The sequence below is a fragment of the Collinsella aerofaciens ATCC 25986 genome, from assembly GCF_010509075.1.
Lineage (GTDB): Bacteria > Actinomycetota > Coriobacteriia > Coriobacteriales > Coriobacteriaceae > Collinsella > Collinsella aerofaciens.
This window is the reverse complement of the sequence record NZ_CP048433.1, coordinates 2,014,664-2,130,006: the sequence shown is the minus strand read 5'-3', so window position 1 is coordinate 2,130,006 and position 115,343 is coordinate 2,014,664. Positions and strand designations below refer to the sequence as shown.

At 60.5% G+C, this 115,343-nt stretch carries 93 protein-coding genes and 7 tRNA genes (2 of these 100 running past the window's edge); 15 read left to right on the top strand and 85 right to left on the bottom strand.

Translation table 11 applies throughout. The features are described from left to right. The 9 genes from GXM19_RS09500 to aspS all read right to left on the bottom strand — a co-directional run. Window positions 1-1,514, bottom strand: partial view of a tagaturonate reductase gene (locus GXM19_RS09500; RefSeq protein WP_006234769.1) — the 5' portion only. The gene continues 1 nt to the left of window position 1, outside the view; only the first 1,514 of its 1,515 coding nucleotides appear in the window; its start codon is at window positions 1,512-1,514; its stop codon straddles the left edge of the window (only 2 of its three bases are visible, at window positions 1-2). Between the two features lie 94 nt (window positions 1,515-1,608). Beyond that, the gene (uxaC, locus tag GXM19_RS09495; RefSeq protein WP_006234770.1) at window positions 1,609-3,036 is read right to left on the bottom strand and encodes a glucuronate isomerase; all 1,428 of its coding nucleotides are present in this window, start codon (window positions 3,034-3,036) and stop codon (window positions 1,609-1,611) included. 284 nt (window positions 3,037-3,320) lie between these two features. Further along, complete coding sequence (locus tag GXM19_RS09490; RefSeq protein WP_006234771.1) at window positions 3,321-4,400, bottom strand: substrate-binding domain-containing protein; 1,080 nt, start codon at window positions 4,398-4,400, stop codon at window positions 3,321-3,323. 144 nt (window positions 4,401-4,544) lie between these two features. Beyond that, entirely contained in the window at window positions 4,545-4,745 is a 201-nt protein-coding gene (locus GXM19_RS09485; protein ID WP_006234772.1) for a hypothetical protein, read from the bottom strand. A 175-nt stretch (window positions 4,746-4,920) separates the two neighbouring features. Then, entirely contained in the window at window positions 4,921-7,248 is a 2,328-nt protein-coding gene (gene feoB / locus GXM19_RS09480; RefSeq protein WP_006234773.1) for a ferrous iron transporter B, read from the bottom strand. 123 nt (window positions 7,249-7,371) lie between these two features. Then, complete coding sequence (locus GXM19_RS09475; RefSeq protein ID WP_006234774.1) at window positions 7,372-7,593, bottom strand: FeoA family protein; 222 nt, start codon at window positions 7,591-7,593, stop codon at window positions 7,372-7,374. A 39-nt stretch (window positions 7,594-7,632) separates the two neighbouring features. Further along, window positions 7,633-7,875 carry a FeoA family protein gene (locus tag GXM19_RS09470; protein ID WP_040358815.1) on the bottom strand — a complete coding sequence of 81 codons (243 nt, stop codon included), beginning with the start codon at window positions 7,873-7,875 and terminating at the stop codon, window positions 7,633-7,635. A gap of 188 nt (window positions 7,876-8,063) precedes the next feature. Then, a complete protein-coding gene (locus GXM19_RS09465) occupies window positions 8,064-8,312 on the bottom strand; it encodes an HPr family phosphocarrier protein (protein WP_040358817.1) in 249 nt (82 codons plus the stop codon). Window positions 8,313-8,454: 142 nt separating this feature from the next. Next, complete coding sequence (gene aspS / locus GXM19_RS09460; protein WP_006234779.1) at window positions 8,455-10,242, bottom strand: aspartate--tRNA ligase; 1,788 nt, start codon at window positions 10,240-10,242, stop codon at window positions 8,455-8,457. Window positions 10,243-10,498: 256 nt separating this feature from the next. Between aspS and serB the strand changes: the two genes are divergently transcribed. The 4 genes from serB (at window position 10,499) to GXM19_RS09440 (ending at window position 13,503) form a co-directional block, all read left to right on the top strand. Then, window positions 10,499-11,134: a phosphoserine phosphatase SerB gene (gene serB / locus GXM19_RS09455; RefSeq protein ID WP_006234780.1), complete on the top strand. Its 636-nt coding sequence runs from the start codon at window positions 10,499-10,501 to the stop codon at window positions 11,132-11,134. A 116-nt stretch (window positions 11,135-11,250) separates the two neighbouring features. Further along, window positions 11,251-12,033: a nickel pincer cofactor biosynthesis protein LarB gene (gene larB, locus GXM19_RS09450; protein ID WP_006234781.1), complete on the top strand. Its 783-nt coding sequence runs from the start codon at window positions 11,251-11,253 to the stop codon at window positions 12,031-12,033. Between the two features lie 10 nt (window positions 12,034-12,043). Beyond that, a complete protein-coding gene (gene larC, locus GXM19_RS09445) occupies window positions 12,044-12,961 on the top strand; it encodes a nickel pincer cofactor biosynthesis protein LarC (RefSeq protein WP_006234782.1) in 918 nt (305 codons plus the stop codon). A gap of 2 nt (window positions 12,962-12,963) precedes the next feature. After that, window positions 12,964-13,503: a TetR/AcrR family transcriptional regulator gene (locus tag GXM19_RS09440; protein WP_006234783.1), complete on the top strand. Its 540-nt coding sequence runs from the start codon at window positions 12,964-12,966 to the stop codon at window positions 13,501-13,503. Window positions 13,504-13,806: 303 nt separating this feature from the next. On the opposite strand, the gene larD is transcribed toward GXM19_RS09440, so the two are convergent. From larD to htpG, 10 genes are all read right to left on the bottom strand, one after another. After that, entirely contained in the window at window positions 13,807-14,538 is a 732-nt protein-coding gene (larD, locus tag GXM19_RS09435; RefSeq protein WP_006234784.1) for a D/L-lactic acid transporter LarD, read from the bottom strand. A gap of 49 nt (window positions 14,539-14,587) precedes the next feature. Further along, window positions 14,588-15,865, bottom strand: coding sequence for a nickel-dependent lactate racemase (gene larA / locus GXM19_RS09430; RefSeq protein ID WP_022093875.1), 1,278 nt, complete (start codon window positions 15,863-15,865; stop codon window positions 14,588-14,590). A 465-nt stretch (window positions 15,866-16,330) separates the two neighbouring features. Next, window positions 16,331-19,144, bottom strand: a complete 2,814-nt coding sequence (locus GXM19_RS09425) for a phosphoenolpyruvate carboxylase (protein ID WP_370510491.1) — start codon at window positions 19,142-19,144, stop codon at window positions 16,331-16,333. A gap of 257 nt (window positions 19,145-19,401) precedes the next feature. Continuing rightward, window positions 19,402-20,715, bottom strand: a complete 1,314-nt coding sequence (hisS, locus tag GXM19_RS09420; RefSeq protein WP_006234789.1) for a histidine--tRNA ligase — start codon at window positions 20,713-20,715, stop codon at window positions 19,402-19,404. Window positions 20,716-21,019: 304 nt separating this feature from the next. Next, on the bottom strand, window positions 21,020-22,324 hold the full coding sequence (locus GXM19_RS09415; protein WP_006234790.1) for an MFS transporter: 1,305 nt from the start codon (window positions 22,322-22,324) through the stop codon (window positions 21,020-21,022). A 123-nt stretch (window positions 22,325-22,447) separates the two neighbouring features. Continuing rightward, window positions 22,448-23,743: a M20 family metallopeptidase gene (locus tag GXM19_RS09410; protein WP_006234791.1), complete on the bottom strand. Its 1,296-nt coding sequence runs from the start codon at window positions 23,741-23,743 to the stop codon at window positions 22,448-22,450. 115 nt (window positions 23,744-23,858) lie between these two features. After that, the gene (locus tag GXM19_RS09405) at window positions 23,859-24,842 is read right to left on the bottom strand and encodes a DMT family transporter (RefSeq protein WP_006234792.1); all 984 of its coding nucleotides are present in this window, start codon (window positions 24,840-24,842) and stop codon (window positions 23,859-23,861) included. Window positions 24,843-25,181: 339 nt separating this feature from the next. Then, window positions 25,182-27,371 (bottom strand): YhgE/Pip domain-containing protein, encoded by a 2,190-nt coding sequence (locus GXM19_RS09400; protein ID WP_006234793.1) that lies wholly within the window; start codon window positions 27,369-27,371, stop codon window positions 25,182-25,184. Next, on the bottom strand, window positions 27,372-30,137 hold the full coding sequence (locus GXM19_RS09395) for a YhgE/Pip domain-containing protein (RefSeq protein ID WP_239057618.1): 2,766 nt from the start codon (window positions 30,135-30,137) through the stop codon (window positions 27,372-27,374). A gap of 327 nt (window positions 30,138-30,464) precedes the next feature. Next, window positions 30,465-32,489 (bottom strand): molecular chaperone HtpG, encoded by a 2,025-nt coding sequence (gene htpG, locus GXM19_RS09390; protein WP_006234795.1) that lies wholly within the window; start codon window positions 32,487-32,489, stop codon window positions 30,465-30,467. A gap of 316 nt (window positions 32,490-32,805) precedes the next feature. Between htpG and GXM19_RS09385 the strand changes: the two genes are divergently transcribed. After that, the gene (locus GXM19_RS09385) at window positions 32,806-33,918 is read left to right on the top strand and encodes an IS110 family RNA-guided transposase (RefSeq protein WP_115596158.1); all 1,113 of its coding nucleotides are present in this window, start codon (window positions 32,806-32,808) and stop codon (window positions 33,916-33,918) included. 334 nt (window positions 33,919-34,252) lie between these two features. Here the strand turns inward: GXM19_RS09385 and GXM19_RS09380 are convergent, their stop codons facing one another. From GXM19_RS09380 to GXM19_RS09340, 9 genes are all read right to left on the bottom strand, one after another. Next, the gene (locus GXM19_RS09380; protein WP_006234797.1) at window positions 34,253-34,753 is read right to left on the bottom strand and encodes a GNAT family N-acetyltransferase; all 501 of its coding nucleotides are present in this window, start codon (window positions 34,751-34,753) and stop codon (window positions 34,253-34,255) included. Window positions 34,754-34,792: 39 nt separating this feature from the next. Further along, window positions 34,793-35,443: a tyrosine-protein phosphatase gene (locus GXM19_RS09375; RefSeq protein ID WP_006234798.1), complete on the bottom strand. Its 651-nt coding sequence runs from the start codon at window positions 35,441-35,443 to the stop codon at window positions 34,793-34,795. A gap of 17 nt (window positions 35,444-35,460) precedes the next feature. Beyond that, window positions 35,461-36,198 carry a CpsD/CapB family tyrosine-protein kinase gene (locus GXM19_RS09370; RefSeq protein ID WP_006234799.1) on the bottom strand — a complete coding sequence of 246 codons (738 nt, stop codon included), beginning with the start codon at window positions 36,196-36,198 and terminating at the stop codon, window positions 35,461-35,463. Window positions 36,199-36,200: 2 nt separating this feature from the next. Continuing rightward, on the bottom strand, window positions 36,201-36,857 hold the full coding sequence (locus GXM19_RS09365; protein WP_006234800.1) for a YveK family protein: 657 nt from the start codon (window positions 36,855-36,857) through the stop codon (window positions 36,201-36,203). Window positions 36,858-37,053: 196 nt separating this feature from the next. Next, on the bottom strand, window positions 37,054-38,478 hold the full coding sequence (locus GXM19_RS09360; protein ID WP_040358824.1) for a sensor histidine kinase: 1,425 nt from the start codon (window positions 38,476-38,478) through the stop codon (window positions 37,054-37,056). A 3-nt stretch (window positions 38,479-38,481) separates the two neighbouring features. After that, on the bottom strand, window positions 38,482-39,210 hold the full coding sequence (locus GXM19_RS09355) for a response regulator transcription factor (RefSeq protein ID WP_050766101.1): 729 nt from the start codon (window positions 39,208-39,210) through the stop codon (window positions 38,482-38,484). 64 nt (window positions 39,211-39,274) lie between these two features. Beyond that, window positions 39,275-40,150 (bottom strand): phosphate ABC transporter ATP-binding protein PstB, encoded by an 876-nt coding sequence (pstB, locus tag GXM19_RS09350; RefSeq protein ID WP_006234803.1) that lies wholly within the window; start codon window positions 40,148-40,150, stop codon window positions 39,275-39,277. A gap of 103 nt (window positions 40,151-40,253) precedes the next feature. Next, window positions 40,254-41,492 carry a sensor histidine kinase gene (locus tag GXM19_RS09345; RefSeq protein ID WP_006234804.1) on the bottom strand — a complete coding sequence of 413 codons (1,239 nt, stop codon included), beginning with the start codon at window positions 41,490-41,492 and terminating at the stop codon, window positions 40,254-40,256. A 26-nt stretch (window positions 41,493-41,518) separates the two neighbouring features. Continuing rightward, window positions 41,519-42,214: a response regulator transcription factor gene (locus tag GXM19_RS09340; RefSeq protein ID WP_006234805.1), complete on the bottom strand. Its 696-nt coding sequence runs from the start codon at window positions 42,212-42,214 to the stop codon at window positions 41,519-41,521. Between the two features lie 197 nt (window positions 42,215-42,411). On the opposite strand from GXM19_RS09340, the gene GXM19_RS09335 reads away from it, so the two are divergent. Then, window positions 42,412-43,752, top strand: coding sequence for a D-alanyl-D-alanine carboxypeptidase family protein (locus GXM19_RS09335; RefSeq protein WP_040358827.1), 1,341 nt, complete (start codon window positions 42,412-42,414; stop codon window positions 43,750-43,752). Window positions 43,753-44,073: 321 nt separating this feature from the next. Here the strand turns inward: GXM19_RS09335 and GXM19_RS09330 are convergent. From GXM19_RS09330 to serS, 7 genes are all read right to left on the bottom strand, one after another. Continuing rightward, window positions 44,074-44,164 (bottom strand) — tRNA-Ser (locus GXM19_RS09330). 92 nt (window positions 44,165-44,256) lie between these two features. After that, window positions 44,257-46,698, bottom strand: coding sequence for a tetratricopeptide repeat protein (locus GXM19_RS09325; protein ID WP_050766102.1), 2,442 nt, complete (start codon window positions 46,696-46,698; stop codon window positions 44,257-44,259). 375 nt (window positions 46,699-47,073) lie between these two features. Then, window positions 47,074-47,150, bottom strand: a tRNA-Arg gene (locus GXM19_RS09320). Between the two features lie 348 nt (window positions 47,151-47,498). Further along, window positions 47,499-47,575, bottom strand: a tRNA-Arg gene (locus GXM19_RS09315). A 355-nt stretch (window positions 47,576-47,930) separates the two neighbouring features. Continuing rightward, window positions 47,931-48,007: transfer RNA gene (locus GXM19_RS09310), tRNA-Arg, on the bottom strand. 77 nt (window positions 48,008-48,084) lie between these two features. Beyond that, window positions 48,085-48,462 (bottom strand): hypothetical protein, encoded by a 378-nt coding sequence (locus tag GXM19_RS09305; RefSeq protein ID WP_006235067.1) that lies wholly within the window; start codon window positions 48,460-48,462, stop codon window positions 48,085-48,087. A gap of 173 nt (window positions 48,463-48,635) precedes the next feature. Further along, window positions 48,636-49,919, bottom strand: a complete 1,284-nt coding sequence (serS, locus tag GXM19_RS09300) for a serine--tRNA ligase (protein ID WP_040359108.1) — start codon at window positions 49,917-49,919, stop codon at window positions 48,636-48,638. A gap of 111 nt (window positions 49,920-50,030) precedes the next feature. Between serS and GXM19_RS11010 the strand changes: the two genes are divergently transcribed. After that, window positions 50,031-50,204 (top strand): DUF6724 family protein, encoded by a 174-nt coding sequence (locus GXM19_RS11010; protein WP_006235069.1) that lies wholly within the window; start codon window positions 50,031-50,033, stop codon window positions 50,202-50,204. A 159-nt stretch (window positions 50,205-50,363) separates the two neighbouring features. Here the strand turns inward: GXM19_RS11010 and proC are convergent, their stop codons facing one another. From proC to GXM19_RS09170, 26 genes are all read right to left on the bottom strand, one after another. After that, on the bottom strand, window positions 50,364-51,134 hold the full coding sequence (gene proC / locus GXM19_RS09295) for a pyrroline-5-carboxylate reductase (protein WP_006235070.1): 771 nt from the start codon (window positions 51,132-51,134) through the stop codon (window positions 50,364-50,366). Window positions 51,135-51,207: 73 nt separating this feature from the next. Then, a complete protein-coding gene (gene rlmH / locus GXM19_RS09290) occupies window positions 51,208-51,678 on the bottom strand; it encodes a 23S rRNA (pseudouridine(1915)-N(3))-methyltransferase RlmH (RefSeq protein ID WP_040359110.1) in 471 nt (156 codons plus the stop codon). 6 nt (window positions 51,679-51,684) lie between these two features. Further along, window positions 51,685-52,623: an SPFH domain-containing protein gene (locus tag GXM19_RS09285; RefSeq protein ID WP_006235074.1), complete on the bottom strand. Its 939-nt coding sequence runs from the start codon at window positions 52,621-52,623 to the stop codon at window positions 51,685-51,687. Window positions 52,624-52,897: 274 nt separating this feature from the next. Beyond that, window positions 52,898-52,984 (bottom strand) — tRNA-Leu (locus GXM19_RS09280). Window positions 52,985-53,027: 43 nt separating this feature from the next. After that, entirely contained in the window at window positions 53,028-53,945 is a 918-nt protein-coding gene (locus tag GXM19_RS09275) for a TatD family hydrolase (protein ID WP_006235075.1), read from the bottom strand. After that, window positions 53,935-54,795 carry a 16S rRNA (adenine(1518)-N(6)/adenine(1519)-N(6))-dimethyltransferase RsmA gene (rsmA, locus tag GXM19_RS09270; RefSeq protein ID WP_006235076.1) on the bottom strand — a complete coding sequence of 287 codons (861 nt, stop codon included), beginning with the start codon at window positions 54,793-54,795 and terminating at the stop codon, window positions 53,935-53,937. Before rsmA ends, GXM19_RS09275 begins: the two co-directional genes overlap by 11 nt. Window positions 54,796-54,905: 110 nt before the next feature. Continuing rightward, window positions 54,906-56,507, bottom strand: coding sequence for a methionine--tRNA ligase (metG, locus tag GXM19_RS09265; RefSeq protein WP_006235077.1), 1,602 nt, complete (start codon window positions 56,505-56,507; stop codon window positions 54,906-54,908). 69 nt (window positions 56,508-56,576) lie between these two features. Further along, a complete protein-coding gene (rsmI, locus tag GXM19_RS09260) occupies window positions 56,577-57,455 on the bottom strand; it encodes a 16S rRNA (cytidine(1402)-2'-O)-methyltransferase (protein ID WP_006235078.1) in 879 nt (292 codons plus the stop codon). Between the two features lie 6 nt (window positions 57,456-57,461). Beyond that, on the bottom strand, window positions 57,462-58,523 hold the full coding sequence (locus GXM19_RS09255) for a glycoside hydrolase family 5 protein (RefSeq protein WP_040359112.1): 1,062 nt from the start codon (window positions 58,521-58,523) through the stop codon (window positions 57,462-57,464). Between the two features lie 475 nt (window positions 58,524-58,998). Next, window positions 58,999-59,071, bottom strand: a tRNA-Phe gene (locus GXM19_RS09250). A 123-nt stretch (window positions 59,072-59,194) separates the two neighbouring features. Further along, window positions 59,195-59,479, bottom strand: coding sequence for an ATP-binding protein (locus GXM19_RS09245; RefSeq protein WP_040359113.1), 285 nt, complete (start codon window positions 59,477-59,479; stop codon window positions 59,195-59,197). Continuing rightward, window positions 59,479-59,745 (bottom strand): hypothetical protein, encoded by a 267-nt coding sequence (locus GXM19_RS09240; protein ID WP_006235082.1) that lies wholly within the window; start codon window positions 59,743-59,745, stop codon window positions 59,479-59,481. The genes GXM19_RS09245 and GXM19_RS09240 overlap by 1 nt, the downstream gene beginning before the upstream one ends. Window positions 59,746-59,804: 59 nt before the next feature. Next, window positions 59,805-60,164, bottom strand: a complete 360-nt coding sequence (locus GXM19_RS09235) for a DUF192 domain-containing protein (RefSeq protein WP_050766123.1) — start codon at window positions 60,162-60,164, stop codon at window positions 59,805-59,807. Beyond that, window positions 60,161-60,637, bottom strand: coding sequence for a TadE/TadG family type IV pilus assembly protein (locus tag GXM19_RS09230; protein WP_006235084.1), 477 nt, complete (start codon window positions 60,635-60,637; stop codon window positions 60,161-60,163). The genes GXM19_RS09235 and GXM19_RS09230 overlap by 4 nt, the downstream gene beginning before the upstream one ends. Then, window positions 60,637-62,697 (bottom strand): hypothetical protein, encoded by a 2,061-nt coding sequence (locus tag GXM19_RS09225; protein ID WP_006235087.1) that lies wholly within the window; start codon window positions 62,695-62,697, stop codon window positions 60,637-60,639. Before GXM19_RS09225 ends, GXM19_RS09230 begins: the two co-directional genes overlap by 1 nt. Before the next feature lie 64 nt (window positions 62,698-62,761). Continuing rightward, window positions 62,762-63,247, bottom strand: coding sequence for a TadE/TadG family type IV pilus assembly protein (locus tag GXM19_RS09220; RefSeq protein WP_239057617.1), 486 nt, complete (start codon window positions 63,245-63,247; stop codon window positions 62,762-62,764). Next, window positions 63,234-63,452, bottom strand: coding sequence for a hypothetical protein (locus tag GXM19_RS09215; RefSeq protein ID WP_006235089.1), 219 nt, complete (start codon window positions 63,450-63,452; stop codon window positions 63,234-63,236). The genes GXM19_RS09220 and GXM19_RS09215 overlap by 14 nt, the downstream gene beginning before the upstream one ends. A 1-nt stretch (window position 63,453) precedes the next feature. After that, a complete protein-coding gene (locus tag GXM19_RS09210; protein ID WP_006235090.1) occupies window positions 63,454-64,017 on the bottom strand; it encodes a hypothetical protein in 564 nt (187 codons plus the stop codon). Continuing rightward, window positions 63,981-64,214, bottom strand: coding sequence for a hypothetical protein (locus tag GXM19_RS09205; protein ID WP_006235091.1), 234 nt, complete (start codon window positions 64,212-64,214; stop codon window positions 63,981-63,983). The genes GXM19_RS09210 and GXM19_RS09205 overlap by 37 nt, the downstream gene beginning before the upstream one ends. A 10-nt stretch (window positions 64,215-64,224) precedes the next feature. After that, window positions 64,225-64,866, bottom strand: coding sequence for a type II secretion system F family protein (locus GXM19_RS09200; protein ID WP_006235093.1), 642 nt, complete (start codon window positions 64,864-64,866; stop codon window positions 64,225-64,227). Then, a complete protein-coding gene (locus tag GXM19_RS09195) occupies window positions 64,863-65,777 on the bottom strand; it encodes a type II secretion system F family protein (RefSeq protein ID WP_239057616.1) in 915 nt (304 codons plus the stop codon). The genes GXM19_RS09200 and GXM19_RS09195 overlap by 4 nt, the downstream gene beginning before the upstream one ends. Then, window positions 65,762-67,090: a TadA family conjugal transfer-associated ATPase gene (locus GXM19_RS09190; RefSeq protein WP_006235095.1), complete on the bottom strand. Its 1,329-nt coding sequence runs from the start codon at window positions 67,088-67,090 to the stop codon at window positions 65,762-65,764. Before GXM19_RS09190 ends, GXM19_RS09195 begins: the two co-directional genes overlap by 16 nt. Next, window positions 67,087-68,736, bottom strand: a complete 1,650-nt coding sequence (locus GXM19_RS09185; RefSeq protein ID WP_006235097.1) for a nucleotide-binding protein — start codon at window positions 68,734-68,736, stop codon at window positions 67,087-67,089. Before GXM19_RS09185 ends, GXM19_RS09190 begins: the two co-directional genes overlap by 4 nt. After that, on the bottom strand, window positions 68,736-69,395 hold the full coding sequence (cpaB, locus tag GXM19_RS09180; protein WP_040359115.1) for a Flp pilus assembly protein CpaB: 660 nt from the start codon (window positions 69,393-69,395) through the stop codon (window positions 68,736-68,738). Before cpaB ends, GXM19_RS09185 begins: the two co-directional genes overlap by 1 nt. 252 nt (window positions 69,396-69,647) lie before the next feature. Then, window positions 69,648-70,601, bottom strand: a complete 954-nt coding sequence (gene rsgA / locus GXM19_RS09175; protein ID WP_006235099.1) for a ribosome small subunit-dependent GTPase A — start codon at window positions 70,599-70,601, stop codon at window positions 69,648-69,650. Window positions 70,602-71,075: 474 nt separating this feature from the next. Next, window positions 71,076-73,757: a cation-translocating P-type ATPase gene (locus tag GXM19_RS09170; RefSeq protein WP_006235101.1), complete on the bottom strand. Its 2,682-nt coding sequence runs from the start codon at window positions 73,755-73,757 to the stop codon at window positions 71,076-71,078. Between the two features lie 441 nt (window positions 73,758-74,198). Here GXM19_RS09170 and pyk point away from each other — a divergent pair, with 441 nt between their 5' ends. Beyond that, window positions 74,199-75,659 (top strand): pyruvate kinase, encoded by a 1,461-nt coding sequence (gene pyk, locus GXM19_RS09165; protein WP_006235103.1) that lies wholly within the window; start codon window positions 74,199-74,201, stop codon window positions 75,657-75,659. A 204-nt stretch (window positions 75,660-75,863) separates the two neighbouring features. Here the strand turns inward: pyk and GXM19_RS09160 are convergent, their stop codons facing one another. From GXM19_RS09160 to pheS, 6 genes are all read right to left on the bottom strand, one after another. Continuing rightward, complete coding sequence (locus tag GXM19_RS09160) at window positions 75,864-76,712, bottom strand: hypothetical protein (RefSeq protein WP_050766125.1); 849 nt, start codon at window positions 76,710-76,712, stop codon at window positions 75,864-75,866. Between the two features lie 80 nt (window positions 76,713-76,792). Then, window positions 76,793-77,581 (bottom strand): energy-coupling factor ABC transporter ATP-binding protein, encoded by a 789-nt coding sequence (locus GXM19_RS09155; protein WP_162010714.1) that lies wholly within the window; start codon window positions 77,579-77,581, stop codon window positions 76,793-76,795. Between the two features lie 28 nt (window positions 77,582-77,609). After that, window positions 77,610-78,446 carry an energy-coupling factor transporter transmembrane component T family protein gene (locus GXM19_RS09150; RefSeq protein ID WP_006235106.1) on the bottom strand — a complete coding sequence of 279 codons (837 nt, stop codon included), beginning with the start codon at window positions 78,444-78,446 and terminating at the stop codon, window positions 77,610-77,612. Continuing rightward, the gene (cbiM, locus tag GXM19_RS09145; protein WP_006235107.1) at window positions 78,424-79,509 is read right to left on the bottom strand and encodes a cobalt transporter CbiM; all 1,086 of its coding nucleotides are present in this window, start codon (window positions 79,507-79,509) and stop codon (window positions 78,424-78,426) included. Before cbiM ends, GXM19_RS09150 begins: the two co-directional genes overlap by 23 nt. A 246-nt stretch (window positions 79,510-79,755) precedes the next feature. Next, complete coding sequence (gene pheT / locus GXM19_RS09140; RefSeq protein WP_006235108.1) at window positions 79,756-82,209, bottom strand: phenylalanine--tRNA ligase subunit beta; 2,454 nt, start codon at window positions 82,207-82,209, stop codon at window positions 79,756-79,758. Between the two features lie 161 nt (window positions 82,210-82,370). Next, on the bottom strand, window positions 82,371-83,447 hold the full coding sequence (gene pheS, locus GXM19_RS09135; protein ID WP_040359117.1) for a phenylalanine--tRNA ligase subunit alpha: 1,077 nt from the start codon (window positions 83,445-83,447) through the stop codon (window positions 82,371-82,373). A gap of 505 nt (window positions 83,448-83,952) precedes the next feature. Here pheS and GXM19_RS09130 point away from each other — a divergent pair. Further along, entirely contained in the window at window positions 83,953-85,536 is a 1,584-nt protein-coding gene (locus GXM19_RS09130; RefSeq protein ID WP_006235110.1) for a carboxypeptidase M32, read from the top strand. A 97-nt stretch (window positions 85,537-85,633) separates the two neighbouring features. Here GXM19_RS09130 and glmM read toward each other — a convergent pair whose 3' ends face one another. The 3 genes from glmM to GXM19_RS09115 form a co-directional block, all read right to left on the bottom strand. After that, window positions 85,634-86,965 carry a phosphoglucosamine mutase gene (glmM, locus tag GXM19_RS09125; protein ID WP_006235111.1) on the bottom strand — a complete coding sequence of 444 codons (1,332 nt, stop codon included), beginning with the start codon at window positions 86,963-86,965 and terminating at the stop codon, window positions 85,634-85,636. An 83-nt stretch (window positions 86,966-87,048) separates the two neighbouring features. After that, the gene (locus tag GXM19_RS09120) at window positions 87,049-89,361 is read right to left on the bottom strand and encodes a DUF4012 domain-containing protein (RefSeq protein ID WP_040359119.1); all 2,313 of its coding nucleotides are present in this window, start codon (window positions 89,359-89,361) and stop codon (window positions 87,049-87,051) included. A gap of 149 nt (window positions 89,362-89,510) precedes the next feature. Continuing rightward, the gene (locus tag GXM19_RS09115; protein ID WP_006235113.1) at window positions 89,511-90,533 is read right to left on the bottom strand and encodes a DMT family transporter; all 1,023 of its coding nucleotides are present in this window, start codon (window positions 90,531-90,533) and stop codon (window positions 89,511-89,513) included. 289 nt (window positions 90,534-90,822) lie between these two features. Between GXM19_RS09115 and GXM19_RS09110 the strand changes: the two genes are divergently transcribed. Both GXM19_RS09110 and GXM19_RS09105 read left to right on the top strand, forming a co-directional pair. Next, a tRNA-Val gene (locus tag GXM19_RS09110) sits at window positions 90,823-90,897 on the top strand. Window positions 90,898-91,191: 294 nt separating this feature from the next. Next, window positions 91,192-91,878, top strand: coding sequence for a DUF5710 domain-containing protein (locus tag GXM19_RS09105; RefSeq protein WP_006235114.1), 687 nt, complete (start codon window positions 91,192-91,194; stop codon window positions 91,876-91,878). Between the two features lie 444 nt (window positions 91,879-92,322). Here GXM19_RS09105 and GXM19_RS09100 read toward each other — a convergent pair whose 3' ends face one another. After that, window positions 92,323-93,405 carry an HNH endonuclease gene (locus GXM19_RS09100; RefSeq protein ID WP_006235116.1) on the bottom strand — a complete coding sequence of 361 codons (1,083 nt, stop codon included), beginning with the start codon at window positions 93,403-93,405 and terminating at the stop codon, window positions 92,323-92,325. Between the two features lie 215 nt (window positions 93,406-93,620). Here GXM19_RS09100 and GXM19_RS09095 point away from each other — a divergent pair, with 215 nt between their 5' ends. Next, window positions 93,621-94,112 carry a hypothetical protein gene (locus tag GXM19_RS09095; protein ID WP_035136794.1) on the top strand — a complete coding sequence of 164 codons (492 nt, stop codon included), beginning with the start codon at window positions 93,621-93,623 and terminating at the stop codon, window positions 94,110-94,112. Window positions 94,113-94,212: 100 nt separating this feature from the next. Here GXM19_RS09095 and GXM19_RS09090 read toward each other — a convergent pair whose 3' ends face one another. Further along, the gene (locus GXM19_RS09090; RefSeq protein ID WP_006235119.1) at window positions 94,213-95,679 is read right to left on the bottom strand and encodes an ATP-binding protein; all 1,467 of its coding nucleotides are present in this window, start codon (window positions 95,677-95,679) and stop codon (window positions 94,213-94,215) included. Between the two features lie 623 nt (window positions 95,680-96,302). Here GXM19_RS09090 and GXM19_RS09085 point away from each other — a divergent pair. Then, a complete protein-coding gene (locus GXM19_RS09085; RefSeq protein WP_006235120.1) occupies window positions 96,303-99,347 on the top strand; it encodes an insulinase family protein in 3,045 nt (1,014 codons plus the stop codon). Between the two features lie 134 nt (window positions 99,348-99,481). Continuing rightward, window positions 99,482-100,078, top strand: a complete 597-nt coding sequence (locus GXM19_RS09080) for a 5-formyltetrahydrofolate cyclo-ligase (RefSeq protein ID WP_006235121.1) — start codon at window positions 99,482-99,484, stop codon at window positions 100,076-100,078. A gap of 167 nt (window positions 100,079-100,245) precedes the next feature. On the opposite strand, the gene GXM19_RS09075 is transcribed toward GXM19_RS09080, so the two are convergent. Together GXM19_RS09075 and metA are read right to left on the bottom strand one after the other, a co-directional pair. Beyond that, window positions 100,246-101,208 (bottom strand): hypothetical protein, encoded by a 963-nt coding sequence (locus GXM19_RS09075; RefSeq protein WP_147293028.1) that lies wholly within the window; start codon window positions 101,206-101,208, stop codon window positions 100,246-100,248. A 462-nt stretch (window positions 101,209-101,670) separates the two neighbouring features. Then, complete coding sequence (gene metA / locus GXM19_RS09070; protein ID WP_006235124.1) at window positions 101,671-102,597, bottom strand: homoserine O-acetyltransferase MetA; 927 nt, start codon at window positions 102,595-102,597, stop codon at window positions 101,671-101,673. 211 nt (window positions 102,598-102,808) lie between these two features. Here metA and GXM19_RS09065 point away from each other — a divergent pair, with 211 nt between their 5' ends. Next, the gene (locus GXM19_RS09065; RefSeq protein ID WP_006235125.1) at window positions 102,809-103,786 is read left to right on the top strand and encodes an L-lactate dehydrogenase; all 978 of its coding nucleotides are present in this window, start codon (window positions 102,809-102,811) and stop codon (window positions 103,784-103,786) included. Window positions 103,787-103,919: 133 nt separating this feature from the next. Here the strand turns inward: GXM19_RS09065 and GXM19_RS09060 are convergent, their stop codons facing one another. The 11 genes from GXM19_RS09060 to GXM19_RS09010 all read right to left on the bottom strand — a co-directional run. After that, a complete protein-coding gene (locus GXM19_RS09060; protein WP_006235126.1) occupies window positions 103,920-104,888 on the bottom strand; it encodes an SIS domain-containing protein in 969 nt (322 codons plus the stop codon). Window positions 104,889-105,032: 144 nt separating this feature from the next. Continuing rightward, window positions 105,033-105,788 carry a GntR family transcriptional regulator gene (locus GXM19_RS09055; protein WP_006235127.1) on the bottom strand — a complete coding sequence of 252 codons (756 nt, stop codon included), beginning with the start codon at window positions 105,786-105,788 and terminating at the stop codon, window positions 105,033-105,035. 2 nt (window positions 105,789-105,790) lie between these two features. Then, entirely contained in the window at window positions 105,791-107,770 is a 1,980-nt protein-coding gene (locus GXM19_RS09050; protein ID WP_006235128.1) for a RecQ family ATP-dependent DNA helicase, read from the bottom strand. Between the two features lie 322 nt (window positions 107,771-108,092). Continuing rightward, entirely contained in the window at window positions 108,093-108,812 is a 720-nt protein-coding gene (locus GXM19_RS09045; RefSeq protein ID WP_006235129.1) for a GntR family transcriptional regulator, read from the bottom strand. Window positions 108,813-109,030: 218 nt separating this feature from the next. Then, window positions 109,031-110,038 carry a YitT family protein gene (locus tag GXM19_RS09040; RefSeq protein ID WP_040359122.1) on the bottom strand — a complete coding sequence of 336 codons (1,008 nt, stop codon included), beginning with the start codon at window positions 110,036-110,038 and terminating at the stop codon, window positions 109,031-109,033. A 354-nt stretch (window positions 110,039-110,392) separates the two neighbouring features. Next, window positions 110,393-111,022 (bottom strand): HAD family hydrolase, encoded by a 630-nt coding sequence (locus GXM19_RS09035; protein ID WP_035136782.1) that lies wholly within the window; start codon window positions 111,020-111,022, stop codon window positions 110,393-110,395. A gap of 159 nt (window positions 111,023-111,181) precedes the next feature. Next, window positions 111,182-112,165 (bottom strand): SIS domain-containing protein, encoded by a 984-nt coding sequence (locus GXM19_RS09030; RefSeq protein ID WP_229025861.1) that lies wholly within the window; start codon window positions 112,163-112,165, stop codon window positions 111,182-111,184. Window positions 112,166-112,364: 199 nt separating this feature from the next. Beyond that, the gene (locus GXM19_RS09025) at window positions 112,365-113,198 is read right to left on the bottom strand and encodes a PTS system mannose/fructose/sorbose family transporter subunit IID (RefSeq protein WP_006235135.1); all 834 of its coding nucleotides are present in this window, start codon (window positions 113,196-113,198) and stop codon (window positions 112,365-112,367) included. Between the two features lie 13 nt (window positions 113,199-113,211). Then, window positions 113,212-114,006, bottom strand: coding sequence for a PTS mannose/fructose/sorbose/N-acetylgalactosamine transporter subunit IIC (locus tag GXM19_RS09020; protein ID WP_006235136.1), 795 nt, complete (start codon window positions 114,004-114,006; stop codon window positions 113,212-113,214). Window positions 114,007-114,042: 36 nt separating this feature from the next. Next, complete coding sequence (locus GXM19_RS09015; protein WP_006235137.1) at window positions 114,043-114,966, bottom strand: PTS sugar transporter subunit IIAB; 924 nt, start codon at window positions 114,964-114,966, stop codon at window positions 114,043-114,045. A 183-nt stretch (window positions 114,967-115,149) separates the two neighbouring features. Beyond that, a protein-coding gene (locus tag GXM19_RS09010; RefSeq protein WP_022095163.1) for a DMT family transporter crosses the window boundary here: on the bottom strand, window positions 115,150-115,343 show its end. The gene runs 889 nt beyond the window's last position; the window shows 194 of its 1,083 coding nt (coding positions 890-1,083); its start codon lies off the right edge, out of view — the gene reads right to left on this strand; its stop codon occupies window positions 115,150-115,152.

The window sequence follows — 115,343 nt, the reverse complement described above, 5'->3', positions numbered from 1 at the left end:
TACGCCTGAGCGTTGGCGAAGGCCTGCTTGGCACCCTCGGTGCGCACGACGGCGAGCGCACTGACGACAAACTCCTCAAGACCGGCGATCTGCGTAAGGTCCTCGCCCCACATCTGCTCGTTGGTGAGCACGTCGTGCACCAGCTGGGCATCGTCGGCACCGGCGTGGGCGGCGTAGAAATCGAGTACGAAGGCGTCGTCCTGAGCGGTGTACTCGGTGCCGTCGGAGCGACGCAGGTGCAGGCCGTCGCCCTCGCGGGACACGAGCTCCTGCGTGTAGAAGGAGATGAGCGTAGCGAGGCTCGTCGCCAGGCACTTGGGCAGGTTGCCGGTCTCGGCAACGTAGTCCTTGAGCGTGGGCAGGTCGCGAGCGCGCCACTTAGCCGTGGAGTTGAGGCAGATGGAGAGCAGCGCATGATCAATAAACGGGTTGTCGAAGCGGTTTTCGACGGCGGCGGCAAAGGCCTTGCAGTCCTCGACATCCAAGTCAGCGGCAAGCGTCGGAATGACCTCGTCGTAGAGCATGGTGTTCATGAAGCCGCGAATGGTCTCGTCATGCATGCAGTCGCGCACGATATCAAAGCCGGCAACCCAGGAACCCGGAACGAAGGCGGTATGGGCACCGTTGAGGATGCGGACCTTGCGCTTTTTGTACGGGGTGACGTCGGGAGTCACAAAGACACCCGGAAGACCAGCCTTCACAAAGGGAAGCTTCTCGGCAAGCGACTCGTCGCCCTGGATGCCCCACATCTGGAAGGGCTCGCGCACGGCCAGGAAGGGATCCTCGTAGCCCAGACGCTCGGCAACCGCCGCGGCCTCGGATGCGTCGCGGATACGGCCCGGTACGATGGTGTCGACGAGCGTGGTGCAGACGGTGCAGTCGTTAGCCATCCACTGCGCAAACTCGTCCTCCCAGCCCCAGTCGCTCACATACTGGTTCATGATGCGCAGCAACTCCTCGCCGTTGTGATCGATGAGCTCGCAGGCGAGGACGATGACGCCCGGCTTACCGGCAGCCCAGCGGGTGTGGAGCACCTGGGCAAGCTTGGCGGGGAAGCTCGCAGGTGGCATGTCGTCGGCCTTGCAGGACGGGTCATAGGCGATACCGGCCTCGGTGGTGTTGGAGACGATGATCTCTAGGTCATCGGAGACAGCGACCTCCATCATGGCGCGGTAGTCGTCCTCACGATACGGGTTAAGGCAGCGGCTGCAGGCGCTGATCACGCGGGACTCGTCAACCGTGTTGCCGTTCTCCTTGCCGCGCACCAGCACGGTGTACAGGTCGTCCTGGGCATTGATACCGTCGGCAAAGCCAAAGGCACCGCTGATGGGCTGCACCATGACGACCTTGCCGTTCCAGCCGGTGGCCTCGTTGCCCATGTCAAAGAAGCGGTCGACGAAGGCGCGCAGGAAATTGCCCTCGCCAAACTGCAGAACCTTCTCGGGAGCATCCTTGGGCAACAAATAGCCCTTGTAGCCGATCTTCTCGAGCGCATCGTAGCTGATGTTCTCCATCTATGTGTCTCCTTAGATGTCTGTTAGCGTGCAAGCAAAACGGGGCTCCGCGTGTGGCAACGGCGCCCAGGGTTCGATGTGATTCGATGCGGGCTTAGGCCTCGACGGTGTCCAGGTCAAAGCCAAAGTAGCGGACCGCATTGTTGTAGCTGATATCGCGCACGATGGTGCCCAGCAACTCCATGTCGGCCGGATACTTGCCCTGCTCGACCCACTCGCCGATCACGCTGCACAGCACGCGACGGAAATACTCGTGGCGCGGGTAGGACAAGAAGGAGCGGGAGTCGGTGAGCATGCCGACAAAGTTACCCAGCACGCCCTCGTTAGCCAGAGCCGTAAGCTGCTCGCGCATGCCGACCTCGTTGTCGTTGAACCACCAGGCGGAGCCGTTCTGGATCTTACCGGCAGTCGGAGTCTCCTGGAAGCAACCCATGACGGTATCGATCATGGTGTTATCGATGGGGTTCAGGCTGTACAGGATGGTCTTGGGCAGGCCGCAGGTCTCCTGGATGGAGTTGAGGAAATCGGCGAGCTGGTCGGACGGCGTGTAGTTGGAGATGCAGTCGTAGCCGGTGTCGGGACCGAGTTTGGCGAACATGGCGCGGTTGTTGTCGCGCTTGCAGCCAAAGTGCAGCTGCATGGCCCAGCCCAGACGGACATACTCGCCGGCAACGAACTGCATAAAGGCAGTCTTGTACTTGAGGACCTCTTCCTCGGTAAGCGGCTCGGCAGCCAGACCCTTGGCAAAGATAGCCTCGATCTCGTCGGCGGTAGCCGGGACGTACATAACGTAGTCGAGTGCGTGGTCGGAGGCGCGGCAGCCCAGCTCGTGAGCAACGTCGTAGCGCTTGGAAATGGCAGCCTTCATGCCCTCAAAGTCGCTGACCTCAACGCCGGCAACCTCGGAAAGGTGCTTGCAGTAGTCGGCAAACTCCTGGCCGCGCTCGATGCGCAAAGCGGCATCGGGGCGCATGGCGGGAACGACCTGAACGTCAAAGCTGTCGTCGGCGGCAATCTTCTTGTGCCACTCAAAGCTGTCGGCGGGGTCGTCGGTAGTGCAGATCATGCGGACGTTGGACTGCTTGATCAGGTTGCGGCAGGTAAAGCTAGCCTCGGCGAGCTTGGCGTTGGCAAGGTCCCAAACCTCCTGGGCAGTCTTGCCGTTGAGGACGCCCTCGTAGCCAAAGTAGCGCTTAAGCTCCAGGTGGCTCCACTCAAAGACGGGGTTGCCAACGCAGCGACCCAGGGTCTCGGCCCACTTTTGGAACTTCTCGCGAGCAGGGGCGTCGCCAGTGATAAAACGCTCGTCGACGCCGTTGGCACGCATCAGGCGCCACTTGTAGTGGTCGCCGCCCAGCCAAACCTCGGTGATGTTCTCGAAACGCTTGTCCTCCCAGATCTCCTTGGGAGAAATGTGGCAATGGTAGTCAACGATGGGCATGCCCTCGGCAAAGTTGTGGAACAGTTCCTCGCCGGTCTTGGTGCTCAGCAGGAAATCCTGATCGTCCATGAAGTTTTTCATCAAACAACCCCTTTGTTTGCGGAGCGGGCGCACAATACGCTCGTCATCCTCTAGGTGAACGTTCACTATACTAATCCATTACGACTCAAAAGGTGAACGTTCACCTAACTACCACGGGGTAAACGGTAGGTTTTGACCGCTTAACGGTTGCCGAGCCATGGATCCTGCGTTGAAGCGGCATAAAGAAAGGCCGCTGACGGCAGATTCGCCATCAGCGGCCTTCGAAACAATTTTTCGATCCCCTACCAAAAAATACGCGGCAAGTAGGGAACTCCCTAAACACATTAGATTCCGGCGAGCTCGCAGTAGCGATCGACATTGCTGGCAAATACCATCTCGACGGCGCCCTTCTGGACGGGCACCGTCGGGGTCCTTCCCCACAGCAGATAATCGCCCAGCGTCTTAGCGCCGCGATACGCCAGGCTCGTCGGGTCCTTATAGACAATATTGGTAAAGATACCGCGGCGCAAGGCCAGGGCGCTTTCGGGAAACAGGTCGTTGCCGATCACCATGACCCGACCGGCCTTGCCGGTCGAGACGAGCGCGTCGGCAACCACTTCGGAACCAACGGCAAAAACGCTACAGATAAGTTCGGGGGCGTCCGGCGCACTCAAGCGCTTTTCGAGCTCATGCTCGAGTTGTTTGACTTGCGCATGGGCACCTGCAAGATCCTCAACCTGCCATGGAATATCACGTTCGCGCAGGTAATTGTGGAAGGCGCGGGCGGTTAGATAGTGCGAATCGGTATATGGGTCGCCTGTCAAAAGGAGCACGCGGGCGTCGGCCCCAGAAGCATGGACCAGGTTTGCCGCCTGCTCGGCCATAAGGCTGCCTGCCGTAGAATAATCGGCCAAGCTCGCACCCAAACGATTCAAATGCGGACGGTCGCCGTCGACAAGCTCAATCGTCACGCCCGCCTCGGCGATCTGCCCCAAAAGCTCAGTCGCACGATCGTCGCCCGGCGCATAGGCGAGCAAGCCATCAATCTTCTCGCCCACCTGCAGACGCTCGTCGATTTGCTCGAGCGCATCAGCGTAGCCGCCCACGCCAAATTCAACGCGCTCAACCGTAATGCCCCGGTCGATGACCTCCTGTTCAAAGCGATTGCAGCCTTCCCACAGGTAACGGAAAAAGTACGCTCCCTCGCGCGATGCGCGGGGCAGGCAAAACACCAGATTGATATCCTTGCGGCGCAGGCTTGAGGCACTTGTGTTGCGGTGATAGCCCATGGCCTCGGCCTTGGCGTTCACCTTGGCGCGCACGGATTCGCTCACGCCGGCCTTTCCCGTCAGGGCCTTGTGCACGGTATTGATGGAAACGCCAAGCTCGGCGGCTATGTCCTTCATGGTTACGCGAGCGCTCATGCGGTTACTCCGTTATAGATAAGTTGCCAATTAATAGTCCAGTTAACGATACCCCAAAAATACTCTTCGACTCGCCGTGCTCTCCCTCAAATGCACAAAGCGCCCCGCGAACGGATGCCCGCGGAGCGCTTGGATGTCCGGACCTTATTTGATACCGCGGCCCAAGTCTTCGGCGATTTTGTCTACGCCCTTAAGTGCAGCGCACGTCTTTTTGTTGGAGCAATGCCCCGTGCAAACGCCACCCTGAGCGCAGTCGGCGCAGGTGCCCTTGCGGTAGATGCGCACGCACACGGCGACAAACGCAACGCCGATAACAGCCAGTACAACAATATCGATAGGTGCCATAGCAAGCCTCCTCTAGTTAACCGCCACTTACTTTACCCTATTCTCCACCTACCAAAAGGGGAAAGGTTTATTTTGGTCGGTTTTATCTGCGGAAACGTCACATCTCCCCCACCAAAAAGCCCGAGTGTCGCTGGGACACCCGGGCTCGTGAAAAGGGGCTGGTCCTTATTCGGACTTAAGCGGAAACTGCGGCGGACGCAGTGTTGGTCTCGTCCTCGTCGGTCCATGCATGCTTGGGCATGGGACGGAAGATCTGGAAGAGCATCGCAACCAGCAGCACGATGGCCACAACCGTCCAGATACCAAACTGTCCCAACACAAGCAGGTTATAGAACTGGTTGATGAACAGGCCGATCACCCAAGCGAAGATGCACTCGTAACCGATGGCAATCGCGAACCACTTGCCGGAATCCATCTGGTTGCGGATGGCACCCATGGCAGCAAAACACGGAGCGCACAGCAGGTTGAACGCGCCAAAGGCGACGCAAGCGCCCATGGTGGGGAACATGCCGGCAAACGCGGTCCACAGGCTCGGGTCGGTCTCGGCGGCATCAGCCACGGACAGCAGCGAGCCGGCGGTGGCGACGACGTTCTCCTTGGCGACAAGGCCCGAGACGGACAGCGCTGTTGCCTGCCAGGTGCTAAAGCCAAGCGGGGCGAAGATCCAGGAGACCAGGTTGCCGAGCATGGCAAGCACGGAGTAGTCCATGAACTCCTCGGAGATGCCGTCCATCGCGGGCAGGTAGCCAAAGGAACCGTTGTAGCTACCAAAGTTGGACAGGAACCAAACCACGACAGTGGACGCGAAGATGACCGTGCCGGCCTTCTTGATAAAGGCCCAGCAGCGCTCCCACACGTGCAGCGCCCAAGAGCGGATTGCCGGGAAGTGGTAGGCAGGAAGCTCCATGACGAACGGCGTCGGGCGACCGGCGAAGAGCTTGGTCTTCTTGAGCATCAGACCCGAGCCGATGACGGCGAAAACGCCCAGGAAGTAGAAGAGCGGGCTGATCCACGCGGCGGTGGTGGAAGAATCGCCGATGATGGAACCCATGAGCAGGGCGATGATCGGCAGCTTGGCGCCACAGGGGATGAACGTGGTGGTCATGACCGTCATGCGGCGGTCCTTCTCGTTCTCGATGGTCTTGGTGGCCATGACGCCGGGAACGCCGCAGCCCGAGGTCACGAGCATGGGGATAAAGGACTTACCGGACAGGCCAAAGCGGCGGAACACGCGATCCATGATGAAGGCGACGCGGGCCATATAGCCGCAGTCCTCCAGGAAGGACAGCATCACAAAGAGCAGGAACATCTGCGGCACAAAGCCGAAGATGGCACCCAGGCCGGCGACGATGCCGTCGCAGACCAGCGAATCGACCAGGCCACCGTCCTCGGTGCCGCCCGCCACAAGGGCGTCGTGCACCACGGTGGTGATACCCGGGACATAGGGGCCGTACTGCGCCGGGTCGACCGAGTCGGCATCGTCGCCCGCAGCCTCGACGGCTGCATCGTAGGCGTCGCGGCCCTGACCGAGCACATACCAGCCGTCGGTGCCAAAGAGCTGGTCGTTGGTGAAGTCGGTCACCGTGCCGCCCAGGGTGGAAACGGCGATGTAGTACACGCAGAACATGATGACCACAAAGATCGGCAGGCCCAGGATACGGTTGGTAACCACGCGGTCGATCTTCTCGGAGGTGCTCATCTTAGCCGGAGCCTTGGTCATGCACTCATCGATGATGTGCGCGATGACGCCATAGCGCTCACCGGTGATGATGGACTCGGCATCGTCGTCGCAGTCCTGCTCGCACTGGGCGACCAGCTCCTCCACGCGAGCGGCCTTCTCCTTGGTGAGGTTGATGAGCTTGCAGGCGTCTGCATCACGCTCGAACAGCTTGACGGCGTAATAGCGACGCTTGTTAGCGGGAACGCTCGCCGGCAGGTTGTTCTCGATGTGGTCCAGAACGTCCTCGATGGAGGAGTCGAACTTGTGCTCCGGCACCTGGCCCTTAGAAGCAGCGGACTTCTTAACCTGCTCGAACAGCTCCTTGATACCCTTGTTCTTAAGGGCCGAGATCATCATGACCGGGCAGCCGAGCTTCTTGGAGAGCTTGTCCGTGTCGATCTTGTCGCCGTTCTTCTCGACCAGGTCGGCCATGTTGAGGGCAACGACCACGGGCAGGCCGGTCTCGATAACCTGAAGCGCCAGATACAGGTTGCGCTCGAGGTTGGTGGCGTCGACAACCTGGACGACAACATCGGGCTCGCCGCTCATGAGGTAATCGCGCGAGCATTGCTCCTCGGGGCTGTAGGGGGAAAGCGAGTAGATGCCAGGGAGGTCCGTGATGGTAACGTTCTTGTCGCTTAGGAGCTTGGCTTCCTTTTTCTCAACCGTGACGCCGGGCCAGTTGCCAACGTAGCCGTTGGCGCCGGTAATCAGGTTGAAAAGCGTGGTCTTGCCGCAGTTGGGGTTACCCGCCAGCGCGACATGGATCTGAGAATCCGCCATTCAATCCTTCTTCCTTGTGTGCCTGCGCTGCTTTCTCCGCGCAGGCTGGATAATGTGCTTCAAAGATGCTGCATTAAGTTAGAAAAACCTAACTTTATCTGCAGAAATATGCGCCGCGAGTCCTTACTGAACCTCGACGACGGCGGCCTCCTCCTTGCGGATGGAAAGCTCGTAGCCGCGCACGTTGATCTCGACCGGATCACCGAGCGGTGCAACCTTCACGACCTTGAACGAAGTGCCCTTGATGAGCCCCAGGTCCATAAGGTGGCGGCGAAGCGCACCCTCACCGTGAAGCTTGACGATGGTGGAACTCTCGCCCACCTTAACGTCACCCAACGTCTTCATCCTCTTGTCCCCCTTTCGGTTTTTATGAAATGCTGCAGACTAACCGACGGTCATGATGTGCATGGCAACCTTGGAATCGATACCAAAGCGTGCGCCCAGCACCGTAACGATGATATTGGCGCCGCTCGAGCTCACCACGTGGATTTCGCTGCCCTCGACAAAGCCGAGGTCCTTGAGGTGGTGCTTCATGTCCTCATTGCCCTTTACACGAGACACGCGCACGGTTTCGCCCGCTTTTACCATCGAAAGCGGCATTGCCGGCATCTGCGGTCCGCAAGACATGAGTGGCTCCTAACGTCAGTTCGTCCTTCACATCGACATGGTAAAAGTTAGCCACATCTATGTTCGCTTTAGTAAACTAACACGTGGTTAACTTTTTGGAAAGGGTCCCCATTCAGATTTCGAAAAAGTTTCCTATACGAAACAAAAGGGCGCGGCAAAGGACCATCCTTTACCACGCCCTGTCATGCTTAAAGCGAGAGATTTCTGATCGATGTGACACAGGAGGCCTCATCTACGCCCGAAACGCGGAACACGACGTCTTCGCCACATTCGCCGCAGAGTGCCATGAGCCCTATAACGTCGCGGCCATCGGTGTAGCGGTCACCAATCGAAACCGACACGTCACTACGGTGCTTGGCAATGATGTCATAGAGCAGCGCAACCGGGCGGGCATGTAATCCCAACGGATCTTTAATCGTCTTTGTAAACTCGACCATGTCCCCTCCCGCGACATCGCACATCGGCCGGCAAACCCAGCCATGTGGTAGTTATTGTACGTTACCGGCGCACCCCCGTCCCATAAAAAACGAGGGAAGGCACGCGTCCTTCCCTCGTTGTGGGCATTATGTAGCCGCTCGCCTACATCAGGCGCAGGCTGACGTCCTTGAGCTGGGCGCCGGAAACGGCACTCGGGGCGCCCGACATAAGGTCGGAGCCGCTGGCCGTCTTGGGGAACGCCATGACGTCGCGGATGGAGTCGGAACCGGTGAGCAGCATGCACACGCGGTCCAGGCCCAGAGCGAAACCGCCCATCGGGGGCGCACCAAACTTGAGGGCCTCCATGAGGAAGCCGAACTGAGACTCGGCACGCTCCTCGGTAAAGCCCAGGAGCTTGAGCATGGACATCTGCATCTCGGCGTTGTGGATACGCATACCGCCGCCGCCGGCCTCAAAGCCGTCCATGACAAAGTCGTAGGTGCAAGAACCGGCTGCCAACGGGTCGGCCTCGATCTTGGCGATGTCGGTCTCGGTCGGCAGGGTAAAGGGCTGGTGCTCGGCAGCATAGGCCTTGCGATCCTCGTCCCAGTGGAACAGCGGGAAGTTGACGACCCACAGGAAGTCGTGGCCCTCGCGCTTGATCTCGAGCGCATTGGCCATGTGCGAACGCATGCCGCCCAGGATCTCGTCGGAGAGCAAGCGCGGGCCGGCGGCGAACATCACAAGGTCGCCGGGCTCGACATCCATGCGCTCGCGCAGAGCCGCCATCTCCTCGTCCGAGAAGAACTTGACGATGGGGCTGTTGATAGAGCCGTCCTCGCGGAAAGCAATCCAGGCCAGGCCCTTGGCGCCAAACGTGGAGGCCACGCCGGCAAGCTTATCGATCTTGGCACGTGCCCAGGCACCGGCGCCCTTGGCGTTGATGGCCTTGACGACAGAGCCCTCCTCGTTTGCGGCAGTCGCAAAGACCTTGAACTTGGAGTTGGCGAAGATGTCGGTCAGGTCGACCAGGTGCATGCCATAGCGGGTATCGGGCTTGTCGGAGCCATAGGTGTCCATGGCCTCCCAGTAGTCCATACGACGCAGCGGCGTGGGCATCTCGACGCCCATGCGGCCGAAGGCGTCGGCCAGGACCTCCTCGAGCGCGCTCATGACATCGTTCTGGTCCACGAAGGACATCTCGATATCGACCTGGGTGAACTCGGGCTGACGGTCGGCACGCAGGTCCTCGTCGCGGAAGCACTTGGCAACCTGGTAGTAGCGCTCGACGCCACCGACCATGAGCAGCTGCTTCAGGAGCTGCGGGGACTGCGGCAGCGCGTAGAAGTTGCCCGGCTGAATACGGCTGGGAACGATGAAGTCGCGGGCGCCCTCGGGCGTGGACTTAAACAGGGAGGGCGTCTCGACCTCCATGAACTCACGGTTGTGCAGCGCCTCGCGAATGGCAAAGGTGAAGTCGGAGCGCAGCTTGAGGTTGGCCATCATCTCGGGACGGCGGAGGTCCAGATAGCGATAGCGCAGACGGGTGTCCTCGCTGGTCTCGATGCCGTCCTCGATCTGGAAAGGCGGGGTGACAGACGTGTTGAGCACCTCGGCGTGGTCGGTCAGGACCTCGATCTCGCCGGTCGCGAGCTTGGCGTTGGTGGTCTCCTCGCCACGGGAGCGCACGACGCCGTGGATCTTGATGGGCCACTCGGGACGCATAGTCTCGGCGATCTTAAAGGCGTCGCCGTCGGAGTGCTCGGGGTCGAAAGTGAGCTGCGTGATGCCCTCGCGGTCACGAAGGTCGCAGAAGATAAGGCCGCCGTGGTCGCGGCGACGACTCACCCAACCGGTGAGGGTGACCTCTTCGCCCACGTTCTCGCGGCGAAGCTCGCCGCAGGTACGGGTGTGCATGGAATGCTCGTCGATGGGACGGGTCTGGCTCATACCAGTGATCCTCCTTTATGGATCTGTGCCGCCCCGTGTCGTTCCGGGCGGCGTCGTACAGATTTGCCCAGCCTGCGTAAACCGCGCAGCCAGACATGGCGTTCTATCTTATCGCACCTGTGTCGATGTGCCGCGGAAAAGTGGCTCCTGCCCAAAGACTTGACGGAGACGAAACAATTGACGCACCGCGGCCGTCGCCAAGGCGCGCCACGTGCGACAATGTGCCCCAATACAACTGCACTCGGAAAGGCCCGTCATGACTGCACGGCTCATTGTTATGGATATCGACTCCACGCTCATCAACCAGGAGGTCATCGACCTGTTGGGCGAGGAGGCCGGCGTAGGCGAGCAAGTGGCGAAGATCACTGAGCGCGCCATGCGCGGCGAACTGGACTTTAAGCAGGCGCTCGAGGAGCGCGTGGGGCTGCTTGCCGGCTTGGACGAGAGTGTGTTCGAGCGTACCTTTGAGCGCGTGACGTTTACTCCTGGCGCGCTGGAGCTTGTGCGCTCAGCGCACAGCAAGGGCTGGAAGGTCGGCGTGGTAAGCGGCGGCTTCCATGAGGTGGCCGACAAGATCGTGGCCGCCGCGGGCATCGATTTTTGCCTGGCTAACCGCCTAGAGGTCGTGGACGGCAAGCTCACCGGTAAGCTGGCGGCAGACATCGTGACCAAGGAATCCAAGCTCATCCGGCTGCTGGATTGGGCAGTCGAGTGCGGTGTCGATATGGCCCACACCGTCGCGATCGGCGACGGGGCAAACGATATCCCTATGATTCAGACCGCGGGCACGGGCATCGCGTTTTGTGCCAAGCCCAAGACGCGCGAAGCCGCCCCGTTTGCCATCGACGAGCGCAACCTGATGCTCGCCATGGACATCATCCTGCGCGACTAGTCAGTTTGCCTCACAACTTCATCTAATCTGACATGTCAGATTTCCGAACAATTATGCTCTAATGTTCGGAAACAACCCTTCGCGTGCTAAACTTTTCTGCGTCGAAGGGAACTTATATGGACAAACGAGATCTTGAGCAATTGCTAAGTGACGTGGCAGACGGAAGCATTATGCCGGCCGATGCCCTCACGCGCATCCAGACGGCGCCAACCGCCGATCTGGGTTTTGCGCAGCTCGATCTTTCACGCGGGGTACGCCAGGGAGCCGGCGAGGTTGTCTACGGTGCCGGTAAAACCGCCGAGCAGATTGCCGCCATTATCGAGGCGCTGCGCGATGCCGGCCAGGAGCGCATCCTGGTCACGCGCCTGGACAGCGAAAAAGCGGCCCGTACCTCGGAGCTCCTCGACAACGGCATCGACCTGGGATATGTCCCGGACGCACAGCTCGCCCTCGTGGGCGGCAAGCCCTCCCCTACCGGCAACGGACGCATCGTCGTCGCCTGCGCCGGCACAAGCGACCTGCCCGTCGCCGAAGAGGCGGCACTGACGGCCGAGTTCTATGGCAACGAGGTCGACCGCCTCTACGACGTAGGTGTCGCCGGCCTGCACCGCCTGCTCGCACATGCCGAGGAACTTGCCCGGGCGCAGGTGGTCATCGCCATCGCCGGCATGGAGGGCGCGTTGGCGAGCGTTATCGGCGGTCTGGTGAGCTGTCCGGTCATCGCCGTTCCCACCAGCGTGGGCTACGGCGCAAATTTTGGTGGCGTAGCCGCGCTGCTCGCCATGCTCAACTCCTGCGCCAGCGGCGTTTCGGTCGTCAATATCGACAACGGCTTTGGTGCCGCCTACCAGGCAAGTCTTATCAATCATCTGAGCGCTGGCACGCCCCGCGCCCGTTAAGGAGCATTCCATGTCTAACCATCAGCATACGCTTATCATCGACGGGACCTCGGGCATCAGCGGCGATATGACCGTCGCGGCCCTGCTCGACCTGGGCGCCAGCGAGGAGCACCTGCGCGAACAGCTCGCTACGCTGCCGGTCGACGGCTTTACGATCGCCGTCACGCGTGCAAACAAGCATGGCATCGACGCCTGTGATTTTGACGTCCAGCTTGCAGAGGAGCTCGAGAACCACGACCACGATATGGCCTGGCTCTACGGCAACGAAGCAGCTGCCGAGCACACGCACGAGCACGAGCACCACCATCATGAGCACGACGAGCACGAACACGAGCACTGCCACGAGCATGACCATGAGGCCCATGGCCATGGCCACGAGGACCACCATCACGCCCATCACCATCACCACCGTTCTTTGGCGGACGTCACCGCCATCATCGACGGCTCACAGCTAAGCGATGGCGCCAAGCGTCGCGCCCTTGCCATTTTTTCCGTACTCGCTACTGCCGAGGCCAAGGCTCACGGCAAAACGCCCGACACCGTCATGTTCCACGAGGTAGGCGCCGTCGATTCCATCGTCGACGTCTGCTCTGTCGCCATCTGCCTCGATGACCTAGGTATTGAGGACATCGTGGTCGAGTCGCTTTCCGAGGGCCACGGCACCATCCGCTGCGCCCACGGCCTTATGCCCATCCCGGTGCCCGCCGTCATCAACCTATGCCAAGCAGGCAATATCGCTCTCACGCCCGCACCGGTCGCCGGCGAGCTCGTGACGCCCACGGGCGCCGCCATCGTCGCCGCACTGCGCACGTCCGAGCACCTGCCGGCCCGTTACCGCATCAAAGCCGTCGGCTGCGGCGCCGGCAAACGCCCCTACGAGGGTTGCTCCGGCACGCTCCGTTGTCTCCTCGTTGACGAGGACGCATAGCCATGGATGCCCGCAAGGCCAAAAGCCGCGCCGCGATCGTCGCGGCGTTCTCCGAGCTGCTACGCGAAGAGGACTACGGCAAGATCACCGTCGGCGACATCATCGCGCGCGCCCACGTAGGCCGCGCGACATTCTACGGCCTCTTTAAGAGCAAAGACGACCTACTGTCCGAGCTCGTGAGCGACATCTGCACCCACGCCCTCGACGACGATGGCACACCGCTCGACGACCCACTCGTGCAGGTCGAGCATATCCTCAACAACCTCTGGGAACGCCGTCAGGGCGTTCGAGCCCTCGTAGCCGGCGCCGGCTCCCGCGTCTTCGCCGACTGTCTCCGCAAGACCATCATGTCGCGCGCAGCCGAAACCGTCCCTACCGACCCAAACGGCCCCGCCGGCACCATGGACCGCAGCTTCCTACTACACCACATAGCCTCAAGCTTCGTAGGAATGGTCCAATGGTGGGCCTGGCACAACTTCCAAGCAGATAAGGCCGAAGTAGCCAAAGACTACCTATCAGCCATAAAACCCCTCTTCAACTAAGTAAGAGGCTCAACCTAAAGCATCGCCCCAACCCAGGCCGCCACGCATCCCAAAGTGCCACTCGCGCTTCAATGCCCCCCAACAGCAACAAGCCCCTCCCATCCAAATTCAGATATATATGTTGGGTTGCTTGTACGAACGCAACAAAGACCCCGCAGCCGTCCGCATGGGGTAACTTCCCAGCGCACTCCGCAGGACGCAAAAAGGCTCGCCGCACAAAGTGCGCAGCGAGCCTTTTTGCATGTCCGAGGACGCGCTGGGAAGTTACCCCATGCGGACGGCGAACAACTATGTAGTCTTGGACTAGAACATGCCCAAGAAACCGTGCACAAACAGTGCGGCCAGAGCGGCACCGACAAACGGAGCAATGCCAGGAACGAGCAGGCCGTACTTCCAGTTGTTGTCGGCCTTGTTCTTGATCGGCAGCACCTGATAGGCCATGCGAGGACCAAGGTCACGAGCCTGGTTCATGGCGAAGCCGGTGATGCCGCCCATGCCCATGCCAACAGCCCAAACGATCAGACCGACGCAGATAGCGAGCATCAGGACGTTCTCGCCAGCACGGTTAGCAGCAGCAAGGATGGCGCTGATGAACACAAAGGTGCAGATAGCCTCGCAGAAGAAATTACGGGCATAGTTCGTACCCTCGGTGGTGGGGTTGGTCGAGAAGATGTTGCGCTGGGCAATGGGATCGATGACACCATCGGAAGCCTTGAACTCATCGGCATACATCAACCATGCGATCACGGCACCCGCAAAGCCGCCGAGCATATCGGCAATCATGAAGGGGATGCAGCTGCTCCACGGCACCAGACCGACGATGCACTGGGCAAGCACCATAGCCGGGTTCATGCACACGGCGCCACCAAAGACAAACAGGCAGACCGAGATGCCAAAAGACCAAGTGGTGATGGCAAACATATGGCCGGAGCCCTGATACTTGGTACCCTTAAGCACGGTATCGCAGTGCACGCCCACGCCAAAGATGATCATGAGGGCCGTTGCGCCGAATTCGCAGAGGAGTTTGGTAAGCATAAAACCTTATCTTTCTTGTCGGTTATAAACGATTCGTTTAGGCCGCGTACTAGTGCTGTGCGACGACAACGCCCAGGCCATCGGGAATGACGGCCACCTTGGCATCGGCACCCTTCATCTCAAAGGCGAGCTTGAGCGCCTCATCGAGGGTGTTGACCGGCGTCATGTGCATATCCTTGATCATCTGGTGATCGCACAGGTCGGTGACCATGATCACAGGGTGATGCGCCAGGATGCGGGCAAAGATCTGGCTCGTCCACTGGTCGGGCAGGGTCTCGTCCTTAGGACGGTCGATGCAGGCACGCTCAAACTCCGCCGGGTCGTTGTCGGCGATGTTGTGATAGAAGCCCTCGCCACCGTGGCCGTCGGCACAACCGGCGACGTCGATGATCACGCCGCCCTCGGGAAGCGTGGCCTCGGCAGAGCACATGCCCTTCACGGCCTGATAGATGTTCTGGTCGAGCGGGTAGCCGCCGTTGGTGGTGATGGCGATCTCGCACTCGACGGGCTCAACGCCGGCAAGGCTCTTCACGAACTCGCAGCCAGCCTCGTGTGCCTTATGGATGTCGCCTGCAAAGGAGCCGATAACCTCATGCTTGCCGTTGAGCACCACGTTAAGCACAAAGGCAAGGTGAGCCATCTCGGCAGCGGCAAACATGTCCTCGCTCACGTGGTTGTGGCACAGGTTGCCGGCACGCGAATGGGAATCGTTCACAAACTGACCGTTGTGGTTGTACATGATGGTCTTGTAGCTGGCGATGCCAGGCAAAACGGACTTGCGGCTACCAGAGAAACCGGCAAAGAAGTGCGGCTCAATAAAGCCCTCGGCAAGCAGCAGATCACAATCGGCGGCAATCTTGTTGATGATGCACTCGCCACCAGAAGGCAGGGTGCCAATCTTTTTCATCATGCTGTCGTCAGTCGCGACGTGCATAACGATTTCCTCGTTGGCAACGATCTCCTCGCCATACTTGTTGACGAGTTCCTCGTGCGTCGACGGACGGTGCATACCCGTAGCAACCAAAATACGCACTCGAGCCTCGGGCGCAGCGGAATGGATGTGATGCAGCAGAATAGGCATCGTCACACGCGAGGGAACGGGACGCGTATGATCGGAGCTAATGATGACGATATCCTTCTTGCCAGCACAAAGCTCCTCGAGCGAAGGCGAGCCATAAGGGTTGGCAAGTGACTCCTCTACCAGCTCTTCCTGCGATTTTGTAGTCTTAAACTCGTTTTGATGACCTTCCATCACACCCGCGAAATTCTTATCCTCGAGCTCCAGATGCAACGTCTTGTGGTCAAACGGTAGTTCACATTCAAACAATGACGAGCGCCCTCTTCCTTTCAACTGACACACTAGATTAACCGTTGGAAGGATACGCCGCTCACCGAAAAACACCACCGTCCACCGACTCATTAACACAACGTTCATATTTGACCCACAACAAAATGGCCGCGATCCCAAACGGGACCGCGGCCGCTACAGTCGTAAGGCGAGAAGCACCACATGCATCTCAATCCCGATCGATAAGGCGCGCGGCGCGAAGCGCCAAACGCGCCGCCGGGACAGACCCCATCCAAAACGCGCGAAGCGCGCCATTATTCCCCCAGCCAGTAATCCGCCGAAGACCGGACATCGCAGGGTCCGCCATCAGTTTTCTTTTAGGCACACTCCGCAGGACGCAAGAAGCCCTCGCCGCACGAAGTGCGCAGCGAGGGCTTCTTGCATGTCCGAGGACGTGCCTAAAAGAAAACTAATGGCGGGCCCGGACGACTACAAGGCTATCGATTACCCCGTGTTCTGCAAACCTGCCGAGACGCCGGTCACAGTCGAAAGAATCAGGCTCATGTACTCGGCCTTCTTCTCCTCGGCCATCTCGTCCTGGTTCATACGCACCTCGCGAAGGGCGCGGACCTGGGCGATGGACAGGGCGTCGACGTAGGGGTTACGTACACGGACGGCGCAGCCGAGCACGCGACGGCGCTGCAGCGGCCACTCGTCACCGACGATGGCAAGGACCCACTTACGCGTGAGCTGCATCTCGGTAAAGACCTTCTCGGACAGATCCTGGCGGTCGCCCAGGTGCAGATACATCTTGGCGATGCGCTGGTCGGTCTTGGCGATCGACATCTCGATGTTGTCGATAAAGGTGCGGAAGAACGGCCACTCCTGGTAGGCAGCCTTGAGCTGGTCAAGATCGCCAAGCTGCTCGCAGGCGGTGCCCAGGCCATACCAAGCGGCCAGGTTAATGCGCGCCTGGCTCCAGCTGAAGATCCACGGGATGGTACGCAGGTCGTCGAGCGACTTGGCGCCCAGACCGCGCTTGGCAGGACGCGAGCCGATCGGCAGCAGACCGACCTCGGTCAGCGGCGTCACGGTCGAGAACCACGGTGTAAAGTCCTCGGTGTTCAGCAGGTCCAGATAACGCTCGTGGCTTGCGGTGTTGAGCTTCTCGGCCATATCCCAGAACTTCTGAGTAGTCTCGGTGTTGGTCTTCTCGACACTCGGGGCCGACTGCAAAAGCGTTGCGGCGGCAACGGACTCAACATGACGCTGAGCCAGCGTGCGGTTGCCGTAACGGGCAAAGATGACCTCGCCCTGCTCGGTGAGCTTAAAGAAGCAGTTGACCGAACCCTTGGGCTGCGCCAGCACGGCCTTGTTGGCCGGGCCGCCGCCACGGCCCACGGCACCGCCGCGGCCGTGCATGAGCACCAGGTCGATATCGTTCTTCTCGGCCCACTTGGCGATGCGCTCCTGCGCGGAGTGCAGCGCGAGCATGGCCGTGGTAGGACCGGCATCCTTAGAGGAGTCGGAATAGCCCAGCATGACCTCCATGCGGCGGTTGGTCTGGGCAAGGCGCTTTTGCACCACGGGCAGCGTAAGCATCTGGTCGAGCACGTCAACGCAGCCCTCGAGGTCCTCGAGCTGCTCGAACAGCGGGATCACGTCGAGCTCGGGGACATCCTCCTCGTGTGCAAAGGACAGGTGGGCGAGCTCAAAGACGTCGGCCACATGCTGGGCGCTCTTGGTGAACGAAATGATGTAGCGGTGCGCCATCTTCTTGCCGTAGCGCTTTTGGATGGAGCCGATAGCGCGGAAGGTATCGATGACCTCGCGCGTCATGGGCTGCAGGTCGCCATGGATACCGTTCTCGTGGATATCCTTAAGGGCGCGGGCATGCACCACGGAGTGCTGACGGAACTCCATCTCGACCATATGGAAGCCGAAGGACTCGACCTGCCAGATGATGGTCTGGACCGGGCCGTAGGCAGCACGGACGGCACCGCAGGCGGCCAGCGAACGCTGGACGACGCGCAGGTCCTCCAGGAACTCATCGGCGCTGTGGTACATGGTGTCGGTGATACGACGGACGGTGGCGTTCAGGCGGTCGGCCATGACGAGCATGACGGCGCGATGCGGCTCGTGCTCGGAGATCAGCTCGGCGCGGGCCGTGTAACGAGGGCTCATCTCGACCTGATGGTTCCACAGGTTAATGAGCTCGGCAGACGGCTTGCTGTAGGTGGCCTCGAGCGTAAGGTTGCGGCCGATGCGGCGGCACTTGTCCTCGAGCTTGAGCACCATGTGCGTAAAGTACTTGGCGGCGACCTCACGGCTCACCTTGGCGGTGACGTTGGGGTTACCGTCGCGGTCGGAACCGATCCAGCTGCCGGGATGGAAGAACGCCGGGCACAGCGGCGGCACAGTACCGGCCTTGTCGCCCAGCACCCAATCGTCAAAACGACGATAGATAACGGGGATAACGTCGAACAGCGTGTTATCGAAGATGTCGATGATGGTGTCAGCTTCCTCGACCGGCGTGGGCTTCTTGAGCGCGATGGGGCTCGTACGCACCAGGGCGTCGATCTCCTGCAGCATATGGCGCTCGTTCTCCACCAGGTCGGAGCCGCCCAGACGCGGACGCTCCTCCAGCAGGTTGGAGATACGGCGAATCTTGCCCTCGACGGCCTTACGACGGGCCTCAGTGGGATGCGCGGTAAAGACGGGATGGAACTCAAGCTTGCCGAGCAGCTCGTTGGCGCCCTCGACGCCCAGCTCATTCACCAGCTGGTGATAGGCGACGGTGAGCTCGTTGGCGGGATCGACCTCGGTATCGGTCGACGCACCGGCCTCGCGCTCGCGCAGCTGCGCCACACGGTAGTTCTCCTCCGACAGATTTGCCAGATGGAAGAAGCTCGTAAAGGCACGGACAATGACCTGCTGCTTATCGAGCGGCAGGCTGTCGATCAGATCGACGACTTCACGAAATGCCACGGCGGTGGGCTCGTCGGCGGTGGGCACGCCCTGCTCGTCGACGGCCTCGTCGGCAGCGCGAGTACCGGGGTTGCCGGCATTGGCCACAATCTCGGCCGACAGGATCTTGTCGAACAGGTCCGCGATCTCAGGATCATACTCGCTAAGCACACGACGCTCCAGGCGCAGGAACAACGCCAGATTGTCGCGCAGCTCCTCGGGGATCTCGATCTCGGCGAGACGCTCCCTGGACTCGGCATTCGAGCCGATTCGGTTAACGAGGCGGTTGACCACGGCAGCGACGCGCGCCGCGGCTTCGGGTACAGACTGGTTGCTTAGGTTCTCAGCCACGTTTCCTCCCATTCCTCCTTCTATGCACGTAACATGCGGTATTCATTATAGGCGCTTGAGAAATACTTTCGACACTGATTGCGCTTTACCACACAAAAGTATTTTCTGCATTGCAAGGGTTTTTGCCCTAAATGGTCGTATTTCTCGGTGGACGGCATACACAAACGGGGGCATTCCGCATAAATGCGAAACACCCCCGTAACAATCGCTCGCCGCGAGCGGGACATGTTAGCGGGTCCGCAGCTCAAAAAGATGCGCTACAGGCGCTCGCGAACCGCCTCGGCGACGTTGGCCAGATCGGCAAGGACCTCTTCATGGCTCTCCATGTCGCGCACCTTGACCTTGCCGACGGCAAGCTCGTCGCCGCCCAGGACTAGGATGAGCTTGGCACCTACCTTATCGGCCTGCTTAAACTGGGCCTTGAGCGAACGGCCCTGATAGTCGGCCTCGGTCACGATACCTGCGGCGCGAAGCTCCTGCGTAATGGCAAAGACGTTCTGGCGCAGCTCCTTGCCGGCGTTGGCGACATAGACGCACGGGGCCTCATCGGCACCCAAGTCGTTACCAAAAGCCTGAAGGGCCAGCAGGGCGCGCTCAAAACCGACGGCAAAGCCAACGCCCGCCGTGGGCTTGCCACCCTCGAGCTCGACCAGGCCGTCATAGCGGCCGCCGCCACCGATGGAGCCGACACCGGCGCCAGGGGCCTCGACCTCAAAGACAGTACGAGTGTAGTAGTCCAGCCCACGCACCAGGGTGGGATCCTCGACATACTCGATACCGGCGGCATCCAGATAGCGCTTGACCTGCTCGTAGTGCTCGCGGCACTCGTCGCACAGGTTGTCACCCATCAGCGGAGCCTCGGCCATGATCTCGCGGCAGTGGTCGTTCTTGCAGTCGAAGGCGCGCAGCGGGTTAAGCTCGGCGCGCTCGCGGCACTCGTCGCACATCTCGTCTGCGTGATTGAGGATGAACTGCTTAACCTGCTCGCGGTAAGCCGGACGGCACTGGGCGTCACCCATCGAGTTGATGAGCAGACGAAGCTTGGAAAGGTCGAAGCCCAGGCGCTTGTAGAACTCCATGAGCATGATGATGCACTCGGCGTCTGCCGCCGGATCGGGAGCGCCGAGCCACTCGATGCCCACCTGGTGGAACTGGCGCAGGCGGCCCTTCTGGGGACGCTCGCCGCGGAACATGGCCTCGGCGTAGTACGCCTTAAACGGCGTGGAGCCCTGGGGCACCAGATTGTTCTCGACGACGGCGCGCACCACGCCGGCCGTGCCCTCGGGGCGAAGTGCCAGGCGCTGCTTGGGCTTGAGTTTGGTGTCGGTGCCCTCGGTAAAGACGCGCTCCAGGTTGGCACCGCTGAACACGCGGAACATTTCCTTGCGCACGACGTCGGTCGACTGGCCGATACCGTGGACAAACACGTCCACCTGCTCAATCGCGGGCGTCTCGATGGGTTTAAAACCAAACGGCTCGAACACGCCGGCCGCAATCTGCTGCATCTTTTGCCAGGCGCGCATCTCGGCGCCGATAAGGTCGCGGGTTCCCTCCGCCTTCTGTGCCTGCATGGGCAAACACCTTTCTTTTGTATCGCGTCATAGGTAGTGGTCATTATACGGCACAAAAACAAAACGCGGTGGCGCGTCTGACCGAACGAGGGTATGGGGGCTCGTTCGGCCAGACGCGCCACCGCTGTTTGTGATCCGCTTTCCTCCGTCCCCTTCGAATCACGTGATCTGTTGGGGACGGAGGAAAACGGATCATTTCGTAGGCCCGTGGCCGCCTTGGAAACCGAATGATGGTACGAGCATCCATTCGGCTTCCAGGGCAGCCACGGACAGAACGGGGCGAACAGAAAAGAGCGACGGACGTCTACTCCCCCGCCACGCTCGCGCGCAGCTTGGCGGCGATGGGCTCGGATGCCAGCAGGAACACGAGCATGACCACGGAGCACGCCAGGCACACGATCCAGGTGCTCGCAAAGGAGCCCGTGGCATCGAACAGCACGCCCGAGACAATGGCACCTACGGTGCCGCCGACCATCTCGAGCGAGGTAATGGTGCCCGTGACCTTGCCGAGGTCGGCCATGCCAAACTGCTTGGACGCGGCGATGGTAGGCGTGATGGTGCCCATACACGTTCCGATACCAAAGCTCACAGCGGCGACAATAGGACCGAGGTCCGTCGTCGGGAAGCACAGCGCCACGCAGGCGATAATGCACGCAACGGAGCCAAGGATATTGCCAAAGCGCAGGCCAAAGCGGTCGTAGATCGCACCGAGCGAAATCTTGGCAATAACGACGGTAACCATATAGACCGAAAGCACGGTACCCGCCCACATGGGATCGTGGCCGCCCGTGACGATCTTGGCACCGTTGACGGTAACACTCGTCATGTTGGTAACCTGGTTGGGCAGGATGGCGCCATTGACCAAGCCCATAAAGAGGAAGGCAACGACGAGCAGCCAAAACGCCGGGCTCTTCTTGATACGAGACCAGCCGACGCTAACCTCGGGCGCCGTGTGCTCGTCCTTGTCGCCAGCCGTCGAGACGGACGGATCGCCCGGGTTCTCGCCGAGCGGCTTAAGGCCGATCTCGGAAGGCTTGGTGCGGAAGGAATAGGCCGTGATGGGCAGCGCCGCCACCATGCAGATAGCCGCGAGCACCAGGAAGGCGGAACGCCAGCCAACGCTCACGATAAGCGAGCTCACGATGGGAGACAGAATAGCGCCGCCAAAGCCCGAGCCCGAAAGTGCGATGGAAATGGCAAGGCCGCGTTTGGCGGTAAACCAGTTGGCGGTCACCAGGCTAATGAGCAGACGGGTCGAGGCCACAGCGAAGCAGCCCGAAACGACAAAGAGCACGTAGACCTGCCACAGCTCACCGACAAAGCTCATGCTGGCAAGAACGGCAGAGGTAGCGATAACGGTTAGGGAGCCCAAAACGCGACCGCTTACTTTATCGGCAACATGGCCAATGACAAGCGATCCGATAACGCTCACCACGGTAGAGATCGCATTGGAGATGTTGTACTGCGCAAGAGATATTCCCAAGTCGCTGACGATGAGCGGCTGGAACAGGCTCATGCAGTTGACGAAAATCGTGTAGCACGTGGCCATGATCACGAAGCCGGAGGCCACCACGAGCCAGCCGGGGAAGAACTTACGCTGCTGGGGCATACTGCTCCTTATTTAACAAACGAATAGCCTGCGCCGGGCGCCGGTAGTGCCCAAGATTGCCTTGAAAGACAAGGGCATAGGCCTTATGGCCATGCCCGCAGGCTTGAAAGGCAAGGTTGGGTGCTACCGGTGGTCGGCGATATAGCCCAAAGCGACGGCGGTATAAGCCGCAGCACCGAGCGGCAGCTCGGCATCGTTAAAACGTGCCTTGGGATGGTGCTGGGCAAAATGCTCGTCCGTGTCGGTTACGGCCGCGCCCACGGTAAAGTACGCACTCGGAATCTCGCTCGAGATAAGCGCGAAGTCCTCACTCGCCATGGCATGGAAAAGCGGCAAGAAAGCCGCCTTGGGCAGCACTGCGCCCACGTAGCCAAGCGACGCCTGAGTCATATCGCTGTCGAGTACAAGCGGCGGAACATCCGAAAGCGTCTCGATGGTCGCCGGCGTACGATATGTTGTGGCAACGCCGTTAACGACCTCCGCGATGCGGGTCTTGAGGTGCTCCATGAGCTCGACGTCGAAGCCGCGCAGCGTGCCTTCGAGCACGCAGGTATCCGGGATGACGTTGGCCGCTTGGCCACCGGCAAACTTACCCACGGTCAGTGCGACCTCCTTGGCGGCCGGCACCTCGCGAGCGATGAGCTCCTGAAGCGCCAGGTGCACATGGACGCCGGTCGTGATGGGGTCGATGCAGATCTCGGGGCTCGAGCCATGGCCGCCCTTGCCCTGCAGCGTGATGCGGAAACCATACACGCCCGAAAGCGCCGGGCTCCCATAGAGCACCAGGCCGAGCGGCGATTGGCTGTTAACGTGCATGGCAAAGGCCGCCTGAGGGCGCGGGTTCTGCAGCAGACCGTCGGCGATGGCGGCGCGGGCACCCTCAAAGGTTTCCTCGCCCGGCTGGAACAGCAACTTAACCGTAGCGTTGGCATCAACAAGCTCTGCCTCGCGCGCTTTGAGCATACGAGCCGCACCAAGCAGCGCCGTCGCGTGCATATCGTGACCGCAAGCGTGCATGCAGCCGTTGGTGGATGCAAAGGGCTCGCCGGATTCCTCGGCAACGGGCAGGGCGTCCATGTCGCCACGAAGCATGATGACCGTACCGGCCTGCTCATTCGTGCAGATGCCATTGCCTTGGGCCGCGGCGGCACCGGCGCCGACAAGGCCCACAACGCAGGAACCATCGACGAGCGTAGCAAATGGGATGTCCATCTCGGTCAGGCGCGCTTGGATATACGTAGAGGTCTGCGGGAGGCTATTACCCAGCTCGGGCATCTGATGTAAATCGTGTCGCCATGCAGCGAGCTCATCTGCAAAAGCCTGAGCTTCTGCAACAAGACCGTCACCGATAGCGGTCTGCGCCGCCGCGGTGGCCTTGGGCGCTGATTGCGGTTGAAGATCGGACAGTGCTGGTGCCATAGATGCCCTCCAGTAACGTTTTTGCAGCAAGCACTTTGATAGCGTAAAGTGCAAGGTACTACTTTAAGGGCGACGCATAAAAAATGCCGCCCCGGGAGGCGGCGCAACAAATTGTTTACAATTGCGGACGCGGCTTTCGACGCAAAAAATCGAAATGCGTCTCGCTCAAGATAATCGAAAGAAAGATGAGCGCGAAGCCGGCGAGCAGGCGCGAGGTGAGCGCCTCCCCCATCAGCAGCACCGAGAACAGCACACCCGAAGGCGACTCCATCGAAAGGAGCAGCGAGCCCGTTGAGGCCGGGACATGCGCCAGGCCGACGTTTTGGATGAGCAGAGCCACACACGTACAGCCCACCGATAGAAACGCCATCACACCGATAAAGCTCGGCGTCCACACGGACGCGGGCGCTTGGGTCTCGAATAGCAGCGACGTTGCCAAGCTCAAGACGCCATTGCCCACAAACATCCAAAATGTGATGACGTTGATGTCCATCTTGCGACCGTATTTGGCCGTCACCGCCATCTGGATGGCAAAGAAGACCGCACCGCCCAGTGTGATGACATCGCCGACATTGAACTCGACGCTATCGAGCGCCACCAGACCAATGCCCGCCAGGCACAGCAACGCGGCGCCCAAGTTGTAACGGGTAAGCTTTTCGCCGCTTAGGACGTAGCTCGCAAACGGCACGAGGATGCAATAGGTACCCGTCAAAAATGCACTCTTGCCCGCCGTGGTCTGTGCCAGGCCAATCGTCTGCAAACCGTACGCGCCCCACATAAGTGCGCCCATACCAAGTCCGACGATAAGGTTGCGGGCATTAAAGTGCGCGATGATGCGTTTGTGGAAGATGGCAAACATAACCAGCGAAGCCGGAAGAAAACGAATATAGAGCAGTTCGAACACCGGAATGGTGTCGAGCGCATCTTTCATGGTGGTAAAGGAATAGCCCCAGATGACCGCCACCGATAGCAGCAAGACCTTCCAGAAGAACGGGGAACGCGCGCCGGCGCCGCGGGAGGTGCCGCCGGCGCCCAGGTCCTCCCGTGCGACAGGGCTATCGGGCATGTTTTCGATTTCGTTGGCAGCGTATTGGGCCATGGAACATCCTCACACTCAATCTTGGCGTGGTGTCCGCACGCGTATGGCTGCGTGCCGCCTCATGGTCAAATAAAAACAGGGCGTACCGGACCCCCGGTACGCCCCGCTACTGTAGCAACAACCAGCGTTGCATCGCAATCCAGCCCACTAAAGCGTTTTGTTCCGCCGTTCTACCGAACGGCGGACCGGCCGTCGCTGCGCGAGCCGCATTCACGCCAATCTGACGTTCAATTTCAAGGGCGCGACCAGAAGGTCAGCGCCCTTTCATTTCACGTCACCTTGGCGCAAATGCGGCTCGCTCGCTGGCATTAGTGCTACATCAGCGTTAACGTTGCCGCACTAAATTAGCTTTGTCGACTCCAGCTTTTCGATGATCCAGTCGTTGGCTTTGACGACCGGGCGGCGGAAGACGACGCCCAGGGCCAGAGACGGAATCAGATAGCTCGCCAGAATGCCCAGTTCAATCCAGTACTCCATATGGTAGGCGCCAGCCATGGCGGCATGCATAGCGTTGATGCCATGGGTAAACGGCAGGAACGGATATATCGCCTGGAACACGGGGCCGGTCATCTCGATGGGGAACGTGCCGCCCGAACCGCCGACCTGCATGACCAACAGCACGACAGCGAGCGCCTTGCCGATATCGCCAAACGAAACCGTAAGCGTGTAGACGATATTGGAGAACACGAGACTCGCGACCCAGCCCGCCAGCACAAACTGCAGCGGGTTGTCGCACTGAATGCCAAAGAACAGGATGTCGCCCGCGCACACGAGCGTTGCCTGCAGCAGGGCCAAACCGCCAAAGAACAGGTAGCGACCCAGGTAGATCTCGTGCAGGCGCACGGGGATGAGCTCGTTGATAAGCTCATCGTCAACCGAGACCTTCATCATGGCCGCCAGTACAATCGAGCCGACCCAGAGCGACAGAATCGTGTAGAACGGCGCCATGGCTGAACCGTAGTTGCGGATCGGATAGACCGGCTTGCGGTCGAGTGCGACGGGACCGGAAAGCGACACGGCAAGGCCCTCGGGGTCGTTGCCAATCATCGTCTTGATCGTGGCAAGGTCGTCCGACATCAGGGCGCCATCGAGCTCGTCCTTAAACGCGCTGATCTTGTCCGACGCCTCGCCCAGCTGATCGGAAGCCTTGTTGACCAGCTTTGCAGCCTTGGAGAGGCCCTTTGCCAGCGAACCGGATGCGTCGGTCAGGCCGTCTACGGCGCTATCCAGATCGCCCGAGATGCCATCGAGCGAGTCCAGGATGCCCGAAACCGTCTTCTTGAGCTCCTTGGCCTTAACCGAGAACGTGGAATCGTAGTCGGACTTGGCGCCCGAAATGCCCGCCTTGGCATCGGCGATGGCCTGATCGACCTCGGCACGCGTGCTGTTGACCTCTGCCATGCTGTCAGAAAGGGACTTAGCAGTTGCCGTCAAGTCCTTGGCGTTGTTGCGATACTCCACCGCGATCCTGCCCAGCGATGTTGCCACAGATTTAAGGCTCTCCTGGAGCTTTTCGTCACTGACCTGCTCGGCAAAGCCGCGGAGCTGGTCGGCCGTGGCGTCGATATCGTCGGCACGTGTATTGAGCGCCGCCGCGGCATCGTTGAGCTGAGACACCGTAAGGTCGACATGCTGATTCGCGGCATCGAATGCCTTCGCAAGCTCGGCGGACACGTTGTCGAACGAGCCCGCGCTTCCGTCAATCGCGGCGTTGATGGCGTCGTTGGCGGCCTTCAGCGCTTCTTTGGAATCGCTCATGCCGCTCTTGGCATGCTCCATCAACTGCTTGGTCGACTCATCGACCGTACCCGTCTGCTGGAGCATACCGCTCGCCGACGTCAACGAATCGGACGTAGAGCTCAAAATGCCCGCAAGCGACGTTGCGCTGGCCTGAACGTCCTGCAGGTCCTGGACCGAATCGCCGAGCGTCGAGGACAGGTTGGCGATAAAGTTGCTGACCTGGTCGGTGCTCATGTAATCGAGCAGGCTGGACACCGTCTTAAGACCGATGCTCGTAATGGTCTCGGTAAAAGTTTCGTTAACCTGGCTTTGAACGGCGCTCGAACCCTTCTCGGTCACGATCTGCGCGATGGCGTTGGCTTTCTGGTTCTCATAGAACTCGATATCAGCGTGTTTCACGTCGGTCGAGAAAAGCGTCATCATGTCAGCGCTAAACGTTTTGGGGATAACGACGGCAGCATAGTACGCGCCCGACTTAACGCCCTCGATAGCCTTTTCGCGATTGTTGAGCACAACCCAATCGAAGCTCTCGTTGCCGCGCAGGGTGGCGGTTACGTTTTCGCCCACGTTGACCTCGACGGGAATCAAATCGCTCTCGTAGCCCTCGTCGGTGTTGACCACGGCGATCTTAAGATTGCCGGTGTTGCCGTACGGATCCCAGCTGCCGGCGATGTTAAACCACGCGTACAGACACGGTACGATAATGAGGCCCATCACGACAACCAAGCCGATCACGGAGCGAGACACGTTTTGGACATCGCGCTTAAACAGATGCAGGATGTTCTTCATTTATGCCTCACCTCCTTTGGAGTGCTTGCCAAGCGCGGTGGTATCTCCATCATTTGTGGCTGTGCTGTCGCTGCCCTGAGATTTATGGTGCGAGCCGATATGCGGCAAGCGGCCCGTGGACTGATCGCCGCCCTTGGCACCACGCTCGCTGGCGTTGAGGCCAAACATGTGGCGGGCGGCAGGAATGGCGGCCGTGTGTTCGCGCATCTCGCGACGCAGGTCCTCATCCGAAAGCGCCGAGATGCGCATCTGGGTATTGAGGCTCGCGCGGATATATTCGATATTGATAAGCCAGCCGCAGATGGCAATAACCGAGATGATCCAAATGACAAGCAGGATGATCTTGCCGTTATTGTCGATATCGAGAACCGTCGACAGGACAAAGAGCAGGACCTGAACGCCCACCACGGCGGCAAAACCGCCCTTGATGTAGTACGGGTAGCGATGTTCAAAGGCGACCGCATGATCGAGCAGTTCGCGACGGTACGAATCGGAATCGAGCATGACACGCATGGCCGTGCGCAGCGAGTAGCGCTGGCGCGGCAGGTCGTTGGACTCGCAAATCATCATACCGGTCGTGGAAAGCTGTTTATCAAAGAGCAGGTTAAGGTTGAGCAGCAGCGGACGCAGCTGCAGACCGATAAAGAGCGCCACGATCAAGAACACGCCCAGAATGCACAGGTTAAACAGGTAGTTGAACGAATACATGCCGCCGACCGTCTCGCGCAGCAGATTGATGCCGTAGGTAAAGGGCAGCAGCGGGTGCAGCCACTGGAAGAAGCCTGGCATCATCTCGATGGGGTACATGCCCGACGAACCCGGGATCTGCACGATAACCAGAATGACGCCGATAGCCTTGCCGATATGCTTAAACGTGGTGGACAGCGCATAGATGATATTGACGTAGGTGAACGAGATGGCGATGCCGCCCAGCACGAACAGCAGCGGGCTGACGCACTGCACGCCGATCACCAGATCGCCTACCGTAACGATGATGGCCTGCAACGCGCCCAGGATCACCAGGAGCAACCAGCGGCCAAAGTAGCCCTGACGCGCGGTAAAGCTGCCGATGCCTTCGCGGTCGACCTCGAGCTTGTAGATAGCGATAAGCACGTAGCCGCCCACCCACAGCGCCAGATTGGTATAGAACGGGGCAATGCCCGAACCAAAGCTCTTGACCGGGTAAATTGACTTTGAGGTCAGCTCGACCGGAGATGCCATGAAGTCTGCAACATCATCGACGTCGACGCCCATCAGGCCGGCCAGCTCGCCCATGGACTCGGAGGTCTGTAGCGCCGCGATGTCGTTGGCGGCGGTTGCGAGCTTGTCCTGGACCTTGGCAAGCGAGGCATCGGTCTGGGACAGCGTGGTCTTGGCCTGACCGAGCGTGGCGTTGAGTTGCGAAAGTGTACCGCGCGCACTTGCAATAGTAGGCGTGAGGCCAGACACGATTCCCGTCAGATCACCCGAGACGGCGGCAAACGAATCAAGTGCGCTCGAGACCTTCGGCAGCGCGTTTTGACCCAAGTCCGTCTGAGCCTGGCCAAGGTTGGTCGCACCGGTCTGAATTGCATTATTGATAGCGTCGCTGGCACCCGAGACAGCCGCAGCGTCATTCGCCATGGCGCTCGACTGCGCAGACAGACCGTCCTTGATGCTCTGAAGCTTTTCATTCTGCTCGCGGAGCAAATCGATGATCGATACAATGCGCGCGTCAATTTCCTTGGAACCTGTCGACGTGTCATTGACGAGAATTTCCAAGTGCCCGATAACGGTCTTATTGTGGTCGATCGTCGCTTGGAGAGACTCAAGCGAGTTGTCGATACGGGTAGTCGTAGATGCGACCGTGCCCGTCAGCTTGCCAATCGCAGCGTTTGCGGAGACTGACGTCTTGGTGAGCGCAAGGCTGCCTTCCGAGAGCGCCTTGGAGAGCGAGGCGACAGAGTTGCCCGCCGTGGCGCGAGCCTCGCCCAGCAGGTCATTGCCCTGGGAGATCGCCTGCGTCAGCGACGGCGCCTGACCCTGCAGACCGGCAAGTGCCGCATCTGCCGAGGCAATGGAACCACTCGTCTTATCGATGGCGGCATTCATGTCGCCAATCGAATCACGCACTTCGCCCAACGTATCGGAAGCCTCTGATACCGAACCGGCCAACGAATCCTGAGTCTGGGTTGCCTTGTCCTTTAAATCGACTCCGGCATCCTTGGCAATACTGGCAACGGTCTCGCCCACCGTGGAGACAAATTCCGAGTTGATCTGCTCCTCGATGGTGCTTGCGCCGGTGTCGGTAACCTTGGGCGCAATAGCGCTCTTCTTCTCATTGACGTAGTACGTAAGCTTGGGCTGATGGTAGTTGCCATCGAGCATCGAAACCAGGTTATCCGAGAAGTTCTTGGGGATTACGATGGCCGCATAGTACTCACCGCTCTCGACGCCCTCCTTGGCATCGGCCGCCGAGTCAACGAAGGTCCAGCCCAGCTGATCGTTCTCCTTGAGCTGGTCGACCACTTTGTCGCCAGCGTTGAGCTCGCCCACCAAGTCGTTTTGGGTGCCCCGATCGTTGTTGGCGATGGCAATCTTGATACCCTGGGTGTTTCCGTACGGATCCCAGTTAGCCACGATGTTGTACCAGGCATACAGCGAGGGAATAACGCACACGCCAAGGGTAACCACCAAGGCGACGGGGTTCACGAGCAGTCGCTTAATGTCGCGCTTAAATATCGCAAAGGAGACCTTTGCATTGGATAGTTTGCTGCCGAGACTCACGCTTGGACCATCCATCCTGTCGTTGAATCGAATCGTACTATTGATAACCATTGTACGTAGGCGCTTTAGCGTCTCAGAGCACAATGGTATTGAGTTTTGCGGGTAGCAATATACTACGAAGACGAATTAACGTACAGTTGTACAGTATCTTTAATTTCAGCAGGTCACAAAACCACAACCCCGACAAATAATTGATCCCTTGGGGACGGAGGAATCATTCAAAAGGAAACGAGAGTGGAAAATCTCCCACTTCAAGCCCGCATTCGAGCCAAAAGTGGGAGATTATCCACTCTCGTTCTAATCTAGTTACGGTGCCGTATCCCCGAACTACATCAAGTTGCAAACAGCCGCCGCGAAGGCAACGGGGTCCTCGGGCAAAATGCCCTCGACCAGCAGAGCCTGGTCATAGAGCAGACCGGAGTACTGCTTGATCTTGTCGGCGTCGCCTGCCTTCTGGGCAGCGACAAGCTTGTCAAAGACCGGGTGCTTGGCGTTGAGCTCGAGCACGCGTTGGCTCTTGGGCATGCCGTCGGGCGCGCCCTCGGGTCCTTTCTGGAGCACCTTCTCCATCTCGAGCGAAAGTGGGCCCTCGGTGGTGATGCAAGCGGGGGCATCGGTCAGGCGCGCGGAGACGGCAACTTTCTCGACCTTGTCACCGAGCGCCTCCTTCATTGCGCTAAAGAGATCCTCGTTCTCCTTGGTGGCGTCCTCGGCCTCCTTCTTCTCGTCCTCGGTCGCCAGATCAAGATCGCCAGTCGCAACGTTCTTGAGCTCCAGATGACGATCCTCGACCTCGGGCTCGGCACCGTCGGCCACGGCCTTTTCGGCAGCCTCGCGGGCAGCATCGTCCTCGTAGATCTTGGGCATATCGGCGGCAACGTACTCACGCATAGCCTGGAACGTGAACTCATCCACATCCTGCGTCAGCAGCAGCACGTCATAGCCGCGGTCGAGCACGCCCTTTACCACGGGCATCTTGGCCAAGCGCTCACGCGAATCGCCGGCGGCGTAGTAGATGGCCTTCTGATCCTCGGGCATGCCCTTGGCATACTCGGCCAGGGTAATCATCTTCTGTTCCTTGGCAGACCAGAACAGCAGCAGGTCGGCAAGCTCATCGGCCTTCATGCCATAGCTCGAGTAGATGCCGTACTTAAGGCCGCGGCCAAAGTTCTCAAAGAACTTCTCGTAGGCCTCGCGGTCGTTGTCGCGCATATCCTCAAGGTCGGCGGTAATCTTCTTTTCCACACGCTTGGCGATGGCCTTGAGCTGACGGTTCTGCTGCAGCGTCTCGCGCGAGATGTTGAGCGACACGTCGGCGGAATCCACGACGCCGCGGACAAAGTTGTAGTAGTCGGGCAGCAGGTCGTCGCACTTCTCCATAATCAGGACGTTGGAGCTGTAGAGCGACAGGCCCTTCTCGTAATCTTTGCTGTACAGATCGAACGGCGCGCGACCTGGCACAAACAGCAGTGCGTCGTACTCGAGCGTACCCTCGGCGTGGAAGCTGATGGTGCGCGCCGGATCGTCAAAGTCGTGGAACGTGGACTTGTAGAACTCGTCGTAGTCCTTCTGCTCGACATCGGAGCTGCGCTTTTTCCAGATCGGCGTCATGGAGTTGACGGTCTCAAGCTCCTGGTAGTCCTCGTACTCGGGCTTGTAATCGTCGCCGGCGTCCTCGGGCTTGGGTTTCTGGCGGCTCTTGGACACCATCATCTGAATCGGGTAGCGCACATAGTTGCTGTACTGCTGAATCAGGCTCTTGAGGCCCCACTCGGTCAGGAAGCGATCGTAGGTCTCGGCCTCGCCGTCGGCATCGAGCTTCTCGTTCTCGCGCAGCGTCAGGATGACATCGGTACCGTGCTCGGCGCGCTCACCGTCCTCGATGGTGTAGCCCTCAAGACCGTCGGATTCCCACACATGGGCGACATCCTCGCCATAGGCGCGGCTGACGACCTTCACATGGCTGGCGACCATAAAAGCCGAGTAGAAGCCCACGCCAAACTGGCCGATGATGTCGACATCCGAACCCTGCTGCTCGGCGTTCTCGGTCTTAAACTCCTCGGAGCCGGAATGGGCGATGGTGCCCAGATTGCGCTCGAGCTCCTCGGCGGTCATGCCAATGCCGTTATCCGAGATGGTAATGGTGCGGGCGTCTTTATCAAAGGAAACGCGAATAGCCAGGTCGCCCTGGTCGATCTTGACGCTCGGATCCTGCAGGCTCTTAAAGTTGAGCTTGTCGACGGCGTCGCTCGCGTTAGAGATAAGCTCGCGCAGGAAGATTTCCTTATTGGTGTAGATGGAGTTGATCATGAGGTCGAGCAGTTTTTTGCTCTCGGTCTTAAATTGACGCATGTGCAGTCCTTTCGCGCTACCCCCGTCCGCAAAAACGGCCCGGTCGCCCGAGCCGAATCGCAGACCTGCTATGTTCAGACTTAGATTTTATAACCCATTAGCGCGCATATATACATACGGAATCGAAAAACTGTATGTCTAAGCGCTCCGATGCGCCAATTGCCAAGGAGCGTCCCCAACTGCCGGCAGAGACGATATGAGCAGGACATAAAAACATTGAGAGCCCCTGCTGCATGAAAGACCGCGGATTAGGCCGACAATGGTGAGTGTCTAATTCAGCCGCGGCGGCCACGCCGCATTCATGGAAGGGGCTCCCATGCTCGATACTACCACCTTCGTCGGCCTCGACGTCCACGCCCGCTCGATAAAGGCAGTCTCCCTCGACGTCATGACCGGGGAGGTGCGCTGCGCGACCTTCGGCTACGACGCCGGCGCCGTCGCGGGGTGGGTGCGGTCCGTGGACCCAAAGGCCAAGTGCGTGTACGAGTCCGGGGTCACGGGGTTCGACCTGCAGAAGAGGCTCTCCGGCCTCGGGGTCGACTGCGTGGTCGGCGCCGTCTCGAAGATGATCAAGCCCAGCGCGGACAGGCGCAGGAAGAACGACCGCAACGACGCCGAGTTCCTCGCCCGCATGCTGTCGGTCGGCAACGTGGTCGAGGTGTGGGTCCCCGACGACGAGTGCGAGGCCGCCCGCGACCTGACCAGGGCGCTCGAGGACGCGAGGGACGACCTCTCGCGCTCGAAGCAGCGGCTCTCCAAGTTCCTGCTCAGGCACGGGCTCGTCTTCGACGAGAGGACGCCCACCGGCCGCAGGAAGGGCAACTGGACCCGGGCGCACTGGTCCTGGATCGAGTCGATAAGGTTCGCGGAGGGGGCCGACAACGAGGCGCTCGCCTACTACGTCGACGCGGTCAGGCGGGCGGCGGAGGACAAGGCGAGGCTCGAGGGGCTCGTCGAGGCCGAGACCCGCAAGCCCAGGTGGAGGAGGAGGGTCGACTCCCTGCGCTGCCTCAAGGGCGTCGACACCGCGACGGCCGCCGACCTCGTGTTCGAGGCCGGCGAGTTCTCGAGGTTCAGGAATGCCCGGTCGTTCGCCGCATGGGTCGGCCTGACGCCCTCCGAGCACTCCAGCGGGGAGAGCGACCGCAGGGGCGCGATCACCAAGGCGGGCAACAAGCACCTGAGAAAGGCGCTGGTCGAGGCCGCGTGGCACTACCTGACGTGCTCCGCGCGGCCGAAGGAGCCCGCCAGGGGCCAGGCCCCGGACCCGGGCGCCCGCAGGCATGCCGCCAAGGGCGTGCGGAGGCTGGTCGAGAGGCGCGGGACCCTGCTCGCGCGCGGGGTCCACAACAACAAGGCGAACGTCGCCACGGCGCGCGAGCTCGCCTGCTGGGTGTGGGCGGTCGGCCTCATGGCCGAGGAGGCGTAGGGGGGGGCGGTCCCCCGCACATAAGCCGATCACCCCGGAAGCGGTTGGATCCGAAGCCGTTGAGGCGAACCTCAGGTCCCTTTTCTGCGAGCGCCCAGGGCGCCACACGCGTGCACAGACTGTCGGTTCGACGTAGAAGCCTCAGCCGTAGCAACGGATTGCCCAGCGAGAGATCGCCACGGGCGGATATTAAACTGCAAAGACGAGCGTCGGGAAGACACGCCGAGGTCGCCGCGGACGGGTTGATATAGGGAGAGGGCCTGACCCCATATCGTTGGGGCCAGGCCCGATTTTGCCTCTTGACAATGTCCTGCTCATATTAAAAGGAACGTCCCTATCTGCCATCTACGCGCTTGGCCATCCAGACATGGGGCTGGCCCTCGTCTTCGTAATCTACCGGGGCGATTTGCGTGTAGCCCGCCTTTGCATAGAGCGGCAGCACGTATTCCTGCGCATGCAGCTTAATAAGCTTAGCGCCGGCATCGCGTGCACACGAAGCACTGGCCTCGACGATCGCACTCGCCAGTCCGCGACGACGCATAGCCGGCAGCACGGCGACGCGCCCCATAATGTAGATCTCCCCCGCCGCAACGCCTTCGTCCATGTCGCATGCCGGCAACACCGGGGCCTCTGCGTCAGCCGCGCGCTCAAACTCTTCGGGAAACACGCGCGAGCAACCGGCGAGCTCGCCGTCCACGTACAGCGTCACATGGATGCAGCTCGGAGCCTCGTCGATAGCGTCAAACTCATTCTCGTAGCCCTGCTCATCCATAAAAACGACGCGGCGCACCAGCGCCGCGTCTTCAAAGCATCCCGTCTTAAGTTGGATATCCATGGCTACCCCTTCATTCAATGCGAACGTTAGGGACAGATTTTAGCGAAAATGAGCTCCGCGCACGCTGAACTTCGCGCAAGCCTTTGCCAGGCAGTCGTAATGACCCACGTTATGGGCATCGCTCGCGATATAGCTGTACAGGTTCTGATCGAACAGGCGCTGTGCAGGCTTTTTCTCGCGACCAAAACGACCGCCGGCAATAAAGTCCGCCGAAGCCTGCAGCTTACAACCCATATCGACCAGACGCTCCGCCACGCTCACATCCTTTTGGACCGCGCGATAACGCTCAGGGTGGGCAATGATCACCTGGTAGCCAAGGCACTGCAAATCGTAAATCGTGTTCTCGTACTCTCTAAACGCATACGCATCGGCATGCGTCGAGAGCTCGAGCAGAAACTCATTGGTCCCATCGAAATGCAAGTGCTCCGCGGCATCAATACCAAGCTCGACAAGCTTACGATGGTTGACCTCAAAGCCCATCTGAAGCGGAAAACCATCTGCGTTATCACGCAGCAGCTCAAAGGCATCCCACATTTTGTCGTAATCAAAGTAAGGATCACGACAGTGCGGAGTACAGACAATCCTGGTAACGCCGGCCCGCTTGGCAGCCTCGAGCATCGCCAAGCTCTCATCGAGATCGGCGGCGCCGTCGTCTACACCCGGCAAAATATGGCAATGAATGTCACGCATAGGTCGGCCTTAATCAACTAAACGTTTGCTCGGTTGGTGAAGATACCCTTTTTGGAAGCGCCCTGATCGTCAGAGCCCTTCTTTACCTTCTTACCGTCCTTGGTGTAGTAAGAATAGTAGTACTCGCTGGTCTCGGTCTCGCAGTAGTTCATAACGGTACCGATGAGCTTGACCTTCTCGGACTTCTTAAGCTGACCGATGGCGTTGAGCGCCTCCTCGCGCTTGGTGAAATCCTCGCGCACCACGAACAGTGCACCGTCGGTCAGACTTGCGATCTCGGCAGCATCGATGAAGGTGCCGACCGGAGGAGCGTCGAAGATAACGTACTGGAACTTAGCAGACAGCGCCTTTACCAGCTTGGAAAAACGATGGGAGACGATGATGTCGGCAGGATTGGGGATGTGCGGCTCGGCATCGAGGAAGTAGAAGTTCTTCTGACCCGTCTCGACGATTGCCTGGTCGATGGAGATCTGCTCGGACAGGACCGCGTAGAGTCCGCCGCGCGAACGGACGCCGAGCATATCGGAAAGAGACCTGCGGCGCATATCGGCCTCGACCAGGAGCACGGACTTGCCGCTCGTGGCGATTGCCTGAGCAAGGTTGATGGAAACCGTAGACTTACCCTCGTTGGGAATCGAGGACGTAACGGTGATGGTACGAATGGGGTCGTCCACGCTCGCAAAGCGGATATTGGCCAGAAGGGTCTTGGCGGCATTCTGTACAACGAGCTTATCGGTGTTCTTTGCCTTAGCCATGCCTATTTACCACCTTTCATAGCCGGAATTCGGCCAACAACGGGAATACCCAGGAGCTCTTCTGCCTCTTCGGCACCGCGGATGCGGGTGTTGAGCATGTCTGCCAAGACGACATAGGCAACTGCGATAAAGATGCCCGCGAGGAACGCGACGGCAACGTACAGCATGCGCTTGGGACCGCTGGGGACCTCGGGGGTCTTGGCCTCGTCGATAACGTTGATGCTCTGGGCAGCGCCGACGTTCTGGGCAACCGTACTCACCGAGCTGGCCATGGCCTTAGCGACCTCAGCCGTCTCCTTGGCATCGGTGCCGGTGACCGAAAGCGTAATAACGCGCGTGGTCGTCTCGGAGGAAACAGAGACCTTGTAGTCATCCAAATCGGAAAGGCCCAGCTCGTTGGCAGCACCGCTCTTAACGCTATCGCTATCGAGCAGCGTGGCGATATCGTTGGAGAGCATCTGGCTCGCCGAGAGGTCGTTGTAGCTCATCTGACCGCTATCGTCGGTCTTGGCGAGAATGTACATGCTCGTCGTGGCGGTGTAGGTGTTATCCATCGCAGCGAAGGACACGATGCCCATGGCGATCGCGCAAACCACCGGAAGGGTGATGACCAGCTTAAGGTGCTTTTTCAGCAGCTGGAACAATTCGAGAAGGGTCATGCAGCTTGCCTTTCAGTTCCCCAGTTCGTATTGACAAAACTGTCCGTATGTTATCGCATCTTTTTACCGAGACCAAACTCTATACATAAGAAACAGCCTCTACGGTAAAAATGCCGGAAGCGTCCGTAAAATTGCACAACAACGCCGCACCCGAAAGACAGGTGCGGCGTTCACGTCAATATCCATATCGTTGCCGCTACGCAAACGGCTCGTCCTGCTGCACGGGAAACGTCACCGTGATGGTGGTTCCCACGCCCAATTCGCTCGACAGATCGAGCGTTGCGTGATGATACAGGGCGGCATGCTTGACAATGGCAAGCCCCAAGCCAGTTCCGCCACGTGCCTTGGACCTACTCTTGTCCACGCGATAGAACCGCTCAAACACCTTGCCCTGCTCTTCGGGTGCGATGCCGATTCCCGTGTCGGCGACCGCGAGAAACGGATGGCCCTCGTCGTCGGTACCGCACTGCAGCGTAACCGTACCGCCGGGTCGGTTGTAGCGGATGGCGTTGCTTGCCAGATTATAGATGAGCTCGTCGATCAAGCGCGACACGCCTTCGATGACCACGGGCTTGGTCTCATGACTTATCGTCACATTCGCCTGACGGGCGACCTGTTCAAGACGCTGCTCCACCGTCAAGATGGCACGAGAGAGCTCAATGGGCTCCGTGGACCCAATGGGCACCGCCTCGCCCTCGGTCGCACGCTCGGCCTCGTCCAAGTTAGATAGCGTAAGGATATCGTTGACGAGTGCCGCCAGACGGCCCGCCTCGCGATAGATGCGACCGCCAAAGTTGCGCAGGTCGTCCTCGCCCTCGACCATGCCGTTCGCGATGAGCTCGGCATAGCCCGAAATCGCCGTAAGCGGCGTCTTGAGTTCGTGGGTGATATTGGCCGTGAACTCGCGGCGCATACGGTCGTTGTCCGCCAGCACCGCCATCTGGCGCTTGAGCTCTTGGCGCTGCGACTCAATGCGCTCGAGCATGGGAACCATCTCGGCATAGGCATGCTCATAGCTACGGCGCGGGTGGTCCAGATCCACCTCTTGCAGCGGCGCGATAATGGCACGGGATTCACGGCGTGCCAGGAAAAACGAGAGTACCGCACCTGCTGCCGCAATAAGCAGCATCGGCGCCACCATCGACAGCAAAATCGCCGCAACGCCAGGTTGAGCTTGCGCTAGGCGGACAACTTGACCGTTATCGAGCCGGACGGCGCGGTACAGCATGATCTCATCGAGCGTAGAGCTCGAGCGCTCCGCGGAGCCCGAGCCGCTCTCGAAGGCCTCGACGACCTCGGGGCGATCGCCATGGTTGGGCAGCATGGCAGGCGACGCCTCGTTGTCGTAGGCAACCGATCCATCCTTGTTAATCAGCGTGATGCGCAAGTCCTCTCGATCGAGGCTACGCAAGAACGGGATGGGCTCCTGCTGCTCGTCGAGGGCGGCAGCAATGAGCTCGGTTTCTTGCGCCAGGTTGGCACTCGTGGCATCCGCCAAGGTGTTTTGCACAAAGAACGCACCCAGCACCGTAAACGCCACGATAACCGCCATGGCGCAGACAAAGATCGTCACAAAAACGCGGTGCGACAGCGTATGTTTTCCCTGGGGGGCGAAGACCACGGGTTACTCCTCCGATGCGGTGGCCGCGGTGTCGTCACCTTCGGCACCATCACCGGCAGAAGGCTCGGCCAAGCGGTAGCCCACGCCGCGCACGGTCTCGATGGCGCTGGCATGCTCGCCCAGTTTTTGGCGAAGCGTCTGCACGTGCACGTCAACGGTGCGCGAACCGCCGTCGAAGTCCCAGCCCCACACGCTCTGCAGCAACGACTCGCGGGTAAAGACCACGCCGGGCTTGCGCATGAGGTACTCGAGCAGGTCGAACTCGCGCAGGGTGAGCTTAAGCGACTCGCCGGCAACAGTCACCTCACGATGGCTGGGCGAGAGCACGATGTCGCCCACGCTGAGCACATCGCTTGCCTGTTTGACCATGCCGCCGCGACGCAGCAGTGCGCGGCAGCGGCTGGCGAGCTCCATGAGCGAAAACGGCTTAGTCAGGTAATCGTCGGCACCGCCATCGAGCGCCATCACCTTGTCGAGCTCGGTATCCTTGGCGGTAAGCATCATGATGGGCACCGTCGCCGTCAGGCGATCGGCACGCAGTCGACGCATAATCGCCAAGCCATCGGTATCGGGCAGCATGATGTCGAGCAGGACGGCATCGGGTACCCGTCGCGCCACGGCAGCCTTAAACTCACCGTCGCACGAAAAGCCTTCGGCCTCAATCCCCTGCTTGCGCAGCGCATAGACCGTCAAATCCCTGATGTTGTCATCGTCCTCGACGTAATAGATCATGTTAAACCCCTTTGCGGCCGGCATGACCGCATCTTAACCCTAAAGGTACCTTTACTAGATGGTATCAGCCAAAACGCCCCGTCAAATAATCCGCCGTGCGCGGATCGGTCGGATTCTTGAAGAGTTGCGCGGTGGGCGCGTGCTCCACCAGCTCACCCAGCAAAAAGAATGCGACCGAATCGGAGATACGCGCCGCCTGCTGCATATTGTGCGTAACGACCACGAGCGTGCAGGTCTCTTTGAGCTCGCAGGCCAGCTGCTCCACCACCAGCGTCGACACAGGATCAAGTGCCGAGGTCGGCTCGTCCATCAGCAGAATGTCGGGCTGCACGGCAAGTGCGCGGGCGATGCACAGACGCTGCTGCTGGCCGCCCGAAAGACCCAGACCCGACTCTTTGAGCTTGTCCTTGGCCTCGTCCCACAGGGCGGCGCGTCGCAGGGAGTCTTCGACCAGCTCGTCGAGCACGACGCGATCGCGCACTCCCATTCCGCGAGGACCGTAGGCGACGTTGTCGTAGATGCTCATGGGAAACGGGTTGGGGCGCTGGAACACCATGCCCACGCGCTGGCGAAGGCGGCAGATGTCGTAGTCGCCCAGGATATCTTGACCATCGAGCGCAATCTTGCCCTCGATTCGGCAGTCCTTGATGCCGTCGTTCATGCGGTTAAAGCAGCGCAGCAACGTGGACTTTCCGCAGCCCGAAGGCCCGATGAACGAGGTAATCTGCTTGTCGCGGATCTTGATATTCACGTCCTTGAGCGCATGGTGGTCGCCATAGAACAGGTCGAGGCCCTCAACATCGATTCGCGTCGGCGAGGCGGCAAGATCCTCTGCCGTGGGGCGAGTCGCATCCCCAACCTCGCGCTCGTGCGCGGCCTCGGCCTGCGCTTTCATGAGTTCTTCAAGCTCCGTGGGCTCCACAGCCGCAGCAGCCGTCATACCGCATACCTCCACATCGATATCAATTCAGCAGTATCGATAGTAGGAATCGCGGCTCATATGCACGTGAGCGCATTGTCAAGTGTTTGTAAGGGCACACTGGCTATGCGGCGGGCAGCTCGATGGTGAATATCGTGTGTTCGGGCGTCGATTCACATGCAACGGTACCGCCGTGCGCGCATACGATCTCCTTGGCGATGGCAAGCCCCAGTCCAGCGCCGCCGCGATTGGTCGCACGCGCCGCATCCAGGCGATAGAACTTCTCAAAGATCACCTTGAGCTTTGCCTCAGGGATGGGATCGCCCTGATTGATAAAGCGCACGCGCACGCCACCGCCGTCCCGGCGTCTGGCCTCGATCGTGATGGTCGAGCCCTCATAGCTATAGGCAATAGCGTTTTTCATGATGTTGTTGAACACGCGAGCCATTTTGTCGCCATCCACGAGCACCGTCAGGTCCTCGCGAATATCAACTTGGACTTCCTTATGCTGCTCGTTGAGGATGGGATAGAACTCGTCAGCCACCTGAGCCAGCAGCAACCCCAGATCAACATAGCCGCGCGTGAGCACGATATCGTGGAAGTCAAAGCGCGTGATATCGAAGAACTCTTCGATGAGCGCATCGAGCCGGTGCGCCTTGTCGAGAGCCACGCCCGTAAAGTGCGCACGTTGCTCAACCGGCAGCTCAGGAGCCTCTTGCAGCAGCGAAAGATAGCCCACTACGCTCGCAAGCGGGGTGCGTAGGTCATGTGCCAAGTACGTAACCAGATCGTCCTTGCGATGCGACTCGTCACGCAGAGCTTGCTGCACCTTGCGCTCACGGTCACGCACGCGGTTAAGGGCGCCCTCGACCTCCAAGAAGTCGCCGTCGATGTTGTCCCAGGTGTCGGGGTGATCGATCAGGCGATCTTGAATACGAGCGGCCAGCACACAATCGGCATGCTGCTCGCCCTGTTCGTAGCCCTGGTAGTACAGGGCACGGCCGCACAAGAACAGCACGCACGCGGCAAGCGCCAGCACAAAGCCAAGCATGTTGAATACAAAGCCGGCATCGAACAGCACCGGCCCTTCGATGCCGCCGAGCGCCATGGCGCCAATCGCCAACGTCATGGCCCACGCGGCGCCGCCAATCACCATGCAGCGGCGCACGATCTCAAATCGATCGATCAGCAAAAAGCCGACAAGCAGCACCGCCAAGATTCCGACGATGTTGTCGATGCCAATCAGCAGCAGGCTCAGCAAAAAGAGCAGCACCGTTGCAAGCGCGCGGTTGTCGACGACCGACCTCACGTATTCAAAGAGCCGATCGGGCACCTCGAACGCTTGCCTATCGTCTTTTGTCATATCAAGATCCTCACAAGCGAAAAGCGTTATTCGATGATGTAGCCGACGCCCCAGACGTTTTTGATAAAGCGTGGCTTTTGTGCGTCGTCGCCGATCTTTTCGCGCAAGTGGCGAATATGCACCATCACCGTATTGTTGGAGCCGGGCATAAAGTCCTCGTTCCACACCGCGCGGAACAGGTCCTCCACGGCCACCACGCTGCCGCGATGCTCGACCAGATACAGCAAGATTGAATACTCGGTGGGCGTGAGGCGAACCGGTGAACCGTCCACTGTCACGGAACGAGCATCGCGGTTGATCTCCAAGCCGTCGAGCTGAATGGTCGGCGACTCGGCCGCCTGTGCACGGCTACCGTAGCTGGTGTAGCGGCGAAGCTGAGCGTGCACGCGCGCGATGAGCTCCAGCGGACGGAACGGCTTAACCACGTAATCGTCCGCGCCAAGCGAAAGGCCCCCGATCTTGTCTTGCTGGGCATCGCGCGCCGTCAGCATGATCACGGGATAGGTATGGCTGGAACGGATCGTACGCAGCAGCTCAAACCCATCGATATCGGGCAGCATGACATCAAGCAGCGCCAGATCGAACTCCTGCTCCAAAATCGCCTTGGCAGCATCGGCCCCGCTATAGGCAATCTGGACATCAAAGCCCTCTTTTGTAAGGTAGATGCCAACCAAGTCGGCGATGGCCTTCTCGTCATCAACTACCAAAATGCGCTCGTTCATGCGTGCTCCTCTCGCGCTCCATTATGCCTGAGGCGACGCACGCCACACACAACAAGCGTGGGTGATTAAGTCGGCCTTAAGCACCCTTGTGCCCGTTCGGGTGCGGATGTGGGCCAAGCGCGCACGCGATGATCGCCGACGCCGGCAAACGATATACTCTAGTTTCAGAAGAGACCATCCCGTCGAAAGCGAAATCTGTGAAGTCCCTCACCTCTTTTGCAAAGCGCTCAGCCCAGCTTGCCGCCGGCTTTGTCTGCGCTATCGCCCTTGCCGCTGGCGCGCCCACCGTCGCCGGCGCCCAAGTGCTCACGACCGACAATGTTTGCGGCAAAACCGCCGATGCGCGCGGCATCACGGCCGAAAACCTGCCCGATATCGATGCGACCAATGCCCTCGTCATGGGCAAAGACGGCACCGTCTACTATGGGCGCGGCGCCGATGAGCAGGTCAAGATTGCCTCGATCACCAAGGTCATGACCGCAATCCTAACCGTCGAGAATTGCAAGATGGACGAGAAGGTCACGGTGAGCAACGCCGCAGCCACTGTGGGTAATTCGACCGCCGGCTTGCTCGAAGGCGACGAGCTTACCGTGGAGCAGGCGCTGCGCGGCCTGATGATTCCCTCGGGCAACGACGCCGCCATCGTGCTCGCCGAATATGTGGGCAAGAAGATCGACCCTAAGACCAAAGACGCCGAGGCCACATTTGTGAAGGCCATGAACGAGCGCGCTAAGAAGCTCGGCTGCACCGGTACGCTTTTTGAAAACCCGCATGGTCTGGACTTTGATGAGTGGGCTGGCGATATGCACTCAACCGCACACGACGTAGCGCTGATGATGCAGGAGGCCATGAAAAACGACACGATCCGCGAGGTCGTAGCGAGCGAGGATTCCTGGATCGAGGTCACGGGCGCCGACGGCACCGACCATTCGCATTCCATGGACACGCATAACTATTTGCTGGGCCAAGATGGCAACATCGGTGGCAAGACCGGCACCACCGACGACGCGGGCTATTGCTTTACGAGCGCCTACAACCGCGACGGCGACGAGATCTACACCGTTATTTTGAACTCCACCACCACCGATCAGCGCTTTACCGATACCGCCACCCTTGTCAACTGGTACTACGACCACAAGGTGACGGTCGCAATCGCCAACACGCAAGAAAAGACCGCCAACGGCAACCCGCTTATGGCGCGCATTAGTCAAACCGACTGGACGGATAAGACAATCGACGCCACGCTCGCCGACCCCGCCGCACAGGCAACGGTGTTCTCACTCGCCGGCGAAGTGACCGAAAAAGTTAGCTACGATGACCTTTCGGGCACGGTGCATGTTGGCGACAAGGTAGGCAGCGTTACGCTCAAGCAGGACGGCACCAAGGTCGCCGTCATGGACCTGGTTGCCGACGAGGAAGGCTCGGGGCCGAATCCCATTGAATGGCTGCTCGTGAAGCTCGATCGCTTGGGCCGCCGCATCGACAACCGGCCACTTGCGGCAGAGAGCGAGACCGTCGCCAAGGCTCCTGAGGTGTAGAGCGCAAGAATAATCAGCCCACTGAAAGGAGGCGTCCGAAAGGATGCCTCCTTTTTGAGGGTTCGAATCCCCAGCCTCCATTCTTGATAATAAAAAAGGGCCCCAAATGGGACCCTTCTTCAAATTCGTACTGGCGGAGAGCTGGGGATATCCGGGCATGCTGCGCATGCCCTCCGGCTTCAAAGCCTGGCGGCTTTTCGCCCACGGGCTACAAACGCTTTCGCGTTTGCTTAACGCCCGTGCCCTCTCGGGTTCGAATCCCCAGCTAACGTTCTCCATACCAAAAAGGGCCCCTTACGGAGCCCTTCTTCAAATTCGTACTGGCGGAGAGCTGGGGATTCGAACCCCAGATGCCCTTTTGGGGCATACTCGCTTAGCAGGCGAGCACCTTCGGCCTCTCGGTCAGCTCTCCGTAACAGCCGTTCTATAGTAACCAAACAGCCAAGGATGGGCAAGAGGAAATTTTCTAATTGCCTAGCATCCTTTCCTCCTTGGAAGCTTCGCCTACCCCAGCGAGCGGTTGAGGGAGCCGAGCTCGTCGTTGCCCATGGTGCGCCACATTTGGAAGATGCAACCGCGTGCCAGGAAAAAGAAGCCGTTGTCGACCAGTTGAACAGCGGCATCTGCCAGCTGATTCGTCACGGCGGACACTGGCGGCAGCTCGAGTCCAGCCTTGCGGATGGTCTCGACCGCTTCCTCGAACGTCGGAGGCTCGCTGACGCCCATCTCGTTCATAAGGCCCTGCATTTCTTCCAGCGCGCTACTGCCCGACTCCTCGCCGCGCGGCACGAGACGGTAACAAGCCAGTGCTAGGTCGAGCTGATCGCAATTCCAATAGGCAAACGCCAAGCGATAGAACAGGTAGCCGATTGCAGAACGATCGCTGGCAATACGTAGGCCGTGGCGCGCCACCTCGATAATCTCGTCAAAGCGCTCCAGACGCGCAAGCACGTTGATGAGCGCAAAGTGCGATTGCATGGACGAGCGCGCCAGATCGTAAAGATGGCGCACCTCGGGCAGCGCTCGTTCAAAGTCCTCTTGCTCGGCGTAAAAGCTGCAGATCTCGTGCTGGGCAAAGTACAGCGCATCGGGCGCACGAAGGATTCGCACAGAGCGGTCTTCTTCCAACACCGGTAGCACCATGCGCACCAGCTGGTTATCGCAAAACTGCGTTTGAACCGGACCTGTCGCCAAAAGCTCGGCGACGGCGCACTTAGCCTCCAACTCCTCGACAAGACGAGAAAAGCCTTCAAAAGCACCTGTACGGTCGACTTTTGCCTGCTCGCGCAATTCAACAACACGGGCCACGTATGGGTCGTCGTCCTCTTCCATGACCTCCAACTCGTCAGCCGTATCGGCAAGCAGCAGATCGCGCAGCGCCGGCGGCAGCGTGCGATGGTCATCACGCGGACGAGCATGAACCTCCGCAGGCTCAATCGTCTCCGGAGCGGTTGACTCATACGCCTCAAGTACACGCTTGCACGACATATCGTCCATGTCCATGCTCTCAAGATCCTTGGCGACAGGCACGCAATCGGCCAGATAGGCCGCGCGCCCAAAGAAATACGTTGCAACAACGCGCTCGCCCTGCTCACTGTCGGGAGCAGCAATCTGCACATAGCAGCGCGTGATGCAGGTGCCCGCGGCAAAACACGCTGCCGCAAGCGTGAGTGCCACACGTGCATCGTGCTCCGCGCCCCAGATCGCGCGCGTGTCCTCGTCCAGCTCGCGCCAAGCGTCATCTTGAGCGTCGTATTCACGTTGCGGCATGGCATCAACGACAGACTGCCCAAACCGAACGAGCATAATCCCCTCGGCAACGTTTACTCGATAGGTATAGTCGAGCCGCGTGACCACGTTAAGCGCCTCAACGATTCGCGCAAAACGGGTGCGCACGTCCCACTCGCCGCCCGGCTGGCACGAAACCGTTCCCGGCTTTGCCCACGGGTTATCGCTCGAGGCCGTATCGAGCAGTCGGGGAACATCGTTGGTCGTCTTAGCGATATGCCACGAATCAAAGAGTGCACAGCCCTCAAGGCTCGGCGACGAGGCCGCGGGGGCCAATCCGGCCCCGATGCGCTCGAGGATGCCGGAAAGGCGGTTGAGACGGCACTCTATTGCAAGCAGCATGTCAATCTCGTCCTGGTCCAGCAGGCTACGATCAAAATTGAGATAGAAAAGCTTTGAACGATCAATGCGAGCCAGGCTCATCTCGGACTTGGCAGCGATGGTGCGCAGACGGGGCAAGTCAATTTCGCTCATAAGGGTGGCGGCATAGCGCTCGATACCGCTCGGATTCTCGGCATGGTCAACGCGGTAGAGCAGCGTCTCGATAGCGTCAGGTAGCGGTGCCGTGTTAAAGCCCAAAAACACCTCGACCGGCTCGGGCAACTTTACGAGCTTGATCTTGTCGACAACATTTTGCATACCCTCGTCGAGTCCGCCGGCGTCCGCCGTGCTCGCAATGGCATTTTCGGAGTCAGCGAATATCACGTAGCGCAGGAACATCGATGCCATGAACTCGCCGTAAGGAAGGGCGCGGGTCGAATTCCATGTCTCGTGGTCGGACTGCTCGCGCATGGGGCCTTCGGGAGAACCGACAGTTTGCGCACATGCGTGCATTGCACCGTTGGCTTCCCTTACCATAATCTCACCAATACTGGAATCCGACTCGTCAAGGACCAGTTCCATGTCGGGATCGTTGGGCAGCGGAGCCTCGCTGACGGGGCGGTCCACCTTGTACACCTCACCCGAAACGCTTACGTAGCCCAAAAGCGACACATGACTTTTGCCAACGAACTCGACGACATAACAAGATTCACGCTGATCCTCGCCAAAGAGTTTCCAGACCACGCCATATGAGCGTCCCGCAGGCTGCTCGGGTATCGCCGGAAAGCGCTTCTTGGGATCGAGAAACCTGAGCTTGTATGTCGGACGCTCTGCCACGAAGTATCACCCTGATCGGTCGCTTGAAGAAGGAGTGGTCGCGAATAAGTCGCGACATCTACTCGGAATCTTACACGAGTCGATAAGAAATCGTCCGCTTCACGCCCGCGCCTCGACCGAGGTTCGAATCCATGCAGTGCTTACGTAAAAGAAAAGCCCCCGTTGCCGGGAGCTTTAATCTCAAATGGTGCGGCGTATAGGATTCCGCGCATCCGCTGCGCGGATCCGCACCGGCTTCGCCCGCCTGCCGGCGTGCTCGCCCGCTCGCTAAAAACGCCCCGCGTTTTCTTGGCGCTCGCGCCTCGACCGAGGTTCGAATCCATGCAGCGGCGACATAAAAGAAAAGCCCCCGTTGCCGAAGGCTTCAAGTTCAATTGGTGCGGCGTATAGGATTCGAACCTATGACGTTCTGATTCGTAGTCAGACCCTCTATCCAGCTGAGGTAACGCCGCGACTTGTTGATTATTATGCACATGGACTGAATAAAGGTCAAGCGTTTTTCAAAAAAAGTTATTGAATTTGATTTTTACTCATTTTGACCACTTGATGCGATCTTCGACGCATCGCGATATAAGAAAAGCCTCCGTTACCGGAGGCTTTAAAATTCAATTGGTGCGGCGTATAGGATTCCGCGCATCCGCTGCGCGGATCCGCACCGGCTTCGCCCGCCTGCCGGCGGACTCGCCCGCTCGCTAAAAACGCTCCGCGTTTTCTTGACGCTCGCGCCTCGAACGAGGTTCGAATCTCCGCAATGCCCCCGTAAAGGAAAAGCCCCCGTTTCCGGAGGCTTAAAACTCAATTGGTGCGGCGTATAGGATTCGAACCTATGACGTTCTGATTCGTAGTCAGACCCTCTATCCAGCTGAGGTAACGCCGCAACGCACGGATTATTATGCACGTGACCCCTCGATGGGTCAAGCGACAATTTGGAAAAATTTTACGAAGTGATGATTAAGATACTCGCGCCTCGACCGAGGTTCGAATCCATGCAGCGGTGGCATAAAAGAAAAGCCCCCGTTGCCGGAGGCTTTCGATTTCAATTGGTGCGGCGTATAGGATTCCGCGCATCCGCTTCGCGGATCCGCACCGGCTTCGCCCGCCTGCCGGCGCGCTCGCCCGCGGGCTAAAAACGCTCCGCGTTTTCTTTACGCCCGCGCCTCGACCGAGGTTCGAATCCATGCAGTGCCGACGTAAAAGAAAAGCCCCCGTTGCCGGAGGCTTTCAATTTCAATTGGTGCGGCGTATAGGATTCGAACCTATGACGTTCTGATTCGTAGTCAGACCCTCTATCCAGCTGAGGTAACGCCGCAGCGCAAGACATATAAAACCACTTTAGCCTATTGGAGTCAAGCACAATCTCAAACTTTTTTGTGGAACGCAGTTTTGTTACGCTGCTCCGCATATACCGCCGTTCCCCGTACGATCGATTGGCTTTTCGATCACGTCGAACTTAGCATCAAGTTCCCTCAGGAGCGATCTCACCCGCTGGGCACAATCATAATCGGCAAACGAGATGCTCAGCATGCGCGCGACCTGGTTGGAAGTCCCAACTCCATAGAAGTGCTCCAGCGCCACAAGTCCCTCGTGCGTCACAAAGGTCTCGACCGCATGCGGCGACTCCTCAAAGCACCATTGTGTCAACGGACCCTCACTCGTCTGCCGAACCACCAGGCCGCCCATGCCAGACGGCTCACACGTTACAAGCAGGTACTCCCCGCCCTCGTCGCTCTCAAACAAAACCACCCGATCATCAAACAGCTCCATCGCGTCCCCTTTCTCTCGCTCTTATTTAGCAAAAGCATAGCAGGTAGATGGCTGTATATAGAACATTTGTTCGTGTGTTTTCTATTGAGCTGTCCGCACGGCATGATATGGACCTGCGCACGAAATAGGGCGCCCCCGAAGGAGCGCCCTTGCATATCCCCTATGCAGCCAAGTTACGCGACCGGCTCGATCTTCTCGAGACCACCCATGTAAGGACGCAGAACCTCGGGGATCGTGATGGTGCCGTCGGCGTTCTGGTAGTTCTCCAGAATGGCGGCCATGGTGCGGCCGGCCGGCAGGCCGGAACCGTTGAGAGTGTGCAGGTAGCGCGAACCCTTGAAGTTCTCGGGGTCGCGATACTTGATGTTGGCGCGGCGAGCCTGGAAGTCACCGCAGTTGGAGCAGGAGCTGATCTCCTTGTAGGCGTTGTAGCTCGGCAGCCAGACCTCGACGTCGTAGGTCTGACGGGCAGAGAAGCCCAAGTCGCCGGTGCACAGGCTAATCACGCGATACGGAAGGCCCAGCTGCTGCAGCAGGTACTCGGCCTCGGCGGTCATGCTCTCGAGCTCCTCGTCGGACTCCTCCGGCTTAGCGAACTTGACCATCTCGACCTTGTCGAACTCGTGCTGACGGATGATGCCGCGGGTGTCGCGACCGGCGGAACCGGCCTCCTCGCGGAAGCAGGGGGTGAAGGCGGTGTAGCGGCGCGGCAGGGTGTCGGCGTCGAGGACCTCGCCGGCGTGCAGGTTGGTGAGCACGACCTCGGCGGTGGGGATCAGGAAGTTGTCACCCGAGACGTGATAGGCGTCGTCCTCGAACTTGGGCAGCTGACCCGTGCCAAACATGGTCTGACGCTTGACGACGATGGGCGGCCACCACTCCTTAAAACCACGGCTGGTGTGCGTATCGAGGAAGAAGTTGATGAGGGCGCGCTCCAGGCGGGCGCCAGCGCCACCGAGAACGGTAAAACGGCTGCCGGAGAGCTTGTTGCCGCGCTCGAAGTCGAGGATGTCCAAATCGGTGCCCAGATCCCAGTGCGGCTTAAAGTCGAAGTCGAACTCGCGCGGGGTGCCCCAGCGGCGACGCTCGATGTTCTCGTCCTCGTCCTTGCCGTACGGCGTGGCCTCGCAAGGAATGTTGGGCAGGTGAGCCATGAAGTCGTACTGCTCCTGCTCGAGAGCAGTACGGCGCTCGGCCAGACCGTCAATCTTCTCGTTGACGGCGCGCACGGCCTCCTTGGCGGCCTCGGCCTCGTCCTTCTTGCCCTCCTTCATCAGGGCGCCGATCTTCTTGGACTCGGCGTTGCGCGTAGCCTGGAGCTCCTCGACCTCGGTGATGACGGCACGGCGCTCGTCGTCGAGCTCAAAGAACTTCTCGCGATCCCAAGACGTCTGGCGGTTAGCCATGGCGACATCGATGGCATCGGGGTTCTCGCGAACAAACTTGATATCAAGCATTAGATCCTCCGGCGATATACATTCCATTTAGGTTGCAACCTTGTACATGTATGGGCAAGTATATACTTATGAGCGTTTACGACCCAACTCAACTACGCAAGAAGGCACCCAATGGACGCAGTTTTTTCCTTTTTGTTTGGCACCCGCACCGGTTTTGCCATCCTTTTCGCCGGCGGCATCCTGTTATTTGCGATTCTTGCCTTTGTAATGGAGAAGCGTACCCATAAGATGTACGTCGACCGCGGACCCAAGTCCGAGGATGAGGAAGACAGCTTCTGGGACTAACCTGCCAAAAAGGGACAGGTTTATTTTGGTCTGTTTTATCTGGGCAAACGCAAGCGCCCCGCAACTGGAATTGAGCCAGTTGCGGGGCGCTTTTCGCTAAAAGGACAAAACCGCAGAAAATACCTGCCAAAAATAAACCCGTCCTTTTTTTGGTCGGTTTTACTGGAGAGTTGCGTCGATTGCCTTGACCAGGGCGCTGCGCATGCCAGCGTCCTCGAGCGCAACGACGCCCTTGATGGTGGCACCACCGGGCGAGCATACGGCATCCTTCATCGCCGCAGGATGCTGGCCAGTTGCAAGCTGCAGCTTTGCCGTACCTAGCACCATCTGGCTCACAATGCGATAGGCATCGGCACGCGGGATACCGTGCTTGACCGCCGCATCGCCCAGGGCCTCGATTGCCATGGCGACAAATGCCGGAGCGCAACCACCCACCGTGCCGCCCACAAACAGCAGGCTCGTATCGAGCTCGACCACCGCACCGAGTTTGCCAAGCAGATCAAGCACCACGGCGCTCTGCTCATCACTAAGCGTGGAAGCCTTCTCGCAGGCGATGACGCCCTCGCCCACCGAAACCGGTGTGTTGGGCACCGTCGAGATATGCGCGACGCCCGGCAGGACCCGCTCCCACTTGGCACTGTCCCAAGTCCAGGCAACCGACAGAACGACCTTGTCGGCAAGAATGTCCTTGAGCGGGGCGAATACCTTCTCGATCATGTACGGTTTGACCGCAGCGACCACGATATCGGATGCGGCGACAACCTCGGCGGCATCGTGGCAGGCGACCATGCCGCGCGCCTCGCAGCGCTCAACCAGTGCGTCGTAGCGACCCGCGCAGGCGCACATGTCGCTCGCAGCTACACCGGCAGCGATCCAGCCATCGGCCATAGCGCTCGCCATATTGCCAAAACCGACAAATCCAATCTTCATATCTCATAGTCCTTTCAGACACATTCCTCAAAACGAAAGGTATTGTCCCACGCCATTGTTTCGTATTGCCGACCTATTTGTGATACGGCTCGCCACGGCTGATCTTGCAGGCGCGGTAGATTTGCTCCAGCAGCACCACGCGCGCCAAGTTATGCGGCAAGGTAATGCGTCCAAAGCTGAGCATCTCGTCGGCGCGGGCGCGCACCTCATCGCTCACGCCGTCCGATCCGCCAATCACAAAGGCGATGTCGCTGCTGCCTCGTAGCATAAGATCGCCGAGCCTCGCCGAGAGCTCCTCACTCGAACGCTCCTTGCCCTCGATAGCCAGCAGGATCACATGCGCTCGAGACGGCAAGGCAGCAAGAATCGCCGCCCCCTCCTTGTCGCGTGCGGCATCCACGCCGCCCGCCTTGGCCGGGTCAATATCGGCCACCTCGCGGATATCCACCTTGGCATAGGCGCCTAGGCGCTTGGTGTACTCAGCGCACGCGTCCTTCCAAAAGCGCTCTTTGAGCTTGCCAACACAAACGACGGTGTATTTCACGCGTGCCTACTCCTTTGACTCGTTCTGAACCTTACCGGCAGCCAGCATCTGCTCGAACATAGAGGCCGACTGCGAAAAGTCGCTCGGCAGCACGACCGTCGAGGTTTTACCCGTGCGAGCGAACTCCGTCATCATCTCGGACCACTGCGTAAACATGAACAGTTGGTTGGCCTCGTCATTGCCGACACCCGTCTCCTGGATGATCTCGAGCGAATCTTTGATACCCAGCGCAATGGCCTTGCGCTGGTTGGCGATGCCCTCGCCCGCCTTTTCCATAGCCTCGGCCTCGGCGGTCGCCTCGGTGACGCGCTTGATACGGTCTGCCTCGGCGAGCTCCTGTGCCGCAGCGCGCTTGCGCTGGGCGGCGTTGATGTCGTTCATGGAGTTCTCGACCTCGGTCGGCAGTGCGATTTTGGTGATGAGCGTCGACACGAGGGTGAAGCCGTAGGCGGCCATCTGCTCGGAAACGGTAGCGTTGACATCCTTGGCGATGTCATCCTTCTTGGCAAAGACCTCATCGAGTGTGTAGACGGGAATCGAAGAGCGCAGGGCGTCGGTGATGAAGTCACGCATCTGGTCGACGGGCTCCTGCAGCATGTAGTAGCTCTTGTAGATACCCGAATCTGCCGGGCCGGCGCCCATGTCATAGCTCACGTGGTACTGAGCAGAGACCTCAAGGCCGATGGTCACGTTGTCCTGGGTCTTAACGTCGATGCCAAAACCGTTTTTCATGGTGCGCAGACTCACCGTGGCGGCCTTGCGGTCGATTACGGGCACCTTCATGTGGAAGCCCGCGTTGACGATGCGGTTAAACTTGCCCAGGCGCTCGATGATTACGGCATGCTGCTGTTCAACGACATAGCAGGCGTTGGGGAGCAGCAGCAACAAAATGATGATGGGAAGCAGAAGACTCGTAAGGGCGGCAATGATTCCGGACAACAGCATGGTCTCTCCTCTGATAGGCACACGTTGGCACTAGGATACCCGTCCAAGGAGATCGTGCATATCAAAAAAGCCCCCATTGCTGGGAGCTCTTTCATTTAATGGTGCGGGCGAAAGGACGTCCGCGTATCCGCACCGGCTTCGGCCGCCTGCCAGCGTCCTCGCCAGCTCGCTAAAAACGCTCCGCGTTTTCTTGGCGCTCGCTCCTTCGCAGGTTCAAGTCCCCGCGATGGGCCCAAAACAAAAAAGCCCCCATTGCTGGGAGCTTTTCAATCAATGGTGCGGGCGAAAGGACTTGAACCTTCATGGGGTTGCCCCCATACGGACCTGAACCGTACGCGTCTGCCAATTCCGCCACGCCCGCGTGCAGGAATTAGAATAACGGAGCGCCATCGCGAACGCAAGAACTATTTTTGAAAAAGTTTGCAGGCATTTTCCCAAGCTGCTCGCGCGATTGCCTCAGCATCCTCGCCGGTACGATCGACACGGTCGTTGACCAGCGTGTTTGCCGTAATGGAGATCATTGCGGGCTCGCATTCAAGACCGCGGATGGGCTCCGGAGCCATATATGGGCAATCCGTCTCGAACAAAATTCGATCGAGTGGGGTTGCCGCGAATGCCTCGCGCACGTCGTCGTTGCGCTTAAAGGTAGCCGCACCACCATAGGCGATATAGCAGCCCAGCTCCACAAAGCGCTCCATCGTGGCGCGGTCCTCGCCAAAGCAGTGCAGCACACAACCGGCCTGGGGCACGCCCACCTCACGAAGCACGTTGTAGGCGTCCACGTGCGAGGTACGCTCATGGTCCGTGTCCTCGTGGCGCAGATGCAGCTCCACCGGCACGTTACGGCACACGGCAAGCTCGAGCTGACACGCCATGCAGTCAATCTGCACGTTATGGGGTGCCGGCGCGATATCGTCGTCATAGTCCATATGGTAGTCCAGGCCGATTTCGCCAATACCGGCGCATAAGGGGTCATCGAGTGCGGCAACGACCTGTGCGTGAACGTCGTCGGTATAGTCCGGCGCGCCATACGGATGCACGCCGGCAAGATACTTGATCTGCGGAATATCCCGCATCGGCAGAATTTCGCGCACCAGCCAGTCGCTATAGTCCGCCACGCTGCGTTTGTCAGCGATGGGATCGAACATCGTCACCAACAGGTCGACGCCCGCGGCTTTGGCGCGCACGAGCGTCTCGGGCACTTCTTTGCCCCAAAACGAAAGCAGATGCGCATGCGTGTCGGCAAGCGGTGCCAAGGGCACGGGGCAGGCAACCGTCTTCTTTTTCTTGGTAAACGTCACGCGTGCGGCATTAGGCATCATGGATTAGCTCCTGGGCCAGGCGGACAAAGTCGGCAACATCAAGCGTCTCGGCACGCGTGGTGGGTGCGATACCGCAAGTCTCAATGGCGGCATCGAGCACGTCCTTGGCAAAACCGTTGGCGCTCATGGAATTGCGGATGGTCTTGCGACGCTGAGCAAATGCAGCATCAATCACGCGGGCCACAAATTCGCGATCGAGTCCTTCGGGTACCACGCCGTCAACACGGTCGATACGCACGACGGCCGAGTCCACGTGCGGCGCCGGCATAAAGCAACGCGGCGGCACCTCAAAGCGACCCGTCACCTGCGCATACAGGCCGAGCTTTGCCGTATAGCCGCCATAGGTCTTGTTGCCCGGCACTGCGGCAATGCGATCGGCAACCTCCTTTTGCACCATGACGACGGCGCGCTTGAGCGCGGGCATCGTCTGGAAGAACTGCAGGATGATTGTCGCCGCCACGTTATAGGGCAAGTTCGCGACAAATACCGTGGGCTCGCCGCCGGCGGCCTGCTCAATCTGCTCCGGGCCCACCTTAAGCGCGTCGCCCATGATAAAGCGGAAGTTGGCGTAGTCGGCGGCGTGAGCATCGAGCACCGGCTCGAGCTCGGGATCTGCTTCGATCGACGTGACGCACGCCGCCTCCTGCAGCAACGCAAGTGTCAACGTACCGCAACCCGGACCCACCTCGAGTACGCGCTCGTCACCTGCAAGCTCGGCAAGCTCGCAGATACGCTCGATCACATGATTGTCGATTAGAAAGTTCTGGCCCAGGCGATGCTTGGTCGCAAGGCCAAACTCCTCCAGCAGCTCCCTGGTGGCCGTGGGGTTTGCCAAAGGCGAAGTTGTCATGGCTGCCTCCTTAGCATGATGGCGGTGTCTTGAAACAAAAGGGCATGGACCGTGGCGGCCATGCCCTTACAGCTAAACAGCAAATTGCCGATATGGCGCTCGCGCGGTCTCTACGCCAGACGCGGGAACAGCGGATCGCCCTTCTCGACGGGCTGACCACCAGCAAGCAAGCCCCAAGCGCAAATGCCCTTGAGGTCGTCGCTCGCGGCCTCGTCCTCGCAGGACAGGCGGCGCAGAGCCTCGGCAGAAGTCTGGGGCATGAGCGGCATCAGCAGGTGAGCGGCAATGCGGATGGCCTCGAGCAGGTTGTAGATCACAAACGCCAGCTCGTCAGCCTTGGCCTCGTCCTTGGCAAGTGCCCAGGGCTCGGAGTCCTCGATGTAGTGGTTGGCGGCGTGGATGAGCTCCATGACCTCGTCCTTGGCTCCACCGTAATCGAGCACGTCCATCTTGGCCATGTAGCGCTCGACCAGACCATCGGCGATCTTTGCCAGCGGGTTGTCGAACGCATCGAACGACGCGGGCTTGGCGGGCGCGCAACCATCAAAGTACTTTGCGCTCATGTTGAGCGAACGCGAGATGAGGTTGCCCCAGCTGTTGGCCAGGTCGGCGTTGTAGACCTGCTCCATGCGATCGAAGCTGATGGCGCCGTCGGTACCGGGGACGACGTCGGTCATGAAGTAGTAGCGATAGCCCTCGACGCCCAGCATGTCGATAACGTCCTGCGGAGCGATGGCGTTGCCGCGGCTCTTGGACATCTTCTCGGCCTTGCCAGTCTCGGCATTGCGCACGGTCAGGAAGCCGTGGGCAAAGACGTGCTCGGGCAGGGCCTCGCCGATGGCCATGAGCATGGCGGGCCAAATGACGCAGTGGAAGCGGATGATGTCCTTACCCACGATGTGGAACTGCGCAGGCCAGCGATAGGACAGCTCGGCACGTGCCTCGTCGGTGTCGACACCGTAGCCGACGGCCGTCATGTAGTTGAGCAGCGCATCGAACCACACGTACGTCACGTGGCCCTCGTCAAACGGGACCTGAATGCCCCAGTCAAAGCTCGTGCGGCTCACGGAAAGGTCGTTAAGGCCGCCCTCGACAAAGCTGCGTACCTCGTTCATACGGAACGCAGGCTCGACAAAGTCGGGGTGCTCGTCATAGAGCTTGAGCAGCTTGTCCTGGAAGGCAGAAAGCTTAAAGAAGTAGGACTCCTCCTGCACGCGCTCCAGCGGACGGTGGCAGTCGGGGCACAGGTGCTGGCCGACGCTGCCGTACTCCTCGTCGCCCTTCTGGACCTGCGTATCGGTGAAGTAGGTCTCGTCGGGCACACAGTACCAGCCATCGTAGCTGCCCTTATACAGGTAGCCGGACTCCTTCATGCGCTCCCACAGGTACTGCACAGCATGGTGCTGGCGCGGCTCGGTGGTGCGGATGAAGTCGTCGTTGGAGATCTCGAGCTTGTTCCAAAGCTCCTTGAAGTGCGGAGCCTGGCTGTCGGTCCACTCTTGAGGCGTCATGTTGTGCTTGGCTGCGGCCTCGGCGACCTTCTCGCCGTGCTCGTCCATGCCGGTCAGGAACTTGACGTTATAGCCGGCGGAGCGGCGATAGCGAGCCTGAACGTCGGCGATGATGGTGGAATAAGCCGTGCCCAGGTGCGGATCGGCGTTGACGTAGTAGATGGGCGTCGTGATAAAGAACGAAGGCTTGCTTTGATCCATGGGGTTTGTCCTCCAGAAAAACGTTGCATACAGGGGATGATTCTAGCGCAAGGGCTGGATATCCTCCATCTATTGCATATCGAGCACCATGGCATAGACATCGCGCTTACGGCGCGAGTACTTCTGCGACAGGCGCTTTGCAACCGCAGACGCAGGCTCCCCCTCCTCGAGCGCGGCGCGGATATCCTCGCGCAGGGCCTCGTCGGGATCCACTGCCGCGGCGCCAACCGGCACGATACCGGCCTCCTCATCCTCGCTCGGCGGCGCGATGACCAGCGCAATCTCGCCCTTTACCTCGCCGCGAGCACGCAGCTCCTCGGCGAGCTGGGCAGCTGGCCCGCGCAAGACCTCCTCGTGCAGCTTGGTAAGCTCGCGGCAGACAGCGACCTCGCGCTGGGGAAAGACCTCGGCCACGGCCTCGAGCGTCGCCACGATGCGATGTGGAGACTCGTAGAAGATGAGCGCACCGGGCACCACGGCAAGACGCTGCAGTCGACGCACGCGGTCGCCATGCTTGCGGCCCAAAAAGCCCTCGAAGAAAAAGTGCTCACAGGGAATGCCGGACGAAACAAGCGCCGTAACACAAGCAGAGGGCCCGGGGATAACCTCGACAGGCACATCTGCTTCACGTGCCGCCTCGACCAGCGCCTGGCCGGGATCGGACACGCTCGGCATGCCCGCGTCCGAAGCAAAGGCGAGGGTCTCCCCCGCCAGCAGACGGTCGACCAGACCGGCGGCGCGGCTGGTAATCACATTCTCGTCACAACGGACAAGCGGTTTGGAGATACCCAGGTGCATCAGCAACTTTGACGTCACACGCGTGTCCTCGCAGCAGATGACATCGGCGGCGGCAAAGGCCTCGCCAACGCGCGGGGACAGGTCGCCCAAGTTGCCGATGGGCGTTCCGACCACATAGAGTTTGCCCGTATGGGCGCTGTTTTGCGTCATATCAACCTATTCAATCATGCCGCGCTCGAGCGTACCGAGCGCCACGCGGGCGTCCCATGCTGCAATGCGCTTCTCGGTCTTCCACGTTTGGAAGAACCAACCGGCAGCCGGCGCAAACGAAGCCAGCTGGTTGGCGATAAACACGCGCTCGTAGGCATTGCGGCCCTCGGGCGTAACCGACGAGTTGGCAAAGATCGCCGCGCCCGACCATTCGCCCACCAGCACGGGGAACCCAGTTGAAATCGCTTCTTTAAGCTCGCGCTTGTTACGCGAAATCGCCGTCGTCAGCCCGCGGGGGCTCGTGATGTCGAGCGCATGCTCGTCGCGGTAATGGTACAGGTGAAGGTCCATGTAGACGTTCTTGTACTTGGCGCCGCGCATAAAATGCTTCCACTCGCCGGGATGCCCCGAAGACGAGAAGACGACGATCTTATCCTCGGGCATATACGAACGGACGAGCTCATAGGCATCGCGATAGAAGTTGCGCAGGTAGTGCGCCGGAATGCCATCCGTCATGGAAAAGAGACTCTTGCGGACACTCATCTGCGGCGTATCCAGCAGCTCAATGCCCAGCAGGCTCTCGGCCTCGCCGTAGCGATCGGCCAAGCGCTCGAGCACGTCGAGTGCGACATGACGACCGTTGGTGGACGAATGCCACTCGGCAACAGCCTCTGGCGTGGCGGGCGAATCGTTGGAATCGCCCTGGCCACCGGGCACCGTCGCCAGATCAAGCAGCACGCGGATGTCGTACTTGGCAGCCCACTCAATTGCACGGTCGATGTAGTCGACAACCGAGATGTAGGACGCATCGGACTCCTGCGAGCCAAAGGCATACCAGGGTACCGGCAGACGCACGGCATTGAGGCCAATCTGCGCCATGCGGCGGAAATCGTCCTCGCTCACAAACGTCTCGTAATGACGGCGCATGCGCTCGTTATAGGCGGCGGTGCCCATGGCCTCCTGCAGCTCGGCCGCGTTGGATGCACCGGTCGCCGCGTATAGCGACGGGGTCACCCAAGGCTCGGGAATAAACCAGCCAGAGAGATTAACGCCGAGTATCCTCTCCATCACTGCCCCCTTCGGATCGTGCAGGCCGAGCCTGCATCGTATTGCATAGTAAAAGTATCGTTTTGAGTATACCCGCGCGTGCGGACAGACGACCGAACGGTCTGTAAAGTGGCGCAAAAGCGGGAGGAATGTCTGGGCGGGCCCGAGATGGCGCGCCGAGATGTACATATGCGCCGGAAGTAGGCGGCCGGAAAGCGCATCCCGTTTTTCGCAAAAGACTGGGATGCATTTTCCGCGGGTCCACATAAAAGAAAAGGACCCCTTTGCAGAGGTCCTAGTCAGTTCAAGGTGGCGGGGAAGGGAATCGCGTCCGCGCGCTGCGCGGACGGACCGCTGCGGCGCTTACGCGCCTTGCGAGCTGCGCTGGCAAACGCTTACGCGTTTACTCAGCTCCGCGCCCTCACGGGGTTCGATTCCATGTGGGAGCTTCATAAAAGAAAAGGACCCCTTTGCAGAGGTCCTAGTCAATTCAAGGTGGCGGGGAAGGGAATCGAACCCCTGACACGAGGATTTTCAGTCCTCTGCTCTACCAACTGAGCTACCCAGCCATTTGAGGTGTGCCTTGTTTCAAGGCTTGATTAGTATAACCAAGGATGCGTTCCGGTCAACCGAGAATTTTAAAAAAGTTTTTGAGCACAGCCTCGGTTCTATAAATCGGCACGTCAGAGGCATCAGCCGGCAGCAAGAAGTTTTTCACTCAGAGCCGCACGGGCAAACTCACTTGGCGTCATCCCCTCGGCAGCCGCCCGTCGACGAATGGCCTCCTTCATTCCCAGAGGAATCTTGACCGACAGCGTTGCCGTCCCCTCACCTGAGAGCGGGGGCCGTCCATGCACGATCCCACCAACGGTGTGTTCGCCATCCGGTAACTCTCCGCGCTCGTACGACTCGCACCACGCGTCAATCATTTCATCCGTTACAACCTGACCATTAGCGGCCGTATATGTCTTGCCCATCATCGACCCCTCTGCCGAGCTCGCTCGATCTCTTGCCAGAATTTCTTCTGAACCGGAGACAGGGCATGAATAATGAGCCATCCACGAATTAGTTCGACCGCAACAAGTTCCACACTTTGACCATCTGGAAGCCATCCAATGGCAAGCCATCTCGGCGGCTCGTCCTCCGACTCGCGGCGAATGCACTCAGTAACCGCGAACCAGGCACCTAGTACCTGCTTTTCCGTCAAGTGTTTTTTGGCGTTCGGATGGATCTCAACATCCATGCACCTTCTCCTCCATCTTACCCAATTTCGTATGACGAAAGTCCGCTGTCGCCAATCTCTTACGCCGGCACTTGTTGGAGGGCGGGAGGTGTAGCGAGGATTGAAGGGCGTTCCAATACCGCCCAGGCGCCGGGGCAGGAGCACATACACCAGGGACATACGTTTTCGTAGCGCGCGAGGATATTGCCGCGTGCATCGATGAAGGCGATGTCGATGGGATAGGCCATAAAACACGTATGGACCGAAGAGCAGCGTGGAAACGCTATGACGAGCGGCAGGCCGTTGGCGGCAACCGGACGCCGTCCCAGCATGCCGCGCAGGCGCACGACAAACGACTCCGCCACCGCAAACTCGGCCGGCGTCCAACCCAGCCTATTGAGTGCCCGCGCGTAGGCGATGTAGGACGAGACCGCGGTCACATGACCACCCCCGGACGCCATGGATCGACCGTCACCGCGCGCTCGTGCGACAACGTTGTCGGCGCCCCCAGCGGAACGCCAGCGATGCTGAGAGAAGTCGGCCACGGCTCATAGTGCATGGTGCAGGTGTAGGTCCTAAACGTACCGGATAGGGAGAGCAGGCCACCATCTGATGCCTTCGCGCCTTGCTCGCTCGACACTTCGATCTGCAAGTCATAGCCTTCCATGGCATTCAGAATTTGAGTCTGGACCGTCACCGAGGCATCGGCAGAGTTCTCGTCACCCTCCCCGCCCGGCGCCACAGCGTGCGCCAACACGATGTCGGGCACCACGCGGTCGAAGCGCGCGACAGCGCTGGCAAAGATCATGACGTTGTACACGATGAGTGCCAGCACCAGCAAAACGGGCGTAACCACTGCCATCTCCACCGTCGCTTGGGCGCGCTCCTCGCGCAGACGCATGCGGACACTCATTACGACCCACCGCCCAGAGCGCCAACCAGCGTGGCGACATCGACGGTGAGTGGGATGGAGCCGCCGCCGGGCAGAGGAATCTCCGCAAGCGTGAACACCGTACTGCTAATGGTGCGTTCGACTTGATATTCCAACGCCTCGCAAAGCGCCTTGGGATCAGTCACGCCCAACGGAATACTTCGCAGTTTGTCTTGCGCTTGAGAAAGACCCGTAATGTCAGACCCCGGACTCTTAATGACATTGGCGGAATCGGTCAGCACCGGCTTTCGCAGGCGCAAGTCGCACGGTTCCAAACCCAGCGCCGCCACGGACGCCGAAACGGTATCGCCGAGCCACGATGCAATGGAGCCCAACGCACCGCTGCCCCCTCCTAGGTCTTTAATCATCTCGTCCATAAGTTCGTCGGCCGAACCTTGGATATCACCGTATCCCACGAGCAGCCGTCCCCAAACATCCATGACGCCGTCGAGCACGCCGGCAACGCCGCCCGAGCGTTCCTTCAATGTCGAGAAAAATCGCGAAAGCACGTTGTTTTGCGCCGTCGCCTCATCGGGCGCCAGCACCGCGGCAGAGATAGCACCGCGATCGCCAAGCCTGACTGCCGTGTTAAACGAGGAGTTAAGTTGATCGGGGCTGGTAATGTCACCCGAAACTGCAAATGCGACCACGCCGTTGCGTCCAGGTGGGGCGATACGCGGGCGCTCGCCGGAAAGCTCCTTGATAGCCTGGTCAAATGCATTGCCTGCACGGTCGGCCTCATCCTCGGTCTGACGCATGAGCTCGAGTTCCTTATTGCGATATTCGACGTATTTCTCCAGCGCCTTTTTGAACTCGTCAAAGTGGTACTCGAAGCCCCTTTCGACGGAAGTCGTAGCAATCGCAACGTAACCCAAAGACGAAACACCAAAATGGCATTCGCTGCACGTTTCATGGCCGTCAAAAACCGCGACAGACGCCAACCCACCAGGCGTTCCCCTTTTGTAATTTGGACAGTCAGTTCCGTAATGCAGATAGGACACTTCATCTAGTTCACTTGTTGGCCAACGTACATCGGTGTAGAGTTCGGTCGTCCGCGCCTCATCTGGATTTCGCGGAAGAAAGGGGATGTAGGCGGAAACCTTGCCGTCCTCTTCAGCTATATACGCTCGTTCAACTTCTTCACTCGCATAAGCGAAGAACGCCTTTCGCGCAGCGGAATCTGCCTGTTTTTCTGGGCTCTCGCCAAGTGGCTTCTCGTTCGACAGGCGCTCTCGGTAATATGCCTTCGCACGATCGAGCGCCACTTGCGGTTCCCACGTAACGCTCGAAGCGTAATGTGGATTTTGAGCACCAGAGAGATCCGTTAGGCTTTTCGCACGCTCCCACATACACGAGTACTTGCCAATCGAACTCTCGTCCGACCCACCACAATCCGCCAGCCAAGCGCGCTCTTTAGCCTTCGCCGTGTCCTCAGAAGCCTTCCGCAGCTCCTCGGCCGCACGCTCTAAATCATCTGATGTGTCTTTAATGGTATCGGTCGAGATCTCTGACCCTTTGAGCGCAGCGAAGTCCGACTCGGATGTCCTGGGCACAGCAAGCGCCGTACCGGTATAGGTCACACTATCGGTATCCTGCGCCGACACCGCCTGTGTGGCACGCGCAGCGATCAGATACGGCAGAGCCGTCTCGATTTTCTGTAAGCCTTCCGATGCGCTTTTGGCAAACTTGTTGCGCGTTTTAATGATCTCAATCCCGGTGTCGACCATATTGCCGGCAACTGGTTCGGCACCCGGGATGAGGATGGCGACCAGGCCCGTCCCGATCGTGGCAAACCCCGCCAGGCCCAGACTCAAGATGCTCGCATCAACCACCGTGGCAGCCGTGTGATAGGACGACACTACGTTGACACCCGCCAGCGCGCCGCTATCGGCCGCCACCTGGGTATCCCCGGCACGCGACATGCTCCATATCGCCGCGGTCGACGAAAACAACAACGTGAGCACCACTAGGATGACCACGGCAGAAGAAAGCGTGGTGTAGGCACCGTCTTCGATAAACAGGTCGATACCAGCGCGGCCCATAAAGCCGCCTCGTTTGCGATGGCAGCTCGGACGGCGCGTCAAAACGCATCTAGACCAGAAACGCTTAATCCCATGCAGCAATCCACAAATCATAATCTCCCTCCAGCCATTCGGGACGCGATTGATACGAGACATCGACCTTGAGCTCAACGTAGCCGCCCTCGGCGGTACCACCCATAGCCTGCGCAAACGCACCGATCACAGGCAACGGCTTGACCTCGCCGGAAACGGACACGGACGAGACGCCACCCGCACCGGCCCGGCCAAGCTCGATATCCCACGACAACGGCCCGCCGGCATGAAAGATCGAAACGTTGGGCACTGCGGCAAGCCGGCGGCGGGTAAACTCCTTAAGATCGTCGTCCTCCGCCGTCGTCGTGGTCATGAGCCGCGCGGTCTCGGCGGCGGCAGACTCCATGACCGCGCGCGTATAAAGCAGGCACACCGGTTGCAGTGCGAGAAGGATGAGCGTCAGAAACGTCGGCAGCAAAAAAGCAGCCTCGACCGTAGACTGCGCCCGGTCCTCGCGCGCGATATCAATACAACGCAATGTCCTTAGCGCCCGCGGCGGCGTCGATAACCGACATCGAGGCAACGCCATGGGATGCCGCCCGCTCAACCAGCGCCGCCAAGCGTCCATCGGTGCCAGCACGCCAAAGTCCCGCAATCGCCAGCACGATCGATAGCAGCGCCACCGTGACGATGGCGTATTCCACAGTCGCTTGGGCAACCTCTTCACGCAGAACGCCATGCATTTCACGATCCCTCCTTTGAGCTTATTGTTTGCGGGACCAGGCGCACCGCGCGCAGACGACACGAAGCATCGCCGGTATCCGCGGCAACCGTCACCATATCGACCCAGCCGCGCCCATCGCGCACGATGGCGCCCCATACGTTGCCCTTAATATCGAGATAGCCGCTCAGGGCGAGCTGGGCCGTTGGCACCTCGCGGTAGGCGCGTAACATATCCGCCGCTGCCTCGGTCATCGGTCGGTCCTCGGACCATGCAAGCCGGACCGCAATCGCGTTGTCCTCAGGCAAATCCGTCGCAGTGCCAGACCGCTTGTCGAGCGTCCGCAGAAAGGTTTGCGCCGTGACAGCGACATCCGAATCGTCCGCATCTCGCATCTCATCTTTTTGAGACGCCACCGCCGAATCTGAGCCCGAATCGAAGGCGGCCCCAGGACGCTGCTGCCGCGCGGCGTTAAGCCCCCAAAGCACCGCCGCTATCGCCACGGTCAGGCAAGCAAACACCAGCAGCACCCCGATGGGGCGCTCGCCCTCTACAGGCTGTTGATGCCCTCGCTGATAGCGTTCCATAGATCTTGGACCTTGCCCTTAAATGCGACAATGGCAATGATGGCGATCACCACGAGCACGCCGACCAAGATGGCGTATTCGGTGGTGCCCTGCGCACTCTCCTCCTGCAGTAGCTCCCCGGCATGCTGGCGAGCGCGAATTGACTGGCAAACAGCCCAGCTCCAGACCTTGCCAGCAACGTCAGTCATCGTGTTCATGTATTCCTCCCTACATCATCCCGCCTGCTCCCAACAGCGGGCCCAATATGGACAGAAGCAACGCCGGCAAGATGAGTGTGCCGGTGGGAATCAGCAGCTTGATGGGCGCACGCTCGATCTCGCGCTCGACCGCGGCGCGATGAGCCGCACGGATCTCGCGACTTTGAGCGGCCAGTGTCTCGGCAAGTGGGGCACCCAGGGCGAGCGCCTGTCCCACCGTGATGGCAAAGGTCTCGAGCGCTCGCACGTCCAGGTCGCGCGCGGCGGCCAACAACTCGTCCTCACGCGTGCCCACGCCCACCTGCCACGCCATGCAGGCCCGCTCAAGTCGAAGAGCCAGCACTGACCGGCGGTTGGCGCAGAAAATCTCAAGCGCCGCATCAAACGAAAGACCGGCCGAAAGACCCAAGCGCACAACATCGATCATCTCGGACACTTCGCCGAGCGACACTCGCGCCGGGCCGCCCGCTCCAACCGCGCCCTTCATTCGCGCGGTCAGAGCATCGACCACCGAGCGACCCGCGGCAGCGACCAGCACCGCCTCGCGCTTGCAGGCCTCTGCGATCTTGCGTGCATCCGCCCGATCCAAACCCGTCGCGACAAATACACTCAGAGCGCACAGGCAAGCCGCAACTGCAACCGGGGCGCTCATAGCTCCACCCGCATAATGCGCCTGATAACCACCAGGGCAACGGCGTTGAGGGCAAGACCCAGCACCACAGCGCCCGCGCCGGCAGGCGTCGCAAGACCGCGACGAAAATCTGCCGAAAGCAGCGCCAACACCGCGCACATGCCCGTCGGCATCGCCGCGACCATATGCGCAGACATGCGGGCCTGCGACGTCTTAACATCTAGGCGGCGCTTGAGCTCAATGCGCTCCCCCACCATGCTCGACGCCTCGGACAGTAAGTCGGCAAGCGGAGCGCCGGTGCGCTGTGACACCTTAAGCGCCAAGGTCACAAGCGAAAGACCGGGGGCGTCGATGCGCACGAGCAAGTCATCGAGCGCGTCGGTCGCCGAGATGCCGCAATCGATCGCCGCCGCCACCCGCAAAAACTCGGTATGCACCGGTTCTTGCGCATGAGCGCCCACAAAGCGCATGCCCTGGGCCAGCGAATGTCCCGAGGCAAGCGACATGGAAAGTGCGGTAAACGCCTCGGGCATGGCCTCTTCTGCATCGTGTTGCTCGCGCCGGCTCTCAAAGCCATCCCGAGCGGCGCCAACGGCAATCGGAGCAACAAGTCCCAAGGCAAATCCGAGGGGCGATAACGACACCATCGTTAGTAAAATGCAGCAGACACCGCTCGAGAGCAGCAGAAACGCCAAACGCCCCGAAGCATCTTCGATCACGAGGCCAAGGCGATGCGCCGGAGCCAGCGATGCCCACGAACGGGCGATCTTTTTCAGCAGATCGTTTTCCACCAGCTCACGCGGCAGTTTCTCTGCCACCGTCTCGAGCGCCTGACGCGCCAGCTCCGCCGGCGGCACCTGCGGCACACGAGGTTCCGCCCCGCACGCCGTCGCGACAGAAAACCCTGCCAAACCCCCTACGACGAGGGGCACAGCGACCTCCATTCGTCCACCTCCTCTTGTGTGAGCGTCCCCGACCGCAGGCCTTCTGCGATAAACGGCGGCTCGCGGTCAAGCGTCCAGGTGCGCTCGGCGGCATCGAAAGTCACATAGCGCTCGAGCTCTACGCCGCCCGACGCGGCGCGACGCACCCCCGAATACGAGGAGACGAAGCGCCTGCCATCGGCGTGGCGCTCGGACATCACGATGCCGTCGAGCGCCATGGCAATCTGCTCCTCGATGAGCTCGCTCGGCAGATCGATGCCATAACGTGCAAGCAACGTCAGACGCACCACGGTCTCCTGTTCTGAGCCCGCATGAAGTGTGGTGAGCGACCCGTCGTGGCCCGTGTTCATGGCCTGCAACATGTCGCAGCACTCAGCACCGCGCACCTCACCCACCACGATGCGGTCGGGGCGCATGCGCAGGGCATTGGTCACCAGGTCGCGGATCGTCACCGCGCCCTCGCCCTCAATTGAAGCCTCGCGCGCCTCTAGACGCACCACGTGTGGATGATGCGCAAACTTGAGCTCGGCAGAGTCCTCGATCGTCACGATGCGCTCGCCGGTGGAAATCTCGCATGACAACGCGTTGAGCAGGGTGGTCTTACCAGATCCCGTGCCTCCCGCAACCGCCAGGTCCTGTCTCAGCGACACCGCGCATGACAGCAGCTGCGCATACCAAAGCGGCAGCGACCCCAGCCCCACAAGCTCGTCCAGCGAGCAGATGCGGTCCGAGAACTTTCGGATGGTGAGAATCGGTCCGTCAATCGCCACAGGCGGAATCACCGCGTTGACGCGATAGCCCGTTTTGAGGCGGGCGTTGACGATGGGGCTGCGCTCGTCGATACGGCGGCCAAGTGGCGAGATGATGCGGTCGATAAGCACACGGATCTGCTCATCATCCTCAAACGCATGCTCGATGGGGTACAAGACGCCGCCGCGTTCAAAGAAAGCCGAGCGGCAGCCGTTGATCATGATCTCGGTAACGGTGTCGTCCTCGATGAGCGGCTGCAACGGCCCCAAGCCCACCACGTCATCCAAAATCTCGTCGATGATGGTCTCGCGCTCGGGCGTCGCGAGATCGGTCGGCTCCTCAACATTGAGCGCCGCCTCCACCGCAGGACGCAATTCCGAGCGGGCAAGTGCCGGGTCGATATAGGCGCTGATACGCGCCACTTCGTCGTAACCCATGCGGTCCATCACGGCGCGCTTGGTGCGTCGTTTCACCGCGCGGCGACGCCCCGCATCTACAGGCGCTGCCGCCGCTGCAGCGCCGGCAGCCTTAATCCTCGTTTGCAGGCTCATCGCTGATCACCCTCGCGCGACCAGGGAAGGCGGATACGCGGGCGTTCGGTGCGCATTGCACGGTCGGCGACCATATCGCTCCAAGGGCCGACGGCGCACCCCAGTTCCACGAGCATCTCGCGCGTGGCCTCGCGCACGCTGGTCGCAAAAGCGCTGGTCTGCCCCACTGCCTCGTCAGCGCGCCCAAACGCCATGAGCGCGGCGAGATCCTGCCCGCCATCGGCGATACGAATCTTGGAGCTCAACGCACAGGCAATCTCAAAGCGCATGGCAACATCCTCGTCTGCCCCGCGCGCACCGAACCGGTTGAACACGGCGCTCATGCGCGTGCGCGGCACACCTACTCGACTTGCAAGTTCAATGACGCGCGACGCCGATGTCGCGGACGACACCGCAGCATCGCCAACGACCAGGCAACGGTCGCTCGCCGCCACCGCAGCCGCCACGGCATCGCCCCAAAAGACCGAGGTATCGATAAAGACCACGTCGGATTCGCGACGCAGGACATCAAGCAGTAGCTCCACCGGACGTGCCATGAGCTCAGCTTGCTCGGGCGCCGCGACGGGACCCCAGAGCGTAACGCCCGGGGCGACGCGCATCGATGCGGCCACGATATCCGGCTCGGTGAGCGTGCCCGCCGCCGACGGCTCGATAAGTGCCGCCATATCGTGCGGAGCATCGACGCCTAACAAGTCGTAAAGGTTTCCAAACATCAGGTCCAGGTCGAGCACGGCGGCACGCAAGCCCAACAGCGACGATGTGTGTGCCATGGTGGCAACGATCGTCGACTTGCCGCAACCGCCCGAACCCGAAATGGCGCAGATGACCGGAGCTCGATGCGGCGAAGCGGCAGCGTCTGCCGGCGGCATCGGAGGCGGCGGGGCGGGCGTCGGTGACAGCGTCCCCGTCTCCCCCGCCGCAACTACACGCTGCGTCCAAGCCGGCATGGCGGCTTGTTCGGTCTGCGAGGCAGGCTCGCTCTGCGCAATCTGCTCATGCTGCATCAGCGACAACTCGCCGCACCCGGCAAAGCCCTCAACTTCGTCGAGTTCATCCGCCAGATTCACGCCGTGCACGTATCCCATATCTACAGCCGGGGAATCGCCAGCATGCTGCGCCGGCCCTCCAGCGTCATCGTATACAAGGGGGTTCCGGGGGCGCCGACCATGCTCGGCTTCCGCTTTTCCATAATCATCAACACGCGGGCCTCTTGTAGCGCGAGGCGCCCCGGGTTCCCTATCAACAAAAGCATCGGGCTCAATCGTCATGCGCCGATCGGAATCAACCGCTCCCTCGCCCGCGCGCCCGTTGCCGCATATACTGTGCGCAGCGATGACCTCGGTCGCCCCTGCGCGAAACAGCCCCTCGATATCCGACGGATCGAGTGCTTCTATCAACACGACCACGCGACTCACGCGGCCTTCGGCCGTCAGGCGCGCAACAGTCTTGCGCACATCTTCGGTATCAAACAGAGACGCCGCGATGATGGCAGCCCCGCGGCGCGACGGAAACGCCCGAGCCATGGAAACCAGCCCGTCCAGGTCACCTACGCGAAGCACCTGTGCACCCGCATCACGGCCCTCGACTTCCCGCTGCAACAGCCCGTAATCGCCGCACGCGCAGCACGCAAGCCAGATCGCCTTCATCACTTGTCGCCTCCGCTCTTTTTGCCGCGCGCCGTGGCGGGAATCGTCAAGCTGACCGTTCCCTTGCCCGAGGCTCCCAGCAGTTCCTTGACGTCTTCGGGGTCAGCCGCCAGCGTCACCCATTCGATCTTGCCCTCGCGCGTGGCACCGGAATCCTCACTGGTATCGATCACGTACGCGCCGCACAGTCGATCGGTTACGCCGTCTTTTTGCACATACACATCCACGTAGCTGCCCACGCCTGTAGCACCGCCGACCGAGTGCTCGGCATCGACCGCCACCGAAACGGCGACCTTGCCCTTAGGCACCTCGAGCTTGTGGCTCTCGGCCTTGGTGTAGACATTGCAGATCACGGCGTTTTTGGGAATACGCGAAGTCGTCACGTCGCCGCGTACCTGGCGCAGCTCGGTCACCGCGTCACGTGGCAGCAGACTCGTCAGCCATTCCTGGGTTATGACATTAGTCTCATCGAGGGTCTCGCCCACATCGATATCGCGCGCCGCGACGCATACCTCGACGCGATCGCCACCGTACTTGGCCAAGGTCTCAGCCTGGACCTGTTCGGCTTGCGAGCGGATCGACGAGCCGTAAACCATGCAGAGCAGAGCAGCGAGCACGCCCGCGACCAGACTGATGGCGATGCGCTTGCTCTTGTTCACGGCCGCTCCTCTCATGGCAGTGTCGGGCGAATGCCCGTACCACCATTGTCTGAGCGGTCAGAGTGCAAAGCGGCGCAATCGCGATCTTGGTTTTCGATGTCAAACCAATCGCTGACCAAAAGCTGACCAGCCCGTCAATCTCGTGGCAAGGTTTTGGTCAGCACGTCAGCAAACTGCATGTTTCGAGACTTTTCCGCAGCAAAAAAGCCGTCTCCCGAACAGTTGGGAGACGGCTGTCATAGAAAAAATCAATTACAGATGGACATCGGGATCGAGCATTTGAGCACTCACGCGCATGGATGACGCCAGGCTTTGGAACGTTTCCAAACGCAGGCTGTCGATCTGCCCGGCGTCCTCGGCCTCGCGAACGGCGCAGCCCGGTTCGTGGGTATGCGTGCAGTCGCCAAACCGGCACGCGCGCGATGCCTCGACAATCTCGGGGAAAGCGCGCGCCAGACCCCGCTCGTGACCCACGAGCGGTAGGCTGCGCAGGCCCGGGGCATCAGCGATCACGCCGGCGTCGCCCGGCAGCGCTACCATCACGCGCGCGACGGTAGTGTGACGGCCCTGGTCGTCGCGTTCGCGCACACCGCCGGTCGCCAATGTATCGTGGCCCAGCAGTGCATTGAGCAGCGTCGACTTGCCGGCACCCGACTCGCCCAGAATCATGGCGCAGCTCCCGGCAGGCACGCAGATACGGACCTCGTCCAGGCCGCGGCCCTCGGCAGAGGACGTCACGATCACGCGCACGTCCGGACCCACCAGGCGGCGCACGCGGTCCAGATCGCGCTCGAGCTCCTCGGCATCGCAGCGGTCAGCTTTGGTGAGCACCACCACCGGCTCGGCATCGCAGTCGAGCGCCAACACCAGCGAGCGCGCCACGCGGTCGAGCAGCACCTCACCGGCACCGAGCGCCTGCACGATTAGCACGCTATCCACGTTGGAGCAGAGCACCTGACGCTCTCCGCGGGCACGGCCGCGCCAACGCTCAAAGCTCGTACGGCGCGGCAGAACGCACTCAATAACGCCCATATCGTGCCCGGGAGCGCGGCGCACCGCCACACGGTCGCCCACGGCGGGCAGCAGCACCTCGTCCTCGCCGCGCGACTTGGCAAACCCCACGGCATGCTCGGCACGAAAGGTATCGTCGGCCGTCACCACCAGCGGAAACCCGCGATCTAAGCGCACCACGGCGCCAAGCTGCATCTGCTCGGGCTCCTCAGCATGTGCGCAGAAATCATCAAAGGCAGTCTGCTGGGTTTCATCGACTGGCAGGTCATCAAACGCCGGAACGTCCTGCAGCGCGTCAAGCCCCGGCACGCTTGCCAGCAGCTCCTCGGCAGATACGGGAGCCTCGGTCGCGAGCTTCCGACGACGATCACGCTTAGCCCGCGCCCCCGTCGTCTTTTTCTTCGCCTTAGCCTTAGCCTTGCCCACAAGCGCCTCCCAGCACCATAAATCACAACTGAGCAGGTATTTTAAATCAAAAAGAGCTGGCCGGGCAAAGCCCGACCAGCTCACACACTTTCCCTCAACCCTTTTTCATCCGCGCGGGAGTAAAGCCAGCAAGGATACCGTAGGGCCCACCCCGGGAGTGTTTTCTTCCGAGCGATCCCGCAGCGCGAAGCGCGAGGACCAGCGAAGAAGAAAACACGCAGGGGCGGGCCCGGACAGGTTAACTTACTCCTTCTCGACCGCGCGCATGATCGCCTTGTAGATCTCCATCAGCGGGATGATCAGGAAGGCCAGGCCCAGCGCGGCAAGAACGCCCTTGAGCTCAAGCGTCACAGGGCCAAAGAACATCTCGGCAAGCGTCGGCTGTACGGTCACGATCACCGTCAGCACCAGCGCCAGCGCAGCGGAAGCCCACAGCCACTTGTTCTGCTTCTTCATGGTGAACAGCGACGCACGACGGCTGCGCATATTGAAGCAGTGGAAAATCTCGACCATGTTGAGCGTGATGAACGCCATCATCACGCCTTCCTCGTCGGCATTGCCGGCGATCATATCAGCGATGTGAATGTAGCCCATGTCAAAGTACACGCCCACAAAGAAGCTCGCCAGCACCAGCACGGTGATGATCAGACCCTGGACCACGCAGTCCAGACCCATATGTCCGGCGAAGACACCGTCCTTAGCGTTGCGCGGCTTGCGCTTCATAATGTCGCCCTCGGCGTCCTCCATGCCCAGCGCGAGCGCGGGGAAACAGTCGGTAACCAGGTTCACCCACAGCAGCTGCACCGGCTGGAAGATGGTAAAGCCGATGAGCGTGGCGATAAACACCGAGAAGACCTCGGCAAGGTTTGCCGAAAGCAGGAACTGGATGACCTTGCGGATGTTGTCGTAGATGCGACGGCCCTCTTCGCAGGCACCGATGATGGTGGCGAAGTTGTCATCGGCAAGCACCATGTCGGCGACGTTCTTGGTGACGTCGGTACCGGTGATGCCCATGCCAACGCCGATGTCGGCGCGCTTGATGGACGGGGCGTCGTTGACGCCGTCGCCCGTCATGGCCACGATCTGGTCGCGCGACTTCCAAGCCTCGACGATGCGGGTCTTGTGCTCGGGCTGAACGCGGGCGTACACGCCGTAGTCCTCGATGTGCGCGTCGAGTTCCTCGTCGCTCATGCGGTCGAGGTCGGCGCCCGTGATGGCCTGGCTGCGATCGGTGACGATACCCAGCTGCTTGGCGATGGCCACGGCGGTGTCGATGTGGTCGCCCGTAATCATGACGGTGCGGATACCGGCATCGTGGGCCTCGCGGATGGCGTCGGCGACCTCGGGGCGGACCGGGTCAATCATGCCGGACAGGCCGCAGAAGACCAGGTCGTGCTCGAGCGCAGCGGGGCTGCAGTCGGCCGGGACCTCGGTGTAGGTGCGGCTTGCCAGCGCCAGCACGCGCAGGGCCTCGTCGGCCATGGCCTTGTTGGCGGCCACGAGCTCGGCGCGACGCTCCTCGGTCAGCGGAACGACCTTGTCGCCCTCGTAGATATGGGTGCACAGGCCGATCACCACGTCGGGCGCGCCCTTGGTGTACTGCTCATACTCGCCGTCCAGGGTCTCGACGACCACGGACATCATCTTGCGGCCCGAGTCAAACGGGGCCTCGCCCACGCGCGGATGCTCGGCAGTCAGGCCAGTGAGCCCCGCCTTGCCGGCATCGTTGACGAGCGCACACTCGGTCGGCTCACCCACGGCCTCGCCCAGCTCCTCGTCCCACTGGGCGTCGGAGCACAGGGCCATACCGGCCAGGAACTTCTCCTTAGGCGCGGCGAGCTCGTGCTTGACGACGGTCATCTTGTTTTGGGTAAGGGTGCCGGTCTTGTCGGAGCAGATGGTCTGTGTGCAGCCGAGGGTCTCGACGGCAGAGAGCTTGCGGATAATCGCCTGGCGCTTGGCCATCTTGGTCACGCCGAGCGACAGCACGATGGTCACGACGGCAACCAGGCCCTCGGGGATGGCGGCGACGGCGAGCGAGACGGCGACCATAAAGGTGTCGAGCAGGGCGGTCGGGTCGGTGAGGACGTTGCCCACGCCGTGGCGGATGATGTCGACGCCAAAGATGACGACGCAGATGACGATAACCATGATGGTGAGGATGCGGCTGAGCTCGGCAAGCTTCACCTGCAGCGGCGTGAGCTCTTCCTTAGCCTCGGCCAGGGCGCCGGCGATCTTACCCATCTCGGTGTTCATGCCGGTGCCGACCACGACGGCGCGGCCGCGGCCGTATACCACGGTGGAACCCATGTAGCACATGTTCTTGCGGTCGCCGAGCGGCACGTCGTCGGTGCCGGTGGCGAGCTCGATCACGTTGGCATGCTTCTCGACAGGCACGGACTCGCCGGTGAGTGCAGCCTCCTCGATCTTCATCGTGGCGCTCTCGAGCACGCGGCAGTCGGCCGGGACGGAGTCGCCCGCCTCGAGCATGATCACATCGCCGGGCACGAGCTCGGCGCTCGGCAGGTGCACGAGCTTGCCGTCGCGCAGCACCTTGGACTGCGCCGCGCTCATCTCCTGCAGGGCCTCGAGAGCCTCCTCGCTTTTAGCCTCTTGGACCACGCCCAGCACCGAGTTGACGATAACGACGAACATGATGATGGCGACATCGGCAAAGTCGGGCTCGCCCTTGACCATACCCGTGAGCGCGCTGATAACGGCGGCAACGATCAACATGATGACCATGGGGTCGGCCATCTGCTCAAAGAAACGCTTCCACAGCGGCGTTTTCTCGGCTTCCTCGAGCTTGTTAGGGCCTGTCTTGGCGAGGCGCGACGACGCCTCGTCGTTGCTCAGGCCGAGGTTCTCATCGACGCCCTGGTCGCTGAGCACCTCCGCCGCGGCGGACAGGTATTCCTTTTGCATATAGAGTCCCCTCCTGGGATTCGGGCCACTCAGCAGATTGATGCCCGATCATAATTCCCAGGAGAAGGGCAAGGGCTCATCAAGGCTGCCGTGCTGAGCGGCAGTTGATAGTGGAGCTATGGTACCCCAAAGCAACGCGTCTAGCCAAAACAATCCATTTGGAAATAGGGTCCATTCGCAACGATGCAGACCGTATGATGTTCAACATTGATAAAACGTTTTTTCTTCGGTGCATCATCAAACTGAAATATCGCCCAGATAGCAGCGGTTAGAACGGTTGGTAAAGTTTTTGCATATACCGTTTTTTCGCAAAAAATGAACTTCTAATTCGGCATACGGTCGATTTTTTGGGGTATTCGGTCGGCATTTCGTTATAATCATCTCAGTTTTATTTCTTATGGTTTATCTATCAGCGCAAGACGATGTCAGATGGAGGTCTGAATGTACAAGCGCACCAAGATTGTATGCACCATGGGTCCCGCCTGCGATAGCGACGAGACCATCCGCGAGATGATCAAGGCGGGCATGAACGTCGCCCGTTTTAACTTCTCGCACGGATCCTACGACGAGCACCACGGTCGCATCGAGCGCGTCCGTCGTATTTCCAAGGAGCTCGGTCTGCCCGTCGGCATCCTGCTCGACACCAAGGGCCCCGAGGTCCGCACCGGCCTTCTGGTCGACGGCAAGAAGGTCGCCGTCAAGACCGGCGACAAGATCGTCGTCACCGCTCAGCCCACGTCCGAGGATTTCCACGGCACCGCTGAGCACATCTCCCTCGACTACCTGGCTCTGCCCTCCGAGGTCGAGAAGGGCTCCCTCATCCTGATCGATGACGGCCTGGTTGCCCTCGAGGTCGAGTCCGTCGACGGCCAGGACATGACCTGCGTCGTTAAGAACGACGGCCTGATCGGCGAGCGCAAGGGCGTCAACATGCCCAACGTCAACATCTCGCTGCCCGCCATCACCGAGCGCGATCGTCAGGACATCCTCTTTGGCCTGACCGAGAACATCGACTACATCGCCGCTTCCTTCATCCGTGACGGCGAGTCCGTCCGCGGCATCCGCGAGCTTTGCCGCGAGAACGGCGGCGAGCACGTGACGATCTTCCCGAAGATCGAGTGCGCCCTGGGCGTCGAGAACTTCGACGAGATCCTCGAGGCTTCCGACGGCATCATGGTCGCCCGTGGCGACCTGGGCATCGAGATCAAGCCCGAGCTCGTTCCGCACATCCAGAAGGAGATCATCGCTAAGTGCAACGCGGCCTACAAGCCCGTTATCACCGCTACGCAGATGCTCGACTCCATGCAGCAGAACCCGCGCCCGACGCGCGCCGAGGTTGCCGACGTTGCTAACGCCATTTACGACGGCACCGACGCCGTTATGCTCTCCGGCGAGTCCGCTGCCGGTAAGTACCCGGTCGAGGCCGTCAAGATGCAGGCCAGCATTGCTCTCGAGACTGAGAAGTACCTCCCGGCTCACGCTCCGCTCGAGGTTCCGGCTGACGCTCACGGCACCCGCGTCGTCAACAACGTTGTGGGTATGTCCGCTGTGAACATGGCTACCACCGTTGGCGCCAAGTGCATCACCGTGCCGACGACCACCGGTCGTACCGCTCGCCTGATCTCGCACTTCCGTCCCAACATGCCGATCTGCGCGTTCTCCCGCCACGAGTGGGCCGTCCAGCAGATGATTATGTACTGGGGCGTTATCCCGCACCAGGCCGAGATTACCCAGGGCACCGTCAACGGCACGATCGTCAAGGCGATCGAGACCGCTAAGGAGCTCGGCTACGTCAAGGCCGGCGATCTGACCGTCGCTACCGCTGGCGATCCCCGCATGAGCGTCCAGCTCGAGGATAAGGTCTCCTCGACCAACGTCGCTTACGTCGCTCAGGTGCGCTAAATCGTACTTGCAAGCAAATTTGCATTGCAAAGGGGCCCGGAAGGCATTGCCTTCCGGGCCCCTTTTTAAGACCTTCTTCATATGCCGCTTCATCGATTTGCGTTCAGTCGCAAGCCTCTCCGATGCCGAGCGCACCACCGAAGACGCCCTGCGAGGGGAGCCGTTGGTCAATTGGGGTGAACTGTTCACCGTCAAGCCGGCCGGCTAGCAGCTAGCGATCAGAGGGGCTGCGGGGACGTCAGAAGCGGCAACGCGAGCCGCAAATCCCGCCTCGGTTAGCTCGATGACCTCGGTAAACGTCGCGTCGAAGAATTCCTCGGTCAGCAGGCGGTATGGCGGATGGTCGGGATCGCCGGGGTTTTCGCGTACAATCTCGTGCATGACGCCGATGGTCTTGAGCACATACTCTTTATGGATGGGATACTGCCCAAAACGCGTCGCAGCGGTATACAGGCGATCGGTCGCACGCGGAATCGAAACAATGCCGAGCGTCTTGCCAAACCAGTCAAAGTCGCCTTGCTTTTTAATGCGGAACTCCTCGCACGGCTTGCCGCCGTGCGCCTCCAGGTACTGATTCACGCGCGTATTCCATACGGTATCGGCCACCAGATGCGACCAGACACCCAATGTCAAATCGAGCAACGACTGCGCCACGTCCTCGGACGCAAGCGAGAACTCACGAGCGCCGGGACCGACAACCGGCTCGGCATCCCTGTAGCGCTGGGGATAGTGCACGCGATTCAGTCGCTCGCGCTCCTCGACAATCGAGGTAGCCGCGGCTGGCGCACCGGTGGGCGAACTTTTAAGCAACGGTGCCACATAGGTATCCCAGAACTCATGCTCACGAGGCTTAGGGATAGGCTCGGGCTTTGCAAAGTGCGTAATGCGGTACGGGATGGGATCGGCGATGCCAGGGACCATATAGCCCACGAAGATATCCGGAACCACGCAGCCAAACAAAAAGGCATTGCGGTCGCGCACGCTATTGGCAAGTGCACCGGTGCGCTCCAGCAAACGCTCCGTCTGAGCGATATGAATGTTCCAACTTGGCATAGCCACCCCCATAAAAAACCTGGATAACTATACCATCACGGCAAAGCCGCGCGGGCGGCTACGCACGCTCTACGCAGCAACTAGTCCGTAGTACCGCTTTCGGTTCCATACGACGGCGAAGGCGCCTCGACCACATGGTGATATCGATCGATATAGATTGCACGGGCACCCAGGCGTCGCACCAAATCCTGGTGATGCGTGCTCATCAAGACCGTCTTACCCGCCGCGACGTAGGCCAGCAAGAAGTTGACCACGATGTCGCATGAATCCTCGTCGAGCCCATTGGTGGGCTCATCGAGCACTAGGATATCGGGGTTCATCGATACAACTGCCGCCAGCGCCACACGCTTCTTTTGCCCGCCCGAGAGCTGATAGGGAGAGGCGTCGGCAAGGTCGGCAACCTGGAACAGCCCCATGGCATCGCGCACGCGGCGCTCGAGCTCGTCTGCCGGCAGCCCCATCTGCGCGGGACCAAAAGCAACTTCCTCGCCCACCGTGGCGCAGAACAGCTGGGCATCGGCGTTTTGGAACACGAAGCCCACGCGCTGGTGGAACTTCTGAGCAGCAGCAGAATCCTTCAGATACGCCGCATCGACCACGTGCCCGTCAAACAGGTATGCCCCTGCGTCCGCGAGTTCAAGGCCGTTAATAAGACGCATAATCGTCGTCTTGCCGCAGCCGTTGGGACCGAGCAGGGCAACGAGTTCACCACGATCGACCTGCAGCGACACGCCATCGACAACCGTATGCCCCGCATAGGAGAACACCACGTCGCGCAGCTCGATGAGCGGAACGACCTCGGCGCCGCCCACACCGTTCGTGCCCGCCGCACTATTCATATCGATCGTCAAAACGTCGCCCTTCCCCATTTGCATCCCCAGTCGGAACCAGCAGCGCCTACAGCACGGCGCACAACACTGTCAGCAGCGCCACGCCGGCCGCATAGGCCGCATCGCGCCAGCCAAACCTGGCGCGCGCGGGAGCCGGATACGCACCGGCAAAGCCGCGGCAAAGCATAGCCTCGTCCATCGCGCGGCTGCATTTCATCGCCTTGATAAAGGTCATGCCCATGATACCCGCGATCGAATCGGTACGCGAAAATCCCTCGGGCGCACGGCCAACGCTGCGCAGCATGACCGATTCGCACAGATCGTGCGCCGTACGACCCAGCACCTCGATGTGCTTGAGCGCCATATCAAACGTAAAGATAACTTCGTCGGGTAGATGCAGCATCTTGAGCGCCGCCGACATGCGGCTCCACGTGAGGGTCCACGAAGCGCCCAGCACCAGCGACACATTAATGAAGGTCTTGAGCGCAATCTTGAGCATGGCGCCCGTAGCGGAAGCACCCAGCAGCAGGGCAGGCAGCGCCAAAACCACTGCGAGCCCCGCGGCGCCAAGCGCCGGCACAAAGGTCGCGCGCAGCCCGCGTATGGGACGCACGGCAACGAGCACCAGCGCAATGGCCGCCATCAACATGAGGTACAGCGGGCTTTGTGTCAGGCACACGCACAGGACGCAAACGAATATCCCCACCAGGCGCACCGGAGCCGAAACGCAAGAAAGGGCGCGGTCGACCATCGACCCGCCCTCGTGCGCGCCTCCACCCAGGCGAACCCGCTCAAGCAGGCTCGCCAGGTGCAGGACGTTCTTTTGCATCACGCGATGACGAGCGCCCGTGGGCTCGTATCGCTCCTCGGCCGCAAGCCAGCTAGGCAGCTCGACCATCGCCATGGGCTCCGCTTTCCTTGACCGTCAGCGAGATCAGACGGAATGCGATGGTGAGCACCGCCACGCCAATCACGCCGGACAAGATATACATGGCAGCCTGACCGGCAAAGCCGAGACCCTGCTCCTCGGAATAGGCCTGCAGGTAATCACCCGTAGGCAGAGCGTCGGCAAAGGTCGGGGTGTCGAGACCGACCGAAGCCTGCAGGCTGTCGTCGCCAGCCTCCTGAACGGCGGTCGCGGCGCCCTCGGCGTCCCACTCACCCCAGGCGTCACCCGTGGCCAGCAGGCCCAGCGGCGTGGCCACGACAAGCACGGCAACCAAGATGAGCGTGGGGACCAGCGAGGTCTTCTTTGCAGCAGCGCCCTCGGCAGCAAGCTGTCCATCGGCGGCTTCGGGGCCGACGATAACGCTCGGCGCCGTCTTCTTGATAAAGCCGTAGATCGCGGCAGTCGCCACGCCCTCGACCACGCCGGCTACCAACATATGCGGGATCATCATGGCCGGAATGGCAATGGACAGCGGGAAGGGGCAGTACAGCGGAGCGCCCGAAGCATTCGTGAAAAGCATCGGCTGAATACCAAACTCGATTGCTGCGCACAGGGCCGCCAGGCACAGGCCGACCCAGCCGCTTACGATGGCCGAAACCGAGGTGCCCCAGCTCTTGTCGTGCAAACGGCTGTTAAGCGCGCGGAACACGATGGCTGCGGCAAACGGCAACACGAAGGCCATGTTAAAGCAGTTAGCGCCAAAGGACAGGATGCCGCCGTCGCCAAACAGCAGCGCTTGCAGCGCCAGCGCGACCGAAACCGCGATAGCCGCGGCCTCGGGGCCCAGCAGCAGCGCGATGAGTGCGCCACCAACGGCGTGGCCAGTGGTGCCGCCGGGCAGCGGCACGTTGAACATCATAAGCAAGAAGGAAAATGCGGCGCAGATGCCCAGGAAAGCCATGTGCTCGCGATCGAGCGTGGCGCGCACCTTCTTGATACAGTGAGCCCAGACGGGCACCATCGCCACCGCCATGACGGCATCGGTCTGCGGGGACAGATAATTATCTGGAATGTGCATGTACGCCTCCCGGTTATCGGCGCACGGAATTGCAACGCCGCTTGAATCACCTTTCCAGTGTTACGTAATGTCAGATTCGTAACACGCCGCGGGCTATCATAGCAAAACGGCGCACTGCCGACAAAGCAGCACGCCGTTATGTAATGCGCGTGTCATATATGCAGGCTCAACGGTGCCTTATACCGAAAACAGCAGTCACGTAGGACTCGGCAGCAGCCACCGCTGACCCATACCCCAGCGCAGGACCTAGCCGCGGACCTCGCCGTTTACGCCCTTGCACACCTTGGTGACGATCTTCTGGTGCGCTTTTTCGACCTCTTCGCTGGTGAGCGTATGGTCGTCGGAGCGATACGTAAGCGCAAAGGCCATGGACTTCTTGCCCGCTCCGATACGGATGGGATCGCGGTAGACATCGAACAGGCGCACGCCCTCGAGCAGCTTGCCGCCGGCACTCGTAATACGACGCTCAAGATCCTCGCAGGTCACAGTGTTGTCGACTACGATAGCAAGGTCGTGCTCAACGGCCGGGTACTGCGAGAACTCACGGTAGTTCTCCTGGTTGCGGGCGCCCTTGATCAGCTTGTCCAGGTCGAGCTCAAAGGCAACGACGACCTCGTCAATGCCCATAGTCTCGCGCGCCTCGGGGTGGATCTCGCCAACCCAGCCCAGCACGGTACCGCCCGAGAGTACCTCGGCAGCACGACCCGGTTGCAGGAAGGCATAGCTCTCGCCCTCGACGGGACGGAAGCGAACCTTCTCGATGCGCAGCTGGGCAAGCAGCTCCTCAACGATGCCCTTGCCAAAGAAGAAACGCAGCTTGCGGTACTTCATGTTCCAAGACCGCTCGCTCCACTGGCCCGAGAGCACGCCCGCCACGGACTTGGTCTCCTTGGGCAGGCTGGCGTTCTCGCGACCGTGGAACAAGCTGCCGACCTCGTACAGATGCACGTTGGGCGTGCCGTGGGCCTCGTTGTAGGCCACAGACTGCAACAGGCCTGGCAACAGCGAGCGGCGCATCTCGGTCTGCTCGGCAACCAGCGGGTTCATGAGCACCACGGGGCAGCCGCGACCCTCGGTGGGCATGCCGATCTTCTCCAGGTCGCCCGGGGCGGCAAAACCAAAGGTCGTGGTCTCGTTGAGGCCGCAGGCGCGCAGGATCTCGCCGACCTTGCGGGTGAGCTTTTGCTCGCGGGTCAGGCCGCCGATATGGTTCTTGGCAGCCGGGATGGTCGCCGTCACGCGGCCCATGCCCCACAGGCGCAAGATCTCCTCGATCAGGTCGATCTCGCGCGGCAGGTCGGGGCGGAAGCTCGGCGGGCTCACCATAAAGTCCTCGCCGTCACGCTCGACGGTGCAACCCAGGCGGGTGAGCGAGCGCTCGATAAAGTCGGGCTCGATGTCGGCGCCGCAGATGGCGTGCACGCGGGCCAGGCGCAGCTTAATGCTGTCGATGGTCTTGGGCGCGGGGAAAACGTCGACATAGCCGGGAGCAACCTCGCCGCCGGCGATCTCCTCGATGAGCGCGCAGGTAACGTTGGCGACATCCACGCAGCCGGTCTCGTCAACCTGACGCTCAAAGCGAATGGAGGCATCGGAGATCAGCGATAGGTCACGGCTGGTGTGCGAGGTGCGACCGGCGTTGAAGCAGGCGCTCTCGACCATCACGTCAACGGTGTCGTCCTCGATCTCGGAATCCATGCCGCCCATGACACCGGCCAGCGCCACGGGACGCTCGCCGTCGGTGATGAGGCCCATGCCGGCGTCGAGCACGCGCTCCTCGCCGTCGAGCGTCGTGAACTTCTCGTCCTGCTGGGCGGCGCGAACCACCACACGACGGTGGCCATCGCGCGCGGCAAAGGTGTCCAGGTCAAAGGCGTGCAGCGGCTGACCGGTGAGCATCATCACATAGTTGGTGATGTCGACGATGTTGTTGTGCGGGCGCACGCCCAGGGCGTTAAGGCGCTTGACCATCCAGTCGGGCGACGGGCCGACCTTGACGTTGCGCACGATGCGGGCAACGTAGCGGTCGCACAGGCCCTCGTCGGCAATCTCGACGGAAAGCTCGTCGTCGGTCGCGCGGCCGGTCTCGGCCTTGATGGCGGGCAGCTCAACGTGGAAATCGCGATCGAAAATGGCACCGGTCTCGCGGGCCATGCCGATCATGGACAGGCAATCGGGACGGTTGGGCGTGATCTCGCAGTCGAGCACAGTATCACTCGAGCCCACGTACTCGGCAAACGGCATACCGCAGGGCGTGTCCTCGGGCAGAATCATGATGCCGGAGTGGTCGCCACCCAGGCCGAGCTCGCGCGCAGAGCAGTTCATGCCCATGGACACGACGCCGCGAAGCTTGCTCTTCTTGATCTTGACGTCGCCGGGAAGCACAGCGCCAATCATGGCCGTGACGATGTGGTCGCCGGCCTCGAAGTTCTGCGCGCCGCAGACGATCTGCAGCGGGGCGGGGTTGCCGTCGGCGTCGAGGTTCTTGTCGCCCACGTCGACCGAGCACACATACATGTGGTCGCTATCGGGGTGCGGGGTCTTGGTGAGCACCTTGGCGGTCACCACGTGGTCAAAGGACTCGCCCACGGTGTCGATCGCCTCGACCTCGGTGCCGGTACGGATATATTCGTCCGAAAGGGTCTTGGGATCCTCCGGAATATCGATCATGGTCTTGAGCCAGTCGTAAGAAACGCGCATCTAACTGGTCTCCTTTCATAAATGCGGCTTTGAGCCGGAAAACTGCAACGGAGACGGGTTTTCCAAGTGCCGCAGATTGCCTTGAAAGAGGAGGGCCGCGTACTTAGGTACGCAACCGACGATTGAAAGGCAAGGTGCGGTGCTTGGGAAAGCCGCCGGGACTAGAACTGATTTAAGAAGCGCATATCGCCTGTCATGAGCGTTCTGAGGTCGGGCAGGTCGTAGCGCAGGGCCGCGACGCGTTCGGCGCCAATGCCAAAGGCGAAGCCGGTATACTTCTCGGGGTCGATGCCACAGTTGATAAGAACGTTGGGGTCGACCATGCCGCAGCCCAAGATCTCGATCCAGCCGCTATGCTTGCAGAAGTTGCAGCCCTTGCCACCGCACACGTGGCAGCTCACGTCCACCTCGCAGCTGGGCTCGGTGAAGGGGAAGAAGTGCGGGCGGTAACGCGTCTTGCGATCCTCGCCAAACATGCACTTAACAAAGTAGTCGAGCGTGCCCTTCAGGTCGCCAAAGGTGATGCCCTCGTCGACGACCAGGCCCTCGATCTGGTTGAACTGCGGCAGGTGGCAGGCATCGGCCGTGTCGGGACGGTAGACGGTGCCCGGGCAGATCATGTAGATGGGCGGCTTCTGCGACTCCATAGTGTGGATCTGCACGCCCGAAGTCTGGGTGCGCAGCAGCACGTCCGACTCGCCGTGGGCGTGGGCCTCGGGGTGCGCGACGCTGCCGGGGTTATTGTCGACCACGTAGAAGGTATCGCGGGCCGAGCGGCTCGGGTGATCCATGGGGGCGTTGAGCGCGGTGAAGTTGTAGTAGGAGGTGTCGACCATGGGGCCGGACTCGACGGTGTAGCCGATGCCGCAGAAGATGTCCTCGGCCTCCTCGATGATCTGCTTGATCAGGTGCTGGTGACCGATCTGCGGACGGATGCCCGGCAGCGTGATGTCGACGGCCTCGTGCTCCAGTGCGTGCTTGAGGGCGGCGGCCTTCATCTCGGTGGTGCGCTCGTCGAGCATGCCCTCGATCAGCTGGCGCATCTCGTTGGCGCGCTTGCCCATGACGGGGCGATCCTCGGGGGCGAGCTTGCCCATCATGCGCATCAGGCCGGTGATGCGGCCCTTGCGACCGAGCAGCTCAACGCGCGCAGCCTCGAGCTTTGCGGCGTCGTCGGCACCTGCGACGAGCTCCTTGGCCTCTTCCTCGAGTTTGACCAGATCATCAATCAGACTCATGTCTTCCCTTTCGTCTCTCGCGCATCCGCGCTCCGGGACGGCTGACGCCTCCCGATGCTGCGGATGCGCGGCCCGGTTCGGTAACAAAAAACCGCCCTCGGGCATGTGCATTGCCCAAGGACGGTTAAATTCCGCGGTACCACCTTGTTTGACCCGGCGGATGTATGGCCCGCCGCGCCCACTCTTTGCCCCTTGTCGCGAGGCTCACGGCTTCCCTACTGGGGACATCGCCGCCGCTGGCCGCGCGCCCGTTGAGGTTGCTGCTCGGGAGTGAACGCTTGGCCCTTGCCACCGCAGGAAGGCTTGCAGCCCATGACCTTCCCTCTCTTGCCGGCGACGCGGCGGGCAAAAACCCTCTCCGTCAACGCATTGGGCTATAGGATAACACATTTCGCGAGCGCATCGCCGCGTTCCGTTTTGTTCGCGCTGGGTACAAGGCAGGTAGCTGTGCAAATTGGCCGCGCACCCGCCTGCGGCGCTCGGCCTGCGAGATTAAGGATACGGTATGGGAAAGAAACTCGATAAGAAGGCCCAGGCCGCCGTGGCAAAGGCTGCCAAGGGCGTCAAGGCTGCTAAAGTCGACAAGGCCGTCAAAAAGTTCCGCAAACTCGAGGGCAAGCTGTGGACTCGCGAGTACCTGCTCAAGATTGCCGAGTTCGATGGAGCGACGATTGCTCCTGCCAACGGCGCTGCCGCCCGTGCCGACGCCATGGGCACGCTTGCCGGCGAACATCACAAGCTACTGACCAGCGAGAAGTCCGTTGAGCTCGTACGCTCGTTAGCGCGCGAGACGGTTGCAGGCGGCAAAATCGACGACCCGCAGCTGCTCGACGAGATCCGCGTGCTCGGCCGCGACCAGCGCGAGGCAAGCGTTATTCCTACCGAGGAGGCCGAGGCCTGGACCAGGCTCACCTGCGAGGCCGACGCCGTGTGGCACAAGGCCAAGACGGCCAACGACTGGGCGAGTTTTGAGCCCTATGTGGATAGAATCGTCGCCCAACTTAAGCATCAGGCCGAACTCATGGACCCCAAGCGCGACCCATACGACGTTTGGCTCGACCAGTACGAGCGCGGCCTTTCCGCCAAGAGCTTCGATGCGTTTTGCGATGAGGTCAAGGCGACGGTCGTGCCGCTCGTGCACGCCATCGGCGAGCGCGGCCAGCAGCCCGCTGCCGACTTTTTGCACGCCCGCGTGCCCGAGGCCGCCCAGCGCGCCATGAGCTTCGACCTTATGAAGCTCGTCGGCCTGAACCTGAACGACACCACGCTTGCCTTTACCGAACACCCGTTTAGCGAGGGCTTTGCCGTGGGTGACGCGCGCATCGCGACACACATCTACGAGAACGATTGCATCTCCAACGTCTACAGCATCATCCACGAGGCGGGACATGCCATGTACGAGCTGGGCGTCAATCCCGCCTATGCGCGCACCTGTCTTGAGGGCGGCACCTCCATGGGCATCCACGAGAGCCAGAGCCGCTTTTTCGAGAACACCGTGGGTCGCAGCCGCGCCTTTATGGGACCGCTGCTCGAGGTGCTGCGCCGCCACGCGCCCGAGGTCTACGGCGACGTCGACGAGGACACGCTCTACCGCGCCGTGAACATCGCGCAGCCGTCGTTGATCCGCACCGAGGCCGACGAGCTCACCTATCCGCTGCACGTTATGGTGCGCTACGAGATCGAGCGCATGCTGTTTGCCGGCGAGGCCACAGCCAAGGATATCCCCGCGCTTTGGAATCGCTTTATGAACGAGTACCTGGGCATCCCCGTTCCCGACGACACGCGTGGTTGCCTGCAGGATACGCACTGGAGCGGCGGCTCGTTTGGCTACTTCCCCACCTATGCGCTGGGCAGCGCCTACGACGCCATGTTCGTGCCGGCCATGTGCCGCGACGGCGTCGACCTTACCGGCGCCTGCGCGAGCGGCGACCTTGCGCCCGTTCGCGCCTGGCTGGGCGAGCGCATTTGGCAGTGGGGACGCGCCAAGGACGCGCCGGAGCTCATCAAGGGCGCCTGCGGCATGGCGTTCGATGCCCGCTACTACTGCAGCTACCTGCAGGACAAGTTCACCACGCTCTACGAGCTGTAAGGCATAACCGACACGCCAACGCAAAGGGGACGCCGCGGAACCAATCCGCGGCGCCCCCTTTCCACCTAGTCGTTTAAGAACGTCCCCAATGACTACCTTACAGAGCCTCGAGCGCGTTGGCGATGCGCTTCATGGCGGCATCGGCGGATGCTTGGTCGGGCGCCTCGGCCAGCACGCGGATAACCGACTCGGTTCCGCTCTTGCGCACGAGCACGCGGCCCTCGCCTGCCAGCGCAGCCTCGGCCTCGGCGATGGCGTTCTGCACGCCCATGTTCTCGAGCGCGGCGTCCTTATCCGCCACGTGCACGGCCACCTGCGCCTGCGGCAGCAGCCTACACGGAGCCGTGAGCTGCGAGAGCGTCTCGCGCTCGGCACGAATCACTTCCATCACGCGCAGCGAAGTCATAATGCCGTCGCCCGTGCGCTCGATATCGCCAAAGATCGTATGGCCCGTCTGCTCGCCGCCCAGGCTGTAGCCGCCCTCGCGCATCTTGGCATACACGTGACGGTCGCCCACACCGCTGGTCACGGCGCTCAGTCCGGCAAGCTCCAGCGACTTGACCAGACCAAAGTTGCTGGCGATCGTCGGTACCACGGTACCGCCCGAAAGGCGACCGTGCTTGTTCAGATACACGCCGCACACGTACAAAATCTGGTCGCCGTCTACCACGCGACCGCGCTCATCCACGGCCAGGCAGCGGTCGGCATCGCCATCGTAAGCAAAACCCACGTCCAGGCCCTGCTCCACCACGTGGCGCTGCAGGCGCTCCATATGCGTGGAGCCGCAGTCGACGTTGATGTTAAAGCCATCGGGCGCGGCGTTGATCACGCGCACGTCGGCGCCCAGCGCGTCAAACACCGGCTTGGCCACCGAGGAAGCCGAGCCGTTGGCGCAATCGATGCCGATCTTGACGCCCTGCAGCGAAAAGTTCGCGCTGGCGATGAGCGAAGCAATGTAGCGGTTGCGACCCTGCATGTAGTCCACCGTGGCGCCGATGTGATTGCCCGTTGCCAGCGGCACCTCGCTCTTGCCATCGATATAGTCCTCGATGAGCTCCAGCACGTCCTCGTCCATCTTAAAGCCGTCGCTGTTGACGAGCTTAATGCCGTTATCGCAAAACGGGTTGTGGCTCGCGCTGATCATGATGCCGCAATCGAAGCAGCCCTCCACGGTCTGATGCGCCACGCCCGGCGTCGGGATCACATGCAGCATATAGGCGTCCGCACCGCTCGCGACCAGGCCGCTCACCAGCGCCGCCTCGAACATATAACTCGAGCGACGCGTGTCCTTGCCCACGATCACGCGCGCTTTGCGCTCGCGGTTGGCGCCGTAATACCAGCCCACAAAACGGCCAATCTTATAAGCGTGCTCTACCGTCAGCCCAACGTTGGCCTCACCGCGAAAGCCGTCGGTGCCAAAGTACTTCATGCGCTCTCCTTACAAAATAGGGGCGAACAGATTGCCTGTCCGCCCCAAAATGGTACTCGATTATCTGCGCTACCAGAAAAACCCTACGCCGACGCGCTGTCGCGAGCCGCCTGGCATGTAGGAGTCTGACGCAGCGTAAGCGGCTTGTCCCCCGCCTCGGCCGACGTGGTCAGCGTATACGTGATCGTCGTCGTCTCGCCAGCATGCAGGTCAACGGTGCCCGAATAGAAGGGGATTCCATGCCACGTAGCGGCGCCAAGACCAAACTGGGTGCCCTCGACGGTCAGATCAGTAATGTTGCCGCCCGTCGGGGCAAACAACGAGACATTCAGACGCTCGTCGTCACGCGCGGCATCGGGTGCGCTCGCCGCAACGTAGTCGGGCAGCTTGCCAGCCTCCTCCTGCGTCATGATGTTCGTCAGAGTAACGGTGATGCGATACGAGCACGTGCCGTCGCCGTTCTTGATGCCCTGGCCGATCTGCGTGTCGGCGTTCAGATACCAGTCGAGCTTGGAGAAGCTCAGGTTGTTAAAGTAAACGCCGGCAACGGGATCGGCACTCGGATCATCCGGATCGGGCAGCGAAGCGTCAATGCCCGTCTCTTTGATGGCATTCTGCTCATCATCGTTTCTCATCCAAGCAATCAGACGGCCCTCTTCGGCACCGCGCTCGAATGCACCGACAAGCTTTGTAACGTCGACGTCACCGATGCCACCGAGAATCTTGTCGAAGGCGGCGCTGGCAACAGCCGCAAAGATGCCGTCCGATTCCTCGACCGGATAGTTCCAATACACATCGTGCATGAGAACCTTCGCCGCGTTGGTACCGTCGACAACCGTTCCGTCGGGCAGTGACACGTTACCGACCAGGCCCAGCAGATACTGCAGGAACACCGGGTCGATACCGATGACGCCATCAACGTCCTGTCCATACTGGGACTTCCACAGCGCGGCGACACGCTGCGAGTTGCGGGGCCAATCAGGCGAATAGGTATTGCCCGAGTTGTACAGGTTGCTGTGGTTGCCGAACAGCGCCTCATCCTCTTCGTCGACGCTCTCGACCGCCTCATCCTCGCTGAGTCCAATGCGGGGAACAAACTCGCCAATCGACATCTGACCGTCGGTGACCGAAATCAGGCCCTGCGAACCGCCAAAGCCGCCGCAGGCACGAATCTCGACGTTGTTCATGGCGTACATAAGGTAGTTGCGCGTCTGGCCGTTGGCGCCGAGCATCTGGGGAAGGACGGGGGCGACCTTCTCCGCCGCGTCAACCGCACCGTTGAGGGTGGCAAAGCCGTCCTTGGCCTTATCGACCAGCTCGGTCACCTGGGAAATATGAGTATCGCCAATGCCCTGGACCTTCTCGTTGGCGCTCTTGAACACCTTCGAGCTGCTGGAAAGCGAATCGGCGACCGCCTGCAGCGCGGACACGTTAATCATGCCGTCCTGGAACAGTTTGCCGGGCGTAGCCTGCGAGAGGTTGTCGGCCATGGGAACCAGCGCATTGCTCGAGACATCGGACAGGGCGTCAATCATGGTGCGGGCCGCATTGATATCGCTGCCATACACCGGGATAAACGAAGCCGCCGCCCACAGCGGGCTCGAGGTCTCCGCCTTCATGCTGTTACAGAGCTCATCGATCTTCTTCGCGTCGTCAGGCAGCGTCGAAAAATCGCCCGACGTGACCTTGCCCTTAAGGCCACCGACGATCTCGACAGCCTCCTTCGCTTCGCTCTTTACGGTCTTTGCCGAGTTAAGCAGCATAAAGCCGCTTGCGCCAAGCACAACGAGAAGCACCGCGACTACAGCGGCAACAATGGCGCCAGTGTGACGCTTTTTGCGCTCGCCCTTGCGATGGCGATGACGGACCAGACCGTCAGAGGTCGAACTCGACGAAGCATCGCTACCGTAGTTCAAGCCAAAATCGTAATAATCTTCCTTGGAACCCGAGCCCGCAAACTCGGCACCGCTATCATCCAGGCGGGCGAACGTGCCAGTCTCGGAGGCGCCGGTGTAAATCGTGCCAAGGTTACCCGTAAGCCCCGCGCCACCAGCAGAGGGAGTATTGTTGGCGGCCTTGCCGGCATTAACGTTGCCGGCAGCATTCGCGGCGTTGGCAGCACCTGCGTTGTTCGCAGGCACCGAAGGAGCCCCGCTCGGCTGCGACGCGGAGGTTGCACCGCCCGCAAAGACATTCCCTCTTGCACGGCCGGTCTTTTTTGCCTTTTGAGACTGCTCGTACAGAGCGGTAAACATCGCCGTCTCGCCCGGGGACACGCGCTTACCGGAACCGCCCTGTCCAGCGCCGCCCGGCGTGCCGGCCTTACCAGCCCCGTTCGAACGCGGCGGAACTGCAGGGCGGCCGCTATCGCTGCCCTTAAAGTGATTACCAGCCATAAAGAAATCCTCGCAATTGAGTCGCAATGAAAAAGTCCATAACGTTACTAGTTTATGGCATTTTGAGCATCGACAGCTAAACTCCAGACACGGACATCAATTGGCGGAAATGCGGCACAACACCTTTTCTGTCTTGGCGGCGGCGCCAGCTACACCGTGAGGAACATCATCACGATGATCATGACAAAGCCGATAAGGTCGGTCGGCAAAAACACCGTCCCCAGCATAACGGCGCTGGTGATGGTCGCCGAGACGGGCTCCACAGTTCCGATGAGGCTCGCGCGCACCGAGCCGATGTCCTTAACGCCCTGCATATAAAGCATGTAAGCAAAAAACGAGCCGATAACCACGAACACCGCGAGCGCCTCGATGCCGGCAGCGTCGAGCGCCGGCATATGCGCCCAGGGCTGCTCGAAGACGCACGAGACCACGCCCGCCGTGAGCATTGCCGAGCCCGTGACGATGGGGCTGCCGTATTCGGGCAGGATCTTGGCGGGAATCACCGCCATACACGCGGCGCTGACCGCACACATAAGACCTGCTGCCAGGCCAAGCGGCGAGATATTCAGGCTGGTGGGATCGCCGCCGGTGGCGATTAAAAAGGTTCCACCCAGAGCCAGGCCAATGCCGATGACTTCGCGAGTACGCGGCATACGGCGATCGGTCACGCAGGCGTAGCCCATGATGATAACGAGCTGCAGGCACTGGAGCACCGTCGCGGTTCCGGCGTTCGTCAGGCGCACGGCCGAAAGATAGCAAAACTGGTTGAACAGCAGGCCAAAGGCGGTAAAGAGCAGCAGCTGCTTGCGATCGGCGGGTGTGGTCCAGAGCTTAATCAGGCGCTCGCGGTCGCGCGTAACAACCACGGCCATAAAGAGTAGACCGGCGAGAATCTGCCGTATGCTCATAAGCCACAACGTATCGACATGGTAGGTATCGAACAAAAAACTCGCGCTGGTGCCCGAGAAGCCCCAAAACGAACCGCCCACCAGCGTAGCCAAGACGCCCGTGATCATCTTGCGCGTCGAAGCGCTGTTCAGGCGGTCGCGCCATGCGCGACGGGTGTTGCGGCTGAGCTCGTCGGTGCCCTCGGGCACATCAATGTTCGATATATCGGTCATCGGCACCGAAGCCCCTGCGCCTTCGACCTGCTCGACACACTCTTTGCTCATTCCACTCCCCCGAAACAGCCTGGAAACAATTCGGCTTACCTTACCACGGCGAAGTCACCAGCTGGAGGCTTGTCCGCTTATCGGTAGGACAATTCCGCAGGCGTCTTTCCATAGCTCGATACCGCAATGGCCTTGCATTATGCGACAGCCAAATCGCGGCAGCAGGCTCTTTTGAAATGGATGCGACAAAGCCCCCGAATTCCACAATGTAAGCGATTTTTAAAAATGTTCTTGCCACCGAGTTCAGGCTCCGTTATATTATCCCTTGCGCGCTTGCGCACCCTTGATCGGGCGTTTAGCTCAGGGGGAGAGCGCTTCCCTGACACGGAAGAGGTCAGAAGTTCAAATCTTCTAACGCCCACCAAATGTTCGCAGCTCAGAGGCTATGTCCTCTGGGCTGTTTTGTTTTATGTCGCCAAATCAGCTGGCAGCTCCAACCGCCCAAGCAACCACCCTGCCCATACACAAAACCGCGTCAGCGACCCAAGTGCCTATCCCGGCTGACTCCGCAGTCAATCAAAACCGCCCCAATAGTCACCGAGGCCGAGACCAACACGTCTCGAACCCATCCGAGCCGCAACTTCTCAGCAAAACGCCGCGATGTCTGCGTCCTGCGGTATCCTTGAGCCACTTGCACCTGCAGCACCAAGGAGCCGCCATGCGCACCGAGCTCGATGTCCCCTTTTCGCACAAAGAAGAAGCCAAGGCGCTGGGCGCCAAATGGGACCGGACCAAGAAGATCTGGTATGTACCCAGCGGCGTCAACCCCGAGCCCTTTGCCGAGTGGCTGCCCGGTGTTGACCGATCCGACCCCTCAGCGCCGTATATATATCTAGTACTGGGCAAGCGCGAATGCTGGAAGTGTCACAAAGAGACCTCAGTCGCGGCCTTCGGCATTCCCTATCGAACCGATAACGACGAGAGCATCGCCATCGCGCACGCGCCCAACGAAGCCGGGCACATTGCCATCGACACGGCCAACGCCAACGCACTCGCCATCGTGCCCGCTCTTGGCTGCGTGCCGGGCGAGATCCGCGACTACCTTCATAAGCGCTGCGGCTACAAGCCCGTAGGCGCGCGAGCCTCCAAAGCCCCGTCGCTCGGCAACACGTGCACCAGTTGCGACGCGCTGCAAGGCAGCCGCTATCTGTTCGAGGAGCCCTCGTCCCCATTTGCCCTCACTGCCATCAACAAGCTGCCGGCACTGGAGTTTGTGCGCGTCGAAGTTGCCGGCGTATTTGGCGTCCCGGCCACGCGCACCGACTTTGACCAGGCGCTCTTTACCTGGGCACGCGACCATCACGCCGAGTTCCACAAGCAACTCGGTGAGGGGATTTATTTGTAGAGGCAAAAGACACTCACAGCCAACTCCTCCGCATCACCTATCCCTCGTCGCCGGCGTCGTACACGATATCGAGGCCACAAACAGGGCATTTCTCCGGATACACCGGCATATGAACGCCCGTACGTTTCCTCACTTCGTCGCTGAACCTGTCACGTGCATCGATGAACCGAATGTCGAGACACGGTATTTGCGAGCCGCAGCAAGGGCAGGTGACGACAAACGACGCGCAATCAACCTCTACGCTCGGAAACATATTGTTGTCTATAAGGGCACACGGCAGTTTTCCGTACTTCCCCATCGCAATATCGCCTCGCCAGCTCATATACGCTCCCCTCTCGCTATACAAATCAGGAAGAGCATGCACCGGCGGGCGTGCGCGAGATTGCATCGCCACGCGATCCGATCAAACAACACGATCGTCAAAGAATGCCAAAGCCAAATACGCTAATACGGCAGAAGCCCCGCCTTTTCACGCTTCTTTTCCGAGCGATCGAACTCAATGCGATGGGCCTCAAGAAACACCGTATCGGGTCGCCACTGACGCTCATCCGGCTGCCTTAGCGTCGCACCCGCAAAGGAAGCGTAGTCGGTCTTATCCAGCAGGTACGATCCGCACAGCCGATATTCGCCGCAAACAGGCTCAAACGAAATCAGGTGAGCATCAAATAGGGAATGAAGATCGCGCCGAAGCAGAATACCGTTGCTGGCAACCTGCGATTTGGGTCCCGAGTAATTCTCGATATGTGCAGCCTCCAGAGCTTCACTGACGCCGCAGTCCGACACCGCGCAACGGCCATCATAGGCGGCAACGAGCTGCTTGCGGAACCATTGCTGCCCCAATCGCTCGCGCCTTAACGCATAGCGGACCTTTTCGTCGTCGGTCGCACCCTGTCCGGCAAACTCAATATCGACGGGTATGTGCTTCAGATAACTCATGTCGGGCGCAAAACGAGGGTCCGGTCCGCCTTTATGAACAGGACCGTGCAGAACAAACCATCCATTTTCGGGCTCGAACCGCTCAACAAACGCAAGGCCGAGCACCTTATAGCCCACCTCGGTTGCAAATATGACTCCGACTGGGACGCCACATTCCATGCAGTTGAGCATTTTACGGTTGTAATTCTGGTCTCGAGAACCAACGGCTCCTGGCGCTTGGACCGAATACTTAATGACCCACGTACCGTCATCCAAATAGAGCGGAGGCACATCGGTGTAGAAGCTCTTTTTAGAGTTATGGACCGAAAGCGCAAAGATCTTATTGGGATCTTGCTTCACCCGATCCTGGCCCGGCCAGAAGATCCCTGAATCCCGCGTTACGGGAAAGAAGTCCGAGCCAATTCTCAAACGGTACTGATACTGAGGACTATCTTCCTTGGTGTGGTGCGGAAGGCTGGTCCAAACGCCGCCGCGCTGTTCCTCACCCAGAAACCACTCCCATGCCTCAACGTATTCGGAAGGCACGAGACTGCAGGCGCGGTCATAGCTTGGTCCATCCATCAACGGAACAGCAAGGTCAATGTCGTTCATCGCCAGCACCTACAACCATACGAACGCGAGTCATGCCCCTCAATAATATGGCCGAGAGTCAATTATTACGAGATCTCATTCCGCGATCGGCACATCGTTGATGCTCTCGGTTTGCCGCTGGCGCGCTTGTACCCCGCTACCCCACTTCCCTGTATACTGATGTAGCACGTGTTTCATCCGGGCTTGTTGGGCCGGGTCGTTCATGGGAGGTTCTTGTGGCTGTTTCGAATCCGCCTAAGGGAAGCGTTTCTTCTTCGTCCATCAAGCCGGTTACGCGCAAGGCCGTGCGTTGCCAGCGCGAGGTCGCTTGGCTTGTCACGCAGGCGGCGGGCAGGCTTGTGGCGACCACTCAGGACGTCAATGCGCCTACGCCGAGCTTTGTGTTAGCGGCGGCGCTGGATTTTGTGCGCCAATTGGAGGTTGCCGCGCAGGATGCCAACGGCCACCTCGACTACCAGAACGTTATGGCGCCCGACCTGCAAACGTTCTGCCACATGGCCAAGTTGCCTGCCGCGCCCAATGCGCTTTCGGACGCAGGCTACATGTTTACGCTCTCGGGCGCGGACCTTATCCGCGACATCTATGCATACTGCAGCGAGCTCGCCGAGCGCCACGTCTTTGACGCGGCAGAAGTCAAACCGGGAAATGTCATCAAGCTGGTTCTTAGGCTGTTCCTGATAGACGGGTTCGGGGCCATGCCGGCGTAAGCCGAGTCTTTAGCATCACCGTCGACTGGGCAACAACCGCTTTACCTTAATGGACGCCAATCGAGGGTCGATTATTGGGTCGCCTCGTCCACTAACGCATCTATCCCACGCGCTCCGACAGTCGATACTTGCGGTTGCGGCTCGTCGCCGGCGCCGTGGGCTCAAGCTCGCCTTGAGCAATGAGCGCGTTGACGCGCGACCTAACCTGGGAAATTGTGAGCCCTGTGTGCTCTGCCAGCTCGCGCGTCCCCAGCTCGCCGTAGTGTTTGAGTGCCGTCACAATTAAGCCCCCGCCATGATCGACCGGCTCGATCTTTGAACGGTAAAGTACGACCTTGAACCGATCGAATCCCGGGCAGAACAGGGGCCCGGCCAGACCATGCGCGCGCATGGCATCGATCATCATCGGGATGCCCGAGCCATTGCCCTCAGCCGGCGAACCTGCGCCATCCGGCAGCGGGACAATCGACATGAGCTTCACAAGCGTCGCGTTACGGCATCGGGAGCTGCCGTCAAACAAGTTCTCGCGAGTCTTTCCCCCGTAAAGGCCGCCAGGATTTGTCACCTCGACACGATCATCAAAGACGTCGACGGCAATCGATTGTCCACAGAACCGATCCCCGTATTCTCGATGGATTACGGCGTTGGCGATTGCCTCGCGCAGAACCTCCTCGGGAATCTCAAGCGAGTCGACACGCGAGACGCCTTGGACGGTCGAGGTTCGCCGCAAATTCTTGGCGACGGCTGCGACGGCATCCGAGATCATCTCGCCCAACGTTCCCTCACAGATTGTGCGGTCCATGAACCTCAGCGACCCCGCCATGCCCTTCTGAGTTCCCGCATGGACAGCCACGTCAATGAAGAGCTTGGGATAGAACTGCTGAGGGTAGGTGCCCACAACTAGGAGTCCAGCCTTGGTGACATTGCCCTGGGAATCAAGGATATTTAGGCGCTCCAGCTTCGTTTGTTTGTCCGGCGCGCCGCGCATTGCCCGGGGCGTCAACGAGAAAGCCCGATCTATCGTACGGTCGACCAGCGTCTCGTCGAGATTGTCCGCGCCCGCACCCGCCACCGCGTCCCGATCGCTCGGAGTCGCTCGACCGTATGACGCCAATGCGAGCACCTCGGTCGATGAAAGCGGCACATCTTTGTCATCGATGCGCTTGTAGCTGCCGCCCTGGGCGCCCCGCTCTATGACATAGCAGGGCTTGCTCGACGGATCGAGCTCCTCAATCGCAATGACGAGAACGATGACGCCCTGAAGCTCCACTCGCTCGATCGTGTATTTAGGCGGATTGGCCAGCTTTCCTCGACCGCCCGCATCACCCATGCCTGACACAAATTGGTTGAGCACTTTCTCGGTCTCGAAGTTCTCAACCGGGACAAAACCTGCGCGCTCACTCACTCCGAGCACGATGATTCCGCCGGCAGTGTTCGCGAATGCGCTCACCGTTTCCCACACATCGCGGGAAAGCGTCGTGGCGCTCTCCTTCACTTCGACGTTAAGATCATCCGAGCCCATACGCCTTAAAGACTCAAGCAGACCGGTCAGCTCGTTTTCGTTCATCTGCACGTCCTTTCGCTCGGTCCTGCGGAGAATGCCGCGGATAGATTTCCCTCGTCTCTCAGTTATCTCTCGAAATTATCTCTCATCTATCTCTCTATCTCTCGGCTTAGAGATAGAGAGATAGATGAGAGATGGAATGTCTACCATTTGCTTCATTTATACATATTTTTGCTGGTAGAACAATTGGTATTGAGACAATACCATGATTGCCTGTCTCTTTGCTGCTCAGTTATCTCTCATATTTTTCTCTCATCTTCCTGTCATCTCTCATATTAGAGACGAATGAGGGACGAGAGATACGCGAGTGATGGACGAGCGAGGATTTTCGGACGGTCGGATATCGAGAGTGGATATTTGGACGGTTTTTGGGGCTTTTGCGGCAAATTCCGTCCAAATATCCACTCTCGTTCGATAGGTATCCGGAAATCCTCGCTCGTCCGTCCGAATATCCACTCTCGTTTGGCGAGTGTCCAATTTTCCACGCTCGTGCGGCGGGCACGCGAGCCCTTCGCCCAATCCGCTGGCATCGTCTCCAGTTCGCCGCAGGGTCGCGGCCCCATATGGGTATACTCTCGAGGATTCGACTCGATTCGCCCCCGCTGGGGCGTCAAAGGAGACTGCATATGCCCACCACCTCAACCGACCCGCGCGCCGCTGCCGCCGCACTGCTGGTGCCCGGCACTACCTGCCACGGCTTTGCCGTCGAGCGCCGCGAGACCGTGCCCGAGCTCGACTCGGACGCCTACGTGCTGCGCCACACCGCCTCGGGCGCTCGCCTGCTGTACCTGGCATGCGACGACGAAAACAAGGCCTTTGCCATTGGCTTTAAGACGCCGCCGGCCGATTCCACCGGCGTGTTCCATATTCTTGAGCACTCGGTCCTGTGCGGATCGGCAAAGTTCCCCGTCAAGGAGCCGTTTGTCGACCTGATCAAGAGCTCCATGCAGACGTTTCTCAACGCCATGACCTACCCCGACAAGACCATCTACCCCGTTGCCACCACCAACGAGCAGGATCTGTACAACCTGATGGACGTGTATCTGGACGCGGTGTTCAACCCGGCCATCTACACCAAGTCCACCATTTTTGAGCAGGAGGGCTGGCACTACGAGCTGGACCTGCCGGAGGACGCCGAGGGCGATGGCGAGGGCGGCTCCGCGAGCCTGCGCGAGGGCACCCTGCGCTATAACGGCGTGGTGTTCAACGAGATGAAGGGCGCGCTGTCCGATCCCATGAGCGTGCTGGACGATGCTGTCAACGCCGCGCTCTATCCCGACACCGCCTATGCGCACGAGAGCGGCGGCGACCCGCGTGCGATTCCCGCGCTCACCTACGAGCAGTTCCTGGATACGCACGCACGCCACTACAATCCTTCCAACTCCTATATAACGCTCTACGGCGACCTGGACGTGGACCGCGCCCTGGCCTTTTTGGACGAGCGTTATCTGTCGCAGTCGAGTGCCGCGAGCCGCCGCATGGACGCCGCCGTTGCCGCCGGCGAGGCCCCTCCGCGCTGGCGCCCAATCCGCTGGGCGTGCAGGCCACCCGTGACCTGCGAGTACAAGCGCGTCGAGATGGCCACTACACCCGAGAACGCCCTGGTGGGCTTGGGCCTGGTGCTGGGCAGCGCGCTCGACCGCAAACGCACGATCGCGGCGGATATCCTGTTTGAAGCACTGCTGGGTTCCAACGAAGCGCCGGTTAAGAAGGCCATTCTGGCCGCCGGCCTGGGCGGCAACGTGGTGAGCTACACCGCGGCCGAGAGCCTGCAGCCCTACGAGCTCATCATGCTGCAAAACGCGCAGCCCGGCGTGGCGCGCGAGCTGCGTCGCGTGTTCCAGGACGCCTGCCGCGACCTATGCGAGCATGGCGTTCCGCGCGAGCGCCTGGAAGCCATCATCAGCAGCAACGAATACGACCTGCGCCAGCGCGACTACGGTATCGCCGACGGCGTGGCCATTGCGTGCGACGCGCTGAGCACATGGCTCTACGATGACGACGCCGCGACGCTGGCGCTCAAGTACGGTCCAGTGTATGAGGAGCTGCGCGGCGACCTGGACGGCAGCTACTTTGAGGACCTGCTGCGCGAGCTGGTGCTGCAGAACGATCACATGGCACTGGTCGAGCTGGTGCCGGTGGACGCCGCCGAGGGCGCGGAGATCGCCGAGGCCGCCGAGCTGGCAGCCAAGCGCGATGCCATGACCGATGCCGAGCTGGCCGACGTGGTCGAGCGCACAGCTGCGCTGCGTGCCGCGCAGGAGGCCGAGGACACGCCCGAGGCCAAGGCCACGCTGCCGCGCCTGCGCGTGTCCGACATTGGCGAGGCGCGCCCCGAGCCTCCGCTGGTCGTAGACACGACTGCGCCCATCCCCTGCCTGCGCCACGACATCCCCACCAACCGCCTGGCCTACGCCATGCAGTATTTCGACCTGAGCTGCGTCGCGTTTGAAGACCTGCCCTATGTGACGCTGCTCTGCCGCCTGCTCAAACAGCTGCCCACGAGCGAGCACTCGGCCGAGGAGCTCGACAACTTGCTCGCCGGCAAACTGGGCTTTTTGAGCTTTACGACCGAAGTCATGACCCAGCCCGACGTGGACGGCGTGCGCCCCTACCTGCTGGTGAGCGCCGGCGCCCTGTCCGAGAAGATCGATGCGCTGGCGAGCCTGCCGCGCGAGGTGTGGTCGAGCACGCTTTTGGCAGATGCCGATGCCGACCGCATGCGCGACGTGCTCACGCAGATTCGCATTGGGCTTGAGCAGGGCTTTATCAACAACGGCCACTCGGCGGCGCTCGGTCGCGCGATGAGCTACAGCTCGCCTTCGGCCGTGGTGCGCGAGCAGCTTTCGGGCGTGGATTTCTACCTGTTCCTGCGCGATCTGCTCGAGCACTTTGACGAGCGCGTGGACGGGCTGCGTACCAAGCTTGCCGAGCTGGCGGAGCGCATCTTTGTGGCCGATGGCTGCATGGCGAGCTTTACCGGCAGCAACGAGGACTTTGACGCGTACTGGAATGCTGCTGGCGACCTGGGGCTGGGCGCTGGCGACAGCACCGATGCCGGCCGCAACGCGCTCGTGGTGCCGACGCCGCGCGACTGCCACGAGGCCTTTGTCATCCCCAGTGACATCTGCTTTGCGGCAAGCGCGTGCGACCCGCGTCGCCTGGGCATTGACGTGACGGGCGCCTGGGCGGTTGCCGCCAACGCGCTCTCCTACGACTACCTGTGGAACGAGATCCGCGTTAAGGGCGGTGCGTACGGCTGCGGATTCCGCGCGGCCGGTGAGCGTCAGACGGCGTTCTACACCTACCGCGACCCGGCAATCGACCCCTCGATTGAGCGCGTGGCGCGCGCAGGCGAATGGCTCGGCAGCTTTGAGCCTGACGAGGCCGCCTTTGAGGGCTTTATCGTGAGCTGTGTGAGCGGTATGGACGCGCCAGTGAAGCCGTACGCGCTCACCAAGCGCCGCAACACGACCTACCTGGCCGGGCTCGATCCGCATGCGCGCGAGGAGCGTCGCGCCCAGATGCTCGCCGCCACGCCCGTTGAGCTGCGCTCGCTCGGCGCCGACGTGACGCGCATCGCAGCCGAGTCGCCCACCTGCGTCTTTGGCGGCCGAGACGTCATCGCCAAGAGCAACGCCGGCTTCAACGTAGTCGACCTGCTGGGCTAAGGCACGACAAGCAAAACCACCACAAAGGGGACAGCACCTTCGTGGTGGTTTTGCCGTCTTTATCGCGTTTGCCCAGATAAAACCTACCAAAATAAACCTGTCCCTTTTTGGCAGGTTTGGGAGAGGGAGCCGGGATGGACAAGGCTGAGTTGCGGCGGGCGGTGATTGCCCAGCGCGATGCTCTTGATTTGGATGTGCGGACGGCGAAGTCTACCATTATCTGTGCGCGGCTTGTTGAGCTGTTGGATCGCTCGGATTCCGCGGCGCCGCGCACCGTTGCCGTCTATGCCGCGATGGGTTCCGAGGCAGACCCTGCCGCGTTTGCCGCTGCGGCCGCCGTGCGCGGCTGGCGCGTAGCCTATCCGTGCATGCTCTCGGCAATTGATGCCGCAGCTTGTGGCCAGCGCATGTGTATGCGGGCAGTTGCCGCCGACGATGCGTCCGCGGCTCCGTTTATCGCCCACCCTACGCGGGCCTTTGCGGCCACGGACATCGACAGCAACCACTTCCCTATCGTGCCTGCCGAAGCTCTCGACATGATCGTCGTGCCGCTCGTGGCCTTCGACCAAACCGGCGCGCGCCTGGGCTACGGCGGCGGTTGCTACGACCGCTACCTGCCCATGCTCTCGCCCGCATGCCAAATCATCGGCATCGCCTTTGACGAGCAGCGTGTCGACCGCGTTCCCACCGACGCTCACGACCTGCCACTACCCCACATCGTCAGCGCCTGATCGCCGCTGTTTCGCACCCGCAAGATGAGTGTGGAAAATCTCCCACTTTGGGCCCCCTTACGAGCCAAAAATGGGAGATTATCCACGCTCATTCAACAAACGTCCAGATTTCCACGCTCGTCCGTCTGATTTTCCACGCCCGTGCAGCCAAACGCCTTGCAACTGCCTCAGCACGCACGCGGCACGCCGGCGACCTTGAGCTTGCGATCGAGCTTTGTCGGATCCCTTAGATCATCCCAGCACAAGCGCACGATCTTGCAGTTATCAAGCAGCGAAAGCCTCGACTCGCGCTGGCGCTCATCAAACTGCGCCTTCGCGAGCTTGCCCTCCTCCGCCGCCTTCTCGCTTTTAACGAATCCGTCGAACTCCCCGATAATCAGCCGGTCGCCCACACGCCACAAGTAGTCAACTCGATACGGCCGCCCCGGCTCAACCGGGTCGAACAGCTCAACTTGCAGCTCCGGCGTCTGCCAGCCGCGCTCAATCATCAGAGCACGCGCCTTGGACTCGCCACCGCTTTCCGATAGGCCATCGGCACACCGCGCAACACTTCGCGCCGTCACAACACCGCGACGATTTAAGCCAAGCTTGTTGATTGCCTCAACGAGATGCTCCTTCGACAACAGCTGCTCATGAAGCGCCGAGTCCGCAATGATCAGTCCCTCGACAAACGATGCATCGACCAGGCAATCCGTAATCGTTTGGTCGATATCGGTCACGGCAATATCCATCTGGATTGCCCGCGTTTGACGAGCATAACGATGGCGAATCACCCGAGAGCCCGGCGTCGTCGATTGCGCCGGCGCCGCGGCGATATGGATGTGCGTCAAATTGGCATGCGAAACCGAAAGGCCATGGATAACAGCCGCCGTATAGGAGCAAAACGTCCAGTCGGGATGCTTTTGCGCAAGGGCCCGCACCCGATGCAGATAACGTTGCCGAAACTTGAGCTCGGACCAATAATCCGGACGCGCATACAGCCCCGGCATGACCGCCTCTAGACTTCCCGCCGCCACACGCCGCTCAATCTGCTTTGCCTCCGCCGCCGTGCGTGCGTACACGCAGCTCATCTGCTGTTCGCACGCTTTAATGTGGCTTGTAAGTCTTTGATTCGCCGTCATGTTTCCCATGTCGCCTCCCAACTCTTGGAACGGCGCAAACGTACCAGACGGTTTCATGCGAAGTCTGACCAAATGCTGTCCGGGCGCTGACCAAATACTTGACGGTTTTGGACGTTTTAGGCTGATGGCTTATATCTGCAGGTAGGGTAGTTGTCGAGAGGTCCCTGTCTCCACAATTTGGCGCCTCTAAAGCCGTCGATTTCTTTTAAAGAAAATATGCTGTGGCTCAAAACTACCTTGTTTGCAACGTGGCCCGTATGCACTCGACGTGTAATGAGGCCGCCGGCATGACAGCTACAGAAAAATCGAGCGTGGAAAATCTCCCGTTTTTGGCCCCTTCCTCGGCCAAAAGTGGGAGATTATCCACGCTCGATTTGTAAACGTCCGAAAATCCACGCTCGTGTGTCCGAAAATCCACGTTCGTCACGCCGCGAGCACAGCAACGGCCGCAGCAGCAACCACAGCTACAGCCTAGTGCTCCTCGCCGGCGCGGGCCAGGTCGTAGGGCGTGGTCTGGTAGACGTAGTAGTTGAGCCAGTTGGTGTAGAACAGCTGAGCCTGGCTGCGCCAGACGTTGCGCGGCTCGGCGGTGGGGTCGTCACCCGGAAAGTAGTGCGCCGGCACCTGAGGGTTGAGGCCGCGCTTCACGTCGCGCTCGTACTCCAGGCGCAGCGTGTCGGTATCGTACTCGGGGTGACCAAAGACAAAGAAGCGACGGCTGTCGGTCGACTTGACGATGTACAGGCCCACCTCGTCGGACACGGCCACGACCTCAAGCTGCGGCTCGGCCTCCACGTCCTCGCGGCGCACGTCGGTGTTGCGCGAATGTACGGCATAGAAGCGGTCGTCAAAGCCGCGGACCAGCGGGCTTTGCGGCTTCACCAGATAATGCTCGAACACGCCGCTCGCCTTTGCCGGCAGGTCGTACTTCTGGATGCCGTAATGATGGTACAGGCCGGCCTGCGCGCCCCAACAAATGTGCAGCGTAGAGTGCACGTGCGTGGTGGACCAATCCATGATCTGGCAGAGCTCGGGCCAGTAGTCGACCTCCTCGAACGGCATCTGCTCCACCGGCGCGCCCGTGATGATCAGGCCGTCGTAGTGGATGTCGCGGATGTCGTCGAACGTGCGGTAGAACGTCTCCAGGTGGCCGGCGCTCACGTGCGTGGCCTCGTGCGTTTTCGTGCGCAGCAGGTCCACCTCCACCTGCAGCGGCGTGTTGGAGAGCTTGCGCATGATCTGCGTCTCGGTAGCGATCTTGGTGGGCATGAGGTTGAGGATGAGCACGCGCAGCGGACGGATGTCCTGGTGCAGCGCGCGGTACTCGGTCATGACAAAGATGTTCTCGCTCTCGAGCTGCGCGGCGGCAGGGAGGGCGTCGGGGATGCGAATGGGCATGGATGCTCCTTACGAGTCAGTTGCAGCTATGGTACAACGAGCGGCCCCATCCGCGCGAGTACATCGCCCAGCGATGCCGTCAGCGGCCCAAATCACTCCAAAAGTAGAGATTAAGGCATGCCCAAAAATCTATGGCGCTTTAGCCTAGCAAAGTGGCAGCAGGACGCTACAATGGTTCGACGCGAAAAACTCGGCCGAAAGGATACATATAATGTACCAGACGCGTAAGATCGGTGTGGTCGGCCAGGGCCACGTAGGAGCACATGTCGCCAACAGCCTGCTCATGCAGGGCATTGCCGACGAGCTGTACCTGTGCGATATCAACGAGGCCAAGGTGACGTCCGAGGTTCAGGACCTGCGCGACTCCCTTTCGTTTGTCCCGTACAACACCAAGATCGTCAACTGCTACGACCACTACGAGGAGCTTGCCTGCTGCGACGTCATCGTCAACGCCGCCGGCAAGGTCGCGCTGGCCGCCGGCAACCGCGACGGCGAGCTGTTCTTTACCACCGACGCCGCCCGCTCCTTTGCCAAGCGCATCGTCGACGCCGGCTTCGACGGCATCTTCGTGAGCATCTCCAACCCCTGCGACGTCGTGTGCACCGAGCTGTGGCACCTGACCGGCTACGATCCCAAGAAGATCATCGGCTCGGGTTGCGGCCTGGACTCCGCCCGCCTGCGCACCGAGATCTCCAAGAAGGTCGGCGTAAGCCCCAAGTCCGTCGACGCCTACATGATCGGCGAGCACGGCTTTAGCCAGCTGGCTGCCTTTAAGGCCGCAACCATCGCCGGCAAGAGCCTTAACGAGCTTCAGGCCGAGAACCCCGACAAGTACGCCTTTGACCACATGGAGGTCGAGGAGCTCGCGCGCAAGGGCGGCTACGTAACCTACCAGGGCAAACAGTGCACCGAGTACGCCGTCGCCAACTCCGCCGCGCGCGTTTGCGCCGCCGTGCTGCACAACGAGCATGCCGTGCTTTCGGCCTCTACGCTTATGACCGGCCAGTATGGCGAGGAGGGCATCTTCACCTCCCTGCCGTGCGTGATCGGTGCCGAGGGCGTCGAGGAGGTCTACACGCTGGACCTGTCCGAGCACGAGCTCGAGGGCCTCCACAAGAGCTGCCAGCACATCCGCGACAACATCGCCCAGCTCGACTGGTGGGACGCCGAGGCCTACGACGCAAAGTAGGCCGCTGGCTACCGCAACCTTGCGAATCTATGCGCGATACTAAGCGGGCCGCGCCGGAAACCCACCGGCGCGGCCCGCTTTTTTGACTCACGCAGTGCCCCTGCGAATCGAAGGTGAATACTTTTCCCGTTACTTAGTACTGCTCGATGCCCATGTAGCGACGAATCTCAGGGCTGTGGTCGAACACCTTTCCGCGGGCGGCGCGCAGCTCGCAGCTCATGTTGTAGAAGAAGATCGGCTCCAGGTACGAACGCACGCTGGCGGGCACCTCGCCCACGCCGTACTCGAGTGCATCGAGCACCATTACCGTATCGGTATGCGTGTTGAGGAACGCCAGCGCGCGCTCCTCCATGGGGCGGCACTCGCCCGATCCGAGCTGCACGAAGTAGAACACGCCGGGCTCGGTGGCCTCGAAGGGGCCGTGGAAGTACTCGCCGGAGTGGATGTAGCAGCAGTGCTGCCACTGCATCTCCATGAGCGAGCAGATGGCCATGGCATAGGTCTGGCTAAAGTTGGGGCCGGAACCAAGGATATAGAAGAACTTGTGCTGCTGGCAGAGCTCGGCAAAGCGATCGCCCAGCTCGGCGTTGACCTTCTCGCGGGCGGCGGGCAGCAGCGCATCCATCTGCTTGAGGCCCTCGTACATGTCAGCGAGTGCCTCGTAGCCTTCCTGCTGGTCGAGCAGCTCGGCGGCGATCAGAGCGCCGATGCCCTGCGGCACCTCGACCTGTGACACGCCCTCGCCCCACGGATAGACCCAGGTGGTCCACTTGCCGTTATCGATCTTGGAGCCCTCGCAGTCGGTGAGGGCAACGACCTCGGCGCCGGCAGCCAGCGCCATCTCGCAGCCGTCGACGACCTCCTGCGTGTTGCCGCTGTGGCTGCAGGCAATAACGAGCGACTTCTCGCCAAGGCTCTTGGGGGCCATCAGGCAAAACTCGCGTGCAGTGTAGACCGTCGAGGTAAACGTGGTGGCCTCGCGCTTGAGCAGCTCGTTAGCCGGCATCAGGTCGATCATCGAACCGCCGCAAGCGATCCAAAAGACGTTCTCAATCTTGCCCTTGCGCTCGATGATTTCCTGAACCAGATCATGTGCGTTCATCCTGGTTTTCCTCCTTGTGTGGCGGTTTTGAACGACGACAGCTCGTACCTGCGGTCGTTCTATGTTGTCCTATTTATAGCACGCACGACGACGCTCGTGAAGTCATTTCACCAAACTTGTTCTATGTTGTTCTATCTATGGACGTTAGATGTCGAACACGTAGCGCGAGCCCACGATCTTTTGGCGTCCGAGCAGCAAGGGCCGCTCGTCCGCATCGGTAAAGTACGCCTCCATATAGAAGAGCGGCTCGCCGACCGGCACCTCCAGCAGCGGGGCTGCCTGAGCATCGGCAAGCGCAATCTCCACGGTGCAGGGGTCGGATTTGAGCGGCGCGCGGCCCGAATGCTCGGCAACGAGCGCAAAGATGGAATTGTCCGTGAGGTCCTTGTCGGCAAGCGTCTGCAGATAGGGATGGTCGGCCAGCACGAAGGCGTTGTTCTCGAGCATGACGGGCACGCCGTCTGCCGTGCGCACGCGCTCGACAACGATGAGCTCGCAGCCGGGTTCCACCCCAAAAAACGCCGCGTCCTCGCGCGTCGCCGCAACCACCGTGCGTGACACCAGACGTGCTCCGGCCACCATGTCGTTGGCAGCGCAACCCTCGGAAAAGCTCTGAACGTCACCCTTCTGGACAATCTTGCGCTTGAGCTTGGGCGCGCACACAAACGTGCCCCTCCCCTGCTGGCGGTTGAGATACCCCGCGCGCGACAGCTCCTCGATGGCGCGGCGCACGGTGATGCGTCCCACGCCGTAGTACTTCACGAGCTCCATCTCGGAAGGAATGCGCGAGCCGGCGGGGTACACACCGCGCGCGATCTCGCCCTTTAGGTCATCCATGACCTGTTGGTACAGCGGCACGGCGGGCACGTCAGTGCGGTCGGTTTTATCGTCGAATGCCATCGTTACGCTCCATCCCGCGCATGCTCGGACTCAAATTCTTCAATCGCCGCCATAAACTGCTCGCCAAAGGCGTCGGCTTTTTTCTCGCCGATGCCGTTGACCTGGATAAGCTCGTCGCGCGTCTGTGGGCGTAGGCGGCACAGGCCGCGCAGGGCCTTGTCGGAAAAGACCATGTACGGCGCCATCTCCAGCTCCGTCGAGATCTCCTTGCGCAGGGCACGCAGGCGCTCGAACAGCTCGGCATCGTCGCCAACACGCGGGCGCTGATCCAGCTCGGCCTCCTCGCGCAGCAGATCGACGGCGCGGCGGGCGCGGGCCGAAGCTTTGCGCTTGGACGCACGACGCTTAACGGTAAAGGCGAACGCCTCATCCTCGACCTCGACGGCACGCGGACCCAGCCCCACGACCGGGTACTGCCCCTGCGAGGTGGCCAGATAACCGCGGCCGCACAGCTGGCCGATGATGTCCTTGATGCGCCCGACCGATTCGCTCGACAGCTCACCGTAGCCGCGGTCCTCGTCCAGATGCATCTGGCGAATGCGCTCGGTGTTGCCGCCGTGGAGCACATCGGCGATGAGCGACTTGCCAAAGCGCATGGGACGCGTGGCCACGTAGCGCACGGCGGCGCGGGCCATATCGGTGACGTCCTCGACCTCGAACTGCGTGAGGCAGTTGCTGCAGTTGCCGCAGCTCTCGACGTCGTCCGCGGCGGTGCCGCCCGTACTGGCCGCGGCATGCTCGGCCGCGGCCTCGTCGCCAAAGTAGCGCAGCATGTATTCGCGCAGGCAGCCGGTGGTATTGCAGTAGCCCTCCATCTGGCTGAGCAGACGATATCGATTCTGGAGCGCCCACGCGCGCTGCTCGTCGTCGAGCGCCTCATCGGCAGCATCGCCGCGGTCGATCAGAAAGCGGCGCATGCGAAAATCGTTGCCGTTCCACAGCAAGTAGCAGCTGGCCGGGTCGCCATCGCGGCCGGCGCGGCCCGCCTCCTGGTAGTAGGCTTCGATGCTCTCGGGCACGTTGTTGTGGATCACGTAGCGCACGTTGGGCTTGTCGATGCCCATGCCAAAGGCGTTGGTGGCAACCATCACCTGGATATCGTCGTCGATAAAGGCGCGCTGGCTTTGGCGACGGGCGTCGTTGCCCATGCCGGCATGGTAGCGGCCAACGCGAATGCCGCTGGGGCCCAGCGCCTCGGCAAGCTCGCCCGCCAGCGCATCGACCGTCTTGCGGGTCGAGCAATACACGATACCGCTCTCGCTCGAATGCGCGATCACATAGTCGCGCACCCAGGCAGTCTTGGCCTTGTCGCCCATCTCCTCGCAACCAAAGTAGAGATTCTTGCGATCGAAGCCCGTCACCACCGTCGCAGGGTTTTGCAGGCCGAGCATCTGCTGAATATCCGCACGCACGCGTTCGGTCGCCGTGGCGGTAAACGCCGCCACGATGGGGCGCTGCGGCAGGGAATCGATGAACTCACGAATCTGCAGATAGGCGGGGCGGAAATCCTGACCCCATTGGCTTACGCAGTGGGCCTCGTCAATGGCCACGAGCGGCACGCCAATGCCGGCGGAACCCGCAGCCTCCTGCGCAAAGGCCAAAAAACGCGGCTCGAGCAAGCGCTCGGGCGCCACGTACATAAGCTGGTAGCGGCCCTCGCGCGCCCGCTTGAGCACGGTGTTTTGCTGGGCCGGAGTAAGGCTGGAGTTGAGATAGCTGGGTCGCGCACCCGCCGCGAGCAACGCACGGGTCTGGTCCTCCATAAGCGACAGCAGCGGACTCACCACAAAGGTGATGCCGGGCAGCATGAGCGCGGGCACCTGGTAGCAAATGGACTTGCCGGCACCCGTGGGCATAACACCCAGCGCATCGCGACCGGCAAGGATCGCATCGACCATGCGGTCCTGTCCCGGGCGAAACGAGGTGTAGCCAAAATAGGCGCCGAGCGTGTCGAGCGCCATCTGCTGCATGCTATCGGTCATGGTTTCCTAACGTCCAAGTCATCTGCCGCCGATTATACGCCGCCACGCGGACCGGTGCCGCACGGCTGTCGGCCACGGGCAACGCAATCCAAAAGGAACGAGCGTGGGATTTTTGGACACTTTCCCAACGGCTAATCTCTTGACAAGCGCGCAAACGTCGCTGGTTGAGCATAAGTCAGCGAAAACGCCCCTAAGCGAGCAAGGTGACGTGAAAGAGGAGGGAAGCGTACTTTGGGTACGCGACCGACGATTGAACGTCAGATTGCCGCTTAGGGGCGTTTGCAGCGTCGAGCCGTTACGCGGTTTGGTAAAACCGCGTAACTTACATGACCATAACGTAGCGCGATCCCACGTAGTACTGCTTACCCATCAAAACCGGCTCGTCATCGGGACCGGTAAAGCCGGCACGCAGGTTGAGCAGCGGATCGTGCGGAGCAATGCCCAGCTCGGCCGCCTGCTCGGCGTTAGCTCGAACGGCCTCGACCGTACGGTAGCCAACCGAGACAATCGGCGTTCCGCCAACACGCTCGACCTCGGCAAAAATCGACTTGTCCTCAAGATCGGCCGTCAACAGCTCACGGTAGGCGTCAAACGGCACAAAGATGTTCTCCTCAAAGATGGGCTCGCCGTCGGCCGTACGCACGCGCTTGATATGCAGCAGCAGCGCATCCTTCTGCAGGCCAAAGAACTCCATCTCGTTTTGGCGCGCCGGAACGATCTGGCGATCGATCACGTGCGCACCGGCCTTCATGCCGTTGCCGGCACACAGCGCGGTAAACGTCTGCAGCGTCGAGGCGTGAAACTGGCGGTTGATGTGCGGCGTGGAGACAAAGGTGCCGCGGCCCTGCTGCTTAACCAGGTAACCATCGGAGCACAGCTCCTCGACAGCGCGGCGCACCGTAATACGGCTCACCTCGTACTGCTCGGCTAGTTCAAGCTCGGACGGAATACGCTCCTTGGGTGCATAAACACCTTTCTCGATCGCATCCTTGATTTCGTCATAAATCTGCTGGTAAAGCGGTGCATTTTTGGGCGCAGGCATATCTGATCACTCTTATCAAAATAGCTAAATTTCTAATACGTATATAACGTCTAGTTTCATGTTACCTCATATTGATAAAACGATACACCCTCCCTACCAAAAAGCGACAGCTTCATTTTGGTAGGTTTTATCTGGGCAAACGAGAGCCCTCGAAAGCAACGGGGCTTTCGGGGGGCTCGTTCGGATGGGTTGCGCAGGACCGGCAAAATGCCAATACCCTACTTGCCGTCGTCCTGCTGCAGGCTGTCCTGTTCGCTGAGGCGCGCCTGCCTGCTGGCCATGCGTGCGGGCTTGTCGGGATCGGGAACGGCCGTGGGCATGGGCTCGTCGACATGACCGCCCCACCAGCCGCCCACAAAGTTGAGCGTGTGGAACACGTTGATCACGGCGCCGGGATCAACGTCGCACACCAACTTGATAATGTCCTGGCTCTCGTAGGTCGAAACAACGGTGTTCAGCAGGTACATCTTTTCGCGGCTGTATCCGCCGACGACCTCGGCGCAGCTAATGCCGTGCTGAAAATGGTTTACGTAGGCAGTCATGACCTCGTCTGCCTTGCGTGTCGTAATCTGCAGCGTCACGCGATCGTAGCGACGATAGAAACTGTCGATGGTCTTGGTCGAAATAAACTGGAACACGATGGAATACGCCGCCTTGTCCCAGCCAAACATAAAGCCAAAGATCGCCAGGATAAAGCAGTTGAAACCAAAGATGACGCCCCAGATGGTCTTGCCCGTGTGGTTGGAAACCCACAGCGCGATAAAGTCGGTGCCGCCGGTGGATGCGCCGGATTTAAGTGCGATGGCAGCGCCCAGACCCGAGACCACGCCGCCAAAAATGATGAGCATGATCTTGTCGCCCAAAAATGGAGCGAAGTGAAAGACGTTGAGGAACAGCGACGAGAGCACGACCTGCATCATCGAGAAGATGACGAAGCGCTTGCTAATGCCGCTCCAGCATAGGAGCGCCACGGGGATGTTGAGCGCGAGCATACCGAGCGAAATGTCGATGTGAACGCCGCCCAGCGAGGTAACGCGATCGAGCAGGACCGCAACGCCGGTGAGGCCGCTCGGAAGCAAGTCGGCGGGCTGAATGAACGCCTGGATCAGGAATGTCTGGAGAACGGCGGAAATCGTGACCGCCACGGCAGTAATAGCGCGGCGGACGATGGTGAGGCGGCCGAGTACGAGCACTCGGTCCGTGAGCTGATCGATGGCGTTCGCCACGCAGGCTCCTTTCGAAGGCAGATGTAGTTGTGGGGTATGTCCGCGATTGTAGCATGGAGCGTGCGGGGGCGCTTCAATTCACCCTCTCTCGACAACCAAAGCGGGACCAGCAACCCCACGACCAAAGGCCCAAATTACAAGTGAGTAGACTTTACGCGACCTGCAGAGCACACCCAAAACCGCCACCCCTGTGACCTGCGGTTTTACTAGAGCAGATGCGCTTTGTGCTCGTCCTGCACCAAAAAGTCTACTCACTTAGTCCGAATCGAAGCCAAACGGATCAAAATCGAAACCAAATTGAGCCAGTCCACCGCAAAAAACGTTTGAACCCGTGCTTCTCGCGGCGGATTGACACTACAAAGCGGCCAAAATGTCGGTCAGATTATCAATAACGGCATCGGCTCGCGATTGATCGAGGTTGACGCCCTCGTGCGGGCGCAGTGCCAGGACGCGGGCGCCGGAACGTTTGCCAGCCTCGATGCCCAAAGGCGAGTCCTCGATAACCAGGCACTCGGTAGGCTCCACACCCAGCGCCTCCATGGCACGCAGGTAGATCTCGGGGTCGGGCTTAAACGCACTGCACTCGTGACCGCTGATGGTGTAGTCCAGCACGTCGGCGATACCGGCAATCCCCACCAGCTCGTCAATGAGCTCGCGATAGGACGAGCTTGCGATGGCGCACTTCACGCCGCGCTCGTGCAGCTTGCGCATCACCGGCTCCGTCTGCTCGTTGAGCAGCTCGGCATACGGAACGGGATGGTCTGGGCTGTAGACCTGCTTGTACTCCACGCGCAGGCGCTCGCGCAGCTCAACATCGTCAGGTACCAGCGACTTCCAAATGGCGGGCTCGTTAGACCCCGAAAGATCGGGGATCTCGTCAAAGTGAAAGCCCTTCTCCTCCATAAACGCCACGCGACGACGGTTGTAGAACCACTCGGTATCGACCAGCACGCCGTCCATGTCAAACAGCACTGCCTTGATCATACGCATCTCCTCCCACCTGCCAAAAAGGGACAGGTTTATTTTGGTAGGTTTTATCTGGGATTTGCGACGCGACAGACACGCCCTCCCCAGAGCAAAAAAGGGGATGGGGCGCAAACCCCATCCCCTCTCAATCAACCCGTAAGGTCTACTTACTTGTGATTAGTAGGAAAGCTTCCACATGTAGCGACGCATGGTCAGCGGATGCTGACGGGCCTCGGCGATCTGGTTGCCGTACTCGCGCATAACGGCGAGGTGCAGCAGCGGGTTGAAGTAGGTGACGACGCTCGCGGGCACGGCGTCAGCCAGGCCGTAGTCCTTGGAGTCGATCAGAGCGACCTTGGCGCCCATGCGCTCAAGGAAGGTGAGGGCGCGGGCGTCCATCGGACGGGTAGCGCCATCGGACATGAAGAAGACGTAGGGCTTACCCTCGGTGGAAACCTCGAACGGGCCGTGGAAGTACTCGCCGGTGTTGTAGGCGGCGGCGTCGATCCACTGCATCTCGGTGAACAGGAAGGCGGCGTGAGAGTAAGCCATCTTCTCGGAGGCACCAGAGGCCATGAAGTAAATCATCTTGTCGTCCTTGAAGTCCTCAGCGAACTTCTTGGCGAGCTTCTTGCAGGACTGAGCAGCGTTCTCGCAGAGATCGAAGACGTTGGTGAGGCCGGTGATCATGTCGTCGTACTTGTCATAGCCCTCGGTCTGCTGAAGGATCTCGAGAGCAAGAGCGATGGCATAGCCGGGCTTCTCGCACTTGGCAGCGAAGTTGGCGTGGAAGCCGTGAACGATGACGTAGTCAGCGTCGACGGTCAGAGCGGAGCCAGCCTTGTTGGTGAGGGAGACGACCGGGCAGTTGTGCTTCTTGGCGGTCTTGTTGGCCTCGACGGTCTCGGGCGTGGAGCCACCGAGGGAGCAGGTGATCACGAAGGTGTGCTCGTTGACCCAGGAAGGCGTGTCGTAGTTGAACTCGTTAGCGGTGAAGATCTGAACGTTCAGCTTGTCCGTGTTGTTGGCCAGGAAGTACTTGGCGGGGTACAGGTCGGACATGGAAGCACCGCAGCCGACGAAGGCGACACTGTGGATCTCGTGGTTGGACAGGACGTCAGCGACGATCTGCTTAGGGAGGTTAAGGTCGATCTCGTACATCTGACACATTCCTTTCGATTTTTGCGGCGCCACATTGCCGGGCGCTCGCAGGGTTACCGTGGTTTGGACCGAGTCGCCGGTCCGTTGAGGATGCGACAAGGGGACTGTCCCATTGTCGCATTTTGGGGATGGAAGCCTGCCTGGGGTATGGGATGCCAGGCAGGCCCCCGGGGGAAAGCGGTTAGGCGCTTGGTCGCGACTAGGCCAGAATGCCGGCCGCGGAGAGGGCGATGCCGCCCACGATGGCGATCACGAGAAGCCAACCGGTGTTGACGTTCTTCTTGATGAGCCAGTACATAAGGCCGGTGAGGCCAAGGGAGATCATCTGGGGCATCATGCCGTCCAGGATGTCCTGGATAACGACGGTGCCCTCAGCGAACTGCAGCGGGGTGGTGGCGCCGATCAGCGTGGCGATCATGCCGCCCACGGACATAAGACCCACGATGCCGCAGACATACATGAGCTTCTCCATGAGGTCGCCGCCCTGAAGCTTGCTCAGGTACTCGTGGCCGCCCTGATAGCCCATCTTGGCGGCGAACCAGGTGATCAGCACAGAGGGGACGATGGAGATGAGCATGGCCAGGATCGGGCCCATGATGGAGCCCTGCTGAGCCAGCTGAACGCCCAGGCCAAAGGCGATAACGCGGATGGTGCCCTGGAAGAAGGAGTCGCCGATGCCGGAAAGCGGACCCATGAGGGAGGTCTTGACCGCGTTGATCGAATCGGGATCGAAGTTCTCGGGATCCTTGGCGTACTCCTCCTCCATGGAGGCGGTGAGGCCCAGGATAAAGGCGCTCGTCTGCGGGGTGCAGTTGTAGAACGCCATGTGACGGTGGTAAGCCTCTTTCTTAGCAGCGAGCTGCTTGGGGTCGGACTCGTCCGGATAGAGGCGATCGAGCGTGGGAACCATGCCGTAGAGGAAGCCCATGTTCATCTGACGCTCGTAGTTCCAAGAGGCCTGGATGGCCCAGGAGCGCCAGAAGAACTGGCTGACCTTCTTGTTCAGGGACACGTCCTTGGTTGCGGTTGCCATAGTGTGTTCCTCCTTAGTCTTCGTCGTCTTCGAGCGGATCGTAGTCGGAATCGACACCGGCGGCTGCATGGGAACCGTTGAACTTGAAGCCCATGAAGACGACAGCCAGGCACACACCGATCAGAGCGACCGCGATGACGGACAGGTTGAGGTAAGCGGCGAGCAGGAAACCGATGAACAGGAACGGAGTCATACCCTTCTTGATCATCATGGTGAGCAGCAGGGCCAAGCCGTAGGCGGTCATGATCTTGGTCGAAACGTTAAGACCAGTGGACAGCCACTCGGGAACCATGTTGACGATGGCCTGAACCAGGTCGGTGCCAACAAAAACGGCGAGGAAGATCGGCAGGAAGTACATGACGGCGTACAGACCGGAGCCGGCGCAGATGTGCATACGGTAGGCGGTCTTGAACTTTCCGTTATCGATCGCGCTATCTGCCACATGGGTGAGGGCGGCGATGATGGAACGGAACACGATGCCGAGAAGCTGACCCAGGACGGCGACCGGGATGGCGATCGTCATGGCGGTCTCGGCGGAAGCATCGGTCAGGCACGCAAAGGCAGCGGCCACGATGCCGCCCAGGACCATATCGGGCGGAACGGCGGCGCCGACCTGCACCAGGCCCATGGACACGAGCTCGACGGCGGCACCGACGGCAAGGCCGGTGGGCACATCGCCCAGCAGCAGACCGACGAGCGTAGCGCCAACGAGGGGCTGCTCGAAGTTAAGACGACCGAGCAGGCGGGAGTCCCACATGCAGAACACGCCGACGAGGCCGACGAGCACCGCACTGATGAACGTATTCATACCCTTCTCCTTTCAGTCAGGCAAAAGCCTGGTTGATTACAGCTTGGCGTCGATGTCGACGCTCTGATACGTAGGGGTCTGCTGAACATAGAGCTTGATGCCCATGTCGAGCAGCTGATTGACGTCGGCCTTCTGGGTGGCGTCGAGAAAGACGGAGCTGTCCTTGCCGCCGACCTGATCGGCACCGTCGTGGTTGGCGGTGGCGCCCAGGTTGATGGCGTCGAGCTTGTAGCCCTGGCAGAACTGCAGCATCTCGGCAGTGTTGCCAAAGACGAACATGACGCGCTCGCCGAGGGTGTTGAGCTTGTCCATCTTGGCGAGGGCACGCTCGACGGTGAAGACGTTCAGGCGCACGCCCTGGGGCTTGGCCAGCTTGAGAGCGCCCTTCTTGATGTCATCGTTGGCGGCAGCGTTGTCGACGACGATGATGCGCTCGGCCTGAACCTTGGTGGTCCAGGTAAAGACGACCTGGCCGTGCAGCAGACGGTAGTCAAGACGTGCGAGGACGATCTTGGCGGGACCGGAGCTGTGACGGGACGCCGTGGCCTTCTTGGCGGGGGCCGCGGCGGCCTCGACCGGTGCGTTGGGGTTGGTCAGACCGGTGCGGGCCTCGTTGATGAGGGCCGCGAGCTCGGCGCCCTTGACGGGGACGGGGCTCATAGCGAGCGTGAGCGCCAGCGGGATGTTGAAACCGCTGACAACCGTGAACTTCGTGCCGTTCTTGGAAAGCTCGACCATGCTGTTGTTGACCGAGCTGCCGAGCATATCGGTCAGCACATAGACGGTGTCGTCCGCGTTGAACGTGGCGATCATGGCGTCCACCTTGTTGGTGATGGGCTCCTTGTCGTCACGAGCAAGCGACACGACGTGGACGTTCGACACGTCGCCGAGAACCATCTCGAGCGTGTCTTTGGCGCCTGCGGCCAGGCCGCCATGAGATGCGAGAATGATCTGATTCATCTTGCCTCCTCCTTTTCGTTATGGTCATTATAACGTCTTATACGTTGCTTATATTGCTAATTAGTATAAAGACCGTTCGCGGGTGAAAATCGACCGTTGACGGGTTTAACGTACTTGAAACGTTGGGGCTGGGTAGGTCGGCGCTGGCTGGATAACCCCAGGTCAGACCCTGCGCGCAATCCCCTATCGCACGAAGTACCAGGGGCTTTCCTGTACGGTGGGTTCCAGCGCAATGCCGGTGCGTTCCTTAAACAGATCCATGTCCTGAGATTTTTCGGTCCACCACGCGTTGGGCTTAAAGGTCATGCTCTCAATGACATGACCGACAAACACACTGTTGCGCAGCTTGGAGAAGTCGGTGTTCATAATCAGGATGG

What these genes read in the sequence shown, in the direction of transcription:
- larB (WP_006234781.1), top strand. Translation starts at nt 11,251, where the DNA reads ATGGACAAACGAGATCTTGAGCAATTGCTAAGTGACGTGGCAGACGGA.
- GXM19_RS09255 (WP_040359112.1), bottom strand. Translation starts at nt 58,523, where the DNA reads ATGGAGAGGATACTCGGCGTTAATCTCTCTGGCTGGTTTATTCCCGAG.
- serB (WP_006234780.1), top strand. Translation starts at nt 10,499, where the DNA reads ATGACTGCACGGCTCATTGTTATGGATATCGACTCCACGCTCATCAAC.
- larD (WP_006234784.1), bottom strand. Translation starts at nt 14,538, where the DNA reads ATGCTTACCAAACTCCTCTGCGAATTCGGCGCAACGGCCCTCATGATC.
- GXM19_RS09440 (WP_006234783.1), top strand. Translation starts at nt 12,964, where the DNA reads ATGGATGCCCGCAAGGCCAAAAGCCGCGCCGCGATCGTCGCGGCGTTC.
- uxaC (WP_006234770.1), bottom strand. Translation starts at nt 3,036, where the DNA reads ATGAAAAACTTCATGGACGATCAGGATTTCCTGCTGAGCACCAAGACC.
- GXM19_RS09415 (WP_006234790.1), bottom strand. Translation starts at nt 22,324, where the DNA reads ATGCCCCAGCAGCGTAAGTTCTTCCCCGGCTGGCTCGTGGTGGCCTCC.
- GXM19_RS09115 (WP_006235113.1), bottom strand. Translation starts at nt 90,533, where the DNA reads ATGAGCAAAGAGTGTGTCGAGCAGGTCGAAGGCGCAGGGGCTTCGGTG.
- GXM19_RS09400 (WP_006234793.1), bottom strand. Translation starts at nt 27,371, where the DNA reads ATGAAGAACATCCTGCATCTGTTTAAGCGCGATGTCCAAAACGTGTCT.
- GXM19_RS09080 (WP_006235121.1), top strand. Translation starts at nt 99,482, where the DNA reads ATGGACAAGGCTGAGTTGCGGCGGGCGGTGATTGCCCAGCGCGATGCT.
- metA (WP_006235124.1), bottom strand. Translation starts at nt 102,597, where the DNA reads ATGCCCATTCGCATCCCCGACGCCCTCCCTGCCGCCGCGCAGCTCGAG.
- proC (WP_006235070.1), bottom strand. Translation starts at nt 51,134, where the DNA reads ATGAAGATTGGATTTGTCGGTTTTGGCAATATGGCGAGCGCTATGGCC.
- GXM19_RS09470 (WP_040358815.1), bottom strand. Translation starts at nt 7,875, where the DNA reads ATGTCTTGCGGACCGCAGATGCCGGCAATGCCGCTTTCGATGGTAAAA.
- GXM19_RS09245 (WP_040359113.1), bottom strand. Translation starts at nt 59,479, where the DNA reads ATGGGCAAGACATATACGGCCGCTAATGGTCAGGTTGTAACGGATGAA.
- GXM19_RS09200 (WP_006235093.1), bottom strand. Translation starts at nt 64,866, where the DNA reads ATGAGCGCCCCGGTTGCAGTTGCGGCTTGCCTGTGCGCTCTGAGTGTA.
- GXM19_RS09205 (WP_006235091.1), bottom strand. Translation starts at nt 64,214, where the DNA reads ATGAACACGATGACTGACGTTGCTGGCAAGGTCTGGAGCTGGGCTGTT.
- GXM19_RS09025 (WP_006235135.1), bottom strand. Translation starts at nt 113,198, where the DNA reads ATGGCAACCGCAACCAAGGACGTGTCCCTGAACAAGAAGGTCAGCCAG.
- cbiM (WP_006235107.1), bottom strand. Translation starts at nt 79,509, where the DNA reads ATGCACATTCCAGATAATTATCTGTCCCCGCAGACCGATGCCGTCATG.
- htpG (WP_006234795.1), bottom strand. Translation starts at nt 32,489, where the DNA reads ATGCGTCAATTTAAGACCGAGAGCAAAAAACTGCTCGACCTCATGATC.
- GXM19_RS09155 (WP_162010714.1), bottom strand. Translation starts at nt 77,581, where the DNA reads ATGGGGAAGGGCGACGTTTTGACGATCGATATGAATAGTGCGGCGGGC.
- GXM19_RS09020 (WP_006235136.1), bottom strand. Translation starts at nt 114,006, where the DNA reads ATGAATACGTTCATCAGTGCGGTGCTCGTCGGCCTCGTCGGCGTGTTC.
- GXM19_RS09465 (WP_040358817.1), bottom strand. Translation starts at nt 8,312, where the DNA reads ATGGTCGAGTTTACAAAGACGATTAAAGATCCGTTGGGATTACATGCC.
- GXM19_RS09345 (WP_006234804.1), bottom strand. Translation starts at nt 41,492, where the DNA reads ATGACAAAAGACGATAGGCAAGCGTTCGAGGTGCCCGATCGGCTCTTT.
- GXM19_RS09105 (WP_006235114.1), top strand. Translation starts at nt 91,192, where the DNA reads ATGCGCACCGAGCTCGATGTCCCCTTTTCGCACAAAGAAGAAGCCAAG.
- serS (WP_040359108.1), bottom strand. Translation starts at nt 49,919, where the DNA reads ATGCTTGATATCAAGTTTGTTCGCGAGAACCCCGATGCCATCGATGTC.
- GXM19_RS09385 (WP_115596158.1), top strand. Translation starts at nt 32,806, where the DNA reads ATGCTCGATACTACCACCTTCGTCGGCCTCGACGTCCACGCCCGCTCG.
- GXM19_RS09380 (WP_006234797.1), bottom strand. Translation starts at nt 34,753, where the DNA reads ATGGATATCCAACTTAAGACGGGATGCTTTGAAGACGCGGCGCTGGTG.
- GXM19_RS09055 (WP_006235127.1), bottom strand. Translation starts at nt 105,788, where the DNA reads ATGGCATTCGACGATAAAACCGACCGCACTGACGTGCCCGCCGTGCCG.
- GXM19_RS09275 (WP_006235075.1), bottom strand. Translation starts at nt 53,945, where the DNA reads ATGATGCCTAATGCCGCACGCGTGACGTTTACCAAGAAAAAGAAGACG.
- GXM19_RS09210 (WP_006235090.1), bottom strand. Translation starts at nt 64,017, where the DNA reads ATGGAACGCTATCAGCGAGGGCATCAACAGCCTGTAGAGGGCGAGCGC.
- GXM19_RS09045 (WP_006235129.1), bottom strand. Translation starts at nt 108,812, where the DNA reads ATGCCTGCGCCCAAAAATGCACCGCTTTACCAGCAGATTTATGACGAA.
- GXM19_RS09160 (WP_050766125.1), bottom strand. Translation starts at nt 76,712, where the DNA reads ATGCCAAGTTGGAACATTCATATCGCTCAGACGGAGCGTTTGCTGGAG.
- GXM19_RS09065 (WP_006235125.1), top strand. Translation starts at nt 102,809, where the DNA reads ATGTACCAGACGCGTAAGATCGGTGTGGTCGGCCAGGGCCACGTAGGA.
- GXM19_RS09490 (WP_006234771.1), bottom strand. Translation starts at nt 4,400, where the DNA reads ATGAGCGCTCGCGTAACCATGAAGGACATAGCCGCCGAGCTTGGCGTT.
- GXM19_RS09060 (WP_006235126.1), bottom strand. Translation starts at nt 104,888, where the DNA reads ATGAACGCACATGATCTGGTTCAGGAAATCATCGAGCGCAAGGGCAAG.
- GXM19_RS09075 (WP_147293028.1), bottom strand. Translation starts at nt 101,208, where the DNA reads ATGGGAAACATGACGGCGAATCAAAGACTTACAAGCCACATTAAAGCG.
- GXM19_RS09355 (WP_050766101.1), bottom strand. Translation starts at nt 39,210, where the DNA reads ATGATCTATTACGTCGAGGACGATGACAACATCAGGGATTTGACGGTC.
- GXM19_RS09090 (WP_006235119.1), bottom strand. Translation starts at nt 95,679, where the DNA reads ATGAACGAAAACGAGCTGACCGGTCTGCTTGAGTCTTTAAGGCGTATG.
- GXM19_RS09150 (WP_006235106.1), bottom strand. Translation starts at nt 78,446, where the DNA reads ATGGCGATGGTCGAGCTGCCTAGCTGGCTTGCGGCCGAGGAGCGATAC.
- GXM19_RS09230 (WP_006235084.1), bottom strand. Translation starts at nt 60,637, where the DNA reads ATGAGTGTCCGCATGCGTCTGCGCGAGGAGCGCGCCCAAGCGACGGTG.
- GXM19_RS09375 (WP_006234798.1), bottom strand. Translation starts at nt 35,443, where the DNA reads ATGCGTGACATTCATTGCCATATTTTGCCGGGTGTAGACGACGGCGCC.
- larC (WP_006234782.1), top strand. Translation starts at nt 12,044, where the DNA reads ATGTCTAACCATCAGCATACGCTTATCATCGACGGGACCTCGGGCATC.
- GXM19_RS09185 (WP_006235097.1), bottom strand. Translation starts at nt 68,736, where the DNA reads ATGAAGGCGATCTGGCTTGCGTGCTGCGCGTGCGGCGATTACGGGCTG.
- GXM19_RS09190 (WP_006235095.1), bottom strand. Translation starts at nt 67,090, where the DNA reads ATGAGCCTGCAAACGAGGATTAAGGCTGCCGGCGCTGCAGCGGCGGCA.
- GXM19_RS09030 (WP_229025861.1), bottom strand. Translation starts at nt 112,165, where the DNA reads ATGTACGAGATCGACCTTAACCTCCCTAAGCAGATCGTCGCTGACGTC.
- rsmA (WP_006235076.1), bottom strand. Translation starts at nt 54,795, where the DNA reads ATGACAACTTCGCCTTTGGCAAACCCCACGGCCACCAGGGAGCTGCTG.
- metG (WP_006235077.1), bottom strand. Translation starts at nt 56,507, where the DNA reads ATGGATCAAAGCAAGCCTTCGTTCTTTATCACGACGCCCATCTACTAC.
- rsgA (WP_006235099.1), bottom strand. Translation starts at nt 70,601, where the DNA reads ATGCAGCTTGGCGCCGTGGTGCGCTTAGATCGCGGGTTTCCGCTGGTG.
- GXM19_RS09100 (WP_006235116.1), bottom strand. Translation starts at nt 93,405, where the DNA reads ATGAACGACATTGACCTTGCTGTTCCGTTGATGGATGGACCAAGCTAT.
- GXM19_RS09085 (WP_006235120.1), top strand. Translation starts at nt 96,303, where the DNA reads ATGCCCACCACCTCAACCGACCCGCGCGCCGCTGCCGCCGCACTGCTG.
- GXM19_RS09410 (WP_006234791.1), bottom strand. Translation starts at nt 23,743, where the DNA reads ATGGCACCAGCACTGTCCGATCTTCAACCGCAATCAGCGCCCAAGGCC.
- GXM19_RS09475 (WP_006234774.1), bottom strand. Translation starts at nt 7,593, where the DNA reads ATGAAGACGTTGGGTGACGTTAAGGTGGGCGAGAGTTCCACCATCGTC.
- GXM19_RS09015 (WP_006235137.1), bottom strand. Translation starts at nt 114,966, where the DNA reads ATGAATCAGATCATTCTCGCATCTCATGGCGGCCTGGCCGCAGGCGCC.
- GXM19_RS09170 (WP_006235101.1), bottom strand. Translation starts at nt 73,757, where the DNA reads ATGCAAAAGGAATACCTGTCCGCCGCGGCGGAGGTGCTCAGCGACCAG.
- GXM19_RS09485 (WP_006234772.1), bottom strand. Translation starts at nt 4,745, where the DNA reads ATGGCACCTATCGATATTGTTGTACTGGCTGTTATCGGCGTTGCGTTT.
- GXM19_RS09340 (WP_006234805.1), bottom strand. Translation starts at nt 42,214, where the DNA reads ATGAACGAGCGCATTTTGGTAGTTGATGACGAGAAGGCCATCGCCGAC.
- GXM19_RS09215 (WP_006235089.1), bottom strand. Translation starts at nt 63,452, where the DNA reads ATGCATGGCGTTCTGCGTGAAGAGGTTGCCCAAGCGACTGTGGAATAC.
- GXM19_RS09365 (WP_006234800.1), bottom strand. Translation starts at nt 36,857, where the DNA reads ATGACCCTTCTCGAATTGTTCCAGCTGCTGAAAAAGCACCTTAAGCTG.
- GXM19_RS09225 (WP_006235087.1), bottom strand. Translation starts at nt 62,697, where the DNA reads ATGGGCCGCGCTGGTATCGACCTGTTTATCGAAGACGGTGCCTACACC.
- GXM19_RS09305 (WP_006235067.1), bottom strand. Translation starts at nt 48,462, where the DNA reads ATGGAGCTGTTTGATGATCGGGTGGTTTTGTTTGAGAGCGACGAGGGC.
- GXM19_RS09405 (WP_006234792.1), bottom strand. Translation starts at nt 24,842, where the DNA reads ATGGCCCAATACGCTGCCAACGAAATCGAAAACATGCCCGATAGCCCT.
- pheT (WP_006235108.1), bottom strand. Translation starts at nt 82,209, where the DNA reads ATGCGCGTTTCTTACGACTGGCTCAAGACCATGATCGATATTCCGGAG.
- GXM19_RS09120 (WP_040359119.1), bottom strand. Translation starts at nt 89,361, where the DNA reads ATGGCTGGTAATCACTTTAAGGGCAGCGATAGCGGCCGCCCTGCAGTT.
- pyk (WP_006235103.1), top strand. Translation starts at nt 74,199, where the DNA reads ATGTACAAGCGCACCAAGATTGTATGCACCATGGGTCCCGCCTGCGAT.
- GXM19_RS09285 (WP_006235074.1), bottom strand. Translation starts at nt 52,623, where the DNA reads ATGCTGTTGTCCGGAATCATTGCCGCCCTTACGAGTCTTCTGCTTCCC.
- glmM (WP_006235111.1), bottom strand. Translation starts at nt 86,965, where the DNA reads ATGAAGTACTTTGGCACCGACGGCTTTCGCGGTGAGGCCAACGTTGGG.
- feoB (WP_006234773.1), bottom strand. Translation starts at nt 7,248, where the DNA reads ATGGCGGATTCTCAGATCCATGTCGCGCTGGCGGGTAACCCCAACTGC.
- GXM19_RS09050 (WP_006235128.1), bottom strand. Translation starts at nt 107,770, where the DNA reads ATGACCGATAGCATGCAGCAGATGGCGCTCGACACGCTCGGCGCCTAT.
- GXM19_RS09130 (WP_006235110.1), top strand. Translation starts at nt 83,953, where the DNA reads ATGGGAAAGAAACTCGATAAGAAGGCCCAGGCCGCCGTGGCAAAGGCT.
- rsmI (WP_006235078.1), bottom strand. Translation starts at nt 57,455, where the DNA reads ATGACGCAAAACAGCGCCCATACGGGCAAACTCTATGTGGTCGGAACG.
- hisS (WP_006234789.1), bottom strand. Translation starts at nt 20,715, where the DNA reads ATGCAGGCACAGAAGGCGGAGGGAACCCGCGACCTTATCGGCGCCGAG.
- pstB (WP_006234803.1), bottom strand. Translation starts at nt 40,150, where the DNA reads ATGACGGCTGCTGCGGCTGTGGAGCCCACGGAGCTTGAAGAACTCATG.
- GXM19_RS09035 (WP_035136782.1), bottom strand. Translation starts at nt 111,022, where the DNA reads ATGATCAAGGCAGTGCTGTTTGACATGGACGGCGTGCTGGTCGATACC.
- GXM19_RS09240 (WP_006235082.1), bottom strand. Translation starts at nt 59,745, where the DNA reads ATGGATGTTGAGATCCATCCGAACGCCAAAAAACACTTGACGGAAAAG.
- aspS (WP_006234779.1), bottom strand. Translation starts at nt 10,242, where the DNA reads ATGAGCCAGACCCGTCCCATCGACGAGCATTCCATGCACACCCGTACC.
- GXM19_RS11010 (WP_006235069.1), top strand. Translation starts at nt 50,031, where the DNA reads ATGGACGCAGTTTTTTCCTTTTTGTTTGGCACCCGCACCGGTTTTGCC.
- pheS (WP_040359117.1), bottom strand. Translation starts at nt 83,447, where the DNA reads ATGAGTCTGATTGATGATCTGGTCAAACTCGAGGAAGAGGCCAAGGAG.
- GXM19_RS09370 (WP_006234799.1), bottom strand. Translation starts at nt 36,198, where the DNA reads ATGGCTAAGGCAAAGAACACCGATAAGCTCGTTGTACAGAATGCCGCC.